At 63.5% G+C, this 115,343-nt stretch carries 97 protein-coding genes (1 of these 97 running past the window's edge); 52 read left to right on the forward strand and 45 right to left on the reverse strand.

Going from position 1 to position 115,343, the window contains the following annotated elements:
• Nucleotides 1–160 precede the first annotated feature (160 nt).
• The 3 genes from J4D52_RS05695 to J4D52_RS05705 all read right to left on the reverse strand — a co-directional run bounded on the left by J4D52_RS05695 (nt 161) and on the right by J4D52_RS05705 (nt 4,437).
• Nucleotides 161–763: a DUF924 family protein gene (locus J4D52_RS05695; protein WP_025808246.1), complete on the reverse strand. Its 603-nt coding sequence runs from the start codon at nt 761–763 to the stop codon at nt 161–163.
• A gap of 3 nt (nt 764–766) precedes the next feature.
• Entirely contained in the window at nt 767–1,777 is a 1,011-nt protein-coding gene (locus J4D52_RS05700) for a class 1 fructose-bisphosphatase (RefSeq protein ID WP_063427854.1), read from the reverse strand.
• A 209-nt stretch (nt 1,778–1,986) separates the two neighbouring features.
• On the reverse strand, nt 1,987–4,437 hold the full coding sequence (locus J4D52_RS05705; RefSeq protein WP_063427853.1) for a glycogen/starch/alpha-glucan phosphorylase: 2,451 nt from the start codon (nt 4,435–4,437) through the stop codon (nt 1,987–1,989).
• A 264-nt stretch (nt 4,438–4,701) separates the two neighbouring features.
• Here J4D52_RS05705 and J4D52_RS05710 point away from each other — a divergent pair, with 264 nt between their 5' ends.
• Nucleotides 4,702–5,145: a YkgJ family cysteine cluster protein gene (locus J4D52_RS05710; RefSeq protein WP_023970087.1), complete on the forward strand. Its 444-nt coding sequence runs from the start codon at nt 4,702–4,704 to the stop codon at nt 5,143–5,145.
• A gap of 112 nt (nt 5,146–5,257) precedes the next feature.
• Here the strand turns inward: J4D52_RS05710 and typA are convergent, their stop codons facing one another.
• Entirely contained in the window at nt 5,258–7,078 is a 1,821-nt protein-coding gene (gene typA, locus J4D52_RS05715; RefSeq protein ID WP_025808250.1) for a translational GTPase TypA, read from the reverse strand.
• Between the two features lie 139 nt (nt 7,079–7,217).
• Entirely contained in the window at nt 7,218–8,672 is a 1,455-nt protein-coding gene (gene thiI / locus J4D52_RS05720; RefSeq protein ID WP_063427849.1) for a tRNA uracil 4-sulfurtransferase ThiI, read from the reverse strand.
• Nucleotides 8,673–9,002: 330 nt separating this feature from the next.
• Between thiI and glnA the strand changes: the two genes are divergently transcribed.
• The 4 genes from glnA (at nt 9,003) to J4D52_RS05740 (ending at nt 13,838) form a co-directional block, all read left to right on the forward strand.
• A complete protein-coding gene (glnA, locus tag J4D52_RS05725) occupies nt 9,003–10,409 on the forward strand; it encodes a type I glutamate--ammonia ligase (RefSeq protein ID WP_025808253.1) in 1,407 nt (468 codons plus the stop codon).
• Nucleotides 10,410–10,571: 162 nt separating this feature from the next.
• Complete coding sequence (locus J4D52_RS05730; protein WP_063427847.1) at nt 10,572–12,605, forward strand: toxin-antitoxin system YwqK family antitoxin; 2,034 nt, start codon at nt 10,572–10,574, stop codon at nt 12,603–12,605.
• Between the two features lie 86 nt (nt 12,606–12,691).
• Nucleotides 12,692–13,234: a chorismate mutase gene (locus tag J4D52_RS05735; protein ID WP_063427846.1), complete on the forward strand. Its 543-nt coding sequence runs from the start codon at nt 12,692–12,694 to the stop codon at nt 13,232–13,234.
• 88 nt (nt 13,235–13,322) lie between these two features.
• The gene (locus J4D52_RS05740) at nt 13,323–13,838 is read left to right on the forward strand and encodes a DUF4124 domain-containing protein (protein ID WP_063427844.1); all 516 of its coding nucleotides are present in this window, start codon (nt 13,323–13,325) and stop codon (nt 13,836–13,838) included.
• Here J4D52_RS05740 and J4D52_RS05745 read toward each other — a convergent pair.
• The 6 genes from J4D52_RS05745 to J4D52_RS05770 all read right to left on the reverse strand — a co-directional run bounded on the left by J4D52_RS05745 (nt 13,810) and on the right by J4D52_RS05770 (nt 21,601).
• On the reverse strand, nt 13,810–14,925 hold the full coding sequence (locus J4D52_RS05745) for a bifunctional transcriptional activator/DNA repair enzyme AdaA (protein ID WP_025808259.1): 1,116 nt from the start codon (nt 14,923–14,925) through the stop codon (nt 13,810–13,812). The two genes, J4D52_RS05740 and J4D52_RS05745, sit on opposite strands and share 29 nt — an antisense overlap.
• Nucleotides 14,926–15,036: 111 nt before the next feature.
• Entirely contained in the window at nt 15,037–16,239 is a 1,203-nt protein-coding gene (locus tag J4D52_RS05750; protein ID WP_102677344.1) for a 3-oxoadipyl-CoA thiolase, read from the reverse strand.
• Nucleotides 16,240–16,274: 35 nt separating this feature from the next.
• On the reverse strand, nt 16,275–17,801 hold the full coding sequence (locus J4D52_RS05755) for a 3-hydroxyacyl-CoA dehydrogenase (RefSeq protein WP_102677345.1): 1,527 nt from the start codon (nt 17,799–17,801) through the stop codon (nt 16,275–16,277).
• On the reverse strand, nt 17,798–18,592 hold the full coding sequence (locus tag J4D52_RS05760) for an enoyl-CoA hydratase (RefSeq protein ID WP_102677346.1): 795 nt from the start codon (nt 18,590–18,592) through the stop codon (nt 17,798–17,800). The genes J4D52_RS05755 and J4D52_RS05760 overlap by 4 nt, the downstream gene beginning before the upstream one ends.
• A gap of 69 nt (nt 18,593–18,661) precedes the next feature.
• The gene (locus J4D52_RS05765) at nt 18,662–19,849 is read right to left on the reverse strand and encodes a CaiB/BaiF CoA-transferase family protein (protein WP_102677347.1); all 1,188 of its coding nucleotides are present in this window, start codon (nt 19,847–19,849) and stop codon (nt 18,662–18,664) included.
• Between the two features lie 30 nt (nt 19,850–19,879).
• A complete protein-coding gene (locus tag J4D52_RS05770; protein WP_063427834.1) occupies nt 19,880–21,601 on the reverse strand; it encodes an acyl-CoA dehydrogenase family protein in 1,722 nt (573 codons plus the stop codon).
• Between the two features lie 113 nt (nt 21,602–21,714).
• On the opposite strand from J4D52_RS05770, the gene J4D52_RS05775 reads away from it, so the two are divergent.
• From J4D52_RS05775 to J4D52_RS05845, 15 genes are all read left to right on the forward strand, one after another.
• Nucleotides 21,715–22,614: a LysR substrate-binding domain-containing protein gene (locus J4D52_RS05775; RefSeq protein WP_063427832.1), complete on the forward strand. Its 900-nt coding sequence runs from the start codon at nt 21,715–21,717 to the stop codon at nt 22,612–22,614.
• A gap of 194 nt (nt 22,615–22,808) precedes the next feature.
• Nucleotides 22,809–24,221, forward strand: a complete 1,413-nt coding sequence (locus J4D52_RS05780; protein WP_110721765.1) for an MFS transporter — start codon at nt 22,809–22,811, stop codon at nt 24,219–24,221.
• A 318-nt stretch (nt 24,222–24,539) separates the two neighbouring features.
• On the forward strand, nt 24,540–25,625 hold the full coding sequence (gene glnL / locus J4D52_RS05785; RefSeq protein WP_025808271.1) for a nitrogen regulation protein NR(II): 1,086 nt from the start codon (nt 24,540–24,542) through the stop codon (nt 25,623–25,625).
• Complete coding sequence (ntrC, locus tag J4D52_RS05790; protein ID WP_025808272.1) at nt 25,622–27,058, forward strand: nitrogen regulation protein NR(I); 1,437 nt, start codon at nt 25,622–25,624, stop codon at nt 27,056–27,058. Before glnL ends, ntrC begins: the two co-directional genes overlap by 4 nt.
• A 299-nt stretch (nt 27,059–27,357) precedes the next feature.
• A complete protein-coding gene (glpD, locus tag J4D52_RS05795; RefSeq protein ID WP_102676080.1) occupies nt 27,358–28,896 on the forward strand; it encodes a glycerol-3-phosphate dehydrogenase in 1,539 nt (512 codons plus the stop codon).
• Nucleotides 28,897–29,348: 452 nt separating this feature from the next.
• On the forward strand, nt 29,349–30,263 hold the full coding sequence (locus tag J4D52_RS05800) for a glutamate/aspartate ABC transporter substrate-binding protein (RefSeq protein ID WP_025806014.1): 915 nt from the start codon (nt 29,349–29,351) through the stop codon (nt 30,261–30,263).
• Between the two features lie 189 nt (nt 30,264–30,452).
• A complete protein-coding gene (locus J4D52_RS05805) occupies nt 30,453–31,199 on the forward strand; it encodes an amino acid ABC transporter permease (RefSeq protein WP_009050566.1) in 747 nt (248 codons plus the stop codon).
• On the forward strand, nt 31,199–31,870 hold the full coding sequence (locus tag J4D52_RS05810) for an amino acid ABC transporter permease (RefSeq protein WP_009050567.1): 672 nt from the start codon (nt 31,199–31,201) through the stop codon (nt 31,868–31,870). The genes J4D52_RS05805 and J4D52_RS05810 overlap by 1 nt, the downstream gene beginning before the upstream one ends.
• Nucleotides 31,867–32,601, forward strand: coding sequence for an amino acid ABC transporter ATP-binding protein (locus tag J4D52_RS05815; protein WP_007927141.1), 735 nt, complete (start codon nt 31,867–31,869; stop codon nt 32,599–32,601). Before J4D52_RS05810 ends, J4D52_RS05815 begins: the two co-directional genes overlap by 4 nt.
• A 177-nt stretch (nt 32,602–32,778) precedes the next feature.
• Nucleotides 32,779–34,680, forward strand: coding sequence for a sensor histidine kinase (locus tag J4D52_RS05820; RefSeq protein ID WP_025806016.1), 1,902 nt, complete (start codon nt 32,779–32,781; stop codon nt 34,678–34,680).
• Nucleotides 34,677–36,002 (forward strand): sigma-54 dependent transcriptional regulator, encoded by a 1,326-nt coding sequence (locus tag J4D52_RS05825; protein WP_102676078.1) that lies wholly within the window; start codon nt 34,677–34,679, stop codon nt 36,000–36,002. The genes J4D52_RS05820 and J4D52_RS05825 overlap by 4 nt, the downstream gene beginning before the upstream one ends.
• Before the next feature lie 30 nt (nt 36,003–36,032).
• Nucleotides 36,033–36,362: a GlpM family protein gene (locus tag J4D52_RS05830; protein WP_173678518.1), complete on the forward strand. Its 330-nt coding sequence runs from the start codon at nt 36,033–36,035 to the stop codon at nt 36,360–36,362.
• A gap of 230 nt (nt 36,363–36,592) precedes the next feature.
• Nucleotides 36,593–37,513 (forward strand): arginase, encoded by a 921-nt coding sequence (locus tag J4D52_RS05835; protein ID WP_102676076.1) that lies wholly within the window; start codon nt 36,593–36,595, stop codon nt 37,511–37,513.
• Nucleotides 37,510–37,884 (forward strand): EamA family transporter, encoded by a 375-nt coding sequence (locus tag J4D52_RS05840; RefSeq protein ID WP_025806020.1) that lies wholly within the window; start codon nt 37,510–37,512, stop codon nt 37,882–37,884. Before J4D52_RS05835 ends, J4D52_RS05840 begins: the two co-directional genes overlap by 4 nt.
• Nucleotides 37,885–37,916: 32 nt before the next feature.
• The gene (locus J4D52_RS05845; protein ID WP_025806021.1) at nt 37,917–38,315 is read left to right on the forward strand and encodes an EamA family transporter; all 399 of its coding nucleotides are present in this window, start codon (nt 37,917–37,919) and stop codon (nt 38,313–38,315) included.
• Between the two features lie 105 nt (nt 38,316–38,420).
• On the opposite strand, the gene J4D52_RS05850 is transcribed toward J4D52_RS05845, so the two are convergent.
• Together J4D52_RS05850 and J4D52_RS05855 are read right to left on the reverse strand one after the other, a co-directional pair.
• On the reverse strand, nt 38,421–39,287 hold the full coding sequence (locus J4D52_RS05850; RefSeq protein WP_102676075.1) for a fatty acid desaturase: 867 nt from the start codon (nt 39,285–39,287) through the stop codon (nt 38,421–38,423).
• A 270-nt stretch (nt 39,288–39,557) separates the two neighbouring features.
• Entirely contained in the window at nt 39,558–40,340 is a 783-nt protein-coding gene (locus J4D52_RS05855) for a MipA/OmpV family protein (RefSeq protein WP_063432838.1), read from the reverse strand.
• 230 nt (nt 40,341–40,570) lie between these two features.
• Here J4D52_RS05855 and J4D52_RS05860 point away from each other — a divergent pair, with 230 nt between their 5' ends.
• The 6 genes from J4D52_RS05860 to J4D52_RS05885 are packed head-to-tail and all read left to right on the forward strand — an operon-like array spanning nt 40,571 to nt 47,872.
• Nucleotides 40,571–41,290 (forward strand): MtnX-like HAD-IB family phosphatase, encoded by a 720-nt coding sequence (locus tag J4D52_RS05860; RefSeq protein WP_102676074.1) that lies wholly within the window; start codon nt 40,571–40,573, stop codon nt 41,288–41,290.
• Nucleotides 41,283–42,677, forward strand: a complete 1,395-nt coding sequence (locus J4D52_RS05865) for an aspartate aminotransferase family protein (protein ID WP_063432840.1) — start codon at nt 41,283–41,285, stop codon at nt 42,675–42,677. Before J4D52_RS05860 ends, J4D52_RS05865 begins: the two co-directional genes overlap by 8 nt.
• On the forward strand, nt 42,674–43,555 hold the full coding sequence (locus tag J4D52_RS05870) for a carboxylesterase (protein ID WP_063432841.1): 882 nt from the start codon (nt 42,674–42,676) through the stop codon (nt 43,553–43,555). Before J4D52_RS05865 ends, J4D52_RS05870 begins: the two co-directional genes overlap by 4 nt.
• Before the next feature lie 14 nt (nt 43,556–43,569).
• On the forward strand, nt 43,570–44,697 hold the full coding sequence (locus tag J4D52_RS05875; RefSeq protein WP_063432842.1) for a GNAT family N-acetyltransferase: 1,128 nt from the start codon (nt 43,570–43,572) through the stop codon (nt 44,695–44,697).
• Nucleotides 44,694–46,478: an ATP-binding protein gene (locus J4D52_RS05880; RefSeq protein WP_025806034.1), complete on the forward strand. Its 1,785-nt coding sequence runs from the start codon at nt 44,694–44,696 to the stop codon at nt 46,476–46,478. Before J4D52_RS05875 ends, J4D52_RS05880 begins: the two co-directional genes overlap by 4 nt.
• Nucleotides 46,475–47,872 (forward strand): sigma-54 dependent transcriptional regulator, encoded by a 1,398-nt coding sequence (locus tag J4D52_RS05885; RefSeq protein WP_102676073.1) that lies wholly within the window; start codon nt 46,475–46,477, stop codon nt 47,870–47,872. Before J4D52_RS05880 ends, J4D52_RS05885 begins: the two co-directional genes overlap by 4 nt.
• Nucleotides 47,873–47,889: 17 nt before the next feature.
• Here the strand turns inward: J4D52_RS05885 and J4D52_RS05890 are convergent, their stop codons facing one another.
• The 4 genes from J4D52_RS05890 to metE all read right to left on the reverse strand — a co-directional run bounded on the left by J4D52_RS05890 (nt 47,890) and on the right by metE (nt 53,432).
• On the reverse strand, nt 47,890–48,798 hold the full coding sequence (locus J4D52_RS05890) for a hypothetical protein (protein ID WP_102676072.1): 909 nt from the start codon (nt 48,796–48,798) through the stop codon (nt 47,890–47,892).
• Complete coding sequence (locus J4D52_RS05895) at nt 48,795–49,490, reverse strand: hypothetical protein (RefSeq protein WP_025806037.1); 696 nt, start codon at nt 49,488–49,490, stop codon at nt 48,795–48,797. Before J4D52_RS05895 ends, J4D52_RS05890 begins: the two co-directional genes overlap by 4 nt.
• 228 nt (nt 49,491–49,718) lie before the next feature.
• Nucleotides 49,719–50,753, reverse strand: coding sequence for an alpha/beta fold hydrolase (locus J4D52_RS05900; RefSeq protein ID WP_102676071.1), 1,035 nt, complete (start codon nt 50,751–50,753; stop codon nt 49,719–49,721).
• Nucleotides 50,754–51,119: 366 nt separating this feature from the next.
• Nucleotides 51,120–53,432, reverse strand: a complete 2,313-nt coding sequence (gene metE / locus J4D52_RS05905) for a 5-methyltetrahydropteroyltriglutamate--homocysteine S-methyltransferase (protein ID WP_063432846.1) — start codon at nt 53,430–53,432, stop codon at nt 51,120–51,122.
• Nucleotides 53,433–53,540: 108 nt separating this feature from the next.
• Between metE and metR the strand changes: the two genes are divergently transcribed.
• Nucleotides 53,541–54,458: a transcriptional regulator MetR gene (gene metR, locus J4D52_RS05910; RefSeq protein ID WP_009050584.1), complete on the forward strand. Its 918-nt coding sequence runs from the start codon at nt 53,541–53,543 to the stop codon at nt 54,456–54,458.
• 32 nt (nt 54,459–54,490) lie between these two features.
• Here metR and J4D52_RS05915 read toward each other — a convergent pair whose 3' ends face one another.
• The 4 genes from J4D52_RS05915 to J4D52_RS05930 form a co-directional block, all read right to left on the reverse strand.
• Nucleotides 54,491–55,000, reverse strand: a complete 510-nt coding sequence (locus tag J4D52_RS05915) for a GNAT family N-acetyltransferase (RefSeq protein ID WP_102676070.1) — start codon at nt 54,998–55,000, stop codon at nt 54,491–54,493.
• A gap of 40 nt (nt 55,001–55,040) precedes the next feature.
• Entirely contained in the window at nt 55,041–55,679 is a 639-nt protein-coding gene (locus J4D52_RS05920) for a LysE family translocator (RefSeq protein ID WP_025806043.1), read from the reverse strand.
• Nucleotides 55,680–55,706: 27 nt separating this feature from the next.
• Nucleotides 55,707–56,141, reverse strand: a complete 435-nt coding sequence (locus J4D52_RS05925; RefSeq protein ID WP_063432848.1) for an NUDIX domain-containing protein — start codon at nt 56,139–56,141, stop codon at nt 55,707–55,709.
• 237 nt (nt 56,142–56,378) lie between these two features.
• Nucleotides 56,379–56,651 (reverse strand): type B 50S ribosomal protein L31, encoded by a 273-nt coding sequence (locus tag J4D52_RS05930; protein ID WP_016703453.1) that lies wholly within the window; start codon nt 56,649–56,651, stop codon nt 56,379–56,381.
• 228 nt (nt 56,652–56,879) lie between these two features.
• Here J4D52_RS05930 and J4D52_RS05935 point away from each other — a divergent pair, with 228 nt between their 5' ends.
• The 4 genes from J4D52_RS05935 (at nt 56,880) to J4D52_RS05950 (ending at nt 60,153) form a co-directional block, all read left to right on the forward strand.
• Nucleotides 56,880–57,680 carry a helix-turn-helix transcriptional regulator gene (locus J4D52_RS05935; protein WP_102676082.1) on the forward strand — a complete coding sequence of 267 codons (801 nt, stop codon included), beginning with the start codon at nt 56,880–56,882 and terminating at the stop codon, nt 57,678–57,680.
• 129 nt (nt 57,681–57,809) lie between these two features.
• Nucleotides 57,810–59,429, forward strand: coding sequence for an FMN-binding glutamate synthase family protein (locus J4D52_RS05940; protein WP_102676069.1), 1,620 nt, complete (start codon nt 57,810–57,812; stop codon nt 59,427–59,429).
• Nucleotides 59,430–59,498: 69 nt separating this feature from the next.
• Nucleotides 59,499–59,783 (forward strand): putative quinol monooxygenase, encoded by a 285-nt coding sequence (locus J4D52_RS05945; RefSeq protein WP_025806048.1) that lies wholly within the window; start codon nt 59,499–59,501, stop codon nt 59,781–59,783.
• 73 nt (nt 59,784–59,856) lie between these two features.
• Nucleotides 59,857–60,153: a cupin domain-containing protein gene (locus tag J4D52_RS05950; protein WP_063432851.1), complete on the forward strand. Its 297-nt coding sequence runs from the start codon at nt 59,857–59,859 to the stop codon at nt 60,151–60,153.
• Between the two features lie 15 nt (nt 60,154–60,168).
• On the opposite strand, the gene J4D52_RS05955 is transcribed toward J4D52_RS05950, so the two are convergent.
• Genes J4D52_RS05955 through J4D52_RS05965 form a run of 3 tightly spaced genes read right to left on the reverse strand, consistent with a single transcriptional unit; the run spans nt 60,169 to nt 62,991 of the window.
• Nucleotides 60,169–61,677: a glucosyltransferase domain-containing protein gene (locus J4D52_RS05955; protein WP_102676068.1), complete on the reverse strand. Its 1,509-nt coding sequence runs from the start codon at nt 61,675–61,677 to the stop codon at nt 60,169–60,171.
• Between the two features lies 1 nt (nt 61,678).
• Nucleotides 61,679–62,620, reverse strand: coding sequence for a glycosyltransferase family 2 protein (locus J4D52_RS05960; protein WP_025806053.1), 942 nt, complete (start codon nt 62,618–62,620; stop codon nt 61,679–61,681).
• Nucleotides 62,617–62,991, reverse strand: coding sequence for a GtrA family protein (locus J4D52_RS05965; protein ID WP_102676067.1), 375 nt, complete (start codon nt 62,989–62,991; stop codon nt 62,617–62,619). The genes J4D52_RS05960 and J4D52_RS05965 overlap by 4 nt, the downstream gene beginning before the upstream one ends.
• A 368-nt stretch (nt 62,992–63,359) precedes the next feature.
• On the opposite strand from J4D52_RS05965, the gene J4D52_RS05970 reads away from it, so the two are divergent.
• Together J4D52_RS05970 and J4D52_RS05975 are read left to right on the forward strand one after the other, a co-directional pair.
• Nucleotides 63,360–63,956 carry a papain-like cysteine protease family protein gene (locus J4D52_RS05970; RefSeq protein ID WP_102676066.1) on the forward strand — a complete coding sequence of 199 codons (597 nt, stop codon included), beginning with the start codon at nt 63,360–63,362 and terminating at the stop codon, nt 63,954–63,956.
• A gap of 10 nt (nt 63,957–63,966) precedes the next feature.
• On the forward strand, nt 63,967–64,566 hold the full coding sequence (locus J4D52_RS05975; RefSeq protein WP_025806057.1) for a hypothetical protein: 600 nt from the start codon (nt 63,967–63,969) through the stop codon (nt 64,564–64,566).
• Nucleotides 64,567–64,694: 128 nt separating this feature from the next.
• Here J4D52_RS05975 and J4D52_RS05980 read toward each other — a convergent pair whose 3' ends face one another.
• Entirely contained in the window at nt 64,695–66,116 is a 1,422-nt protein-coding gene (locus J4D52_RS05980; RefSeq protein WP_053280708.1) for an amino acid permease, read from the reverse strand.
• A 579-nt stretch (nt 66,117–66,695) separates the two neighbouring features.
• Between J4D52_RS05980 and J4D52_RS05985 the strand changes: the two genes are divergently transcribed.
• From J4D52_RS05985 to J4D52_RS05995, 3 genes are all read left to right on the forward strand, one after another.
• A complete protein-coding gene (locus tag J4D52_RS05985; RefSeq protein ID WP_102676065.1) occupies nt 66,696–69,803 on the forward strand; it encodes a transglycosylase domain-containing protein in 3,108 nt (1,035 codons plus the stop codon).
• 204 nt (nt 69,804–70,007) lie between these two features.
• A complete protein-coding gene (locus J4D52_RS05990) occupies nt 70,008–70,583 on the forward strand; it encodes a PadR family transcriptional regulator (protein WP_025806060.1) in 576 nt (191 codons plus the stop codon).
• Nucleotides 70,580–71,365, forward strand: a complete 786-nt coding sequence (locus tag J4D52_RS05995; RefSeq protein WP_102676064.1) for a siderophore-interacting protein — start codon at nt 70,580–70,582, stop codon at nt 71,363–71,365. Before J4D52_RS05990 ends, J4D52_RS05995 begins: the two co-directional genes overlap by 4 nt.
• An 84-nt stretch (nt 71,366–71,449) precedes the next feature.
• Here the strand turns inward: J4D52_RS05995 and J4D52_RS06000 are convergent, their stop codons facing one another.
• On the reverse strand, nt 71,450–72,109 hold the full coding sequence (locus tag J4D52_RS06000; RefSeq protein WP_063432857.1) for a Pr6Pr family membrane protein: 660 nt from the start codon (nt 72,107–72,109) through the stop codon (nt 71,450–71,452).
• A 9-nt stretch (nt 72,110–72,118) separates the two neighbouring features.
• Nucleotides 72,119–72,349, reverse strand: a complete 231-nt coding sequence (locus tag J4D52_RS06005; protein ID WP_007923118.1) for a VF530 family DNA-binding protein — start codon at nt 72,347–72,349, stop codon at nt 72,119–72,121.
• Nucleotides 72,350–72,621: 272 nt separating this feature from the next.
• Here J4D52_RS06005 and J4D52_RS06010 point away from each other — a divergent pair, with 272 nt between their 5' ends.
• The 6 genes from J4D52_RS06010 to J4D52_RS06035 all read left to right on the forward strand — a co-directional run bounded on the left by J4D52_RS06010 (nt 72,622) and on the right by J4D52_RS06035 (nt 81,700).
• Nucleotides 72,622–74,661 (forward strand): TonB-dependent receptor, encoded by a 2,040-nt coding sequence (locus J4D52_RS06010; RefSeq protein ID WP_063432858.1) that lies wholly within the window; start codon nt 72,622–72,624, stop codon nt 74,659–74,661.
• Nucleotides 74,662–74,897: 236 nt separating this feature from the next.
• Complete coding sequence (locus J4D52_RS06015; protein WP_063432859.1) at nt 74,898–75,923, forward strand: hypothetical protein; 1,026 nt, start codon at nt 74,898–74,900, stop codon at nt 75,921–75,923.
• Nucleotides 75,924–76,243: 320 nt separating this feature from the next.
• The gene (locus J4D52_RS06020; protein ID WP_102676063.1) at nt 76,244–77,617 is read left to right on the forward strand and encodes a carbohydrate porin; all 1,374 of its coding nucleotides are present in this window, start codon (nt 76,244–76,246) and stop codon (nt 77,615–77,617) included.
• 130 nt (nt 77,618–77,747) lie between these two features.
• Complete coding sequence (locus J4D52_RS06025; protein ID WP_102676062.1) at nt 77,748–80,168, forward strand: glucose/quinate/shikimate family membrane-bound PQQ-dependent dehydrogenase; 2,421 nt, start codon at nt 77,748–77,750, stop codon at nt 80,166–80,168.
• A gap of 702 nt (nt 80,169–80,870) precedes the next feature.
• A complete protein-coding gene (locus J4D52_RS06030) occupies nt 80,871–81,191 on the forward strand; it encodes a hypothetical protein (protein ID WP_102676061.1) in 321 nt (106 codons plus the stop codon).
• Between the two features lie 215 nt (nt 81,192–81,406).
• Nucleotides 81,407–81,700, forward strand: a complete 294-nt coding sequence (locus J4D52_RS06035; RefSeq protein WP_025806069.1) for a hypothetical protein — start codon at nt 81,407–81,409, stop codon at nt 81,698–81,700.
• 102 nt (nt 81,701–81,802) lie between these two features.
• On the opposite strand, the gene J4D52_RS06040 is transcribed toward J4D52_RS06035, so the two are convergent.
• Nucleotides 81,803–84,145 (reverse strand): bifunctional diguanylate cyclase/phosphodiesterase, encoded by a 2,343-nt coding sequence (locus J4D52_RS06040; protein ID WP_025806070.1) that lies wholly within the window; start codon nt 84,143–84,145, stop codon nt 81,803–81,805.
• A gap of 404 nt (nt 84,146–84,549) precedes the next feature.
• On the opposite strand from J4D52_RS06040, the gene lon reads away from it, so the two are divergent.
• The 5 genes from lon to cmoB all read left to right on the forward strand — a co-directional run bounded on the left by lon (nt 84,550) and on the right by cmoB (nt 90,081).
• Nucleotides 84,550–86,970: an endopeptidase La gene (gene lon, locus J4D52_RS06045; protein WP_063432865.1), complete on the forward strand. Its 2,421-nt coding sequence runs from the start codon at nt 84,550–84,552 to the stop codon at nt 86,968–86,970.
• Nucleotides 86,971–87,143: 173 nt separating this feature from the next.
• Nucleotides 87,144–87,536: a protease inhibitor I42 family protein gene (locus tag J4D52_RS06050; protein WP_063432866.1), complete on the forward strand. Its 393-nt coding sequence runs from the start codon at nt 87,144–87,146 to the stop codon at nt 87,534–87,536.
• A gap of 1 nt (nt 87,537) precedes the next feature.
• On the forward strand, nt 87,538–88,179 hold the full coding sequence (locus J4D52_RS06055) for a lysoplasmalogenase (RefSeq protein ID WP_063432867.1): 642 nt from the start codon (nt 87,538–87,540) through the stop codon (nt 88,177–88,179).
• A gap of 205 nt (nt 88,180–88,384) precedes the next feature.
• Nucleotides 88,385–89,128, forward strand: a complete 744-nt coding sequence (cmoA, locus tag J4D52_RS06060; protein ID WP_009050613.1) for a carboxy-S-adenosyl-L-methionine synthase CmoA — start codon at nt 88,385–88,387, stop codon at nt 89,126–89,128.
• Nucleotides 89,125–90,081: a tRNA 5-methoxyuridine(34)/uridine 5-oxyacetic acid(34) synthase CmoB gene (gene cmoB, locus J4D52_RS06065; RefSeq protein WP_016703471.1), complete on the forward strand. Its 957-nt coding sequence runs from the start codon at nt 89,125–89,127 to the stop codon at nt 90,079–90,081. The genes cmoA and cmoB overlap by 4 nt, the downstream gene beginning before the upstream one ends.
• 122 nt (nt 90,082–90,203) lie before the next feature.
• Here the strand turns inward: cmoB and tadA are convergent, their stop codons facing one another.
• The 7 genes from tadA to treP all read right to left on the reverse strand — a co-directional run bounded on the left by tadA (nt 90,204) and on the right by treP (nt 99,683).
• Nucleotides 90,204–90,698 (reverse strand): tRNA adenosine(34) deaminase TadA, encoded by a 495-nt coding sequence (gene tadA, locus J4D52_RS06070; protein ID WP_053280726.1) that lies wholly within the window; start codon nt 90,696–90,698, stop codon nt 90,204–90,206.
• Nucleotides 90,698–92,074, reverse strand: coding sequence for a multicopper oxidase family protein (locus J4D52_RS06075; protein ID WP_016703472.1), 1,377 nt, complete (start codon nt 92,072–92,074; stop codon nt 90,698–90,700). Before J4D52_RS06075 ends, tadA begins: the two co-directional genes overlap by 1 nt.
• 229 nt (nt 92,075–92,303) lie before the next feature.
• On the reverse strand, nt 92,304–92,603 hold the full coding sequence (locus tag J4D52_RS06080; RefSeq protein WP_063432868.1) for a PTS transporter subunit EIIB: 300 nt from the start codon (nt 92,601–92,603) through the stop codon (nt 92,304–92,306).
• Nucleotides 92,604–92,605: 2 nt separating this feature from the next.
• Complete coding sequence (gene ptsP, locus J4D52_RS06085) at nt 92,606–95,143, reverse strand: phosphoenolpyruvate--protein phosphotransferase (protein ID WP_102676060.1); 2,538 nt, start codon at nt 95,141–95,143, stop codon at nt 92,606–92,608.
• A gap of 60 nt (nt 95,144–95,203) precedes the next feature.
• On the reverse strand, nt 95,204–96,427 hold the full coding sequence (locus J4D52_RS06090; protein ID WP_063432870.1) for a carbohydrate porin: 1,224 nt from the start codon (nt 96,425–96,427) through the stop codon (nt 95,204–95,206).
• 109 nt (nt 96,428–96,536) lie between these two features.
• Nucleotides 96,537–98,186: an alpha,alpha-phosphotrehalase gene (treC, locus tag J4D52_RS06095; protein ID WP_063432871.1), complete on the reverse strand. Its 1,650-nt coding sequence runs from the start codon at nt 98,184–98,186 to the stop codon at nt 96,537–96,539.
• Nucleotides 98,187–98,240: 54 nt separating this feature from the next.
• Nucleotides 98,241–99,683 carry a PTS system trehalose-specific EIIBC component gene (gene treP / locus J4D52_RS06100; RefSeq protein WP_016703477.1) on the reverse strand — a complete coding sequence of 481 codons (1,443 nt, stop codon included), beginning with the start codon at nt 99,681–99,683 and terminating at the stop codon, nt 98,241–98,243.
• 337 nt (nt 99,684–100,020) lie between these two features.
• Between treP and treR the strand changes: the two genes are divergently transcribed.
• Nucleotides 100,021–100,725: a trehalose operon repressor gene (gene treR / locus J4D52_RS06105; protein ID WP_063432872.1), complete on the forward strand. Its 705-nt coding sequence runs from the start codon at nt 100,021–100,023 to the stop codon at nt 100,723–100,725.
• Between the two features lie 18 nt (nt 100,726–100,743).
• On the opposite strand, the gene J4D52_RS06110 is transcribed toward treR, so the two are convergent.
• The 6 genes from J4D52_RS06110 to J4D52_RS06135 all read right to left on the reverse strand — a co-directional run bounded on the left by J4D52_RS06110 (nt 100,744) and on the right by J4D52_RS06135 (nt 106,642).
• The gene (locus J4D52_RS06110; RefSeq protein ID WP_063432873.1) at nt 100,744–101,265 is read right to left on the reverse strand and encodes an AlpA family transcriptional regulator; all 522 of its coding nucleotides are present in this window, start codon (nt 101,263–101,265) and stop codon (nt 100,744–100,746) included.
• A gap of 2 nt (nt 101,266–101,267) precedes the next feature.
• Nucleotides 101,268–101,549, reverse strand: coding sequence for a hypothetical protein (locus J4D52_RS06115; RefSeq protein WP_009050624.1), 282 nt, complete (start codon nt 101,547–101,549; stop codon nt 101,268–101,270).
• A 290-nt stretch (nt 101,550–101,839) separates the two neighbouring features.
• Nucleotides 101,840–103,417: a glutamine-hydrolyzing GMP synthase gene (guaA, locus tag J4D52_RS06120; protein WP_016703480.1), complete on the reverse strand. Its 1,578-nt coding sequence runs from the start codon at nt 103,415–103,417 to the stop codon at nt 101,840–101,842.
• A gap of 99 nt (nt 103,418–103,516) precedes the next feature.
• Nucleotides 103,517–104,986, reverse strand: a complete 1,470-nt coding sequence (guaB, locus tag J4D52_RS06125; RefSeq protein WP_025806086.1) for an IMP dehydrogenase — start codon at nt 104,984–104,986, stop codon at nt 103,517–103,519.
• 195 nt (nt 104,987–105,181) lie between these two features.
• Nucleotides 105,182–105,730, reverse strand: coding sequence for a hypothetical protein (locus tag J4D52_RS06130; protein ID WP_063432874.1), 549 nt, complete (start codon nt 105,728–105,730; stop codon nt 105,182–105,184).
• Nucleotides 105,731–105,874: 144 nt separating this feature from the next.
• Nucleotides 105,875–106,642, reverse strand: a complete 768-nt coding sequence (locus J4D52_RS06135) for a sulfite exporter TauE/SafE family protein (RefSeq protein WP_028683312.1) — start codon at nt 106,640–106,642, stop codon at nt 105,875–105,877.
• A 102-nt stretch (nt 106,643–106,744) separates the two neighbouring features.
• Between J4D52_RS06135 and J4D52_RS06140 the strand changes: the two genes are divergently transcribed.
• The 4 genes from J4D52_RS06140 to leuA all read left to right on the forward strand — a co-directional run bounded on the left by J4D52_RS06140 (nt 106,745) and on the right by leuA (nt 111,958).
• On the forward strand, nt 106,745–107,647 hold the full coding sequence (locus tag J4D52_RS06140) for a LysR family transcriptional regulator (RefSeq protein WP_102676059.1): 903 nt from the start codon (nt 106,745–106,747) through the stop codon (nt 107,645–107,647).
• Nucleotides 107,648–107,737: 90 nt separating this feature from the next.
• Nucleotides 107,738–109,117 (forward strand): exodeoxyribonuclease VII large subunit, encoded by a 1,380-nt coding sequence (gene xseA, locus J4D52_RS06145; RefSeq protein ID WP_102676058.1) that lies wholly within the window; start codon nt 107,738–107,740, stop codon nt 109,115–109,117.
• Between the two features lie 3 nt (nt 109,118–109,120).
• Nucleotides 109,121–109,942, forward strand: coding sequence for a peptidoglycan DD-metalloendopeptidase family protein (locus tag J4D52_RS06150; protein WP_063432877.1), 822 nt, complete (start codon nt 109,121–109,123; stop codon nt 109,940–109,942).
• A 336-nt stretch (nt 109,943–110,278) separates the two neighbouring features.
• Nucleotides 110,279–111,958 (forward strand): 2-isopropylmalate synthase, encoded by a 1,680-nt coding sequence (leuA, locus tag J4D52_RS06155; protein ID WP_063432878.1) that lies wholly within the window; start codon nt 110,279–110,281, stop codon nt 111,956–111,958.
• Nucleotides 111,959–112,025: 67 nt separating this feature from the next.
• Here leuA and J4D52_RS06160 read toward each other — a convergent pair whose 3' ends face one another.
• From J4D52_RS06160 to der, 4 genes are all read right to left on the reverse strand, one after another.
• The gene (locus tag J4D52_RS06160) at nt 112,026–112,439 is read right to left on the reverse strand and encodes a hypothetical protein (RefSeq protein ID WP_025806095.1); all 414 of its coding nucleotides are present in this window, start codon (nt 112,437–112,439) and stop codon (nt 112,026–112,028) included.
• A gap of 54 nt (nt 112,440–112,493) precedes the next feature.
• Complete coding sequence (locus J4D52_RS06165; protein WP_025806096.1) at nt 112,494–113,291, reverse strand: amidohydrolase; 798 nt, start codon at nt 113,289–113,291, stop codon at nt 112,494–112,496.
• On the reverse strand, nt 113,279–114,427 hold the full coding sequence (locus J4D52_RS06170) for a pyridoxal phosphate-dependent aminotransferase (protein WP_063432879.1): 1,149 nt from the start codon (nt 114,425–114,427) through the stop codon (nt 113,279–113,281). The genes J4D52_RS06165 and J4D52_RS06170 overlap by 13 nt, the downstream gene beginning before the upstream one ends.
• 191 nt (nt 114,428–114,618) lie before the next feature.
• Nucleotides 114,619–115,343: the 3' portion of a ribosome biogenesis GTPase Der gene (gene der / locus J4D52_RS06175; protein WP_102676057.1), read on the reverse strand. Its footprint extends 748 nt past the window's final position; only the last 725 of its 1,473 coding nucleotides appear in the window; its start codon lies beyond the right edge, outside the window — the gene reads right to left on this strand; the stop codon is at nt 114,619–114,621.

Raw genomic sequence — 115,343 nt, forward strand, 5'->3', positions numbered from 1 at the left:
CCTGGAACAGCAAGCGGCGCGGTTGACGCATCTGGTGGGCAGTTTCCGGATCTGAAAAGCATCGCGGGCAATCGAGCGTCGACCGGCCGCTCCTACGGATGCATGTGCGTCTGCAGGAGCGAGGCTTGCCCGCGATAGCGTTTGATGCCGCTCAGCAGATTTAGAAGCTGGAACCCGGCTCGCGCAGGAATGCCAGTTCCTCCGGCGTCGACTCACGCCCAAGAATCCGGTTGCGATGGGGGAAGCGCCCGAAGCGGGCGATGATTTTCTGATGCCGTTCGGCGTAATCCAGCTGGTCGGCGAACACCGGTCGATCTTCCGGCGGCTGTTCGTCCTGCAACGCGGCGAACCTGGAGATCGCTTCGTTCTGCACCGCCAGATTCTCGCAATGCTCGAACACCAGGTAGATGAAGCTGCGCTGCATCGCGGGCAGTTGCCGGTCGAAATCCGCGGCGATGCCCTGGGCCACCAATGCTTGGGCTCGCAGGTCGCCGGAAAAACTCTTGGGGGTTTCGCGATACAGCATGCGCGGCAGCTGGTCGAGCAGCAGCACCAGGGCCAGCCAACCTTGCGGGCGTTGCGCCCACTCGGTCAATCCGCCGGCCAGCGCCTGCTCCACCAGATCCCCGAAACGCTCGCGCGCTTCGAGGTCCTGGCTGTCGCGCTTGCCAAACCACAGCCCGCCCTTTTCAGCTCTGATGTCCGCAGGTTTCTCGGCAGAGCCGAACCACCAGTCGAGCAGGGGCTGCCAGGGCGCGGCCATGATTCATTCCTTGTGGTAGGAGGTGACGCGGGCAACTTCTTCCTTCGAGCCGAGGAACACCGCTACGCGCTGGTGCAGGCCTTCAGGCTGGATGTCGAGAATGCGCTGGTGACCGTCGGTGGCTGCGCCGCCGGCCTGTTCAACCAGGAAGGACATCGGGTTGGCTTCGTACATCAGGCGCAGTTTGCCCGGCTTCGATGGCTCGCGGCTGTCGCGTGGGTACATGAACACGCCGCCACGGGTCAGGATGCGGTGCACGTCGGCCACCATCGCGGCGACCCAGCGCATGTTGAAGTTCTTCTTCACCGGGCCTTCCTCGCCGGCCATCAGCTCGCTCACGTAGCGCGCAACCGGCGCTTCCCAGTGACGCTGGTTGGACATGTTGATGGCGAATTCCTGGGTGCTCTCAGGAATGGTCAGGTCTTCGTGGGTCAGCACGAAGCTGCCCATTTCACGGTCCAGGGTAAAGCCCTTGACGCCATCGCCCAGGGTCAGCACCAGCATGGTCTGCGGGCCGTAGATGGCATAACCGGCGGCTACCTGCTGGGTGCCTGGTTGCAGGAAGGCCTTTTCGTTCAGGGCTTCGTTCTGGCTCAGGTATTCGTTCGGGCAACGCAGCACGGAGAAGATGGTACCGACCGGCGCGTTGATATCGATGTTCGACGAACCGTCCAGTGGGTCGAACACCAGCAGGTAGGCGCCTTTCGGGTATTTGCCCGGGATCTGGTAGGCATTGTCCATTTCCTCGGACGCCATGCCGGCCAGGTGGCCGCCCCATTCGTTGGCTTCGAGCAGGATCTCGTTGGAGAGCACGTCGAGCTTCTTCTGCACTTCGCCTTGGACGTTTTCAGTGCCCATGCTGCCCAGGACACCGCCCAGGGCGCCTTTCGACACGGCGTGGCTGATCTCCTTGCAGGCACGCGCCACCACTTCGATCAGGAAGCGCAGATCGGCAGGAGTGTTGTTGCTGCGGGTCTGCTCAATCAAATAGCGACTCAGGGTAACGCGGGACATGGAAGGCTCCGGAGGAATGGGGGGCTAAAAAACCCGCGCAGTTTAGCGCGAGTCGGGGTGCATTTCCTCCTATGAGACGAGATCCGCCATAGAGAGTTCATGCGTGGGGTTGAGCGTAGCCCGAAATCCGACCCGTAGCCGCTGGCGCAGGCTGCACTAGCCTGCGCCCTTTCGACCGCCCTTTCGACACTAGGGGGCCGGCGAGCGGCCTATTCCAGAGCCTTCCAGATCTGCGTGGCGTACTCGCGAATGGTCCGGTCCGAAGAGAACCAGCCCATGCGCGCGCTGTTGAGCACCGCCGAGCGCCACCATTGATTGCTGTCGCGCCAGCGCTCTTCGACATGCAGCTGGGCATTCCAGTAGGAGTCGAAGTCGGCGCACACGTGGAAGCGGTCATAGTCGATCAACGAATCGATCAGCCCGGTGTAACGGGCTGGATCGTCCGGCGAAAACACCCCGCCACGAATCGCCTGCAGCACATCGTTGAGGCGATGGGAGGCGGCGATGTCCGGCACCGCGCTGAACTCGCCATTGCGTTTGCGCGCCTCCACCTGCTGGGCGCTGAGGCCGAAGATGAACATGTGCTCGGCGCCGACCCGTTCGCACATCTCGACGTTGGCGCCATCCAGGGTGCCGATGGTCAGGGCGCCGTTGAGGCCGAACTTCATGTTGCTGGTGCCCGAGGCCTCGAAGCCGGCGGTAGAGATCTGCTCCGACAGGTCGGCCGCCGGGATGATGATTTCGGCCAGGCTGACGTTGTAGTTGGGCAGGAACACCACCTTGAGCAGGCCGCGCACGGTCGGGTCGTTGTTCACCGTGCGGGCGATATCGTTGCTCAGTTTGATGATCAGCTTGGCCTGGTGATAACTGGCCGCGGCCTTGCCGGCGAAGATCTTCACCCGCGGCACCCAGTCGATCTCCGGCTCGGCACGGATCGCCTGGTACAGCGCCACGGTGTGCATCAGGTTGAGCAACTGGCGCTTGTACTCGTGGATCCGTTTGACCTGCACGTCGAACAGCGCCGCCGGATTGACCGCAATCCCCAGGCGCTCATGGATGATCGCCGCCAGCGCCCGCTTGCTGTGCAGGCGCTGCTCGGCAAACTGCTTGCGAAAAGACGACTTCTCGGCGAAGGGTTCGAGCTTGAGCAACAGCTCCTCGGGGTTGTCCAGCAGCTCCGGGCCGACGGCCTCGACCAGCATCGCCGTCAGCTTGGGGTTGGCCTGGTACAGCCAGCGGCGAAAGGTGATGCCGTTGGTCTTGTTGTTGATCCGCTCCGGATACAGTTTGTGCAGCTCGGAGAACACCGTACTGCGCATCAACTGGGTGTGCAGGCCCGACACGCCGTTGACGCTGTGGGAACCGAGAAACGCCAGGTTGCCCATGCGCACGCGGCGCCCGTTATCTTCTTCGATCAGCGACACCGCGCGCAGCACGTCGAAGTCGTGGATGCCCTTGGCCCGCAGCGAATCGATGTGCTGGGCGTTGATCAGGTAAATGATTTGCATGTGCCGCGGCAGCATGCGCTCCATCAGCCCCACCGGCCAGGTTTCCAGGGCTTCGGGCAGCAACGTGTGGTTGGTGTAGGCCAGGGTCTCGACGGTGATCTGCCAGGCCGCTTCCCAGGCGATGCCGTGCAGGTCCACCAACTGGCGCATCAGTTCGGCCACGGCGATCGACGGGTGGGTGTCATTGAGCTGGATCGCCGCATGCTCGCCGAGGCTGAGCACCGAATCGTGCATGTTCTTGTGCCGGCGCAGCAGGTCCTGCAAGGACGCGGAAACGAAGAAATACTCCTGGCGCAGGCGCAGTTCCTGCCCGGCCTCGGTGCTGTCCGCCGGGTAGAGCACCCGCGAGATGCTCTCGGCGCGGGCCACCTCGGCCACCGCACCGAGGTGGTCGCCGGCGTTGAAGCGCTCCAGGTGCAGGTCTTCCATGGCCCGCGCCCGCCACAGGCGCAGGGTGTTGACGCTGGCGCCGCGCCAGCCGACCACCGGCGTGTCGTAGGCCACCGCGCGCACGGTTTCCGCCGGCCACCAGACTTGCCGCGCATGGCCAGCCTCGTCGGTGACAGTCTCGACGCTGCCACCGAAGCCGATCGAATAGATCACTTCGGGGCGCTCGAACTCCCAGGGGTTGCCGAAGTCCAGCCAGTGCTCGGTCTGCTCCTGCTGCCAGCCATCGACTATGGCCTGGCGGAACAGGCCGTGTTCATAACGGATGCCATAGCCGTGGCCGGCAATGCCCAGGGTCGACATGCTTTCCATGAAGCACGCCGCCAGGCGGCCAAGACCACCGTTGCCCAGCGCCGCGTCCGGCTCCAGCAGGCGGATGCGCTCCAGGTCGACGCCCAGATCGTTCAGGGCATCGCGCGCCACGTCCAGCAGCCCTAGGTTGCTCAGGCTGTCGTAGAGCAGGCGGCCGATGAGGAATTCCAGGGAAAGGTAATAAACGCGTTTCTGGCCTTTGCGGTAGATCTGCCGCGTATGGTCCATCCAGTGCTCGACCATGTGATCGCGCGCCGCCAGGGCGATGGCTTCGAACCAGTCATGGTCGAAAGCGTGGTCCGGGTCTTTGCCCACCGCGTAGGTGAGTTTGGCCAGGACGGCATCGCGAAAAGCGGCCACCTCAGCGTCACGAACTTGCAGTTCCTGAGTCATGAATACGACCTCGAGCGAGATAGACAGTGAGCATGGAATTGTCTGAGCCTAGTCGGTCTGACAGGAGCCAAAGTCTCTGGTTCGGTGCGTCTTGCAATTGCCCGAACAAAGGCAGCGTCTCCCGCGGCAGCTGGTAAAAATGATGCAGATGCCGTGCCGACCCTGCAATCCCCTTGGGCAGGCGTAAATTCCGTTAAATGGTTGTTCAAAAATCCACCAGTACCGGTATGATCGCGCGCCCTGATACACACGCTGGAAACAAGCCTGATGAAGTCCAACCTGATCGCCGCCGCGGAAATCGACCGACTCGATACCTGGGCCAAGTATTCCGCGCCCATGTGCGGCTCCTGCATGTCCAGCTGCTGCACCCTGCCGGTGGAGGTCAAGATCAAGGATCTGATCCGTATCGGCATCGTCGACGAATTCGAACGCGGCGAGCCGGCGAAGAACATCGCCAAGCGTCTGCAGAAGGAAGGCATCGTCGAGCGCTACAACCAGAAGTCCGAGATCTTCACCCTGCAGCGCATGAGCAACAACGACTGCCTGTATCTGGATCGTAAGAGCCGCCTGTGCACCATTTATGACAAGCGCCCGGACACCTGCCGCAATCATCCGAAGATCGGCCCGCGTCCGGGCTATTGCGCGTACAAGCCCAAGCCGGTCGAGCGCCCGACCAACACCAGCAGCCGGACCCTGGAACGCTTCTGAGCCCCGACCTGTAGCCCTGTAGCCGCTGCCGAGCCCGATCTTTTTCGCAGATCAAAAAAAACGCCCCCGGCCTTTCGACCGGGGGCGTTTTTATTCAGCCTGAACTAAAAGATCAGTTCTTGGCTTTCTTGGCAGCGCGGGTACGCTCGCCTTCGTCAAGAATCTTTTTACGCAGGCGAATCGACTTTGGAGTCACTTCACACAATTCATCGTCCTGGATGAATTCCAGAGCCTGTTCCAGGGTGAAACGAACCGGCGGAACCAGGGCGATGGTTTCGTCCTTGCCCGAAGCACGCATGTTGTCGAGCTTCTTGCCTTTGGTTGGGTTCACGCCCAGGTCGTTGTCACGGCTGTTCAGACCAACGATCTGACCGTTGTAGATTTCCTGGCCGTGCTCGACGAACAGCTTGCCGCGCGCCTGCAGGGTTTCCAGGGAGTAGGTCAGTGCCTTGCCGGTTTCAACCGAAACCAGTACGCCGTTCTGACGACCGGACATGTGGCCGGACTTCATCGGAGCGTAGCGATCGAAGATCGAGGTCAGGATGCCTGCACCGTTGGTCAGGGTCAGGAACTGGTTACGGAAACCGATCAGACCACGGGCTGGAATGTTGTATTCCAGGCGTACACGACCCTTGCCATCCGGAACCATGTTGCTCAGGTCGCCTTTACGCAGACCCATTTCTTCCATGACCTTGCCCTGGGATTCTTCAGGGATGTCGATGGTGACGTTTTCGAACGGTTCCTGCTTCACGCCGTCGACTTCACGGATGATCACTTCAGGACGGCCAACGCCCATTTCGAAACCTTCGCGACGCATGGTTTCGATCAGTACCGACAGGTGCAGCTCACCACGGCCGGAAACCTTGAACTTGTCGGCCGAGTCGCCTTCTTCAACGCGCAGTGCAACGTTGTACAGCAGCTCTTTGTCCAGACGCTCCTTGATGTTACGGCTGGTCACGAACTTGCCTTCTTTACCGCAGAATGGCGAGTCGTTGACCTGGAAGGTCATGGAAACGGTCGGCTCGTCGACGGTCAGCGGCTTCATCGCTTCGACAGCGGTCGGATCGCACAGGGTGTCGGAGATGAACAGCTCGTCGAAACCGCTGATGCAGACGATGTCGCCGGCAGCTGCTTCTTCAACGTCCACACGGTGCAGACCGTGGTGACCCATCAGCTTCAGGATACGGCCGTTGCGTTTCTTGCCATCGACGTCGATAGCCACAACCGGAGTGTTCGGCTTGACGCGACCGCGAGCGATACGGCCAACGCCGATCACACCCAGGAAGCTGTTGTAGTCCAGAGCGGAGATCTGCATCTGGAACGAACCGTCACGGTCAACGGCTGGAGCCGGAACGTTGTCGACGATCGACTGGTACAGCGGGGTCATGTCTTCAGCCATATCGGTGTGGTCCAGACCGGCAATACCGTTCAGGGCCGAGGCGTAGACGACTTTGAAGTCCAGCTGTTCTTCGGTGGCACCCAGGTTGTCGAACAGATCGAAGATCTGGTCCAGAACCCAGTCAGGACGCGCGCCTGGACGGTCGACCTTGTTGATCACCACGATCGGACGCAGGCCGGCTTCGAAAGCCTTCTTGGTCACGAAACGGGTTTGCGGCATAGGGCCGTCTTGGGCGTCGACCAGCAGCAGAACGGAGTCGACCATCGACATTACGCGTTCAACTTCGCCGCCGAAGTCGGCGTGGCCCGGGGTGTCCACGATGTTGATGTGGTAGCCGTTCCAGTTGATGGCGGTGTTTTTGGCCAGGATGGTAATACCGCGCTCTTTTTCCTGGTCGTTGGAGTCCATCACGCGCTCGTCGTTGAGCTCGTTGCGCTCCAGGGTGCCGGATTGACGCAGGAGTTTGTCTACCAGGGTGGTTTTACCGTGGTCAACGTGAGCAATGATGGCGATGTTGCGTAGATTTTCGATCACTTGTGTATCTCGATCAGAGGATTCGGTGTGCTGACAACTGCTGGCAGCGATTAACAATAGAGTCCGGCAAGGCCGTTACAGCTTGACGGTGGCGTCGGGGGGCCGGTGACGCAAGCCACAGGCAAACAGCCCCGGGCACTTAGCTCGGTCTATAAACGCGCACATTGGCATGTCCCTCACTGAGCAGATGGTGAGCATGCAGGCGACTCATGACGCCTTTGTCGCAATACAGCAGGTACTGGCGAGTAGGGTCCAGTTCCTTGAAGCGTGCATTCAATGCATAGAACGGCAGCGCTTTTATCTCAATGCCAGCCAACTCCAGCGGGTCGTCTTCCTGAGCATCCGGATGACGGATGTCGATCACGATCTGGCCCGCCAGCGCTTCGCTGACTTCTTCGATCTGCAAATCCTGGCCCAGTTCATCGATCACCCGATCGATCGGCACCAGTTTGGCCCGCTCGATCGCACGCTCGAGCACCGCCATGTCGAATTCTTTCTCTTCATGCTCCACGCGATGGCGCTTGGCATGGGTCTTGGGGTTCACCGAGATGACCCCGCAGTACTCCGGCATGTGCTTGGCGAAGTCGGCGGTGCCGATTTCGTTGGCCAGGTCGATGATGTCCTGCTTGTGGCTGGCGATCAGCGGGCGCAGCACCAGCTTGTCGGTTACGCAGTCGATGACCGAGAGGTTCGGCAGGGTCTGGCTCGACACCTGGGAAATCGCCTCGCCGGTGACCAGCGCGTCGATGTGCAGGCGGTCGGCGATGCTCGACGCGGCACGCAACATCATACGCTTCAAAATGACGCCCATATGACTGTTGTCGACTTTGCCGAGGATTTCGCCGAGCACTTCCTCGAACGGCACGCTGACGAACAGCACGCGCTGGGAGCTGCCGTACTTCTTCCAGATATAGTGCGCGACTTCCATCACGCCCAATTCGTGGGCACGCCCGCCCAGGTTGAAGAAGCAGAAGTGGCTCATCAGGCCGCGACGCATGATCTGGTAGGCCGCCACCGTGGAATCGAAACCGCCGGACATCAGGACCAGGGTCTGTTCCAGGGCGCCCAGCGGATAACCGCCGATGCTGCTGTGCTGGCTGTGGATCACGAACAACCGTTGGTCGCGAATTTCCATCCGCACTTCGATTTCCGGCTCTTTGAGGGAAATTCCGGCGGCGCCGCACTGCCGACGCAGCTGGCTGCCGACGTATTTCTCCACGTCCATGGAACTGAATTCATGCTTGCCGGCGCGCTTGCAACGCACGGCGAAAACTTTCCCCGCCAGGGCCTCGCCAAAGTGCTGCTTGCACTTGGCGACTATGTCGTCGAAGTCGCCCAGCGGGTATTCATCGACCTGCAGGAAATGCGCGATGCCCGGCATGCAGCTCAGGCGCTCGGTCATCTCCTTCAAGGCTTTCGGCTCGCTGACGGCGGTTTCCAGCTCGAGGTTGTCCCACACACCATTGACCACCACAGCCGGGTCCAGATCGCGGAGCACGGCACGGATGTTCTTGGCCAGCTGACGGATGAAACGCGTCCGTACCGGGCGGCTCTTGATGGTGATTTCCGGGAAAACTTTAACGATTAGTTTCATGAAAACAGCGCGCGCTGGGCCAGCCGAAAAAGGGGGGCGCGGATTATAGCGGAAATTGCTCAAGGTTTAACCAATTAATGTGCACTCGGTTTTTCGTGCACCAAAACAGGTCACAACCAGATAAAAACGCAACATTGCGGTGCACCGGTTTGCCAATCTGGCCCAAATACCTCCCGGAATGCGTGAGTTTGGGGCATAAAACCCAACTCAGGGCACTGGCATGCAATTTGCTCCCTTGTGAGGCAGGTTGCCATGGCCGAGTATCTGCGCCGGCATCACCCACATTCTAAGGGCACACCAACACCCGCCCGAAGCCACCCGGAGGACACTATGTCGAAGTCGGTTCAACTCATCAAAGATCATGACGTCAAATGGATTGATCTGCGCTTCACTGACACCAAAGGCACTCAGCACCACGTGACCATGCCGGCCCGTGATGCGCTGGATGACGACTTCTTCGAAGTCGGCAAGATGTTCGACGGTTCCTCCATCGCTGGCTGGAAAGGCATCGAAGCCTCCGACATGATCCTGATGCCAGACGACGAAACCGCCGTGCTGGATCCGTTCACCGAAGAGCCGACCCTGATCCTGGTGTGCGACATCATCGAGCCTTCGAGCATGCAGGGCTACGACCGCGACCCTCGCGCGATCGCCAAGCGCGCCGAAGAGCACCTGAAAGCCACCGGTATCGGCGACACCGTATTCGCCGGTCCAGAGCCTGAGTTCTTCATCTTCGACGAAGTGAAGTTCAAGTCCGACATCTCCGGCTCGATGTTCAAGATCTACTCCGAACAAGGTTCGTGGATGTCCGACCAGGACATCGAAGGCGGTAACAAGGGCCACCGTCCAGGCGTCAAGGGCGGCTACTTCCCGGTTCCACCGTTCGACCACGACCACGAAATCCGTACCTCCATGTGCAACGCACTGGAAGAAATGGGCCTGACCGTCGAAGTTCACCACCACGAAGTGGCGACTGCCGGCCAGAACGAAATCGGCGTCAAGTTCAACACCCTGGTGAAGAAGGCCGACGAAACCCAGACCCTGAAATACGTTGTACACAACGTTGCCGACGCCTACGGTCGTACCGCCACTTTCATGCCTAAGCCTCTGTATGGCGACAACGGTTCGGGCATGCACGTACACATGTCGATCTGGAAAGACGGCAAGAACACCTTCGCTGGCGAAGGTTATGCCGGCCTGTCCGATACCGCCCTGTACTTCATCGGCGGCATCATCAAGCACGGTAAGGCCCTGAACGGCTTCACCAACCCGGCCACCAACTCCTACAAGCGTCTGGTACCAGGCTTCGAAGCTCCGGTAATGCTGGCCTACTCGGCTCGCAACCGTTCCGCTTCGATCCGTATCCCTTACGTGTCGAGCCCTAAAGCCCGCCGTATCGAAGCGCGCTTCCCGGATCCGGCTGCCAACCCATACCTGGCCTTCGCTGCCCTGCTGATGGCCGGCCTGGACGGTATCCAGAACAAGATCCACCCTGGCGACGCCGCTGACAAAAACCTGTACGACCTGCCGCCTGAAGAGGCGAAAGAGATCCCACAAGTTTGCGGCAGCCTGAAAGAAGCCCTGGAAGAGCTGGACAAAGGTCGTGCGTTCCTGACCAAAGGCGGCGTTTTCAGCGACGACTTCATCGACGCTTACATCGCCCTGAAAAGCGAAGAAGAAATCAAGGTTCGTACCTTCGTACACCCACTGGAATACGAGCTGTACTACAGCTGCTGATCCAGTAGCGCCGCCCCACGCGGCGTGACAAGAAAAAGGCCTCCCTCGGGAGGCCTTTTTTATTGCCCGCCCATCGCCCCGGAGCATTCCCCCGGGCTATTCATCCATGGATAATCCGCGCCTCTCGCGCCCTCTGTCCGGCGCCTCGACGAAGGGATTCGTATGCAGTGGACTCGTTCTCTCGGCCTGATCGCCTGCCTGGCGTTCGGCAGCACCCAGGCGGCTCCTTTCTATGCCGGCAAATCCCTGGCCCACCCGCTGATCACCGGCCTGGCGGAAAGCTCGGCGACCCTGGCCTTTATCAAGCAGGCCGGCGGCGTCAAAGGTTATTACTCGGTCGACCCGGATGAGAGCCAGCCGCAGCTGCTGGATGACTTCGGCAATGCCACCATCGAGTCCGTGTTCAACATTGCCCTGGACAGCGAGTCCCCGACCCGCCTGGTGCTGTTCAAGCAGAGCGGCCAGTATCGCGTGCATGCCTACCGTTATGACGAAAACGACCACCTCTACCGGCGCCTGGAGAAACTGCAACCCGCCCTGGAGCGCATCGCCAAAGACCGCAAGAAACTCGATGCCCTGACGGTGAAACAAGCCCTGCGCCAGCTGACGCCGCTGAACTACAGCTACTTCTACGAAGACTCGGGTATCGACGAATTCGACCAGATCGACCATTCGGCCGGCACCCTGGTGGGTTATTTCGACGCTAACGGGCAGCCCATCACCGCCAATCCGCCCGGAGCCGACCAGTACCGCTACAAAAAGACCTTTGCCGAAAAGAACGGACGCTTTCTCACCGCCACCTACTGGCGCGGTGACGAGCCCGCACTGGAAGGCGAGCCCCTGCTGTACAACTACCGGGCCAGCCACATCACCTGGGAAACCGAGCCGCAGCGCTTCACTGGCAGCGAGGACGGGGCCTACGTGGAGTACTCGAGTTTCGGCGGAGCCGTCATCGCCCAGGGTGCCTATGCCCACGGCCAACGCACCGGCGAATGGAGTTTTTCCAACCCAGACGATGGCTGGACCCACGGCCGTTTTATCGATGGCAAACGCCAAGGCCAGTGGACTGAGTCCTACGGCTGGCAAACCGCTATCGGCGAATACCGGGACGATCTGCGCGAGGGACGCTGGGTGCTGTCCTACGACGAAGGAGGCGAATCCGCTATCACCGGCTTCCAGACCTATGTCCAGGGTGTGCTCGAGGGTCCGAGCGAAGAGCGGGTGGACGGTTTCACAGAAAGCGGCAGCTATCGCAACGACAAACGCGAAGGGCCATGGGTGACCCAGGCAGGTCGCGGCAACTTCGAGAACGGCCTGAAAAGCGGCCCGTGGATACTCAAGACAGACAAGGGCCATAGCCAGAGCCTGAACTTCGTCGCCGATAAAAAAGACGGCGAGTTGCGCGAAACCGATGCCAACGGCGTGCTGGTCCTGATCGAGCATTACAAGGCAGATGTGCTGTCCGGTACCCGCGAAGGCTACAGCCCCAGCGGCAAACTGCAGTACTCGCAGCAATATGAGAATGGCAAACGGGAAGGCCGCTCACTGGGTTACAGCGAAGACGGCAAGCTGATCAGCGATATTTCCTGGCACAACGATCGGTACGAAGGCCCTCACCTGACCTTCCTGCGCGACGGAACGCCGGCCACGGTCGGACGCTTCGAGGGAGGGCGCTTTGTCGGCCTGATGAAACAATACGATCAGGACGGAGTGCTTTATGAGGAAGCCAACTGGTGCCGCTTCGACAAGCGCGGCTCAACCGTCGAGCGCTGTGGAAAACAACGGCGGTTCACCCACGGAAAGCTGTCCTGGGAAACGGACTTTCTCTTTGGCAGCCCCCAAGGCTCCGTCGAGTACAACTATGAGACAGGCCAAAAGATCCGCGAGAAGATCATCGGCGACAATGACCAGATCACTCAGCGCACCTACTACGACAATGGGCAGGTCGAGTGCCAGAAAAACTCGGTGGGTTTCACCTGGATGACCGTCAACCAGCAACAGGTGAAAAGTCATGAGTCCGACGGCCAACTGACTGGCGAACAGCTGTGCTATCACCGCAACGGCGCGATCAAGAGCCGCGAGCTGATCGACAACGGCTTGAGCGCCTGCCGGATCGTCTATGACGAAAGCGGCAATCGACTGTCTTCCAGCCCGACCAATTGCGGGGCGCCCGCGACTGCCGCGGCCGGCCAATGACCTACCGGGTGCCCGGCGCTTGCCAGGCACTGCGGTTTTGCGTGCATCATGGCCGCCAAATTGTCCCCAAGAAGCCGAGACCCTCCATGACTTCGCGATTCTGCCTTGCCCTGTTGACCCTGTTGCTGGCCGGCAATGCCTGCGCCGCCCCCGCCACCCTCAGCCCTCTGTTGGCCAGCATCGAAGAACGCCTGGCCATCGCCGACCAGGTGGCCCTGAGCAAATGGGACAGCCACAAACCGGTGGAAGACCGCCCCCGCGAACGCGAGGTGATTGCCGGCGCGGTGGCCCAGGCGCCGGCCTACAAACTCGACGGCGCGGCGGTGGAACAGTTCTTCGCCGCGCAGATCGAGGCCAACAAGCTGGTGCAGTACGCCCATCTGTCCGAGTGGACCCTGCAAGGCCAGGCACCGGACGCACCGCGCCCGGACCTGGTGGGACAGATCCGCCCACAACTCGACCTGTTACAAAAACGCCTGCTGCAGCAACTGGCGGATTTCAGCCCCTACCGCAACGACCCGCAGTGCCCACAGTGGCTGGCCCAAGCCACCCACGGCGGCGACCGCCCAGCGCTGCGCCAGCTGGCGCTGATCCGCGCCACCGCCGAGCTTTGTGTGTTCAAAGGTTGAAGCGGCGAACCTGGGCCCGGTCTGCGGCTCTATGCTGGAGGCAGTTTCGTCTTTGAAGCCGCCGACCCAAGCTCCCAGGAAAGCCGCCATGCGTGTGCCCTGTCTCTACCTGCTGTTGCTGACCGCCCTGCCGGCCGCCGCGCAGATCTACCGCTACACCGACGCCCACGGCAACACTGCCTACAGCGACCAGCCGCCGGCCGGCGTACCCGGCCAGGCCGTCGAGCTGGCGCCGCTGAATCGCATCGAGGCGCCCAGGCCACTCACACCGCCCGGCGTCGATCCAGTACAAACGCCACCCACCCGCGCACCGACCTACACCACCCTGGAGCTGAGTGGCGTGCCGGATGGCGGCGTGGTGCGCGCTAATAACGGCAGCTTCAAGGTCCAAGTCCGCCTGCAACCGCCCCTGCACAACGAGCATCGCCTGCGCCTGCTGCTGGACGACCAAGCCTATGGCCAACCCGGCGACGTGCCGGACCTGCAACTGGTGAATATCGATCGCGGCGAGCACCGCCTGGCGGTACAGGTGCTCGATGGCGAGCGGGTGGTGCAGCAAAGCCCGCCGTTGACCTTCACCCTGCAACGGGTTCATCGACCCTGAGGTTGTGTCGCGTCTGGTGCTGCGAATACAGACGCCGCTCATGCTCGAGCAACCAGCGCTTGCGCCAGAGCCCGCCGCCATAACCGGTGAGCGAACCGTCGGAACCTATCACCCGGTGACAGGCAATCACGATGGCGATCTGGTTGGCGCCATTGGCCCGAGCCACGGCCCGCACGGCGGAGGCCGAACCTATGCTGCTCGCCACCTCGGCGTAACTACGGGTAACGCCTGGAGGTATCGCCCTGAGGGCCTGCCACACCGTACGGGTAAAGGCCGAAGCATTCAGCGCCAGAGGTGTGGCAAAGCTTGCCGACTCCCCGGCGAAAAATCGCCGCAACTCGCTTTCGATCTGGTCGATGGGGGCAAAACGTCCGAAGCCGATGGTCGAGCCGGTGTTCTCTTGCAGGCGCTTCAGCTCAGTGGCCAAGGCCGGGCGGTCGAAGAACTCCAGCAGATGCAGGGCCTGCGCATCGGCCACCGCCAGCATCACGCCGATCGGGGTTTGCAGCCAATCGGCCTTGAGCAGCTCGCAACCACGCAGGTTCGACGGCGGCTGGCCGAGCAGCCGGGTGAAGGCACTGCGAAAGCCGCTGTCGGAATCGAAACTGGCGCTGATCTGCGCATCGATCACGCTGGCGCCGCCCGCCAGTTGCTGCATGCCCTCGCCAATCCGCCGCAGCCGGGCCATTTCCAGGAAGGTCACGCCAAAGTGTCGCTTGAAGGCCCGGCGCACCGTGGAAGGGTCGAAGCCGAGCTCGACCAGATCGCCTTCATACCAGCGCTTGTCGGCATTGTTTTCCAGCAAGGTCAGCAGCTGCTTGACCAGGGGCTCCTGGGCACCTGTCTGCTCCAGCGGACGGCAGCGCAGGCAGGCGCGAAAACCCGCCTCGACACAGGCCTTGATCGAACTGAAGAACACCGTGTTTTCACGCTTGGGCTTGCGCGCCGCGCAGGTCAGCCGACAGAACACACCCGTGCTCTTGACCCCGACGAAAGCGAACCCGTCATAGGCCGGGTCGCGTTCGAGCAAGGCGCGGTACAGGGTGTCGTCATCGGGCAGTTGGAACAGCAAGGGGGCGTTGTCCATGGCCGTCTCCAGCACCAGAGAGAATGTCTGTGCACTGTAGAGCAGCGCCGCAGCGGATGCCGCCGCAAATCAGGCGTTGATTCGCCAACGGTCTCCCCCTGTAGATCAGCCTCAGGCGCGCTCGATCACCATCGCCACGCCCTGGCCAACGCCCACGCACAGGCTGACCACGGCGTAACGCTGGTTGTTGCGTTGCAGGGTGCGGCAGGCGCTCAACACCAGCCGGGCCCCGGACGCGCCCAGCGGGTGGCCGATGGCGATGGCGCCGCCATTGGGGTTGACCCGCGGATCGTCGAAATCCAGGTTCAGGGCCTTGAGACAGGCCAGCACCTGCGGCGCGAACGCCTCGTTGATCTCGATCAGGTCGAGCTGCTCCAGGCCGATGCGGGCCCGCTGCAGCGCCAGCAGAATCGCCCTGTGCGGGCCGATGCCCATGAACTGCGGCTCCACGCCGACCGACGCCGACGAGAGGATCCGCGCCATGGGCGCGACCCCATGTTCCATGCCGATCTCACGGCTGCCGAGCAGCAGCACCGCCGCGCCATCGTTGATCCCCGAAGCATTGCCGGCGGTCACCACGCCCTCGGCGAACAGCGTCGGCAATCGCGACAGGGCCGCCAGGTCGGAGCGGGGCCGCGGATGCTCGTCATCACAGACGGTCAAGGACTGGCCCTTGCGCCCGACCGGCACCTCGACGGCCATGATTTCGTCGTCCAGCACCCCTGCCAGCAAGGCCGCCTGGTAACGCGCCTGGGAGGCGGCGGCAAAGCGGTCGGCATCCTCGCGGCTGATGGCAAACCGGCGGGCCAGGTTGTCGCCGGTCTCGGGCATGCTGTGGTTGCCGTAGCGCTGCACCAGCCGCGGGTTGGCGAAGCGCGCGCCGATGGTGCTGTCGGCCACGTCCAGGGTCCGGCTGTAGGCACTCTCGGCCTTGGCCATGATGAAAGGCGCGCGGGACATGCTTTCGACGCCACCGGCCAGGTACAGCCGGCCCTCGCCGCAGGTGATCGCCCGGGCCGCATCGATCACCGCCGACAGGCCGCTGGCGCAAAGGCGGTTGACCGTCTGCCCGGGCACGCGCCAAGGCAGCCCGGCGCTGAGCAAGGCATTGCGCGCCAGGTTGCGGCTGTCCTCGCCGGCCTGGTTGGTACAACCGAGGATCACCTCTTCCAGCGCCTCGGCCGGTAGCCCCGAAGTTTCCAGCAAACGCACCAGCAAAGGCCCCACCAGATCGTCCGGGCGCACGCTGGCGAGGCTGCCGCCATGGCGGCCGAAAGGGGTTCGCAAGCCGCTGTAGATATAGGCATCAAGCATGAAAAGACTCTCGCAGAGGTAGGGATCGGCAGGCCTCAGGCCGGCATCGGGTTTTCCGGCTGGCGCAGGGACAGGCCCAGCAGGGCCCGCCGGCGCAACCAGCCGCTGGGGCGATAACGCGGGTCGCCAGTGAGCGCGTGCAGGCGTTCGAGGATCTGCAGCAGGCGCTCGGGGCCCAATTGGTCGCCCCACTCCAGCGGCCCCAGCGGGTAGCCAAGACCCAGGCGTACCGCCGCGTCGATATCGGCCACCGAGGCAATGCCCTGCTGGGCGATATCGCAGGCCAGGTTGACGATCGACGCCAGGGTGCGCTGGACGATGAAGCCGCAACTGTCGCGGATCAGCGTCACCGTGCCGCCGTCGGCGCTGAACAGCGCATGGGCGGCGTGCTGCATGTCTTCACGGGTCGCCGGGTTGAGCATCAGGCAGCGCTGGCTGTCGAGCGCGGTCAGGGTATCGATCGCCACCGTGCGCGACGGGTCTGTGGCATGGCGCAAGGCCGCTTCGCTGGCGTCATCGCCCAGCGGCGCCACCAGGCACAAGGCCGAGGAGGAAGGTCGCAGGCCGTTCTCGACCTTGGCCCCCAGGCGTTCGAGCAGGTCCAGCAGGCGCAGCCGGCCAACCTCGTCGTCGGCGGCGATCCACACCGGCGGCAGCGCCGAGCAATGGGGCACGGCCTGTGGCGGGCGCCGCGTATCGCCTGGCTCGTCGTAGAGGTAGAAGCCCTGCCCGCTCTTGCGCCCCAGGCGCCCCCCCGCCTGCATCAGCCGCAGCACGGGGTGAGGTCGATAGCGCGGCTCCTCGTAGAACTGCCGGTAGACCGACTCCATCACCGGCACGCTGACATCCAGGCCGATCAGGTCCAGCAGCTCGAACGGCCCCATGGCGAAACCGGCGCTGTCGCGCAGCAGTGCATCGATCCGCCACGCCGGGGCCACACCCTCGCTGAGGATGCGCAGCGCCTCGGTGCCAAAGGCCCGCCCGGCATGGTTGACGATAAAACCGGGAGAATCCTTGGCCCGCGCCGGGTAGTAGCCGATCGCGCGGACCAGCTCCTGCAAGCGGGCGCCGACGCTGGTGGCAAGGCCGTCGATCACCTCGACAATGCGCATCCGCGGCACCGGATTGAAGAAATGCAGCCCGGCGACGCGCTCCGGATGGCGGCACACCGAGGCAATCGCGGTGATCGACAGCGACGAGGTATTGCTGGCCAGGATCGCGCTCGGCGCCAGCACCTCCTCCAGTTGCCGAAACAGCTGCTGCTTGGCCTCCAGGTCCTCGACTATCGCCTCGATCACCAGTTGGCAGTCACACAGCGCTTGCAGGCTGTCGACCACTTCCAGGTTAAGCATGGCCGCCGCGGCGTCCTGCGGGGTGATGCGGGCCTTCTCGATCTGCTGGGCGAAGGTCGTCGCCAGCTGTTCCCGGGCCGTGCCCGCGGCACCCGGGCGCGCATCGAACAAAAACACCTTGAGCCCGGCCATGGCCATGACCTGGGCGATGCCCCGACCCATGGCTCCGGTGCCGACCAGACCGATGCGCTGCAATGGTTGTGTGGTCATTTCCCCTGGTACTCCGGTTTGCGTTTCTCAAGAAAGGCCTGCATGCCTTCACGCTGGTCATGGGAGCCGAACAGCAGCTGGAACGCCTTGCGCTCCAGCACCAGCGCCTGCTCCAGCGGCAGATCCATGCCGGCCAACACCACCTCCTTGATCTGCGCCACGGCCAGCGACGGCATGCCGGCGATGCTGGTAGCCAGGGCCAGGGCCCGCGGCAGGGTCTCGCTGTCCGCCACCACCTCGCTGACCAGGCCCAGGCGCAGCGCCTCGTCGGCCGGCACCTGGCAACCGGTGAGCAGCAGGCGCAGCGCCTGGAACTTGCCGACCGCGCGCAGCAGGCGCTGGGTGCCACCCGCCCCCGGCATCACCCCGACCTTGATTTCCGGCTGGGCAAAACGCGCCGAGTGACCGGCGACGATCAGGTCGCAATGCATCGCCAGCTCGCAGCCACCGCCCAGGGCGTAGCCGTTGACCGCAGCGATGACTGGCTTGCGACACGCCGAGATGGCTTGCCAGTGGCGCTCGGCATGCCGGGCATAGAGTTGCAGCGCGCTGGCGTTCACCAGCTCACCGAGGTCGGCGCCGGCGGCAAACACTGTATCGCCGCCGGTGAGCACCACCACCCGGGTCTGGGGGCAGGCATCCAGGCGGCGAAAGTGCTCGGCCAGCTCCTCGCGCAGCGCCATGTTCAACGCGTTGAGGGCCTGCGGGCGGTTCAACCGCAGCAGCGCCACGCCCGGCGCGGGGTGTTTCAGCAGGACCAGGGGTTGAGGGCTAACGGACTCGGGACTCATGGAATCTCCTGATGCAGATAGGGACCTGAGAGGTGCGCCAGAGACCCGGCGGGGCTCTGGCGCAGCCCTTCACTCGCGGACGATGCCGTGCTCGAACAGGTTTGCGATCGTCTGGTCGTCGAGACCCAGGCCCTCGAGCACCTCACGGGTGTTGGCCCCCAGCGCCGGCGGGGCACTGCGATAACTGGCCGGGGTCCGCGACAGCTTCACCGGCGAACCGACGCCGCGGTAGTCGCCGATCTCCACCAGCAGGCCGCGATGCCGGGTGTGCGGGTGTTCGACCACCTTGTCGATCGAGGCAATCGAGCCGCAGGGCACGCCCAGGCGGATCAGGCGCTGCGCCAGGAGCGTGCCGTCGTGCTCGGCGAGCCGCGCCTCCAGCGCCTGTTTCAGCGCCTCGCGGTTGACCGAACGGCAGCCGTTGTCGGCAAAGCGCGGGTCGTCCAGCAAGGCGCCGGCGTCCAGCTGCTCGCACAACTTGGCGAACTGCCGGTCGTTGCCGACCGCCAGGAAGATCGGCTCGGTACCGGTGCGGTAACTGTCGTAGGGAGCGATATTCGGGTGGGCGTTGCCGGTGCGTTGCGGGGTCTTGCCGGCGGCAAAATAGTTGGCCAGATGCGGGTGCAGCAGGGACACGCCGCAGTCGTACAGGGTGATGTCGAGGGACTGCCCCAGGCCACTGCGATGGCGTTCGTTGAGCGCCAGGAGAATCCCCGCCAGGGCATTGAGCCCGGTGACCATATCGACGATCGGCAGGCCGATGCGCAACGGGCCGCTGTCGGCCTCGCCGTTCACGCTCATCAACCCGGCCATCGCCTGGATCACTGCGTCATAGCCGGGCAACCCGCCCAGCGGGCCGTCACTGCCAAAACCAGAAACCGCGCAGTGGATCAGTGTCGGGAAACGCTGGCTCAGCACCTCGACATAACCGATGCCCCAACGCTCCAGGGTGCCAGGCTTGAAGTTCTCGATCAGCACGTCGGCATCTTCCAGCAGGCGCATCAGCAGCGTGATGCCCGCGGGCCGGGACAGGTCCACGGCGATCCCCTGCTTGTTTCGGTTCACGCCCCTGAAGTACGAAGCATCGGCGCCCTCGAAAGGCGGGCCCCAGCCGCGGGTCTCGTCGCCGCTCAAGGGTTCCAGCTTGATCACTTCGGCGCCGTGGTCGGCCAGGGCCTGGGAGCAGTAGGGACCGCCCAGCACGCGGCTGAGGTCGATCACTTTCAGGCCGGCCAGGGCCCCTTTTGAATGATTCATGGCAGTTCTCTGAAAAATGGGCAGGGCCGTTCAGGCCGGCAACAGCTGCATCGCGTCGGCTTTCGACAACGGGCCTTCATTGGCCAGGAGCGCCAGCAGCTCAGGTTCGAGCGCTGGCTCCGGACGCAGCGGATCGCGGGGCAGCAGCTTGTGCTGGAGCAGCAGATGGGCCAGGGCCAGGCGCCGATAATCGGGGGCCTGGCGGCTTGCCTCCCAGGCCATGAAGATCGCCGTGGCGGTGTGATAGAGGGCACTGCCGGCCAGGCGCACATGGTCGTCGCGGCGCTCTTGCGCGACCTTTTCGATGGCCGCGACCGCCCGTTGCAGGACTGTCTCGAACAGCCGCTGGCTGGCCGCCGGCAGGTCGGCCTCGGCGAGCAGCCCGGCGAGGTAATGCCGCAGCGGTTCCAGGGCCTGTTCGCGGGTCACGGCGCGGGCGATATCCAGCGCGACGATGTTGCTGGTGCCCTCCCAGATCGAGCCCAGGTGGGCATCGCGCACCAGCCGCGCATCGCTCCATTCCTCGATGTAGCCAACCCCGCCGCGTACTTCCATGGCGTCCCCGGTGACCCGCCGCGCATCGCGGCAGGCGCGGAACTTGATCAGCGGAGTGAGGATGCGCACGCACTTGCGCGCCGCCTCGTCGCCTACATCGGCCTTGGGCAGCAGCGTGGCGATCTGTATGAACATCGACCGGGCCTGCTCGGCGGGCAGCATCATTTTCAGCAGCTGGCGCTGCATCAACGGCATCTCGATCAGGTGGCGGCCAAAGGCCCGGCGATGGCGGGCGACATAGAGCGCCTCGTTGACCCCACGGCGCATCAGCCCGGCGGCCCGCACCCCGTTGGACAGGCGCGACATATTGATCATGTCGGCCATCTGCTGGAAGCCGCGGCCGACCTCGCCGATCAGGTAGGCGGTGGCGCCGTCCAGACTGATTTCGCCGCTGGCCATGGAGCGGCTGCCCAGCTTGTCCTTCAGCCGCAGAATCCGATAGGCATTGCGCGAGCCATCGGGTCGGAGCTTGGGCAGCAGGAACAGGCTGACCCCCTTCATGCCCTCCGGGGCGTCTTCCGGACGGGCCAGGACCATGGCCAGGTCGGCGTCCGGGTTGGAGCAGAACCACTTGTCGCCGAACAGCCGCCACTCGCCGTTCTCCAGGCGCGCGCGGGTTTCGGTGCGCGACACGTCGGAGCCGGCCGCCTGTTCGGTCATGAACATCGCGCCCTGGAACAACCGGTCGAAATCCCGCGAAGCCAGGGACGGCAGGTAGCGCGCCACCAACTCCGGAGAACCGTACTTGCGCAGGGTGCGGGTCAGCGAGTCGGTCATGCTCACCGGGCAGCACAGGCCGAACTCGGCCTGCACGAAAAGGAAGGTCAGGGCGTACTTGACCAGCGGCAGCACCGGCTCGGCGCAATGGCTCATGGAGGCCAGGCCCAGCTCGGCATACGCGGCGCGCTCCAGGGCGATGAAATCCGGGTGCTTGTGGATGCTTTGCAGGTCTTCGCCGCGACGGGTGCGCGGCAACAGTTGCGGCGGGTTCTTGTCCGCCGAGAGCGCCAGCACATCCAGCTCGCCACCGGCCCGCCCACCGAGCTGGCGCAAGGTCGGCAACCACTGGGCGAACAGCTGCGGCGGCAGGTAGACCTTGAGCAGGGCTGCCAGTCCGACATCGCAGTCGAACAGATTTAGACCCCGGCTGTCGGGGATATTCAGGGTGTCTTGGGCGGGTTCAGGCAAGGCAGTCATGGCGTCTCTCCAGGCTCTTTTGCCCCCGAGACTAGAGTCGCCATCGATAAGTATCTAATACAAAATCAATCCACTACGATAAGAAAACCAGATCGTAAAGCGAGGACGCCAGCATGGATCTCAAACAGCTTCGTTACTTCGTCGCGGTCGCCGAAGAGCTGCATTTCGGCCGGGCCGCCGCTCGCCTGTTCATCTCCCAGCCGGCCCTGAGCTTCGATATCAAGAAGCTCGAAAGCCAGCTGGACGTGCAGTTGCTGACCCGCAACAACAAGTCGGTAAGCCTGACCAACGCCGGCCAGGTGCTGCTCGACGAAGCCCGTTACCTGCTGCTGCGGGCCGAGCAGGCCCGACGCCTGACCCTGCGCTCGGCCCAGGGTTTCGTCGGCCGGCTGAGCATCGGTTTCGTCAACTCGATCCTGCACCGCGGCCTGCCGCAGGCGGTGCGGACCTTCGAGCAGGATCACCCGGACACCGAGATCGTGCTGATGGAGATGAACAGCGCCGAACAGGCCCAGGCGCTGCAACGCGGGCAGATCGATATCGGCTTCGTGCACTGGAGCCACTTTCCCGAGAGCATCCGCGGCGAGCCGGTCCTCGCCGAGCCTTTCCTCTGCTGCCTGCCCCAGGGCCACCGGCTGGCGGGCGAGTCGCGCATCGACCTGGCGCAGTTGGCCAACGACGACTTCATCCTGTTTCCGCGCAATGTCTCGCCGCACTATCACGACCTGATCATCGCCCGCTGCGTGGCGGCCGGCTTCAGCCCGCGCATCCGCCACGAAACCCGGCTCTGGCAAACGGTGGTGGCGATGGTCGCCTACGAAATGGGCGTGGCCCTGGTGCCGCAGACCCTGGCCGGCACCTGGAAAGAGGGTGTGCATTACTGCGAAATCAGCGGCGACGGTGCGTTGTCGGAGGTCCACGCCATCCGCCATGCGGACAAACCATCGGCTGCAGCGGAGAGTTTCCTGACGGTGCTCAAGGCCCTGCAAAAGCCCGTGGCGCCGGGACTTTGAGGGCCGTCGACCATACGAAATCCCGTATCACACAATAAGATTTAATCATTATTTTTTTCATTCCTGCCTGTATAGGCTCCGTGCCGTCGGACCTTGCAAATGCGTGATGCGCCTGTTCGTGCAACGAGTATCCGGAGCGGTCGCCAGACGACCTCCCGCGGCGCAAATAACAATAACAACTGCAGGAATTGAATATGAATGCCGCCCAGCACGCTGCCGCGCACAAGAAAGCCCGCAAGGCGGGAATCGCCTCGTTCATCGGCACCACCATCGAATGGTATGACTTCTACGCCTACGGGATCGCCGCCGCGCTGGTCTTCGGCAAGGTGTTCTTCCCCGCCGACCTGCCTGCGGGCACCGCCACCCTGCTGTCGTTCCTGACCCTCTGGGCCGGCTTCATCGCCCGCCCCGTCGGCGGCATCATCTTCGGCCACCTGGGCGACAAGATCGGGCGCAAGACCACCCTGGTGATCACCCTGATCATGATGGGCGTGGCCACCACCTGCATCGGCCTGCTGCCCAGCTACCTGCAGATCGGTATCTGGGCGCCGATTGCCCTGGTGGTGCTGCGCATCATCCAGGGCATCGCGGTGGGCGGCGAATGGGGCGGCGCCATTCTCATCGCCAGCGAAAGCGCGCCCAAGGGCAAAGGCATCCTGTACGCGGCGTTCGCCCAGCAGGGCTCGCCGGCCGGCAACCTGCTGGCGACCCTGGTGTTCTTCGGCCTCAGCGCCCTGCCCGCGCCGGACTTCCTGCTGTGGGGCTGGCGTATTCCGTTCCTGCTCTCGGCTGCACTGGTCCTGGTGGGCATGGTGATTCGCCTCAAGCTCGAAGAGTCGGACGACATGAAGCGCCTGATCCAACAGAAAAAGACCGTCAAGCTGCCGATCCTGGAGGTCCTGCGCAACCACTGGCAGATCGTGCTGCTGGGGGCCGGCGTGCTGCCGATCATCCATGTCACCTACTTCAAGAGCACCTTTGCCCTGTCCTGGGCCACCAAGGAGCTGGGCTACAGCCAGAGCACCTTTCTCAGCGTGATCGTCATCGCCCTGGTGGTGCAGTTCATCACCCAGCCCCTGGGCGCGGTGCTGGTCTCGAGAATGGACATGCGCAAGGCCGTGGTGCTGATGGTGCTGCCGGAGTTCTTGCTGATGCCGGCGATGTTCTTCGCCGTGGAAACCGGCGTCTACTGGATCGCGGTACTCGGTATGTGCCTGGCCACCGTGCCGCACTCGATGTTCTATTGCGCCGTCGGCGGCATCCTGGCCCGCGCCTTCCCGACCAAGGTGCGCTACAGCGGCCTGTCGATTTCCTACCAGCTCTGTTCCCTGCTGGTGGGCGGCGCCACGCCGGTCCTGGCCCAGGGCATTCTCAACAACACCGGAAGCATTGTCGGCGTGGCCATTGCCTCTGCCTGCTACGCCCTGGTGTCCCTGGTGTGCATGCTCCTGCTGCTCAAGCGCATCGGCCACAACGCCGCCGACCTGTCCACCGCCGAGCAGGCGGACGCCGACGAACTGGCCCGCGAACCCCGCGCCACGCCGCTGAACGAGGAGCCGATCACGCCACAGCAGGGTATCGACAAGGACCCGCACCCCGCCCACTGATACGCCATCCGCCGCATTCTTCCAGGCCCGCCAGCAAGCGGGCTTTTTGCGTTGGCTTTCCACCTTTGGCCCTGGGCATTCTTTAGCGCACCGCCAAAGAAAACGCACTATATTGGTGCATCAAACTGCACCTTCATCCATCCACAGCCCATTTTGGTTCGAAAGTACCCAGCGCAGCCGGCAAAACGCTGCGAAAGAGAACTTTAAACGTCTGTTTCAGGGCTCGAGCGCTTCTTTTCGGAGCCTTGGTTTGGTTTTTGCATTTTCCCGATCACAGCGCTCTGTCCACGCGCGCGCCATGCTCCAAAAGAGGTCCTAATGACCATCAGCGATCAATTGCACCGCTTGCTACTCGACAACCTGACCACCGCGACCATCCTGCTCAACGCCGACCTGCGCCTTGAGTACATGAACCCGGCGGCGGAGATGTTGCTGGCTATCAGTGGCCAGCGCAGCCATGGGCAATTCATCAGCGAACTGTTCACCGAGTCGGCCGAAGCCCTGAGCTCCCTGCGCCAGGCGGTGCAACAGGCGCACCCGTTCACCAAGCGCGAAGCCATGCTCACCGCGCTGACCGGCCAGACCCTGACCGTGGACTACGCCGTGACACCGATCCTGAGCAATGGTGACACCCTGCTGTTGCTGGAGGTCCACCCCCGTGACCGCCTGCTGCGGATCACCAAGGAAGAGGCTCAGCTGTCCAAGCAGGAAACCAGCAAGATGCTGGTGCGCGGCCTGGCCCATGAGATCAAGAACCCCCTCGGCGGGATTCGCGGCGCCGCCCAGTTGCTGGCCCGCGAACTGCCGGACGAGAACCTCAAGGACTACACCAACGTCATCATCGAAGAGGCCGACCGCCTGCGTAACCTGGTGGACCGCATGCTCGGCTCCAACAAGCTGCCGTCGCTGGCCCTGTGCAACGTGCACGAAGTGCTGGAGCGCGTGAGCAGCCTGGTGGAAGCCGAAAGCCAGGGCTGCATCACCCTGGTGCGCGACTACGACCCAAGCATTCCCGACGTGTTGATCGACCGCGAGCAGATGATCCAGGCGGTGCTCAACATCGTGCGCAACGCGATGCAGGCCATCAGCAGCCAGAACGAGCTGCGCCTGGGCCGCATCTGCCTGCGTACCCGCACCATGCGCCAGTTCACCATCGGCCACGTGCGCCACCGCCTGGTGACCAAGATCGAGATCATCGACAACGGCCCGGGCATCCCCGCCGAACTCCAGGAAACCATCTTCTTTCCCATGGTCAGCGGCCGTCCGGACGGTACCGGGCTGGGCCTGGCCATTACCCAGAACATCATCAGCCAGCACCAGGGCCTGATCGAGTGTGACAGCCATCCCGGCCACACCACGTTCTCGATCTTTCTGCCACTGGAACAAGGAGCCCCATCGACATGAGCCGTAGTGAAACCGTGTGGATCGTCGATGACGACCGTTCTATCCGTTGGGTTCTGGAGAAAGCCTTGCAACAGGAGGGCATGACCACCCAGAGCTTCGATAGCGCCGATGGTGTGATGAGTCGCCTGGCCCGCCAGCAACCGGACGTGATCATCTCCGACATCCGTATGCCCGGCGCCAGTGGCCTGGACCTGCTGGCGCGGATCCGCGAGCAGCACCCGCGCCTGCCGGTGATCATCATGACCGCGCACTCCGACCTGGACAGCGCTGTCGCCTCCTACCAGGGCGGCGCCTTCGAGTACCTGCCCAAGCCGTTCGATGTCGACGAAGCGGTGTCCCTGGTCAAGCGCGCCAACCAGCACGCCCAGGAGCAGCAAGGCCTGGAGGTGATCCCGGCGCTGGCCCGCACCCCGGAAATCATCGGTGAAGCGCCGGCGATGCAGGAGGTGTTTCGCGCCATCGGTCGCCTCAGCCATTCCAACATCACCGTGCTGATCAACGGGGAATCCGGTACCGGTAAAGAGCTGGTGGCCCACGCCCTGCACCGTCACAGCCCACGGGCGGCTTCGCCGTTCATCGCGCTGAACATGGCGGCGATCCCCAAGGACCTGATGGAATCCGAGCTGTTCGGCCATGAAAAAGGCGCCTTCACCGGCGCGGCCAACCTGCGGCGCGGGCGCTTCGAACAGGCCGACGGCGGCACCCTGTTCCTCGACGAGATCGGCGACATGCCGGCCGACACCCAGACCCGCCTGCTGCGGGTGCTGGCCGACGGCGAGTTCTACCGGGTCGGCGGGCATACGCCGGTCAAGGTCGACGTGCGCATCATCGCCGCGACCCACCAGAACCTGGAAACCCTGGTGCACGCAGGCAAGTTCCGTGAGGACCTGTTCCACCGCCTGAACGTGATCCGCATCCATATCCCGCGCCTGTCGGACCGTCGCGAAGACATCCCGACCCTGGCCAAGCACTTCCTCAGCCGCGCCGCCCAGGAGCTGGCCGTCGAGCCCAAGCTGCTGAAAAGCGAGACCGAGGAATACCTGAAGAACCTGCCGTGGCCCGGCAACGTGCGCCAGCTGGAGAACACCTGCCGCTGGATCACCGTGATGGCTTCGGGTCGCGAAGTACATATCAGCGACCTGCCGCCGGAACTGCTGAGCCTACCGCAGGATTCGGCGCCGGTGACCAACTGGGAACAGGCCCTGCGCCAGTGGGCCGACCAGGCCCTGGCTCGCGGCCAGTCGAGCCTGCTGGACAGCGCGGTGCCGAGCTTCGAGCGGATCATGATCGAGACCGCCCTCAAGCACACCGCCGGCCGCCGTCGCGACGCCGCCGTGCTGCTGGGCTGGGGCCGCAACACCCTGACGCGCAAGATCAAGGAGTTGGGGATGAAGGTCGACGGCGGGGATGACGAGGACAGCGACGAGGGCTGAGCCGCTGCAAGCCTGTAGCCGCTGCCGCAGGCTGCGATAAGGCCGAAGGCCTTCAGCGATCTTGAGATCCTGCGCGCCCTTCGGGCGCGATCGCAGCCTTCGGCAGCGGCTACAGATCCCCCCGCCCGCAAACCGCGGACGCCTTGCGTCCGACAATGTTCGTAAATTTTCCTTTTCCCGTCTTTCGATGAGTTTTTTCAATCGAAGTCGACTGGCTGTCGACGTGTTTCTGCGCTACCATTTTCGCAAATGAACATTCATGTTCGATTTCAAATATCAGAAGAACACGAGGCCAGCCGATGCCCACTTCCACCTTGCCCGCGCCCCCTCTCGCCGAGATTTATGACATTGCCGTGATCGGCGGTGGGATCAATGGTGTCGGCATCGCCGCCGATGCCGCCGGGCGTGGCCTGTCCGTGTTCCTTTGCGAAAAAGACGACCTGGCCAGCCATACCTCCTCGGCCAGCAGCAAGCTGATCCACGGTGGCCTGCGCTACCTCGAACATTACGAATTCCGTCTGGTGCGCGAAGCCCTGGCCGAACGCGAAGTGCTGCTGGCCAAGGCCCCGCATATCGTCAAGCCCATGCGTTTTGTCCTGCCGCACCGCCCGCACCTGCGCCCGGCGTGGATGATCCGTGCCGGCCTGTTCCTTTATGACCACCTGGGCAAGCGGGAAAAACTCGCCGGTTCCAAGAGCCTGAAGTTCGGTGCCGACAGCCCGTTGAAAGCCGAGATCACCAAAGGCTTCGAATACTCCGACTGCTGGGTCGACGACGCGCGCCTGGTGGTGTTGAACGCCATGGCCGCCCGGGAAAAAGGCGCCCACGTGCATACCCAGACCCGCTGCATCAGCGCCCGCCGCAGCAAGGGCATGTGGCACCTGCACCTGGAGCGCGCCGACGGCAGCCTGTTCTCGATTCAAGCCAAGGCCCTGGTAAACGCCGCCGGCCCATGGGTCGCCAAGTTTATCAAGGATGACCTGAAGCTGGACTCGCCTTACGGCATCCGCCTGATCCAGGGCAGCCACCTGATCGTGCCGAAACTGTACGAAGGCGAACATGCGCACATCCTGCAGAACGAAGACCAGCGCATCGTTTTCACCATTCCGTACCTGAACCACTTCACCCTGATCGGCACCACCGACCGCGAGTACACCGGCGATCCGGCGAAGGTGGCGATTACCGAAGGCGAAACCGACTACATCCTGAAAGTGGTCAACGCCCACTTCAAGAAGCAGCTGAGCCGCCAGGACATCGTGCACACCTACTCCGGCGTGCGCCCGCTGTGCAACGACGAGTCCGACAACCCATCGGCCGTGACCCGCGACTACACCCTGGCGCTGTCCGGCAATGCCGACGAAGCGCCACTGCTGTCGGTGTTCGGCGGCAAGCTGACCACCTACCGCAAGCTGGCCGAATCGGCCATGGCCCAGCTGACGCCATTCTTCAAGCACATCAAGCCGAGCTGGACCGCCCACTCGACTCTGCCCGGCGGCGAAGACATGACCACCCCACAGGCACTGGCCGAAGCGATTCGCCAGAAGTTCGACTGGGTGCCCAGCGAAATCGCCCGCCGCTGGGCCACCAGCTACGGCAGCCGCACCTGGCGCCTGCTGGAAGGCGTGCACAGCCTGAGCGACCTGGGCGAGCACCTGGGTGGCGGCCTGTACACCCGTGAAGTCGATTACCTGTGCAGTGAGGAATGGGCGGTCAATGCCCAGGACATCCTCTGGCGCCGCAGCAAGCTGGGCCTGTTCACCACACCGGCCGAGCAGGAAAAACTCCAGCACTACCTGCAGAAGGTCGAGCAGAACCGGGCGAAGATCGAAGCCGCCTGATCGCCCCTCCTATAAAGAAGCCCCCGCGCCACACGGCCCGGGGGCTTTTTCATGCCTACCGCTTTTGTAGGAGCGAGCGGGCGGCGATCCGACTTGCCCGCGATGAACCATAACGCGATCCAACAGGTACAACTCAGCGCCCGGATCGCGGGCAAACCTCGCGCCTACAGGGGAATGAGTCCGCCCCTGCTGGGCATTCGGTTTTCCGAACGCGACTTTCGGGTCGATTCGGATAACCGGATAAAGACCGCCGCCAATATCCGCCATAAATATTTAATAGCCTTTCAAATCAAGGCCTTGATACGGATCAGCTGGCCTGGCACGACTCATGCTCTACACTCTCCGACGAATGCCTGATGGGCCAACACACATCAGGAGCCGTCAAGGCATTCGCTGTATAAGAGAGCCGTCGAACTGGCTTCATAAAAAAAACAAATGTCGAGGAAATATTGATGCGCATCGTTCCCCATCTGTTGGGCGCAGCCATTGCTGCTGCTCTGATTAGCACTCCAGTGGTCGCCGCCGAACTCACCGGCACGCTGAAGAAAATCAAAGACTCCGGCACCATCACCCTCGGACATCGCGACGCTTCCATTCCGTTCTCCTACATCGCGGATGCATCCGGCGTTCCAGTCGGCTACTCCCACGACATCCAGCTGAAAATCGTCGAAGCCCTGAAGAAAGACCTCGACATGCCGGATCTCAAGGTCAAATACAACCTGGTTACCTCGCAGACCCGTATCCCGCTGGTGCAGAACGGCACCGTGGACGTCGAGTGCGGTTCCACCACCAACAACGTCGAGCGCCAGCAGCAGGTCGACTTCTCCGTCGGCATCTTCGAGATCGGCACCCGTCTGCTGTCCAAGAAGGATTCGCCTTACAAGGACTTCGCCGACCTGAAAGGCAAGAACGTCGTGACCACCGCCGGCACCACGTCCGAGCGCATCCTCAAGGCGATGAACGCCGACAAGCAGATGGGCATGAACGTGATCTCGGCCAAGGACCACGGCGAGTCCTTCAACATGCTCGAAGGCGGCCGCGCCGTGGCCTTCATGATGGACGACGCATTGCTGGCCGGTGAAATGGCCAAGGCCCGCAAACCGACCGACTGGGCCGTGACCGGTACCGCGCAATCCTACGAAATCTACGGCTGCATGGTCCGCAAGGGCGACGCACCGTTCAAGAAGGCCGTGGACGACGCCATCATCGCTACCTACAAGTCGGGCGAGATCAACAAGATCTACGACAAATGGTTCCAGTCGCCGATTCCTCCAAAAGGCCTGAACCTGATGTTCCCGATGAGCGACGAGCTCAAGGCCCTGATCGCCAACCCGACCGACAAAGCGGCTGACGATAAAAAGTCCTGATTCCTGACTAACCTTGTCTCCTGAAAGGGCCCGGCCCTTTCAGGAGCCTGTCACTACCTGCTGGCTTTTTTTGGAAACACTCGAACCGGTGGTTGTCGAGCCGATCGCGTGTGCCTGGCCGTCATCCAGGCGGGAACGGATTTCCCCAAGCGGGTGCTTGTACATCGATCGATCAGAGGGGAGACCCTAATGAATTACAACTGGGACTGGGGCGTGTTCTTCAAGTCCACCGGCGTGGGCAGCGAGACCTATCTCGACTGGTTCATCGCGGGCCTGGGCTGGACCATCGCCATTGCCGTGGTGGCCTGGATCGTAGCGCTGCTGCTGGGCTCGATCCTGGGCGTCATGCGGACCGTGCCGAACCGCCTGGTGTCGGGCATCGCCACCGTCTACGTGGAGATCTTCCGTAACGTACCGCTGCTGGTTCAGCTGTTCATCTGGTACTTCCTGGTACCGGACCTGCTGCCACAAAACCTGCAGGACTGGTACAAGCAGGACCTCAACCCGACCACCTCGGCCTACCTGAGCGTCGTCGTGTGCCTGGGCCTGTTCACCGCCGCCCGTGTCTGCGAACAGGTGCGCACCGGCATCCAGGCGCTGCCACGCGGCCAGGAATCCGCGGCCCGCGCCATGGGCTTTTCGCTGCCGCAGATCTACTGGAACGTGCTGCTGCCTCAGGCCTACCGGATCATCATTCCGCCGCTTACCTCGGAATTTCTCAACGTCTTCAAGAACTCCTCCGTGGCCTCGCTGATCGGTCTGATGGAGTTGCTGGCGCAGACCAAGCAGACCGCCGAGTTCTCGGCCAACCTGTTTGAAGCCTTCACCCTGGCCACGCTGATCTACTTCACCCTGAACATGAGCCTGATGCTGCTGATGCGCATGGTCGAGAAGAAAGTCGCAGTGCCCGGCCTGATCTCCGTGGGGGGCAAATAATGGAATTCGATTTCACTGGCGTCGTTCCGGCCATTCCCGGTCTGTGGAACGGCATGCTGATGACCCTCAAGCTGATGGCCCTGGGCGTCGTCGGCGGGATCATCCTCGGCACCATCCTGGCGTTGATGCGCTTGTCCCACAGCAAGCTGCTGTCGAACATCGCCGGCGTCTACGTCAACTACTTCCGCTCCATCCCGCTGCTGCTGGTGATCACCTGGTTCTACCTGGCGGTGCCCTTCGTGCTGCGCTGGATCACCGGCGAAGACACCCCGATCGGGGCGTTCGGCTCGTGCATCGTGGCCTTCATGATGTTCGAAGCGGCGTACTTCTGCGAAATCGTCCGGGCTGGCGTGCAGTCGATCCCCAAGGGCCAGATGGGCGCCGCCCAGGCCCTGGGCATGAGCTATGGCCAGATGATGCGCCTGATCATCCTGCCCCAGGCGTTCCGCAAGATGACCCCGCTGCTGCTGCAGCAGAGCATCATCCTGTTCCAGGACACCTCGCTGGTGTACACCGTGGGCCTGGTGGACTTCCTCAATGCTTCGCGCTCCAGCGGCGACATCATCGGCCGCTCCAATGAGTTCCTGATCGTTGCCGGTCTGGTGTACTTCACAATCAGCTTTGCCGCCTCGGTGCTGGTCAAGCGTCTGCAAAAAAGGTTTGCCGTATGATCTCTATCAAGAACATCAACAAGTGGTATGGGGACTTCCAGGTGCTGACCGATTGCAGCACCGAGGTCAAGAAAGGCGAAGTGATCGTGGTGTGCGGACCGTCCGGCTCCGGCAAATCCACCCTGATCAAGTGCGTCAACGCCCTGGAACCCTTCCAGAAAGGTGACATCGTGGTCGACGGCACTTCCATCGCCGACCCGAAGACCAACCTGCCGAAGCTGCGTTCGCGCGTGGGCATGGTGTTCCAGCACTTCGAGCTGTTCCCGCACCTGACCATCACCGAGAACCTGACCATCGCGCAGATCAAGGTGCTGGGCCGCAGCAAGGAAGAAGCCACCAAGAAAGGTCTGCAACTGTTGGAGCGCGTCGGCTTGTCCGCCCACGCCCACAAGCACCCGGGCCAGTTGTCCGGTGGCCAGCAGCAGCGCGTGGCGATCGCCCGCGCGCTGGCGATGGACCCGATCGTCATGCTGTTCGACGAACCGACTTCCGCCCTCGACCCGGAAATGGTCAACGAAGTGCTGGACGTGATGGTACAGCTGGCTCACGAAGGCATGACCATGATGTGCGTGACCCACGAAATGGGCTTCGCCCGCAAGGTCGCGGACCGGGTGATCTTCATGGACGCAGGCAAAATCATCGAAGACTGCCCGAAAGAGGAATTCTTCGGCGACATCAACGCCCGCTCCGAGCGTGCGCAGCATTTCCTCGAGAAAATCCTGCAGCACTAAAAACCATGCAATCTCTGTAGCCGCTGCCGCAGGCTGCGATAAGGCCGAAGGTCTTCAGCGATCTCAAGATCGGGCGCCCACCTTGTGGGCGATCGCAGCCTTCGGCAGCGGCTACAGCTCGCAATACCACGGGGACGTCACCATGGACGGACAACTGGTACACCCGGGACCACTGTGATGAAATGCGACCCCACTCTCTATCGCGCCGCGCCGCCATCACTCGCCGTGAAACCCCGTCTGATCCGCCACCTGTTCCTGCCGCCACTGGTCATCCTGCTGATGATCGGCCTGGGTTACGTCGGCTTCTGGGTCAGCGAGCACTACGGCATCCGCAGCCTCAGCGAGAACGGCGAACGCCAGCTGGAACTGCACGCCCGCGCGGTCGAAAGCGAGATCAGCAAATACACCTACCTGCCCAGCCTGCTGGAACTCGAATCCAGCGTTTCGCTGCTGCTCAACGACCCGACGCCGGAGCACCGGCAGACTGTCAACAATTACCTCGAAGGCCTGAACCGGCGCAGCCGCAGTCGGGCCATTTACGTGATGGACACTACCGGTCGCGTGCTGGCCACCAGCAACTGGCGCGACGTCGACAGCTACCTGGGTGAAGACCTGTCGTTCCGGGCCTATTTTCAGAATGCCGTGCGCGGCCAGCCCGGGCGCTTCTACGGCATCGGCAGCACCAACGGCGAACCCGGCTACTACCTGGCCCACGGCCTGGAAGAACAGGGCAAGATCATCGGCGTGGCGGTGGTCAAGGTGCGCCTGGAAGCCCTGGAAGAACGCTGGCAACGCGCCCGCCTGGAAGGCTTCGTCAGCGACGAGAACGGCATCATCATCCTCTCCAGCGACCCGGCCCGGCGGCTGCGGTCGGTACGCCCGCTGAGCGACGACACCAAGGAGCGCCTGGCGCGCAGCCTGCAATATTACTGGTTCACCCTCAACGAACTGGAGCCGCTGGCCCGCGAACGCCTGGCCGAAGGCGTGGAGAAACTGACCTTCCCGGCCAACACCGAGCTGGTGTCCGACGACAAGGAAATCAGCTACCTGTCCCAGACCCGGCCCCTGAGCGATACGCCCTGGAACTTCACCCTGCTGACCCCGCTCAAGGACCTGCGCCGCGAAGCCATCAACCAGGGCATCCTGGTGGCCGTGGCTTTCGCCCTGGTGGCTTTCCTGCTGATTGCCTGGAACGAGCGGCGCAAGGTCATCGCCACCCGCCTCGCCGCCCGCGAAGCCCTGCAGGAAGCCAACAACCAGCTGGAACGGCGGATCGCCGAACGCACCAGCGACCTGCGCGCCAGCAACGAGCGGCTCAAGGGCCAGATCCGCGAGCGCCGCCAGGCCGAGGAAACCCTGCGCCGCGCCCAGGACGAACTGGTCCAGGCCGGCAAGCTCGCCGCCATCGGCCAGATGTCCACCAGCATCGCCCATGAACTGAACCAGCCGCTGGCCGCCCTGCGCACCCTGTCCGGCAACACCGTGCGTTTCCTCGAGCGCGGCGCCCTGGACACCGCCAGCACCAACCTCAAGACCATCAACGAACTGATCGACCGCATGGGCCGCATCACCGCCAGCCTGCGTTCCTTCGCCCGTCGCGGCGAGGACCAGGGCGAAGCCAGCCTCGGCAAGGCCGTGGACGCCGCCCTGCAGCTGCTCAACGCACGCCTGGAAAACCTGCCGCTGCAATTGCACCGCGACTTCAGCGAGGTCCAGGTAAAGATCGACCAGACCCGCCTGGAGCAGATCCTGGTCAACCTGATCGGCAACGCCCTGGACGCCATGCAGGCGCAGCCGCGGCCGGAGCTGTGGCTGGAAGGCGAAAGCGTCGAGGGCAAATACCGCCTGCGGGTGCGCGACAACGGCCACGGCATCGACGCCGAAGCGCGCAAGCATCTGTTCGAACCCTTCTTCACCACCAAACCCGGCGAACAGGGCCTGGGTCTCGGCCTGACCCTGTCCGCCAGCCTGGCCGCCGCCACGGGTGGCAACCTGGGCGTCGAGCACCCGGCCGACGGCGGTACCGCCTTCGTCCTCAGCCTGCCTTTGGTCAGCCCTACACAAGCCGAGCCGCTATGAACAACGACCTTACCGTCCTGATCGTCGAAGACGATCCCCATGTCCTGCTCGGCTGCCAGCAGGCCCTGGCCCTGGAAGACATTCCCTGTGTCGGCGTGGGCAGCGCCGAAGAAGCCCTGGAGCGGGTCGGCGACAACTTCGCCGGGGTCGTCATCAGCGATATCCGCCTGCCGGGCATCGACGGCCTGGAGCTGCTGACCCGCCTCAAGTCCCGCGACCGCAGCCTGCCGGTGGTGCTGATCACCGGTCACGGCGATATCTCCATGGCCGTCGGCGCCATGCAGAAAGGCGCCTATGACTTCATGGAAAAGCCCTTCTCCCCCGAGCGTCTGGTGGAGGTTGCCCGTCGCGCCCTGGAGCAGCGCGGGCTGGCCCGGGAAGTGTCGTCACTGCGCCGCCAGCTGGCCGAGCGCGACTCCCTCGAAGGACGGATCATCGGCCGCTCGCCAGCCATGCAGCACCTGCGGGAGCTGATCGCCAACGTCGCCGACACCTCGGCCAACGTGCTGATCGAAGGCGAGACCGGTACCGGCAAGGAACTGGTCGCCCGCTGCCTGCATGACTTCAGCCGCCGCCACACCCACCAGTTCGTCGCCCTCAACTGCGGCGGCCTGCCGGAAAACCTGTTCGAAAGCGAGATTTTCGGCCATGAGGCCAACGCCTTCACCGGCGCCGGCAAGCGGCGCATCGGCAAGATCGAGCACGCCCACGAAGGCACGCTGTTCCTCGACGAAGTGGAAAGCATGCCGATGAACCTGCAGATCAAACTGCTGCGGGTGTTGCAGGAGCGCACCCTGGAGCGCCTGGGCTCGAACCAGAGCGTGGCGGTGGATTGCCGGGTGATCGCGGCGACCAAGTCCGACCTCGACGAGCTGGGGCGCGCCAACCAGTTCCGCAGCGACCTGTATTACCGCCTGAACGTGGTGACCCTGGAGCTGCCGCCGCTGCGCGAACGGCGCGAGGACATCCTGCAGTTGTTCGAGCACTTCCTGCAGCAATCGTCCCTGCGTTTCGACCGCGCCGCGCCGGAGCTGGACAACCAGACCCTGTCGAACCTGATGAGCCACGACTGGCCGGGCAACGTGCGCGAGTTGCGCAACGTCGCCGAGCGTTTTGCCCTGGGCCTGCCGGCGTTCAAGAAGTCCAGCGGCAACGCTGCGCAAGGCCTGGGCTTTGCCGAGGCGGTCGAGGCCTTCGAGCGCAACCTGCTCAACGACGCCCTGCAGCGCAGCGGCGGTAACCTGACCCAGGCCAGCCAGGAACTGGGCATGGCCAAGACCACGCTGTTCGACAAGGTCAAGAAATACGGCCTGAGCCACTAACCAACATCTGCGAGAAGTACCGTGGATTTATTGCTGAAAGCCTGCCTGGGCGCCGCCGTGGTGGTGATCCTCGCCGCCCTGGCCAAGACCAGGAACTACTACATCGCCGGCCTGGTGCCGCTGTTCCCGACCTTCGCCCTGATCGCCCACTACATCGTCGGCAAGGGCCGCTCCATCGACGACCTGAAGACCACCATCGTCTTCGGCATGTGGTCGATCATTCCCTACTTCGTGTACCTGGCGACCCTCTACGTGATGGTCGACCGCCTGCGCCTGGAGGCTTCCCTGGCGGTGGCCGCGGTGGCCTGGCTGATGGCCGCCACCCTGCTGGTCAGCGTCTGGGTCCGCGTGCACGCCTGACCTGTAGCCGCTGCCGCAGGCTGCGATAAGGCCGAAGGCCTTCAGCGATCTCAAGACCTCTGCGCCCCCCTGCGGGGTCGATCGCAGCCTCGCGGGCTCGGCAGCGGCTACAGGTTGCGTTCGGCGCCCTGGCCCGTCCCTTGCATTTACCCTGTAAAGCCCGCTCTGCCTGCGTCCGCGACCTGTGACGCCGGCTTTTTCGAGGGGCGCTGCCATGGGTAAATCCTGCTTTGAACATTCTCGATCTCGACCACAGCCTGACCGCCCAGGAGCCTGTCCAGCGCCGGCTGCGCAGCGGCCAGGCGCGACGCCTGGACCTGCTGGACCTGGGCCCGAAACTGCGGCTCTGGTCCACCGAACGCACCTACCGCCACTTCACCGAGCGCCTGCGGCAAAGGCCCGCCCACAGCGGCCCGCAGCCGGAAATCTTCTTTGTCGGCTCCGGTGACTACCACCACCTGACCCCGGCCTTCCTGGCCGACCTGCAACAGCCGGTCAGCCTGATCCACTTCGACAACCACCCCGACTGGGTGCGCTTCGCGCCGCGCCGGCACTGCGGTTCCTGGGTCAACCGGGCGCTGCAGCTGCCGCATATCCAGCGCATCGTCACCCTCGGGCCGTGCAGCGACGACCTGCACAACCCGCAGCTGCGCGGCGGCAACCTCAAGGCGTTGCGCCACGGCAGGTTGCAACTGTTTCCCTGGCAGCACGCGCCCTCCAAGGTCTGGGGCCGGGTCGGCGACGGCGCCGGACACCAGCAGCAGGAAAACCACCTGCACTGGCGCAACCTGGCCGGGCTCGACTGGCCCGCCTTCCTCGAGCAGATGATCGACAGCCTGCCGACCCAGGCGATCTGGATCACCATCGACAAGGACGTGCTGGCCAGTGCCGACGCCGCGACCAACTGGGACCAGGGCGGCATGCGCCTGAGCCACCTGCTGCAAGCCCTGCGCAGCCTGGCGGCACGCAAGCGCATCCTCGGTATCGACGTCTGCGGCGAGTTCGCCGCGCCGGCCTTCAGCAACGCCTTCAAGCGCTGGGAAGCGCGCTCCGACCAGCCACCGGCCGAACGCTGGAGCGAAGCCGACCTGCAGCGCAATGCGACCACTAACGAAGCCCTGATGGCGCTGTTCGAGGAGCTGTTCCCGTGACCCTGACCGTTATCTTGCTGGTGGCCTTTTCCATCGTCCTGGACGTGATCGGCCAGCTCTGTTTCAAGCTCGGCCTGGACCGCCTGCCGGAGCTGGAAGGCGGTTTTCGCCTGAATGCCTTCTGGGGCCAGGTGTTCAACGCACCGCTCTTGTGGTGCGGCATCGGCGCCTATGTGATCGAGTTTTTCGTCTGGCTCGAAGCCCTGTCCCGCGCGCCGCTGAGCCTGCTGTTCCCGGCGGCGGCCCTGGCCTATTGCGGCGTGGTCCTGGCCGGCAAGGTGGTTCTCGGCGAGAACGTCAGCCGCCGACGCTGGCTGGGCACCCTGGTGATCACCCTCGGCGTAATGCTGGTGTACGTCGCCAGCACCTGAGCCCCCCTCAACGCTTCACAAGGAAAGATGGTATGACTGCACAGACTCACGACTGGCTCCACGGCCGCCTCGGCACCCTGGTGCTCTGGGCCCTGCTGATCGGCTTCGAAAGCGCCGGCCAGATCGCCACCAAGGTCGGCGGCGATCAATTGGGCCAGATGGATTTCAACCTGCAATGGCTGGCCGCGGTGGCGGTCAACCCGGGAGTGCTGCTGGCGATCGCCTGCTACATCGGTGCCTTCTTCGTATGGATGCTGATCCTGCGACGCAGCAGCCTGTCCCTGGCCTTCCCCCTGAGTTCGCTGGTGTTCGTGGTGGTGTTGCTCGGCTCCTGGCTGGGCCTGGGCGAGCAGATCAGCCTGCTGCACTGGGTCGGGGTCTTCGTGATCATCGGCGGGATCGCCCTGCTGGCCGAAGGCGAAGAAGCCTGAAGGGCTTTATGTAGCCGCTGCCGAAGGGGGCGTTGCTCTTGAGGGCCTCTGAAGGCCCTCCGGGCCTTATCGCAGCCTGCGGCAGCGGCTACAGGTACTCGGGCCTCAGCGCTTCGGGTGTTTCAGCAGAAAGCCCAGGCCATGGGCCAGCGGGATCACCTTCACCCCCCCCGCCCGCTGCTGTTCGCGGATCTCGCGGTGGAAGGCCTTGACCCGGGTCCAGTGCATCTTCGGCCGGTAGTGGTGTTCGGCGTGGTAGCCGTTGTTCATCCAGATCAGGTTGTAGAGCCGGCTGTAGGAACTCACGCCCCAGGCAATCGGCAGGTCCGGGTTGCCGCCCAGGTGCTCGTAGTAGCCGTTGAGCGAGGACAGCGACTGTCCCAGGTACCAGAACGGCAGCAGCACCAGCAGCGCATGCCAGTCGTATAGCGCCAGCGCCACATAGACCAACACCGTCATGCCTATTTCCACCTTGACCCAACGCGCGTCCGCCGGGCGCTTGCGCTGCATTTCCTGGTAGATGGCCTTGGGATCGTCGCGGAAAAAACTCAGGAAGGTGTAGGCCCAGACATTGTCCGGCTGGCCATTGCGGCCATGCAGGTAGATCGACAGCGGGTCGACCGTGGTGCCGTCCGCCCCGGGCCGATCCGAGTTGCCACGGTGATGGCGGTTATGGATATCGCGGTACAGGGTCTGGGAAAAACCGATGGTCACCGACAGCAGCAGATCGAAGGCGCGGTTCAGCCACGGCAGACTGAAGTAGGCGTTGTGGATCTGGTTGTGGGAAATGCTGTTGATGCTCCACGACAGGCTGACCGCATACAGCAACGCCGCCGGCAGGATCACCCACCAGGACAGGCTGTGAAAGGCCAGCACCAGCCAAAGCACGAAGGAAAAATGCGCCAGGGCCATCAGGATCGGGACAAGGTCCCACAGCGAATGGGCGAGCAGGCGATAAGCGGGACGAGCCATGAAGAACTTCCTGAAAAGTGGGTTCATGGCTGCCAGTGCAAAGGGTGGACCAATTCCTCCACCGTAGGAGCGAAGCTTGCTCGCGATGAAGGTTGATGCGGTGCTCGACACCCCGCGGCGCCTGGATCGCGGGCAAGCCTCGCTCCTACAGAAACAGCGCACACCGACAAAGGTATTCCGCCCCGCTTTTGTAGGAGCGAGGCTTGCCTGCGATGACGGCCTGGAGAACGCCATCGCCCCGCAAGCCCGGCGATAAGGCCTTGGCGGACCTCAGAACTGGTAGCTGAGGGCGGTCTGGACCTGGCCCTGATTCACTTCGCCGCGCTCGCGCACCAGGGTGCTGTCGGCCGCCGAACCCGTCAGGTGAATCCAGCTAGCGCTGGTCATCCACGACCAGTTGCCGCCCAGGGGCACCTGCAGGTTCTGGGTCAGGGTCAGGTTCTGCAAACCGCCGCCGGCGCTGTAGCGGCCGATGCCCGTCGCCTGGGCCTCGGCGTCGCTGATGCCAAAGAAGGTCTGGGTCTGCCGGGCATCGGCGAAATGCGCGGTGAGGTTGTTGCTGCCGATGATCCCCAGGCCCAGGGGATAACCGATCTCGCCGCCGATCTTGCCCAGCAGGCCGCCCTGGCCCTCGCCCGCGGCCACCGCGCTGCCGATGGAGGCGAACAGGCGCCAGAAGTCGTCCGGCGCGTACTGGATGTAGCCGCCGACATCAGCCATGTTCGGCACGTCCCGCAGACCGCGCAGCGAGCCGTTGGCGTTGCGTCCCGGCAAATAGTTGATATAGGGCCCGGCGCTGAAACCATTGGCCTTGAAGGCATCCCAGGTCAGGCCGTCGTCAGTGTCGAGGCTGACATCGCCCCACTCCAGATCGACATAGGGCAAGGGCACAGTGTCATGCCGGCTGCCGCTGGGGTCATGGGGCTGGTAACCGATGCCCAGGCCCAGCGAGCCGCTCAATCCATCCTGGCCCCCGTCCTCGGCGAAAGCCCCGCTGGTGGCCCCCAGGATAAGCAGGACGGCAAACAGGGCGGAGCGTGTGAAGCTGAACATGGCGCGGGTTTCCTGGAGTGAAGATGCGCGCATCAATCACCACCCCGCCTCCTCCCTGCAAGCACTGATGTTGTTTGTAGCGAGCTACAAAATTTGTAGCTCCAACCCGCCCTTCCAACGCATTTTTCCCGCGCAGAGCCCGGCCCGCCTGGGCTTAAGCCACTTGGCACAGTCCCTGCTCCAGTACCTGGCATGCGCAAAGTGCGCTCCTCTCCAACAGGTAACTGCAGATGATGCACTGGCATATCGTGTGTGACTTCGACGGGACCATCACCCGCACCGACGTGATCGACAACGTCCTCCAACGCTTCGCCGACCCGAGCTGGGAAGCGATCGAGCAACAATGGCTGGATGGCCATATCGGCTCCCGGGAATGCCTCAGCCGCCAACTGGCGCTGGTCAAGGCCTCGCCCGCCGAACTGCTCGCCTGTTTCGACAGCGTCGAGATCGATCCCGATTTCCCCGACTTCGTCGATCACGTGATCGGCCTGGGCGCTTCCCTGGAAGTGGTCAGCGACGGTATCGAGCAAGGCATCGCGCGGATCCTCGCGCGCCACTACGTGAGCCTGCTACCGATCCTCGCCAACCGCCTGCGCCAGGTCGACCAGCACAGCTGGCGCATCGACTTCCCGCACGCCAGCGACGCCTGCCGCGCCGCGTCCGGCAACTGCAAATGCAAATCCACGCCCAAGGGCAAGCGGGTGCTGGTGATCGGCGACGGCCAGTCCGACATGTGCGTGGCCGCCAGCGCCGACTTCGTGTTCGCCAAGGGCCGCCTGGCCGAGTACTGCCAACGCAACGCCATCCCCCACGCGACCTTCGATTCCTTCGCCGAACTGCCGGCACTGCTGGCCCTGTTGCCCAACGAAGCGGCCAACGCCGGCGCCTTCGCCCTCGACAACACCACCGAACATTCCGTACACACTCAGGAACTCTTCCATCATGTCTGACATTCGTATCGCTACCGCAGAAGACCAGGTGCTTCTGGAAAAAGAAGCCAAGTACTGCTCCTACGGCGACACCGTCCACTACATCGAACCGCCACGGATCTTCAGCCGCTGCGAGGGCTCCTACGTCTGGGACACCAGCGACCAGGCCTACCTCGACCTGCAGATGTGGTACTCGGCGGTGAACTTCGGTTATGCCAACCCGCGCCTGAACAATGCCCTCAAGCAACAGATCGATACCCTGCCGCAGATCGCCAGCCAGTACCTGCACAAGGGCAAGATCGAGCTATCGGAAATGATCGCGGTGGACGCCAAGAAGAAGTTCGGCCTCGACGGCCGCGTGCACTTCAACGTCGGCGGCTCGCAGTCCATCGAGGACTCGCTGAAAGTCGTGCGTAACGCTACCCATGGCAAGAGCCTGATGTTCGCCTTCGAAGGCGGCTACCACGGTCGTACCCTCGGCGCTTCGTCGATCACCTCCAGCTACCGCTACCGTCGCCGCTACGGCCACTTCGGCGAGCGCGCCAACTTCATTCCCTTCCCCTACCACTTCCGCGGCCCCAAGGGCATGACCAAGGAAGAGTACGGCAGCCACTGCGTGCAGCAGTTCGCCCGGTTGTTCGAGACTGAATACAACGGCGTGTGGGACCCGAAAGTCGGCCAGAGCGAATACGCCGCCTTCTACGTCGAGCCGATCCAGGGCACCGGCGGCTACGTGATCCCGCCGATGAACTTCTACAGCGAGCTCAAGCATGTGCTCGACCAGCACGGCATCCTGATGGTGGTCGACGAAATCCAGATGGGCTTCTACCGCACCGGCAAGCTGTGGTCGATCGAGCACTTCGACGTCAAGCCGGACGTGATCGTCTTCGGCAAGGCCCTGACCAACGGCCTCAACCCGCTGGGCGGCATCTGGGCCCGGGAAGAGCTGATCAACCCCAAGGTGTTCCCGCCGGGTTCGACCCACTCCACCTTCGCCTCCAACCCGCTGGGCACTGCCGTGGGCCTGGAAATGTTCAAGATGACCAGCGAGATCGACTACGGCGCGATGGTCATGGAGAAGGGCAAGTACTTCCTGGAAGGCCTCAAGGACCTGCAGAAGCGCTACCCGATCATCGGCGACGTCGATGGCCTGGGCCTGGCGCTGCGCTGCGAGATCTGCACCAGCGACGGCTTCACCCCGGACAAGGCGACCCTGGACTACATGGTCGAGGAAGGCATGAAGGGCGACATCGAAATCAATGGCCAGCGCCTGGGGCTGATTCTCGATGTCGGCGGCTACTACAAGAACGTCATCACCCTGGCCCCCTCGCTGGAAATCAGCTACGCGGAGATCGACCTCGGCATCGCCCTGCTCGACCGTCTGCTGGACCGGGCCATGAAACGATGACAGCGCAGATCGATCCGGGCGCAGGCATCGACCTGGGCGAAGGCGATGCCGGGTTCGTCCTCGGCAATGGCGAGGTCGCGGTGTTGTTGATCCACGGCCTCACCGGCACCCCGACGGAACTGCGTCGGGTGGCCGTCGGCCTGGCCAAGGCCGGGTGCACGGTGTACGTGCCGACCCTGGCCGGGCACTGCGGCAACAACGCCGACCTGCAGGCCACCGGCTGGCAGGACTGGTACGAGGGCGTGCGCCGGACCTTCGTCGGTATCCGTCAGCGCCACCGGCAGGTGTTCGTCGGCGGCCTGTCGATGGGCGCCGTCATGTCCATGTACCTGGCCTCGGAACACCCGGGGCAGGTCAGCGGCCTGCTGATGTATTCGACCACCCTCAAGTACGACGGCTGGAGCATCAACAAGCTAGCGTTCCTCACCCCACTGCTGATGAAGATTCCGTTCGGCGTGCACATCTGCAGCTTCGAGGAGAAGCCGCCGTACGGCATCAAGAACGAGCGCCTGCGGGCGGTGGTCGAGCGGCAGATGAAGGCCGGCGAAAGCAGCAGTGCCGGCCTGCTGACCATGGAAGGGGTGACCGTGCGCGAGCTGCACCGGATGAACGCGGTGGTGAAAAAACGCATGCCGTCGATCACCACCCCGGCCCTGGTGCTGCACTCCATCGAGGACGACATCACCAGCCGCTGGAACGCCGACTATGTCGAGCGCAAGCTCGGCGGCCCGGTGGTCAAGGTGCTGCTCGACAACTGCTACCACATGATCACCGTCGACCTGCAGTACCGCCGGGTGGTGGAGTTGAGCGCGGACTTCATCGAACGCCAGGCGGGCCCGCGGCCCGCGGTGTACGAAGACCTGCGCCAGCTCGCCTGATTCAAGGACCGCACGTGATCACCAGCCAAGTCTTTTCGAGCATCCAGGCCATCGACCGCGGCGCCTGGAACGACTGTTTTCCCGGTGCCCTGGAGGATTGGGACTATTACCTGGCAGTACAGAACGCCGGCATCGAGGACTTCACCTGGCGCTACCTGGCGGTGTTCGAAGACGGGGCGCTGGTGGCCGCCGCTCCGGCCTTCATCACCCGCTACCGCCTGGACACCACTGTCTCGGGCCCGGCCAAGCGCCTGAGCGAACGCCTGCAACGCTGGTGGCCGGGGCTGCTGCAACTGCCGCTGTATGCCATAGGTTCGCCGGTGGCCGAACAGTGCCACGCCGGCACCGCCAGCCATATCCCCGCGGTGCGCCGCCAAGCCCTGCTCGAGCAACTGCTGCACCTGGCCCGGCGCGACGCCGACGCCCAGGGCATCGGCCTGCTGGCGGTCAAGGATGCCGCCAGCCAGGACCGGCAATGGGCCGCCAGCTGCCAGGCGTTCGGCCTGCAAGCCATGCCCAGTTTGCCCAGCGCCCTGCTGCCGGTGCCCTTCGGCTCGCTGGATGCCTACCTCGGCACCCTGGGCAAGTCCACGCGCAAGGACCTGCGCCGCAAGTTGCGCGCGCCCGGGCCACGGATCGAATGGCGACGCAACATCGACGACGTCCTGCCCGAGATCATGCGCCTGTACGAAGCCACCCTGCAGCGCAGCGACCTGCAATTCGAACGCTTACCCGCGCCCTACTTCACCGGTATCCTCCAGCAGTTGGGAGAACGGGCCGCCTGCGTGCTGTACTGGGTCGACCAACAACTGGTGGCTTTCAACCTGGTGCTGCTTGACGAGCACCGGCTGATCGACAAATTCTTCGCCCACGACCTGGAGATCAGCCGTGAGCACAACCTGTATTTCCGCAGCTGGATGGCCAATGTCGACTACTGTATCCAGCACCGGATCGCGCTCTACGAATGTGGCCAGGCCGGTTATGCCAGCAAACTGCGCCTGGGCTGTAGCTTCACCGGCAACAGCCTGTTCTTCCAGCATCGCAACCCGCTGCTCGACACCCTGCTCAAAGGGCTGAAATATGTTCTCCGGCCGGATCGTTCCGACCCCGCCATGGCCGCTGCACTAAGCGAAAGTTCATGACCAGAAAAGACCGCCGCACCCCTCGCCCTTTCGCCATCTCCCGCTGGAGTCTGCAGCGCAAGCTGGTGCTGGCGTTCTGGATGGTCAGCGTGATTCCCACGATGATCGCCGCCGAGCTGGCGGCCACCACCCTGTCGCAGATCTTCGACAGCAACGTGCGCATCTGGCTGCAGGAATCGACCAAGATCGTCGAGGACGAAATCACCGAGACCCTGCGCGACAACGCGCGCATCGCCCAGCTGTTCCTGCGTTATGCCAGGCCGCCCACCGACCGCAACGCGGCCAAGCACGACAAGCTCACCGCCGACATCGCCGACTCCATGGGCATCGATGTGGTGGCGCTGATCCGCAAGCGCGACCAACAGGTGGTGTTCAGCACCGCCGCCGACGATATCGTCGGGCAGATCAACCTGGCCCATAACGCGGTGCTGCAGACCCTGCAGATCGGCGGCGTGGCCACCGGCGCGGTGGTCTCGACCTTCCAGACCACCCTCGACGGCGTCGACTACCAGCTGCTGATCGCCACCTACCTGGACGCCAGTTTCCTCACCAGCGTGGCCGACGTGCATTCCCTCGACCTGCGCCTGTACCTGGCCAAGGCCAACGACTTCGCCGAGATCTTCGCCACCCAGCGTTTCGAGGACCACCCGACCCAGGTACCGGAAAAGATCGAGAACATCCTGCGCGACACCCGCCAACCCACGGAGCAGTTCACCAGCCGCTACAGCGGGCTGTACCGGCCGATCTTCAACGACAGCGGCGACCTGGTGGGGGTGATTTTCAGCGGCCTGCTGCGCCACAGCAGCCTGGTGGGGCTGGTCAACCAGAGCAACCTGTTCATCCTGATCTTCCTGCTCAGCTCGGCGGCGTCGCTGGCTGTCGGCTGGCTGGTGTCGAAACGCCTGACCATGCCCCTGCGCGGTTTGTCCAAGGGGGTCCAGGCGGTGATCGCCGGCGACTACCGGCAACGGGTACCGGTGATTGGCGGCGACGAACTGGCGGAGCTGAGCAGCACCTTCAACCACATGAGCGAACGCCTGGGCGAACTGCAGCACCTGGAAGCCCAGCTGCGCCGCCGCGACCGCCTGCACGCCCTGGGCGAAGTGGCCATGGGCCTGGCCCACGAAATCCGCAACCCCCTGGGCATCATCAAGACCGCCACCCAACTGCTGCACCGCCGCGCGGACCTGCCCGAAGGCGACAAGCGCCACCTGGAATACGTGATCAGCGAAGTCAGCCGGATCAACGACCTGATCACCGACTTCCTCGACTTCGCCAAACCCAGCGCGCCGATCCGCTCGACCCTGCTGGCGCGGCCGCTGGTGGAAGAACTGATCGGCTTCTGCGAGCCGGAACTGGCCAGCCACAAGATCGACGCGCAGATCGACGACCAGGCGCCGGGCGCGACCCTCTACGCCGACGCGCGCCAGCTCAAGCAGGCCTGCCTGAACCTGATCCTCAACGCCATCGACGCCATGCCCGCGGGCGGGCGCCTGACCCTGGGCATCGCCCAGGACGCCGAGCACACCATCCTGCGGGTCACCGACACCGGCCAGGGCATCGAGCCGGACATGCTCGAACGCATCTTCACTCCCTTCGTCACCACCAAGGCCTCGGGCACCGGGCTGGGCCTGGCCAAGGTGTTCTCGATCATGGAAAACCATGACGGGCACATCGAATGCAGCAGCGAAATAGATGCCGGCGCCACCTTCAGCCTGTACATTCCGGCCAAGGGTGAGGACGACGAAGACGATGAAGATGAGCAAAAGGCACAGCCATGACGCATAACCTGCTGGTGGTCGACGACGAGCCCAAACTCTGCGACCTGCTGTCCTCGGCGCTGAGCCAGGACGGTATCCAGGTGTTCACCGCCGGCAACGGCCTGCATGCGCTCAAGGTGCTGGAGCAGGAAGAGATCGACCTGGTGATCAGCGACTGGCGCATGCCCGGCATGGACGGCCCGCAGCTGCTGGCCGAGATCAAGCAGCGCTACCCGCAGATCCCGGTGATCGTCATGACCGCCTACAGCACGGTGAAAAACGCCGTGCAGTCGATGCGCAACGGCGCCTACGACTACATCGCCAAGCCCTTCGACATCGACGAGCTGGACATCACCGTCAGCAAGGCCCTGCAGTTTCGCGACATCCTCAAAGACAACCAGCGCATGCGCGCCGAGCTCGACGAGCACCGGCAGTTCGACAGCCTGGTGGGCGACAGCCCGACTTTCCGCCAGGTCCTGCAAGCGGTGGACTCGGTGCGCGAAAGCAACGCCACCATCCTGCTGACCGGCGAAAGCGGCACCGGCAAGGAGATGGTCGCCCGGGCCATCCACCAGCACGGCAACCGCGCCAACAAACCCTTTGTCGCGGTCAACTGCGCGGCGATCCCCGAAGGCCTGCTGGAAAGCGAAATGTTCGGCCATCGCAAGGGCGCCTTCACCGGCGCCGTGGCCGACCGGGTCGGGCGCTTTCAACAGGCGGACAAGGGCACGCTGTTTCTCGATGAGGTCGGCGACATGCCGCTGGCCCTGCAGGCGAAGATCCTGCGCGCCTTGCAGGAGCGGGTGATCGAACCGGTGGGCGACCCGCGCGAGCGCAAGGTCGATGTGCGGGTGATCGCCGCCACCAACAAGAACCTGCTGGAGGCGGTGGCCAACAAGGAGTTTCGCGAAGACCTGTATTACCGCCTCAATGTCTTCCCGATCCCCCTGCCCGCCCTGCGCGAGCGGGTCGAGGATATCGCGCCCCTGGCCCGGCATTTCGCCCATACCCTGGGCGCCACCGCCGGCAAACGCATCACCGGTTTCAGCCCGCAGGCCCTGCAGGCCATGGCCAACTATGCCTGGCCAGGCAATATCCGCGAACTGCAGAACTGCGTCGAACGCGCGACCATTGTCGCCGCGGGCGCGGTGATCGAGGAAAGCGACCTGCCGGGTTATCTGTTTACCTCAGCACCGGTAAACGCCGGGGCCAGCCCCCTGCCCGGCGACAGCCTCAGCGTGCCCAGCGACCTGGACGCGGCCCTGGCCGAAGTGGAGAAGGCCTACATTCTCGCCGCCCTGCAACAGAGCAACGGCGTGCAGGCGGCCGCCGCGCAGCTGATCGGCATTTCCGAACGCAGCTTCTGGTACCGCCTGAAGAAGCTCGGGATCCAGGTCGACAAGATCGTCCGCTAAGGGCTCAGCGCGGAGTTCTACTGCCCGTAGATTTTCTGCAACTGCTCTTCGCTGAGCGCATCCTCGAAGGCCACCGGCACTGACTTCACAGCGCCCTGCAGGTTACGGTAACGCGAGTAACTGCCATTACTCGCCAACTGGTAACCACGCTCGACCACCCGCTGGCCGTCCAGCACGTAACGCAGGGTTTCCTGGGCCGCCGGCCTCGACGCCGGCTGGCTCAGGTCGGCCGCTAGCACCCGCATCGACTCACTGACACACTCGTCGAGCAAGGCCAGCACCTTGTCCAGTTCCAGGCCGCCGTCATCGATGCACTGCGCACCGCAGCGACGGAATGGCTGGCTGACCACTTCGATCCGGGTGCGGTACAGCGCGGAGCCCGCGATATCCTCGAGCCGAACCTGATTGATCAGCACAAAACTGCCGCGATCCGGCCCCAGCATCAGCTTGGGCTCGACCAGCAAACGGGCGGTGATTGCCCCTTCGCCCTGCTTCAGGCCGGCGGCTTGTGAAGCCTCCTGATAGCGCTGTTGCAGGCGTGTCTGCAACAGCTGTCCACCGAGCAATGAGGCCATCGGCCGTGACTCGTTGTGCGCGGCCTGTTCGGCCTCGCGCTGCAAACTGCCACTGCCCATTTGCGTATTGATCAGGCTGGCCACCAGCACTCCGGCCAGGCCGGCACTGGCCCCGGAGCTTTGCAGCAGGGTATTGCTGGAAGACGCGGCGCGGGTCGCGTCCTTGATATCGATCACCGTGCTGGCGCCGACGAAGTCCTGCTCGTTGAGCAGCACCTCGAGCTTGAGCCCATGCTTCTGCACATAGGGCAACGCCCCCTGATCCTTGAAGCCGGCCGGCGGCAGTGCTTTCTGCGCACAGCCACCTGATGCCAGCGACAACGCCAGGACAACAGTCAACCAGCCTTTCATTGCGAGAACGGCGTGATCATTTGCTGACGGCTGTTATCAACGGCCTGGTAGAAGGCGTTGGACAGGTTGGCGTAGTTCGGCTCATCCCACTCGCCCTGGGCCGCCTGCACTGCGGCGAACGGCTGGAACCACAGCAGTTTGTTGTCGGCCAGATCGACCACCATGCCCTGCCCACCCACCTGGGCCATCGGCACGCTGGTCGGGACCAGGCTGTAGTAGCTACGGGTGGCACCGGTCACGAAGACGTTCACCAGCAACAGGCGATCGACCCCATACATGGCTTTCATCGGAGTCATGTCCTTGGTCATGTAGCCTTCGCGGAACGAGGTGTTTTTGTAATTCTTCAGGTCGATCTGGTCGATGATGCGCTTGGCCTTGTAGCCCTTGGCCTGCAACTTGGCCACGATCACATCCGGCAGGGTGTCGAGGTCGCGCACTTCCCAGGTCTTGACGTTGTCGCTGAGCTTGCTGTTGACGCCCTTGTTGATAGCCACGTCCAGCAACCCCTGGCTACCCGTCAGCATGAGTTCGGGAGCAGGCAACACAGTGATGGCCACGCCGATAGTCGGCTCCTTGGCCCCCCAGAACTGCTGGTCCAGGGCAATAGGTTGCTGCACGTTGGCACAGCCGGTAAGTGCCAGGCAGGCCAGCAACGTCAGCACGCCCCAGGTACGCAAGATACGAAAACTCATGAATCAATTCCCTATGAATTAAGAATGACGCTGCCTGTGTCGGCCATCATTGCAAAAACCATAGTGGCACATTGATATATTTTTCTATTCACCCCAGCTGCGGCCTGCCGTTCCAGCCAGCTGCTCCGCCACGGACCTGTAGGAGCGAAGCTTGCCCGCGATGGCGGTACCTCAGGCACAGCGCACTGCCCGCATCGCCGGCAAGCCTGGCTCCTACGGAAGCCAGAGTCAGAGGAGATTCGGCGCGGGCAGCGGATCGATCTGCGCCCAGTGCGCGGTGTCTTCGCGATGGCGTTGCAGGTAGGGCAGCACCGCCGCCAGCAACGGCGCCTTGAAGGCTTCCTGGAAGCGATGGGCCAGGCCCGGGATCAGCTTCAGCTGGCTGCCCTGGATATGCGCGGCCAGGTGTACGCCGTGCATCACCGGCAGCAACGGATCGGCGGTGCCATGCACCACCAGAGTCGGCACCCGCAGCTGGTTGAGCAGGGCCACCCGGCTCGGTTCGGCGAGGATCGCCATGATCTGGCGCTTCACCCCTTCCGGATTGAAGGCTCGGTCATAGGACACCGCCGCCTGGTGCAGCAGCGCCTGGCGATCGTCGGTGACCTGCGGGCTGCCGAGGGCGGCCAGCAGGTCGGCCTGTTGCTCCAGCGCCAGCTCACGGTTCGGCGCGCCGCGCCGCGACAACAGTTGCACCAGCGCCGCGTTGGGCGCCGGCAAGCCTTCGGCGCCGGAGCTGGTCATGATCAGGGTCAGGCTCTCGACCCGTTGCGGCGCCATGGCCGCCAGGTGCTGGGCGATCATCCCGCCCATGCTCGCGCCCAGGACATGGAACTGCTCGACCTGCAGAGCATTCATCAGGCCCAGGGCGTCGTCGGCCATATCGGTCAGGCTGTAGGGCGCGGCCACTGGCAGGCCGAGCTTGTAGCGCAGCACCTCGAACGTCAGGTTGGCGCTGGCCGGCGCCTGGCGCCAGGTGGACAGGCCGACGTCGCGGTTGTCGTAACGGATCACCCGGAACCCCTGCTGGCACAGGGCAACGACCACCTCGTCCGGCCAGTGGATCAACTGCCCGCCCAGGCCCATCACCAGCAACAGGGCCGGATCGGAGGCACGGCCGATGCTCTGGTAGGCCAGGCTCACCTGCTCCAGTTCGACCCTTTGGGTCGGTACGTTGACATCGCAGCGAGACGCCGCCTGAGACGGCAGGCCGAGCAGCAGCGCGGCCAGGAAAACAGTCGTTGAAAAAAATCTTGCCCACATGAAGAAACACCGAAACGCAGAAGCCCAGTAGAGCGCGAGTCTGATGAACTTTGATCGAGCGCGCTGCCACAGTTACGTGACAGTTTGATGAAGATTGCCCAGTGGTCATAAAACCTGTAGCCGCTGCCGAAGGCAGCGATCGGCCCGAAGGGACGCAGCGATCTTGAACCCGCTGAAGGCCTTCGGCCTTATCGCAGCCTGCGGCAGCGGCTACAAAAGCCCGCAGCATCGTGCCCCGGCCCACTGTAGGAGCGCAGCTTGCTCGCGATGGTCGTGAACGATGACGCGGTGCTCCTGAAGCAGCGCGGCGCCTGTGGACTCATCGCGCGCAAGCTGCGCTCCTACAGGGATTGGCGTTGGCTGGGATCAGGCCTGCTGGTTACGCAACTGGCGGGCGGCGGCGACCATGTTGACCAGGGCGGCTTCGGTTTCCGGCCAGGCGCGGGTCTTCAGGCCGCAGTCCGGGTTGACCCACAGGCGCTCGGCGGGGATGCGCCGGACCGCCTTGCTCATCAGCTTGACCATCTCGGCGGTGTCCGGCACCCGCGGCGAATGGATGTCATACACCCCCGGGCCGATGTCGTTCGGGTAGTCGAAGGCCTCGAAAGCCTCCAGCAGCTCCATGTCCGAACGCGACGTCTCGATGGTGATCACGTCGGCATCCATCGCCGCAATGGCCTGGATCACGTCGTTGAACTCGCTGTAGCACATGTGGGTGTGGATCTGGGTTTCGTCGCGCACCCCCGAGGCGGTCAGGCGGAAGGCTTCCACCGCCCAGTCCAAGTACGGCTGCCAATCCGCCCGGCGCAGCGGCAGGCCTTCGCGGAACGCCGCTTCGTCGATCTGCACGATCTTGATCCCGGCCCGCTCCAGGTCCACCACCTCATCGCGCAGGGCCAGGGCCAGTTGCCGGGCCTGCACCTCGCGGGACACATCCTCGCGGGGGAAGGACCACATCAGCATGGTCACAGGCCCGGTGAGCATGCCCTTCATCACCTTGTCGGTCAGGCTCTGGGCGTAGCTGATCCAGTCCACCGTCATAGGGTGCGGGCGGCTCAGGTCGCCGTAGATCACCGCCGGTTTCACGCAGCGCGAACCGTAGCTCTGGACCCAGCCGAAACGGGTGAACAGGTAGCCGTCCAGTTGCTCGGCGAAGTACTCGACCATGTCGTTGCGCTCGGCTTCGCCATGCACCAGCACGTCCAGCCCCAGGCGCTCCTGGACCTGCACCGCGTGGCGGATTTCGCAGCGCATGGCGTCGGTGTAGTCGTTGTTCGACAGCTTGCCCTGCTTGAACGCCTGACGGGCCAGGCGGATCGAGGCAGTCTGCGGGAACGAACCGATGGTGGTGGTCGGGAACACCGGCAGCTTCAAGCGGGCGTGCTGCTGGGCGATGCGTTGGGTAAAGGGCGAATGGCGCTGGCTGTCGGCGGCGCTGACCGCCTTGAGCCGCGCCTGGACCTCGGCCTTGTGGATCCGCGGCGACTGCGCGCGGCTGGCCTGCACCTGGCGGCTTTCGGCCAGGGCCGCTTGCACCGCCGGGGCCTGGGGATGGTTCAGGGCGTCACGCAGCACCGAGATCTCGCCGCATTTCTGCACGGCGAAGGCCAGCCAGCTTTTCAGCTCGGCATCCAGCTGATCTTCCCGGGACAGGTCCACCGGGCTGTGCAGCAGGGAGCAGGAACTGCTGACCCACAGGTTGTCGCCAAAACGCTCCTGCGCCGCTTGCAGCTGCTGCAGTGCCTGCTCCAGCTCGCAACGCCAGACGTTGCGACCGTTGACCAGGCCCACGGAAAGAATCTTGTAGGTCGGCAGGCGGTCGAGCACCTGGGTCAGTTGCTCCGGCGCCCGCACGGCGTCGATGTGCAGGCCGTCCACCGGCAGGCCGACGGCCAGCCCGAGGTTGTCCTGCAGGCCGCTGAAGTAGGTGGCCACCAGTTTTTTCAGCGGCGAGTACTGGAGGATGTGGTAGGCCCGCTCGAAGGCGCCCTTCCATTCCTGCGGCAGGTCGAGGGTCAGGATCGGTTCGTCGATCTGCACCCACTCCACGCCCTGGGCCTTGAGGCGGTTGAGGATTTCGCCGTAGACCGGCAGCAGGCGCTCCAGCAGCTCGAGCTTGTTGAAGTCGTTGCCCTTGGCCTTGCCCAGCCACAGGTAGGTCAAAGGACCGATGATCACCGGCTTGACCCGGTGGCCCAGGGCGTGGGCTTCGTCGACCTCGTCGAACAGTTGCTCCCAGCTCAGCTTGAATGACTGGTCGGCGCTGAATTCTGGGACCAGGTAGTGGTAGTTGGTGTCGAACCACTTGGTCAGTTCCTGGGCGTACTGGGTCTTGGCGTGATCGCTGCCACAGCAGCCAGTCGAAGCACCACGGGCCATGGCGAACAGGGTGTCGAGGGTCGGCTGGCCCTGGGCGTCCTTGCTGCTGTCGAAGCGCTCGGGAACCACGCCGAAGGTCAGCGAGTGAGTCAGCACCTGGTCGTACCAGGCGAAGTCGCCCACCGGCAGCAGGTCGATGCCGGCGTCCTTTTGCAGCTGCCAGTGCCTGGCCCGCAGCTGGCGTCCGACGTCTTGCAGCGCCTGCCGGTCGAGGTCGCCCTTCCAGTAGGATTCGAGGGCTTTTTTCAGTTCGCGGTCGGCGCCGATGCGCGGAAAACCAAGGGTGTGGGCCAAGGCCATGAGTGGGTTCCTCCCTGTAAAAGATGGCGCTATTGTCGACAGCCAAGCCAACATGAGACAAACTCAACCTTTTCGTGTTGATCACAAAATTCATTCATGGAGACCCTGGTGCTCGAAATCCGTCACCTGAAGACCCTGCACGCCCTGCGCGAAGCCGACAGCCTGGTCGAAGCCGCCGAACGCCTGCACCTGACCCAGTCCGCCCTGTCCCACCAGTTCAAGGAACTGGAAGAGCGCATGGGCATGCCGCTGTTCGTGCGCAAGACCAAGCCGGTGCGCTTCACCAGCGCTGGCCTGCGCCTGCTGCAACTGGCGGACGCCACCCTGCCGTTGCTGCGCGCCGCCGAACGGGATATTTCCCGCCTGGCCGGCGGTACCGCCGGGCGCCTGCACATGGCCATCGAATGCCACAGCTGCTTCCAGTGGCTGATGCCGACCATCGACCAGTTCCGCGATGCCTGGCCGGAAGTCGAACTGGACCTGGCCTCGGGTTTCTCCTTCGCCCCGCTGCCGGCGCTGGCCCGTGGCGACCTGGACCTGGTGGTGACCTCCGACCCGGTGGAACTGGCGGGCATCACCTACGTGCCGCTGTTCACCTACGAAGCCATGCTCGCGGTGGCCAACCAGCATCGCTTGGCCAGCAAGCCCTACATAGTTCCGGAAGACCTGCTCAGCGAAACCCTGATCACCTACCCGGTGGAGCGCGACCGCCTGGATATCTTCACCCGCTTCCTGGAACCGGCCGACATCGAGCCGGCCCAGGTCCGCACCTCGGAGCTGACCGTGATGATGATGCAGCTGGTGGCCAGCGGCCGTGGCGTGTGCGGCATGCCCCACTGGGCGCTGCATGAATACAGCTCACGGGGTTATGTGAAGGCCAAGCGCCTGGGGGAAAAAGGCCTGTTCGCCACGCTGTACGCGGCGATCCGCGCCGACATGCTGGATGCGCCCTATATGCGCGACTTCCTGCTGACCGCCAAGGACACCTCGTTCTCGACCCTGGACGGGGTCAGCGCGGTACGTTGAAAAGCGGCGTCGGCCTGTAGGAGCGGGGATCGTCAGAGGGGGGAGATGACTTCACGCCACAGGTGAAGCTTGTCGAAATACTCGACGCCCACCCGCACCGCCAGCGGCTCCAGACCGAACTGGACAAAACCGCAGCGCTGGTACAGCACCAGGGCGGCTTCGTTGCCAGCGGTGACCGTCAGTTGCACCAGCCGCACCCCGGGGCGTTGGCGCGCCTCCTGCAGCAACGCCTGGACCAGCCGGTAGCCCAGGCCGCCGTGGCGATAAGGCTGCGCCACATACAGGCCGAACAGCGTGGCCTTGTGCCGGGCTTTTTCCCGGACCTCGAACGCCAGCCCGACGATGCCCACCAGTTCGCCACCCTCGAAAGCCCCCAGCAACAGATCCAGCGGGCTGCTCAGCCGCGACTCCCACCAACTCAGGGGCATCGCCGCCCGTTCGGCGACGCTGGAAGTAAAGGCCTGCGGATGACGCTCGTAGGCTTCGAGCATCAGCGCGCGGTAGGCGGCGGCGTGACGGGCATCGAGGCGCTGGATGGACATGGTTGGTCGAGGCCCCTGGGCTCGCGGGTGAATGAAAGGATCAAGCCGTCTGGCGTTGTTCCAGCAGCAGACGCACCGCCAGCCCGGCCAGCACGAAACCCATGAAATAACGTTGGGTCGCCAGCCACAGCGGGTTGTGCACGAACCAGGCGGCGATTCCCGAAGCGAACAGGGCGATCAGCAGGTTGACGCTGAAGCTCACGCTGATCTGAGTCAGGCCGAGGATGATGCTCTGGATGAACACCGAACCGTGTTCCGGGCTGATGAACTGGGGAAAGACCGAGAGGTAGAACACCGCGATCTTCGGGTTCAGGGCGCTGGTGAGAAAGCCCATCAGGATCAGCTTGCGCGACGAGTCCGGCGGCAGCTGCTGCGCCTCGAACGGCGAACGCGCGCCCGGCTTCAGGGCCTGCCAGGCCAGCCACATCAGGTACAGGGCGCCGACCCACTTGAGCACTTCATAGGCCACCGGCACCGCCATGAAGACCGCGGTCAGGCCGATCGCCGCGGCGAACAGGTGAACGAAGAAACCGGCCACCACGCCGACCAGCGAGGTCACGCCTGCCCGGCGCCCCTGGCAGATCGAACGGGAAATCAGGTAGATCATGTTGGGGCCGGGGGTCAGCACCATCAGCAGCGCTGCGGCGATGAAGATCAACATGTCGTGAAGGGGAATCATGATGGGCAATCCTTTGTCCTTGAAAAATCAGGCCGAGGCCAGTTGCGAGGCGCGATAAAACGGCAAGATCAGGTCGCGTGTCAATGGGGCCAGGGTGAGCTCGTCGGCAACCTCCGGATCGATCCAGCGGACCTCCTCGATTTCCGCCGCGGGCTGTACCTCGTCGGTGTCCAGATCGAGGCGGAACAATTCGGCCTCGACCACAAAACCCGGCTCGTTGGCCGCCGGGGCGGAAAAACGTCCCAGGTAACGAGCGTCGGCCGGGTCGATACGCAGCCCGAGTTCCTCTTCCAGTTCACGAGCCAGGGCCTGGGCCGGCAACTCGCTCGGCTCGATCTTGCCGCCCGGCTGCATGAAGGCCTGGGTGCCGCGCTTGCGCACCAGCAGGGTACGGCCGTCGGGGCCGATCAGCAGGGCCGCGGCGATATGGATAAGGGGGGATGTGGCACTTGAAAGAGTCATGAAAAACCTGGATCGATTACGCGAGGCGGCAAGGATCCCATGACTAGCGAGGCGTCGTCACGACACAGTCGGGCGCTGTTTTTTCCATACACTCGGCGCCTCGGGCAGCGGGACAAAGCGGGTGCCGCCCAGGCCTTCCATGGACTGGCTGAAATAGAGAAGGGATTGGACGAGAGGATGCAGCTCGCTCCCACAGGGATGCAGGAACGAGCAGGTGCGCGGCAAGGGCTGGGGCCCTCAAGCGTTGCCGGTCTTGCCGGACGAACCGAAAGAAGCGAAGCGCTTGTTGAAGCCGGCGATCCGGCCTTCGGACTGGGTCTTGCGCTGCTGGCCGGTGTAGACCGGGTGCGAGGCGCTGGAAACGTCCAGGGCAACATAGGGGTAAGTGTTGCCATCGCTGTGGCGCTGGGTGCGGTCGGTGTCCACGGTGGAACCGATCAGGAAGTACACATCCGCGGCGGTGTCGTGGAACAGCACGGTGCGGTAGGCGGGATGGATATTGGCTTTCATGGGAGTCTCCAGGGGATAGCTAAGGCTGCAATACGTTATACAGTAACATTATTCACTCACAGAAACGAGAACCAGTTGCAATAAGGAAAGCTACCAATCGTCTATCGCCCCTCGGCAACGCCTGGCTCCAGGCGTTCACGCTTGCCCACGGCGGGTCCCGGCGCCAGTATGCGCAACAGCAACCGGCCGCTGATCGGGCGTCGGGGCACTCCGAAAAAGGCAGAATCCATGACCCTCTCGCTGGAAGACATCGCCTGGCACCGCAGCGTCGGCCAACTGATCGACGCCCTCGACCGGCCGAACTTCTGGACCCTGCTGGTGCGCCAGCTGGAGCAGTACCTGGGCTTCGACAGCTGGGTCGCGCTGCTTTTCAGCAATGAACAGGCGCCGCGGGTGTTCGCCGAATGCCCGGGGGCGGACGGCAGCCCCGACCAGCTGTTCCAGGACTACCTCAAGGGCCTGTACCTGCTCGACCCCTTCTACCTCGCCAGCCGCGAACAGCCGCGGACCGGCCTCTATCACCTGGCCGAAGTGGCGCCCGAGGACTTCGAGCGCACCGAGTACTACCAGCGCTACTTTCGCCTGAACCTGGTGGCCGACGAGGTCCACTTCAATTGCCAGCTCGACGGCGAACGCACCCTGTGCCTGTCCTTGGGTGCCCGGCAGCGTTTCACCCCGTCGCAACTCGCCCTGCTGTCATTGATCCAGCCCTGGGTGGTCAGCCTGCTGCGCCAGCGCCTGGCCCATGAACCGCTGGAACAGCCGGGCGCCGGCACGCCGAACCCGAGCGGCAACTGGCGCAGCCGCCTGGAAGATTCGCTGCAACGGCTCAAGGGCACGCAATTGACCGCCCGCGAGCTGGAGGTCGGGCACCTGATGCTCAGCGGTTGCTCCAGCAAGGAGATCGCTCGTAAGCTGCAAATCTCTGCCGAAACCGTGAAAGTCCATAAGAAACACATCTACGGCAAGCTGGGCATCAAGTCCCAGTCCGAGCTGTTTTCGATTTTTCTCCAGGCGCAGAATGCCTGATGCCTGAAGCGGTCATAAGCGCACAGCCGATGCGCCACGGCCGTTCTCTACAACAACAAGATCGTTGGCCACACAAGAAGAATGAGTACCCAAAAACGAAATCTATAGAGTCCGAACCAAGGAAACCGTATGAGCCTGTCCCTCCTGAGCCGCTACGCCTTCTTTGCTGCCTGCGTGATTTTCACCCTCGCCAGCTTGCCCTTTCTCGAACATGACTGGCTCTGGCCAATCACCCTGGTAACCGCCCTGCTCAGCCTGCTGGGCATTTTCGACCTGCTGCAAAGCCCCCACGCGGTGCGCCGCAACTACCCGATCCTGGGCAATATCCGCTACCTGGTGGAAGGCATCCGCCCGGAAATCCGCCAGTACCTGCTGGAGTCCGACAGCGAGGCCCTGCCCTTCTCCCGGGCCCAGCGTTCGCTGGTCTATTCCCGGGCCAAGAACGAAAGCGCCGACAAGCCGTTCGGCACCCTGATCGACGTCTACCAGTCGGGCTTCGAATTCATCGGCCACTCCATGCGCCCGGCGCCCCTGAGCGACCCGAGCAGCTTCCGCGTCACGGTCGGCGGCCCGCAGTGCAAGCAACCCTACTCGGCCTCGGTGTTCAACATCTCGGCCATGAGCTTCGGCTCCCTCAGCGCCAACGCCATCCGCGCCCTCAACCAGGGCGCCAAGCTCGGCAACTTCGCCCATGACACCGGCGAAGGCAGCATCAGCCCCTACCATCGGGAAAACGGTGGCGACCTGACCTGGGAGCTGGGCAGCGGCTACTTCGGTTGCCGTACCAGCGACGGCCATTTCGACCCGGAGCGTTTTGCCCAGCAGGCGCAGAATCCGCAGGTGCGGATGATCGAAATCAAGATGAGCCAGGGCGCCAAGCCCGGCCACGGCGGCATTCTGCCCAAGCACAAGGTGACCCAGGAAATCGCCGATACCCGCGGCGTGCGCATGGGCGAGGACTGCATCTCGCCATCGAGCCACAGCGCCTTTTCCACGCCGATCGAAATGATGCATTTCATCCAGCAGTTGCGTGAGCTGTCCGGCGGTAAGCCCGTTGGCTTCAAGTTCTGCCTCGGCCATCCGTGGGAGTTCATGGGCATCGCCAAGGCCATGCTGGAAACCGGCATCCTCCCCGACTTCATCGTGGTCGACGGCAAGGAAGGCGGCACCGGCGCGGCACCGGTGGAGTTCACCGACCACATCGGCGCGCCGATGCGCGAAGGCCTGCTGTTCGTGCACAACACCCTGGTGGGCCTGAACCTGCGCGACAAGATCAAGCTCGGCGCCAGCGGCAAGATCGTCAGCGCCTTCGACATCGCCAGCGTGCTGGCCATCGGCGCCGACTGGGCCAACTCGGCGCGCGGCTTCATGTTCGCCATCGGCTGCATCCAGTCGCAAAGCTGCCACACCAACAAATGCCCGACTGGCGTCGCCACCCAGGACAACCTGCGCCAGCGGGCGCTGGTGGTGCCGGACAAGGCGCAACGGGTGTTCAGTTTCCACCGCAACACCCTCAAGGCCCTGGCGGAAATGCTTGCCGCCGCTGGCCTGCAACACCCGTCGCAACTGGAAGCCAGGCACCTGGTGCGACGCATGTCGGCCACCGAGATCAAGCTGTTCTCGCAGCTGCATGTGTTCCTCAAGCCCGGCGAACTGCTCACCGGCGCGGTCACGGGCGAGTTCTATTCGCGCATGTGGCAACTGGCGCGCGCCGACAGCTTCGAGCCGAACAACGAAGCCGCGGCCTGACCAGCCACACCCGACGCCCCGCCCTTGCGGTGGGGGCGTTATTCATCGATAGGCAAAGGACGCAAATCCGTGCTCAAAGTCATCGCCGAAGACTTCATCAAACCCGAACACCTCGACACCGTGCGCCCCTGGTACGCCGAACTGGTGGAGAAAACCCGCCAGGAACCGGACTGCATCGCCTACGACCTGTTCGTCGACCAGCAAGACCCGGGGCACTTCATCTTTATCGAGCAATGGCCAGACCGCGCAGCGCTCAAGGCCCATTGCCAGACCGAGCACTTCACCCGCCTGGTGCCGCAGATCAATGCCTTCCAGGCCAAGGAATGCCGTGTGCTGCTGATGGACGAGTTCTGAAGAAACGCCCCCACGATGCTTGACCGGACCACCGAAAGCAGACCGCAGCACCCCTGACTTTTGGGAGTTCCACATGCCATTGCTGTCATTCGATTCGCTGTCCAGCCAGTTGCCCGCCAGCTGGAAGTCCTCCGTAGTGGGCCAGGTCGGGCCGGCGCGCATCAAGGTGCTGCGCATGGACCAACAGGCCCACGCCGAAGAAAGCCACGACTACAACGAAGCCCTGCTGGTGACCCATGGCTGCCTGCGCCTGGGCATTGCCGGCAGGGAGGTGAGGGTGAACGCGGGCCAGATGTACCTGGTCGAAGCCGGCCTGGTGCATGCAGTGTTGCCCGGCAGCCACGGCACCCTGGTGATCATCGATGTCTAGCCGGACCGCCGGCCCTCACCAGTGCAGCGTCTTGATCGGCGCCGGCTCCTTCATGACGATAAAACCGTAATCGCCCAACAGGTAGATCCGGTAGTAACGGCTGTCCACCAGCGGTGGATAGCCCTGGTAACCGACCAGGGTCGCATTGCGCCGTCCCCTTTCCGCGACCACGTTGGTAATGCCCACCTTGGGCAGGTTCTCGGCCAGCATGAAGAAGTCGATATTCAGCAGGTAGTGCAGCACCGGCATCTGCTTGAACGAGCCTGAGGCCGCCAGCAGCCAGTGATCGGAATAGGTCACCGACATGTAAATACGCTTGGCCTCGCGCAACTGCTGGTGGCTGGTGATGTCGCGTTCAAGGCTCGACAGTGCGCTGGCCACCAGGGTTTTCTGCATCGTCAGCACCCGGCCATAGGCGAACGACAACGACAGCATCGCCAGCAACGGCACCATCAGCAGCAGCGGCAAGCGCTCATGGAGCCTCGCCAACGCCAAATGGCTCAGATAGAACAGCAGCACCAACAGCATCGCGAAGCCCATCAAGGTCCGGGCGCCTTCATTGAAGTCGCGGAAAAACAGCGCGATCCCCGACACCAGCAAGATCACCAGCGGCAATGTCAGCAGGCAGACCAGGGCCATCACGACTTTTTTCAGGCCGCTGTCCGGCCGCTTGAACAGGTTCATCCCCAGCCGTACGCAACCGGCAAGGGCGCACAACGCCAGCACGGCGAACACCCAGGCGAACCCGCCGTGAAACAGCAGCACGACTTTTTCCAGCACCCGGCCGATGTTGACCTGCAGTTGCAGCAAGGGCTGCGCCGACCAGTTCAGCAGCAAGGTGCGGGTCTGCTCCATGAAGGGGTAGGCGGTGATGCAATAGATCATCCAGCCCAGGGCTGCCTGGGCGATCTTCCAGCCGATCATTTCCCACCAGCGCGGCCAGGTGGCCTTGTCATTGGCGCCGCGGATCACCTCCAGGCAGCACAGGCCCAGGAACACATTGATGCTGATCTGATACAGCCCGATGGCCAACGCGACCAGCAAGGCCGGCACCAGCCACTGCAGCACGCGGTACGGGTTGCGATAGGTGATGGCGTAGATCACCGCCACCAGGCTCAAGGCCATGGCCGGGCCGTCGTATTGATAGGACAGGTTCTGCAGAAAGAAGGGGTTGTACCAGAGCGGTAACAGCACCAGGCAGCAAGCCGCCGTCGGTTGCGGGTAGTAATGGAAAGTCAGGCTGGTCAGTGCCGCGGCCATGGCGACCGTGGCGATCAACAGCGGCAAGGGAAAGATGTTCGGCGCAGCGCCGCTGAAGGTCAGGACGTTGTAGAACAGCTCGGCAAACAGTCGCCCCTGCTCCGTCCAGGCAGTGCCGGCCGACAGCGAACGCCAGTTGTCATCGATATAGGGAAAGTCCGCGAGGATCAGCGGCAACACATACAACAAGGTGGCGAACAGAAAAAACAGCCAGACCTGGCGGCGCCCGAGCTCCCCACTGAACAAGCTGCCCATTCTGCCCATGCTAGAGCCCCAGGCGGTCTTTGCCGCCGATGACGTCCTTGATCACATAACGCGGCCGATGCTTGGCTTCGATATAGATACGGCCGACGTACTCGCCGAGGATACCGATGCCGATCAACTGCACGCCGCCGAGAAACAGAATGGCGGTCATCAACGAAGGGTAGCCGGGCACGCTGTTGCCGAAGAATATCTTGTCCAGGACCATGTACACCGCGTAGAGCACGGCGAAAATCGAGATACCGCCACCGACGTAGGTCCACAACCGCAACGGTACGGTGCTGAACGAGGTGATGCCTTCCAGCGCCAGGTTCCACAGCTTCCAGCCATTGAACTTGCTGTTGCCCGCCACCCGCCCGGCGCGCTCGTACTCCACCACCACCGTGGTGAAGCCCGCCCACGACAGCACCCCCTTCATGAACAGCTGATGCTCGGGCAGGGTGCGAATCACATCGACCACCTTGCGATCCATGAGCCGGAAGTCACCGACGTTTTCCTCGATCCGGGTGTAGGCGATACGGTTCAGCAGGTGGTAGAACAGCGCCGCGCTGCAGCGCCTCAGGTAACTGTCGGCGGCGCGCCCGCGGCGTTTGGCGAGGACCACATCGGCGCCCTTCTGCCATTCCTCGATCAGCCGCGGGATGACGCTGATCGGGTCCTGCAGGTCGACGTCCATGGGAATCACCGCATCGCCAGTGGCGTGCTCCAGCCCGGCGAACAGCGCCGGCTCCTTGCCGAAATTGCGCGAGAAGTTGATCAGCAGCACCTGCTCGTCCATTTGCGCCAGGGCCTTGACCTCCTCGGCCGTGCGGTCGGAACTGCCGTCGTTGATAAACACGATCTCGACTTCGCCCTGCTCGAAGCGCAACTCGCGACGCACCGCCTGGTAAAACAGGCCGATGGCCTGCTCTTCATTGAAGACCGGAACGATCAGCGAGATCTTCATGGCTCACACTCGCGAAACACCAGGTACTTGGCGAACAGAAACCCCGCCACCAGGCTCAGGGCGGAAAACACCAGCACTGTCAGCAATCCGGGCAGCCGCCACAGATCCCCGGCATGCCCGACGCCCAGGCTCAGCGCGCCCATGCCGCCCAGAAACAGCAGATAGCCGCCGACCGACACCTTGGCGGCGAAGGTGAAACGCGCATTCATATAGAAAGAAAACGACGCCGCGACGCAAAAGGCCACCAGATTGCTGAGCGCCTGGCTGAGTCCCACCACCAAGCTCAGCAAGAAGAACACCAGCCAGTGGATGAGGGTGTTGGCGATGCCGATCACCGTGTATCTGGAGATTCCCTTCCATAAGAGTCTCATGGGTGACACTCCCGCGTTGGAACGTTGCTCAACTTGTATGGCAGGTTTTTGTGCCCATCGATTGGCGAAATCACTGATCCCGCACTCTTTCAGACGTGCGGCATCCAAGCCGGCCCGCATAGGCCGTTGTCGTGCAAGCCCTCCTCCTGGCCCCCCTATCAGATGGCTTGCCGCCAATTAATTGCACAAATGCATAGTTTAATTTGCACAAATGCATAACCCGACTAAGGTTACTTCTGAACCCGACCGGAGCAGGCCATCGAGGATGGCGAACCTTTCAAGCCGGTCCGCGGTTTCGAAAGACGCTTCATCGCAACATGCAACAACGACACAAGCTGGACGCTTGTTTTCACTCATGGAGGATGAAAATGTTAACCCTTGAAGACACACCATTCACCCGCACAGGTCCTGCCGAGGCACTGCCACAGTGCCTGGTCGGCACCCTGCTCGACGCCGGACTGAGCGAAGTCGACGACAGCGCGGAACACGCCGCCCTGGCCGCCAGCCTCAACTTCAGCATTCAGCAGCAAACCCAGACCAACTGGTGCTGGGCCGCGCTCTCGGCCTCGGTCGGCAACTATTACCGCACCGGTTCCTGGACCCAATGCGGGGTCGCCAACGCGGAACTGGGCCGCAATTCCTGCTGCAACCAGCCGGGGCCATGCAACGTGTACGGCTACCTGGACTCGGCCCTGCAAACCACCCGCAGCTTTGGTGGCATGAGCCAGGGCTCGACCCAACTGTCGGCCATCGACAACCAGATCAACATGGGGCGCCCCGTTGGCCTGCGCTGTGCCTGGTTTGGCGGCGGCGCGCACTTTCTGGCGATCTATGGCACCAACGGCAGCTACCTGCTGATTGCGGACTCCATCTACGGTTATTCGACCCGTGCCCTGAACACCTTCCCCCGCTCGTACAACGGCGGCGGCAACTGGACCCACACTTACTTCACCCGGAAAAACTAAGGAGGGCAGCATGCAACTGACTTATCCCAAGGCACCCGCCAACGGCGCTCAGGTACTGCGCCCGGCTCTCCAGGCCGCCCTGCAGAGCAAAGGCTTCGGCGTCAACCGCCAGTTCGCCCAGGCCACGGCCAGCAAAGTGAGCCTGTCCGAGCCCTACCGCGGCTACTCGCTGAGCCTGGAAGACCTGGCCCAAGGCAAAGGCCTGCAACAGGCCACGCTGGGGGACTGGCATTACCTGGTGTTCAGCGACGGGGTATCGATTGCCGACGCCCAACTGGCGGAAGTCGGTGGCCAGGTCGAGTTCTCGTCCCTGAACCACGGCGCCCTGGCGTCGGCCACGGTCAATGCGCTGAACCTGGCGGAAAAGGCGCCGCACCTCAAAGGCCGGACTTTTGAACTGCGTGTGTTGTTCGTCTCGGCACTGCATGTGGCGGCGATCTGGCTGCACGCCAGCGATGAAGACGTGCTGATCCCGATCGAGCCGACGCCCAAGCGCCTGGCGAGCACCAAGCTGTACAGCGAGGCCGCGTTGCTGGCCCTGCTGGCGCCCGCCGCCCAGCAAGCGAAAGCGGCGTTCGACGCGGACACCACAGGGCTGTTGGGGAGCTGACCGCGCACGGCGATCGAGCTGCGGTGAACGGGTGGTTGCAACACTAAAACCTGGAACCGCGGCAACATCGCCCGCATAAAAAAGCCCCGGTCACTGACCGGGGCTTTTTGTTTTATCGCCTGCTGGGGTTACGACACCGAACGCACCGCACCCTGCTGGGCATTGTTCGGTTGCAGCTTGAACAGGTAGAACAGCACCGTCAGCAGCACCAGGAACGCCGGGCCCACATACAGCGCCACGCGGGTGTCCGGGAAGTAGGCCATCAGCCCCACCACCAGCACCAGGAACGCCAGGGCCAGGTAGGAACTGACCGGGTACAGCCACATGCGGTATTTCAGGCCGGCACGTTCCGAGGCGCTCAGGCCTTTGCGGAACTTGAGCTGGGCCAGGAGGATCATCACCCAGGTCCAGATCGCGCCGAAGGTGGCGATGGACGTCACCCAGACGAACACTTTCTCCGGTACCAGGTAGTTCAGCAGCACACCCAGCAGCAAGGCGAAGATCGACAGCAGCAGCGCGCGACGCGGTACGCCGTTGTTCGAGGTCTTGGCGAAACCGGCCGGGGCCTGGCCGTTCTGCGCCAGGCTGTAGAGCATGCGCCCGGTGCTGAAGATGCCGCCGTTGCAGGACGACAGCGCGGCGGTGATCACCACGAAGTTGATGATGCCGGCGGCGGTCTTGATGCCCAGGCGCTCGAAGGTCATCACGAACGGGCTGCCCTGGGTGCCGATTTCGTTCCAGGGGTAGATCGACAGGATCACGAACAGCGCGCCCACATAGAACAGCAGGATGCGCCAGAATACCGAGCCGATGGCGTTGGGAATGGTCTTCTGCGGGTTCTTCGCTTCGCCGGCGGTGAGGCCGATCATCTCTACGCCCAGGTAGGCGAACATCACCATTTGCAGGGACATCAGCACGCCGGTCATGCCGTTGGGCATGAAACCGCCATGGGTCCACAGGTTAGAGATACCCAGCGCCACGCCGTCATTGCCGAAACCGAAGGCGATGATGCCGACGCCGCCGATGACCATGGCGATGATGGTGACGATCTTGATCAGGGCGAACCAGAACTCGAACTCACCGAAGGCCTTGACCGCGATCAGGTTGATCGACCCCATGCTCACCAGGGCCGCCAGGGCCCAGATCCAGCGCGGCACGTCGGGGAACCAGATGCCCATGTACACCGCCACCGCGGTGATTTCCGCGACGCAGGTCACCAGCCACAGGAACCAGTAGTTCCAGCCAGTGAGGAAGCCCGCCAGCGGGCCCAGGTAGTCTTGCGCGTAACGGCTGAAGGAGCCCGCGACCGGGTTATGCACGGCCATCTCGCCGAGGGCGCGCATGATCACCAGAATCGCCAGGCCGCCGAGGATGTAGGACAGCATGATGGCCGGGCCGGCCATTTCGATGGCCTTGGCCGAACCGAGGAACAAGCCGACACCGATACAGGCGCCAAGCGCCATCAAGCGAATATGCCGTTCGCCGAGTTCGCGTTTCAGCGGGCCGCCTTGAGCGGTCTCGCCTTGGGGCAGGTGGTTGCCAACTGGCATGGGGTACAACCTCATCTTGTTATTGGATATGAGCCACCGAGTCTGTAAGGCACGGACGGATAACCCGTACCCGCCAGATCGGATCGACCTTGTGGGCCGACACGTCTTGTAGGACAAATCCTGCAAGATCAGTGGGGCGTGCAGTATAAAAAGCTGACGGCAGGCTTTTTCACTCTATAAACAGCTAAATTCAGAGAGAAATCTCGGTATTTTCGGGTTTTGCGAAGTGGCATCACCTGGATTTTTTGCCGTTTGTCATTTTTGAACGGCGCCGAGTATTGCACAGCCATGGTGCAGCGTCATGCCCCTACCTAGGACGTATTTACCGGCCGTGATGGCTCTATCTCAACCCTCTCCCGCTCCCGTCGAATCCCCCGGATGCGGGCCTGCCCGCATGGGTCGTCCAGGATGAGGCGGGGTTTCCGATATTCCACAGCGTTCTTGGGTCTATCGCGAGCACCCGCGTTCCGGCAAAGAGAGGTGAATGCTTTCAGGCCGATCACAAATTTTTCACCATTGCCCGCCACCGTCTAAGCTTCAGACAAGTCCGATCAATCTGCGTGAATGGATCAGTCGACTATGGGTGCTTTAAGGCAGACCGATTCGAGTAAAAAAGTAGTGCCAACTGATCGAGTGGAAGAAGCGCCTATCCCTGAGAAATCCCATTCAAGCCGGCTTTGGTGGCGGCTGTTCTGGCTATTGTTGCTAATGGCGCTGGTCGCCCTGGGCTTTGCCGCGTCCAAGGAAATGCGCACCTCGAAACTGCAGGCGCGCGAGCTCAGCAGGTTCGCCGCGGACCTGAACTATTCCATGGCGCCCGGGCCCAGCGATGCCATCGTCTACCCCGGCGCCGGCCCCTTCGACAAACGCCTGGGCTATAGCGCCCTGGATGATTTCCTGGCGCGCCTGCTCAAGCGCGGTTACGTGGTGGAGGCCCAGACCCGCTTCTCCCCCTCCTTGATGAACTACAGCGAGAACGGCTTCTTCGTACCCTATACCGAGAAGATTCAGGCCGGGCTGTCGATCACCGATTGCCGCGCGGCGCCGCTCTATCAATTCAAGTACCCGCAGCAGCTCTACTCGAACTTTGCCTCCATCCCGCCGGTGATGGTGCGCAGCCTGCTGTTCATCGAGAACCGCGAATTGCTCGACCCCGACCAGCCCCTGGCCAACCCGGCGGTGGACTGGCCGCGCTTCGCCAAGGCCGCCTGGTCGCAAGTGGCCAAGCTCCTGCACCTGCCCGGGCAGACGGCGGGCGGCAGTACCCTGGCGACCCAACTGGAAAAGTACCGGCACTCGCCGGACGGCCTGACCGTGTCCGGTGCGGAAAAGATCCGGCAGATGATTTCCGCCAGCGTGCGCGCCTACCAGGGCGGCCAGCAGACCCTCGAGGCCCGGCGGCGCATCATCCGCGACTACCTCAACAGCGTGCCGCTGTCGGCGGTGCCCGGCCACGGTGAAGTGCATGGCATGGCCGAAGGGCTGCGGGTCTGGTACGGCGCCGACTTCGCCCAGGTCAACGAACAGCTGGCGAGCACCGCCAGCGATCCACAGAGTCTGGCGCAACGCGGCCTGGCCCTGCGCCAGGTGCTGTCGTTGATGATCGCCCAGCGCCGGCCTTCGCATTACCTGTCCAAAGGTCGCCAGGAACTGGTCGAACTCACCGACAGCCATATCCGTGTGCTGACCCAGAGCGGGGTGATCGACCCGCCGCTGTCGGCCGCCGCCCTGGCCAGCAAGGCCACCTTCCGCGACTGGGTGCAGCAACCGACGATCCAGCCGATCGAAACCAACAAGGGCATCAGCGTCGCCCGCAGCCGCCTGGCCGGCCTGCTCAACCGGCCGCTGTACGACCTCGACCGCCTCGACCTGTCCGCCACCAGTACCCTGCAAAGCGACCTGCAGCGCCAGGCCACTGAGTACCTCAAGCACCTGGCCGATCCGGTGTTCGCCGCCGAGATCGGCCTGCTCGGCGAACGCCTGCTGACCCCGACCAGCACCACCCAGGTGCGCTACAGCTTCACCCTGCTCGAACTGACGCCCGACGGATCGCGGGTACGGGTCCAGACCGACAGCACCGACCAGCCCTTCGACATCAACGAAGGCAGCAAGCTGGAGCTGGGCTCCACCGCCAAGCTGCGGGTCCTGACCACCTACCTGCAGATCATTGCCGAACTCTATGAGCAGTACGGCGCCGAAACCCCGGCGGTGCTGAAGAAAGTCGAGATCGCCGAACAGGACCGCCTGAGCCGCTGGGCCGTGGACTACCTGATCCAGAACAACGACCGCAGCCTGCCGAAAATGCTCGAGGCGGCCCTGGACCGCAAATACTCGGCCAGCCCCGGCGAGAGTTTTTTCACCGGCGGCGGGCTGCACACCTTTCATAACTTCCGCAAGGAAGACAACGGCCGCATGCCGACCCTGCGCGACGCCCTGCGCGAGTCCATCAACCTGCCCTTCATCCGCCTGATGCGCGACCTGGTGCGCTACAGCACCTACGCCGGCCCGAGCAATAGCGCCAACCTGCTCAAGGATGACGGCGACCCGCGGCGCCAGGAATACCTGGCCAAGTTCGCCGACCGCGAGGGCACCTCCTTCCTCCTGCGGTTCTGGAAGAAGTACCGCAACAAGGACACCCAGGCGCGCCTGGATACCTTCCTCGACAGCATGCACCCGACGCCGATCCGCCTGGCCGCCGTGCACCGCTACCTGCTGCCGGAAGCCAGCCAGGAGAGCTTCAACAGTTTCATTCGCTCGCACCTCAAGGGCGCCAAGCTCACGGAAAAGCTCACCGACGAACGCCTGGACAAGCTCTACTACAGCTACGGCCCCGGCTCCTACGACCTGCCCGACCAGGGCTATATCGCCAAGGTGCACCCGCTGGACCTGTGGCTGCTCGGCTACCTGCTGAACAACCCCGACGCCAAGTTCAGCCAGATCGTCAAGGCCAGCGAATTCGAGCGCCAGGAGGTCTACAGCTGGCTGTTCAAGAGCCGGCACAAGAGCGCGCGGGACAGCCGCATCCGCACCATGCTGGAGATCGAGGCGTTCCTCGACATTCACCAGCGCTGGCAGAAAGTCGGCTACCCCTTCGACCACCTGGTGCCCTCGCTGGCGACCGCCATCGGCAGTTCCGGCGATCGCCCCGCGGCGCTGGCCGAACTGGTCGGCACCATCCTCAACGACGGCGTGCGCATGCCGACCCTGCGCATCGACAGCCTGCACTTCGCCGCCGATACGCCTTATGAAACCAAGCTGATCAACGACCCGGCCGAAGGCAAGCGGGTGATGCCTTCGCAAGTGGCCACCGCGCTGCGCGGCGCCCTGTCGCAAGTGGTGGATGCCGGTACCGCCAAGCGCCTCTCCGGCAGCTTCAAGCTGGCCGACGGCACCCCGCTGGCCATGGGTGGCAAGACCGGCACCGGCGACAACCGTATCGAGGCCATTGGCTCCGGCGGGCGGATTCTCAGTTCGAAATCCATCAACCGCACCGCCACCTTCGTGTTCTATATCGGCGAGCACCACTTCGGCACCCTGACCGCCTATGTGCCGGGCGCCTCGGCCCAAGGCTTCAAGTTCACCTCGGCCTTGCCGGTCCAGGTGCTCAAGGGCATGGCGCCGATCCTCACGCCGTACCTGCAACCGGGCAGCAACACCCAATGCCTGGGCAGCCTGGCCCAACGCTGAATCTCTCCTGCTTGCTGTAAGCCACTCTTGAGGACCTTTAGAGGCCCTCAAGAGTGCGCTTGAGCGCGACGTTCAGCAGCGGCTACAAGAATGCTTCTCAACTCCATTCTCCGACAAACGGCTGGTCTGGCTGCCACGGAAGTACTTGCGCGGCATTTAAGATATATCTTAAGTTATGTCTTAACCAAACAGGAGAAAGAGAAAATGAGAGAACACCACCATCCCCACCGCGAGTACGGCGACGGCCACGACGGTTTCGAAAAACGCCCCGGGCGCGAACGCGGCGGCCGCGGCCCGCGAGTCTTCGCCCCCGGCGACCTGAAGCTGCTGTTGCTGGCGCTGATCGCTGAGCAGCCGTGCCACGGCTATGACCTGATCCGCCAGATCGAGGGTATGTTCGATGGCGCCTACAGCCCCAGCCCGGGCGTGATCTACCCGACCCTGACCTTCCTCGAAGAGAGCGAACTGATCAGCGGAGACGCCGAAGGCGGGAAAAAACGCTACAGCGTGACCGAGGCCGGTCGCCTGTCATTACAGGACCAAGCGATTGCCCTGGACGGCGTGCGCATGCGCATCGACGTCAGCAAGCGCTCGCTGCGCGGCCACGATCGTCCGGCGGAAATCCACGAGGCGGTGCACAACCTGCGCCACGCCCTGCAGATGCACCACGGCCGCTGGAACCCGCAAGAAATCCTGCGGGTCCGCGACCTGCTGAACAACACCGCCCGCGCCATCGTCGACGGCCCGGCCACCCCTTCTGCTCAGGAGTCAGCTGAATGACCGCAGACAATTCGCTATCGATTCATCGGGTCAGCCACGAGATCAAACGCCGCCGCCTGGAAGTGCTGCGGGTGGTGGACCTGACCCCGCGCATGCGCCGCATCACCCTGGGCGGGCCGGAACTGGCCGGCTTCATCAGCCTGGGCAGCGACGACCATATCAAGCTGCTGTTCCCGCAGAACGCCGAACAGCAGGCCGCCCTGGAAACCCTGGTGCTGGGCCCGGGCAAGGACAACGGCGCGATGCCGGCCATGCGCGACTACACGCCCCGGCGCTACGACCTGGATATCGGTGAGCTGGATATCGACTTTGTCCTGCACGGCGACGGCCCTGCCTCGACCTGGGCCGAGCAGGCCAAGCCCGGCCAGTTCCTGCATATCGGCGGCCCCCGCGGCTCGATGATCGTGCCGGACATGTTCGACAGCTACCTGCTGATCGGCGACGAAACCGCGCTGCCGGCCATTGCCCGGCGCCTGGAAGAGTTGCCGGCCGGGCGCCGGGTGCTGGCGGTGATCGAGATCCAGGACGCGGCCGAGCGGCAGGTGCTGGAGAGCGCGGCGCAGGTCGAGGTGATCTGGGTCGAGCGCGACGGCGGCCAGCAGGACCTGCTCAGCACCGTGCGCGGGCTACAGATGCCGAGCGGCAAGCTGTACGCCTGGGTGGCCACGGAAAGCAAAGTCTCGCGGCAGATTCGCCGGGTGCTGCTGGACGAGCACCGACTCGACGACGAGTTCGTGAAAGCCGCCGGTTACTGGCGCCTGGACAGTAGCGAAGAAGAGTGACGGACTGCCAAGCCTCGTCCCTACAGACCCGCCTCTGTAGGAGCGAGGCTTGCCCGCGATGACGCCCTTCCAGTCACCGCACACTCAAGCCCGGCGACGCCCCAACCAACGATCCAACCCGACAATCCCCAGCGCCACCAGCACAAACCCCGCCAGAACCCCCAACGCATTCACGAACGCCTGCGCGTAGCCCAACTTGTCCACGTCGACAAAAGGATAGGGATACAGCCCCAGCACATGCCCGCGCAGCAGGACATAGGCGAAGTACAGCAGCGGGTAGAGCATCCACCCGGCGACATGCCGCAACCCCAGGCGTCCCTTGGGCACGCAGCACCACCAGTAGACGAGAAACAGCAGCGGCATCACGTCGTGCAGCAACTCGTCCGCCACGAACTGCCAGCCCTGGGGATGCCACAGATGACGCAGCAACAGGCTGTACGCCAGCCCCACTACCAGAATGCTCACCGCGATGCCGCTGCTGACCCAGGGTTGCAGAAAGAACCGCTGCCCGCGGGAGCTGCGCAAGTTCAGGGCACAGGTCAGCACCACCGCCACCAGGGTGTTGGTGAGCACGGTGAAGAAACTGAAAAAATTGATCAACCCGCCCAACAGGCTGGCGTCCACCGTCCAGCGCAGATGGAGGATCAGGTACAGCTGGATCGTCAGCCCCGCCCAGCCGAGCAACGCGGCCAGCGCAGTGAACAGCCGTTTACCGCTTGAAGGAAAAACCGGCTCGACAGCCATCGAGTGTCCTTAGAGCGGGCGTTTGGTGCGCTGCAATTTCACGTACAGCTGCTCGACTTTCTCCCGCGCCCAGGGCGTCTTGCGCAAAAAAGTCAGGCTCGACTTGATGCTCGGGTCGCTCTTGAAGCAACGGATATCGATGCGCTCGGCCAACCCCTGCCATTCGTAGTGTTCCACCAGCGCCTTGAGGATCTGTTCCAGGGTGACGCCGTGCAGCGGGTCGTTGTTCGTTGCAGTCATGCCGGGCCTTTGAGCAAGAGAAAAAGGAAGTCGCGCACCTTAGCCGAGGCTTCGCCCCCGTGGAAGGGTGGGTGCGGATCTTGAGTAACTGTAGGTGAGATCCCGCGCGCCTACAGAAAAGGGACGCTGAAAAAGTTCCTTCCTTTTTGCGTCAAAAGAGATGTTATATTGTATCAATACAAAACAAACCCCTGATCCAGACACCTCGCCGTGTCACGCCTGTTCTCTTTTGACTCAAAGCACGCTGTCCTGCGCTTGCCAAGGAATGACCGATGTCCCTCTCTGCCCACCGCCCTTCTCGCTCTCTACTCTGGCGTCTGACGCCGCTGTCCGCCGCCTTGCTGTTCGCCTCCCAGGCCCACGCCCTGGAGCTGCAACCGCAGGTCATCACCGCCAACCCCCTGGGCAGCCAGCAAACGGCAGCGCCAAGCACGGTGCTGGAAGGCGACGACCTGACCCTGCAACAACAAGGCAGCCTCGGCGAAACCCTGAATAAACAACCGGGCGTGTCCTCGTCCTACTTCGGCCCGGGCGCCAGCCGGCCAATCATTCGTGGCCTGGACGGCGATCGCATTCGCCTGCTGCGCAACGGCGTCGGTGCCCTGGATGCTTCGTCGCTGTCCTACGACCACGCCGTGCCGCTGGACCCGGTCAACGTCGAGCGCATCGAGATCGTCCGCGGCCCGGCCGCCCTGCTGTATGGCGGCAGCGCCATCGGCGGCGTGGTCAACACCTTCGACAACCGCATCCCCACCGAAGCCATCGAAGGCATCCACGGCGCCGGTGAATTGCGTTATGGCGGTGCCGACACCACCCGCAGCAGCGCAGGCAAGCTGGAAGCCGGCAACGGCACCTTCGCCCTGCACCTGGACGCCAACTCGCGGCAGTTCAACGACCTGAAAATCCCCGGCTACGCTCGCAGCCGCCACGCCCCAGCGAGTGAAGACGGCAACGGCAAGAAAGGTCGCCTGGGCAACAGCGACGGCCGTCAGGACGGCGGCGCCATCGGCGGTTCCTACACCTGGGACGACGGTTACGCCGGGCTGTCCTACAGCAACTACGACTCCAACTACGGCTCGCCTGCCGAAGAGGATGTGCGCATCCGCATGAAGCAGGATCACTACGCCTTCGCCTCGGAACTGCGCAACCTCGACGGCCCCTTCAGCTCGCTGAAATTCGACGCCGGCTACACCGATTACGAACACCGCGAAATCGAAGGCGGCGAGACCGGCACTATCTTCAAGAACAAGGGTTACGAAGCCCGTGTCGAAGCCCGTCACCAGCCCCTCGGCCCGCTCAATGGGGTGATCGGTACCCAGGTCAGCCGCAGCGAGTTTTCCGCGCTCGGCGAAGAGGCCTTCGTGCCCCAGACCGATACCGACAGCGCCGCGCTGTTCATCCTCGAAGAATTGCAGGCCACCGAGCGCCTGAAACTCAGCCTTGGCGGGCGCCTGGAACACACCCGCGTCGACCCGGACAGCAAAGGCAACGAACGCTTCAGCCAGGCCGACAGTTCCAGCAGCTTCACCGCCGGCAGCCTGTCGTCCGGCGCGGTCTATACCCTGACGCCGATCTGGTCCGTGGCCGCCACCCTGGGCTACACCGAACGCGCCCCAACCTTCTACGAGCTGTATGCCAACGGCGCCCACGTGGCCACCGGCACCTATGAAGTCGGCGACGCCAACCTGTCGAAGGAAAAAGCCGTGTCCAGCGACCTGGCCCTGCGCTTCGACAACGGCACCCACAAAGGCAGCGTCGGGGTGTTCTACAGCCACTTCTCCAACTACATCGGGCTGCTCGGCAGCGGCCGCACCCTCAACGATGAAGGCGAGGAAGACGCGGGCGGCATGCCGGAATACACCTACTCCGGGGTCCGCGCGCGGTTCGCCGGTATCGAGGCCCAGGACCACTGGAAGCTCGGCGAAAGCGCCTACGGCAAGTTCGCCCTGGAACTGTCCGGCGACTACACCCGCGCCAAGAACCTGGACAACGGCGAAGCCCTGCCGCGCATCGCGCCGCTGCGCCTGAACAGCGGCCTGCTGTGGGAACTGGATCGCTGGCAGGCGCGCATCGATGTCGAACACGCCGCCAGCCAGCGTCGCGTGCCGGACAACGAAAGCGGCACCGACGGCTACACCACCCTGGGCGCCAGCGCCGGTTACCACTTCGACATCGGCAGCAGCCAGTGGCTGGCCTTCGTCAAGGGCGAGAACCTGACCAACCAGACCGTGCGTTACGCCAGCTCGATCTTGCGCGACATCGCCCCGGCCCAGGGACGCAGCATCGAGGTCGGCCTGCGCACCACCTTCTGAGTCCCTCCGCAATCGCAGCCTTCGGGCTGCGATTTTCCTCTCCGCCCCCCTCCCCCTCAGAACCTGACTCCCACGGCATTGCGCAATCCCCAGCCTGTACCGCCAGGCCGTGACCGGGCAAAATGCACCGCTTTATCTTTCCAAGGTTGCGTACCTGTCATGACGGCCTGAAGCAGTGCCATCAACCCGTGACCTCCCGCAGAAACCGGATTTCCATCCAACAAAGGACTGACCCCTTGTTCAACCTCACACGCCCGTTCGCCGTGCTTTTGGCACTCACCCTCTCGCTTGACGCCGTCGCCCTGTCCCTTCAATCGGAAAAACGTGCAGATGGCACAACCGTGTTGCAGCTCACCAATGCCCCCGCGCCGGCACGACCACCACAGCTCAATGAAGACCCGGCAGTACGCGCGGCCCTGATCGACTTCATTGGCTACGCCACCGGCAGCTTCACCAGCGACGGCTCCATGATCGTGACGCAAGTACTGGATTCCCTCGACTCAGAGTTCTCGACGTTCGAGAAAGGTGTACCTGCCGGACGCAAAATGCTCACGGCCATGGATGACGGTAATCATGGCGACGAACGCGGCGCCCTGCTGTTAGACGACAAGGGGCAGTTGATCGCCGTAGGCCTGGTGAATGGGCACTGCACCGTCAAATCAAAGACAGAATCGTTGTCCTGCAATCCAGGCCCCGAAACCGTGCTGACCATCTTCCAGGCCAAAGACGCCAAGAAGAGTGACGCCGACCCGATCATTGCCTGGAGCAAAGAGTTACCGCCGATGGTCGCGTACTGGGCTGAAAGTGAAGACCCCGAGACACGTGCCCGCGCACAAAAGATTGCCACGGTCGAATACATCACCACCGACCCGAAAAAGAACGCTTGGAGTGCCGCGCAACTGCCTGCGGATTTCCCCAAGGCGATGCTTGCGTTATTGCCCAAAAACTCCCACTTGGTGGGCGCGGGCGTCGATGGTTTTTTCACCACGCCCGGCCTGAAAGGCGCGCCGATTTATGGAGACTACGACGAACTGGCTGGCCGGCCGCGGCATGATTTCGAGGTGCTGTTGCAAACCTATACGCCATTCTCCGAAGTCGTGAAGTTCTACCAGGAGCAAGCCAAAGGCGCCGAGTTACGCGCAAACGATGAAAAGGCCCTGATTGACGGTGTCGCTGGCGGCGGTACTTACCAGATCGAGATCAAGGACAAAGAGGAAGAAGGAACGTCCATCACGTTCTCCGGCTGGAGAAAAGAAGTCTGAAAGTCCTTAGTTGAACCCGCACGACAACAGCGGCGAGTTATTCAAAGTAGAACGACTTGCCCCTGCTTGACCGGAAGAAGATTGACGGTAGTTCCATGCCGAATACAAACGGCAGGAAAAAGCACACTGTTACCAAATCCGAAATGATTCATGTCACTAAAAGCGCTTTCTCTCCAAGAGGAGGCGCTTTATCCTTACGCCCCCAACGCTGAATCGTTTTTCCTTAAAACCGTGGCTACCGCTTTCGACCCCTGAGGTTCGCAACGCGCAATATCCCCTGTTTTTCTGACCTCTTATAAAAAGCCCTTACCTGACAACTTATGCCTAACTTCAAGCCTTTCAAAGACAGCGCTGTCTTGCACCCTACCGCCGGCCAGAAAGCCATGACCCTGCTCGGCGCCTTCGGCCTGGCCACCTGCGCCCAAGCTGCGCCGGCCTTCGACAGCGAGTCCCCCTGGATGCTCGGCGACTGGAACGGCAACCGCACCGAGCTGGCGAAAAAAGGCTACGACTTCAAGATCGACTTCGTCGGCGAAATGGGCTCCAACCTGCATGGTGGCTACGACCATGACCGCACCGCGCGCTTCAGCGACCAGTTCGCCTTCGGCAGCCACCTGGACCTGGGCAAGATCCTCGGCTGGAACGATGCCGAGTTCCAACTGACCATCACCAAGCGCGACGGCGACAACATCAGCAACGACCGCATCAACGACCCGCGGGTCGGCGGCTTCACCTCGGCCCAGGAAGTCTGGGGCCGCGGCCAGACCTGGCGCCTGACGCAGATGTGGTACCAGCAGAAATTCTTCGACCAGAAACTCGATATCAAGGTCGGCCGGTTCGGCCAGGGCGAAGACTTCAACAGCTTCCCCTGCGACTTCCAGAACCTGGCGTTCTGTGGCTCCCAGGTCGGCAACTGGGCCGGCAGCGTCTGGTACAACTGGCCGGTCAGCCAATGGGCGCTGCGGGTCAAGTATCACCTGACCCCAGAGCTCTACGCGCAGATCGGCGCCTTTGAACAGAACCCATCCAACCTCGAGCGCGGCAACGGCTTCAAGCTCAGCGGCAGTGGCACCCAGGGCACCCTGCTGCCGGTGGAGCTGGTGTGGACGCCGAAGCTCAACGGCCTGCCGGGTGAATACCGCGCCGGTTACTACTACAGCAGCGCCAAGGCCACTGACGTGTACAAGGACAGCAACGGCCAGCCGGCGGCCTTGAGCGGCGAGGCCTATCGCAGCAGTTCGAGCAAGCATGGCCTGTGGCTGGGCGCGCAACAGCAGATCACCAGCCTGGCCAGCGACCACTCGCGCGGTTTGAGCCTGTTCGCCAACGCAACCCTGCACGACAAGAAGACCAACGCCATCGACAACTATGTCCAGGCCGGCCTGGTCTACAAGGGCCTGTTCGATGCGCGCGCCAAGGACGACATCGGTTTCGCCATGGCCCGGGTCCACGTCAACCCGGCCTACCGCAAGAACGCCGAAGCGACCAACCAGGCCAACCTCATCCAGGACTACGACAACCCGGCCTACCTGCCGCCTCAGGACACCGAATACAGCGCCGAGCTGTACTACGGCGTGCACGTCACCAACTGGCTGACCGTGCGCCCGAACCTGCAATACATCCGCCACCCGGGTGGCGTGGACAAGGTCGACGACGCGCTGATTGGCGGGATCAAGATCCAGAGCTCGTTCTGATGAGCCCTGGGGCTCGCTCAATCTGAATAAAACTGTTTTTCCCCAAACACTGCTGAACCATGCCCGCGCCTGATCGTCATCTACAGTGAACAAGCGCGGGACTACCTTAAACGTCACGGAGAACCACACTATGAGCACTGATGGTGCTTCAAGTCCGAGCCGCCTGCTGCCGAGCCTGCTCGGTATCTTGCTGCTGCTAATGGGCCTGGCCATGCTGGCCGGGGGGATCAAGCTGAGCATGCTCGGCGGCTCGCTGTACTACCTGTTGGCCGGTATCGGCCTGATCGTCAGCGGCGTGCTGCTGCTGGCGGGGCGTAGTTCCGCTCTGCTCGTCTACGGGGTGGTGCTGTTCTTAAGCTCCGTCTGGGCACTGTGGGAAGTCGGCCTGGACTGGTGGCAACTGGTGCCACGCCTGTCGCTGTTCTTTGCCCTGGGTGTGGTTCTGCTGCTGCCATGGTTCCGTCGTCCGCTGCTGCGCAACGGCCCGGCGCCGCTGGGTACCGCGGTTCTGGGCGTGGCCGTGGTCCTGGCCGGTGGTGCCGCGATCAACAGCCAGTTCACCAACCCGGGCGAGATCTCGGGCGAACTGGGCCGTGAAAGCGCCGACACCACCAGCGCCGCGCCGACCATGCCCGAAGGCGACTGGCAGGCGTATGGCCGTACCGAGTTCGGCGACCGCTACTCGCCGCTGACCCAGATCACGCCGGCCAACATCGGCAAGCTGCAGGAAGCCTGGCGCATCCGCACCGGCGACATGCCGACCGCCAAGGACCCGGTGGAAATCACCAACCAGAACACCCCGCTGAAGGTCAACGGCATGCTCTATGCCTGCACCGCCCACAGCCAGGTGCTGGCGCTGGACCCGGACACCGGCAAGGAAATCTGGCGTTTCGACCCGAAAATCCAGGGCCCGAACGGTGATGACTTCCGTGGCTGGGCGCACATGACCTGCCGCGGCGTGTCGTACTACGACGAAGCCAGCTTCAACAAGACCGACGCCATCAGCACCCCGGCCAGCCTCTCGGCCGCCGGCCAGGCCATCGCCGCCAGCTGCCCGCGCCGCCTGTTCCTGCCGACCGCCGACGCACGCCTGATCGCGATCAACGCCGACACCGGCAAGGTCTGCGAAGACTTCGGCAACAAAGGCGCCGTGGACCTGAAGGCCGGTATCGGCCCGTTCACCCCAGGCGGCTACTACTCGACGTCGCCGGCCGCCATCACCCGTAACCTGGTGATCATCGGCGGCCACGTGACCGACAACGAGTCGACCAACGAACCGTCCGGCGTGATCCGCGCCTTCGACGTGCACGACGGTCACCTGGTGTGGAACTGGGACGCCGGCAACCCCGACGCAACCGCTCCGCTGGCGGAAGGCCAGACCTACACCCGCAACTCGCCGAACATGTGGTCCCTGGCCAGCGTCGACGAGAAACTGGGCCTGATCTACCTGCCGCTGGGCAACCAGATGCCTGACCAGTGGGGCGGCAACCGCACCGCGGGCGCCGAGAAGTTCAGCGCCGGCACTGTGGCCCTGGACATCGACACCGGCAAGCTGCGCTGGAACTACCAGTTCACCCACCATGACCTGTGGGACATGGACGTGGGCAGCCAGCCGACCCTGGTGGACATGAAGACCGCAGGCGGCATCAAGCCGGCGCTGATCCAGCCGACCAAGCAAGGCAGCCTGTACGTGCTGGACCGTCGCGACGGCACCCCGATCGTGCCGATCCAGGAAGTACCGGCGCCGGCCGGTGCGGTCGAAGGCGACCACACCGCGCCGACCCAGGCCCGTTCGGACCTGAACCTGCTGCCACCGCCGCTGGAAGAAAAAGGCATGTGGGGCGCCACGCCGTTCGACCAGATGCTGTGCCGTATCCAGTTCAAGGAACTGCGCTACGAAGGCCAGTACACCCCGCCATCGATCCAGGGCAGCCTGATCTACCCGGGTAACGTCGGCGTGTTCAACTGGGGCAGCGTGTCGATCGACCCGGTCCGTCACCTGCTGTTCACCAGCCCGAACTACATGGCCTTCGTTTCCAAGCTGGTGCCGCGCGCCGAAGTCGCCGCCGGCAGCAAGCGCGAAAGCGAAACCTCCGGTGTGCAACCCAACACCGGCGCGCCATACGCAGTGATCATGCATCCGTTCATGTCGCCGTTCGGCGTACCTTGCCAGTCCCCGGCCTGGGGCTACGTGGCCGGTATCGACCTGACCACCAACAAAGTGGTGTGGAAGCACAAGAACGGCACCAGCCGCGACAGCTCGCCAGTACCGATCGGCTTGCCCATCGGCGTGCCGAGCATGGGCGGCTCGATGGTCACCGCCGGCGGCGTCGGCTTCCTCAGCGGCACCCTGGACCAGTACATCCGCGGTTATGACGTGAACAACGGCAAGGAACTGTGGAAATCCCGCCTGCCAGCGGGCGGCCAGGCCACGCCGATGAGCTACACCGGCAAGGATGGCAAGCAGTACGTGCTGGTGGTCGTGGGTGGCCACGGCTCGCTGGGCACCAAGATGGGCGACTACATCATCGCCTACAAACTGTCGGAATAAGCCTTACCGGCGGTGAATGAAAAGGCGGCTACCTGCGGGTAGCCGCCTTTTTTTGTGGGTGGCGTTTAGGGGAGTGTCTTCGGTCTTTCATTTTGTATTGCCCGACCTGACGTCATCGCGAGCAAGCTTCGCTCCTACAGAAGCAGAACGGCCCACCGCAATCCCCTGTAGGAGCGAGGCTTGCCCGCGATAAGGCCCGCCAGGCAACAGAGATCCCTGTAGCCGCTGCCGAGCCCGCGAGGCTGCGATCGTCTGCGCAGCAGACGCAAGGGCGGTATCCCCCATTTGCCTAATACACCGCGTTGCCTGGTTTGGCGTCCGCTTCGCGGCCGGTCGCAGCCTCGCAGGCTCGGCAGCGGCTACAGGCCAATGTCGATCCGAGATGGGTGTGGCAGCGGCTACAGCGAAAATTCCTACAACACGCGTCGACTCCCATCACCTTGTCCCGCCGGGTCCCGGACTCTATGGTTTGCCTGTCACTGCAAACTCAGTGACAGGGTGTGGAAGCCCTTATATCGTTAGGCGCGCAAAGCAACGTGAGTCAGGCGTTTTTTCGTCTGCACTTTATGGCAGCTGTGCGTGGGGCACTCTCGAGTGCGCCGGGTGCCTAACGTCCCGGTCTTCCACACCTGCGTACAGCCGCCACCTGATTACGTGGAAGTGATTTCTGGCGACTCCGACTCATACGTTAGGAACAGACCAATGAAAAAACTCACTCCCGATCCACCCGCGATCTTCGACGACACCAAACCCCGCCGCTACATGGCCCTGACCAGCAACGACTGCAGCATCCCCGCCTTGCTGATCGACACCGAGGCGCCTCTGGATGTGCTGCACGAAGCCGCCGCCCACCGCATCCGCGCCGCGATCCAGTTGCTGGAAAACATCGCCAGCGACGCCAACCTGCACAGCAACCCGGCGCTGCTCCAGGACTTCGCCCAGCTCTGCGTCATCCCCCTGCGCGATGGCTGCGACCTGCTGGACGTACTCGGCCGCCGCCTGCAGGAACAACTGCTGACCTGAACCTCGATCCGGGGCCGGCGACGCCAGCCGGCCCTGCGCCGACGCCCGTCCCCAGCCCAATAATTGCAAAGGGACATTAGCCCATCTGTGCTAATCGACCCTCCCCCATCCCGTCGATATAGTGCCAACCACTCACCCGCTCTTCTCAACACCGCCGCTCTGCGGTGTCGGGGCCGGCTGCGTCGTAGAAAACACAACACCAAGGAAGAATCACCATGAACCTCCACCCCACTGCCCGCACCCTCACCCTGCTCGGCGGCCTGGTGCTCGCCCTGGGCGGTTGCGCCATTGCCAAACCCAGCAACGACGACCTCAAGAACCGCGCCCAGACCACCCTCGGCAAGCCCGTGACCACGGTCTCCAATGTGCGTAGCGACGCGTCCCAGACCTACTTCACCGCCAGCACCAGCAACGGCGAATACAATTGCGTATTGCCCAGTGGCGGCATGGTCGCCTTCGCCTCCATGGGCGGCGTCGTAGCGCTCCCCGCCGAGTGCACCAAGCAGTAAGCCGCGGCACCATCACCGAGGTTCACAGCGACAGACTTCATGCCCTGAAGCCGGGCCTGCGGATGTCTGGCCGCAGTACCCGGAGCGGCCACGCAGCGCTGCTCAGCTGGAAATCCGCGACTTCAACAGCCAGGCCTCGAAGGCCGCGGCGCTGAGCGGCCGGCTGATCAGGTAGCCCTGGGCCGTGTCGCAATGCCAGCGCTCCAGCAGGCGCAGGCTGCGCTCCTGCTCCACCCCTTCGGCCACCACCTTGAGCCCCAGGTTGTGGCTCATCTCGATGGTGGAGCGCACGATCACCGCGTCGCCGCTGGTTTCGTCGAGGTTGCGGATAAACGACTGGTCGATCTTCAACTCCTGCACCGGCAGCCGCTGCAATTGCGCCAGCGACGAATAGCCGGTGCCGAAGTCGTCCACCGACAGGCTGATGCCGCAGTCGCGCAGGCTCTGCAACACCTCCAGCGCCTGCTCCGGGTGGCGCATGATGGCGCTTTCGGTGATCTCGAAAATCAACTGCTCGGCGGACAGCCGATAACGCTGCAGCAACACGCTCACCCGCGCCGCCAGGTCGTGGCCATGCAGGTCGTCCACCGATATGTTCAGCGACAACTGCAGATGCAGCCCGCGCATGTTCCATTCGGCCAGTTGCCGCATGCCCTCCTCGATCACCCACAGGGTCAGGCTGTTCATGCTGCCGGTGCGCTCGGCCAGGGGGATGAATTCCGCCGGCGAGACCATGCCGAACTCCGGGTGCTGCCAGCGCAGCAAGGCTTCGGCCTGGTGCACATGGCCATGGCGCAGGTCGAGCTTGGGCTGGTACAGCAGGAACAGCTCGCCTTCCGCCGCAGCCCGACGCAGGTCGCGGATCAACCCGACCTGACGCTGATGGGCCAGGTCGCGGTCCTGCTGGTAGATCTGCAGATAACCGGGCTGGGCGGCTGCGTCGTGGCGGGCGATGGCGGCGCGGCTGATCAGCTCTTCCGCCGACTGCCCATCGGTGGGGTAGACCGCCACGCCGATGCACACCTGGCGCTGCACTTCATCGCCATGAATGGTCTGCGGCCGGCTCAATAACGTGTGGAGCCGATCGGCCATGGCCACCGCGCCATCGATCTCGGTATTTTCCAGCAGCAACAGAAACTCGTTGGCGGTGATGCGCGCGGCGGTGTCGCCGGTGGATACCGTCTCCGACAGCCGCCGGCTGACTTCGCGCATCATCTGCTCCACTCCCTCCGGGCCCAGGCCTTCGTTGATCGCCCGATAATCCTCGATGCCCAGGTACAGCAGCACCACCTTGCGCCCGGCACCTATGGCGTTGCTCAGGCGCTCCATGGCCAGCGCCCGGTTGGGCAGGCCGGTCAAGGGGTCGTGCAGGGCGTTATGGGCCAGTTGCAGCTCGCGGCTGGCGATCCCGCTCTGCATGGCGTTGATCGCCTCGGCCAGCAAGCCGAACTCGTCGGTGCGCTTGAGCACCACCGGCACCTGGTAGTTGCCGGCGCCGATGCGTTGGGCGGCATCGGCCAGCACATTCAACGGCCGCGACACCCGCCGCGCCATGAACAAGGCGCCGGCCAGCGACACCACCAGCGCCGCCAGGGCAATCGCCAGGAACTCCCGGTCCAGCGGCGCGAAGGCCTGCAAGGCGTGGTCCAGCGGGCTTTGCAGCAACGCCAGGACCTTGGGGTCGTCGGGATCGTCAGTGTTGGCCAGTTGCAGGGCCTGATTGAGGAAGCGCTTGCCGTGGGCATCGCTCAACTGCGGTAGGGCGCGCCAGGACGAGTTGCGCAGGGTGGTGATGATGGTCGCCCAGAAAATGTCCGGCTGAGTGCTGAACAGCTCCCCCGCGCGCCCGTCCTGCAGGGTGAGGAAAGACACTTCCAGGTTGCTCATGGAGCGCAGCTCGCTGGCGAACAGGTCGTCCATGCGAAACGCCATGACCACCCGGTTCATGTGCATCGGCGTCAGCACCTGCCCCTGGACCAGCAGATAAGGCTGGCCCTTGAGCGCGACGATCAACATGCTTTTGTTCTGCCGCAGGGCCGTGCGCAATGCACGGTCGTAAGGGAAATGCTCGCGCTCGGCGATCGCCCCCAGGGTACTGGCGATCACCGTGCCTTCGACGCCGAGCACGAACAGCTCGCTGCCGCGAGTGCCGGTGCCGTGCTGACGCAATGCCTCAAGAATCGCCTGGGAGTCGCCGCTGATCACCGCCTCGCGAAACTGCGAGTCCACCACCAACCAGTCCACGCCATAGCGCAAGCGTCGGCCGCGCAGTTCGAGCAGGCGTTCGAATACCCGGGCGCCGGTTTGCAGCTGCACTTGCGCCTGGTTTTCCACCGCATGATTGGTCGCGGCCTTGACGGCGAAATACACCACCCCGATCACGATCAACAGCAATAACGCCAATACCCCGGTGATCCTTACCTGGAACGTATGGCGCCACTTCATGAGACGGCTCTCGTCGCCGCGACCTCACTGTTGTCGACCTTGCACACCCACGGCGACACCCGCCGCTCCCCGCTGAAAAGTCCCTTGATCATTACGCGTCCCTCTGGGCAGCTAAAGATGCGTCAAATAAATGCCATTTCCCTGACAACATTTAATCGGTCCAGATTAGACCGCCGAGAGAAGAAGATCACGCAATAAAATCAGGGGGTTCACAATGTCATTTTTCTGTCGCCGCCAATTTACCAGCGTTCCTGCGCAGAAATGACAGCCTCGCCATCGCCGTTTTGAAGACTGCACCGCGTCCCGGCGACAAAGACTGAAATAATTGATCCGGCCCATGGGCCATTGAAACCGTCCGTCACCTGCCCCATCTAACTTCGCATACCCCATTGCGCAGGTGCCCCATGAGCGACCAGCAAGAACTTCCTGAAACCATGAGTGAATACGCCGACCCGGAAAACGCCGAACTCCATACGTCCTCCGGCAAGGGCCTGGCCCTGCCCGGGCAGAATCTGCCGGACAAGGTCTACATCATCCCGATCCACAATCGGCCGTTCTTCCCCGCGCAAGTTTTGCCGGTGATCGTCAACGAAGAACCCTGGGCCGAAACCCTGGAATTGGTGAGCAAGTCCGAACACCATTCGCTGGCGCTGTTCTTCATGGACACCCCACCGGAAGACCCACGGCATTTCGACACCTCGGCCCTGCCGCTGTACGGCACCCTGGTCAAGGTGCACCACGCCAGCCGCGAGAACGGCAAGTTGCAGTTCGTCGCCCAGGGCCTGACCCGCGTGCGCATCCGCACCTGGCTCAAGCACCATCGCCCGCCGTACCTGGTGGAGGTCGAGTACCCGCACCAGCCGAGCGAGCCGACCGACGAGGTCAAGGCCTACGGCATGGCGCTGATCAACGCGATCAAGGAACTGCTGCCGCTCAACCCGCTGTACAGCGAAGAGCTGAAGAACTACCTCAACCGCTTCAGCCCCAACGACCCGTCGCCGCTGACCGACTTCGCCGCCGCGCTGACCTCGGCCACCGGCAACGAACTGCAGGAAGTGCTGGACTGCGTGCCGATGCTCAAGCGCATGGAAAAAGTCCTGCCGATGCTGCGCAAGGAGGTCGAGGTCGCGCGCCTGCAGAAAGAGATTTCCGCCGAGGTCAATCGCAAGATCGGCGAGCACCAGCGCGAGTTCTTCCTCAAGGAACAGCTCAAGGTCATCCAGCAGGAGCTGGGGCTGACCAAGGACGATCGCAGCGCCGACATCGAGCAGTTCGAGCAGCGCCTGACCGGCAAGGTCCTGCCGCCCCAGGCGCAGAAACGCATCGAAGAGGAGATGAACAAGCTGTCGATCCTCGAGACCGGCTCGCCGGAGTACGCGGTCACCCGCAACTACCTGGAGTGGGCCACCGCGGTGCCCTGGGGCGTGTACGGCGAGGACAAGCTCGACCTCAAGCATGCGCGCAAGGTGCTGGACCAGCATCACGCCGGGCTCGACGACATCAAGAGCCGGATCCTCGAATTCCTCGCGGTCGGCGCCTACAAGGGCGAGATCAGCGGTTCCATCGTGCTGCTGGTGGGCCCGCCCGGTGTGGGCAAGACCAGCGTCGGCAAGTCCATCGCCGAATCCCTGGGCCGGCCGTTCTACCGCTTCAGCGTCGGCGGCATGCGTGACGAGGCCGAGATCAAGGGCCACCGCCGCACCTACATCGGCGCCTTGCCGGGCAAGCTGGTGCAGGCATTGAAAGACGTCGAAGTGATGAACCCGGTGATCATGCTCGACGAGATCGACAAGATGGGCCAGAGCTACCAGGGCGACCCGGCCTCGGCGCTGCTGGAAACCCTCGACCCGGAACAGAACGTGGAATTCCTCGACCACTACCTGGACCTGCGCCTGGACCTGTCGAAAGTGCTGTTCGTGTGCACCGCCAATACCCTGGATTCGATTCCCGGCCCGTTGCTGGACCGCATGGAAGTGATTCGCCTGTCGGGCTACATCACCGAAGAAAAACTGGCCATCGCCAAGCGCCACCTGTGGCCCAAGCAGCTGGAGAAGGCCGGGGTGTCCAAGGCCAGCCTGAGCATCAGCGATGCGGCCCTGCGCGCGGTGATCGATGGTTACGCCCGCGAGTCCGGCGTGCGCCAGCTGGAAAAACAGCTGGGCAAGCTGGTGCGCAAGGCCGTGGTACGGCTGCTGGAAGAACCGGACGCGGTGATCAAGCTCGGCCCGAAAGACCTGGAAGCCTCCCTGGGCATGCCGGTGTTCCGCAACGAGCAGGTGCTCAGCGGCACCGGGGTGATCACCGGCCTGGCCTGGACCAGCATGGGCGGCGCCACGCTGCCGATCGAAGCCACGCGGATTCACACCCTCAACCGTGGCTTCAAGCTCACCGGACAACTGGGGGATGTGATGAAGGAGTCGGCGGAAATCGCCTACAGCTATGTCACCTCGCACCTCAAGCAGTTCGGTGGCGATGCGAAGTTCTTCGACGAGGCGTTCGTCCACCTGCACGTGCCGGAAGGCGCCACGCCGAAGGATGGCCCAAGCGCCGGGGTGACCATGGCCAGCGCCCTGCTGTCCCTGGCACGCAGCCAGCCGCCGAAAAAGGGCGTGGCCATGACCGGCGAGCTGACCCTGACCGGGCATGTTCTGCCGATCGGCGGGGTGCGTGAGAAAGTCATCGCGGCGCGCCGGCAGAAGCTCTTCGAGCTGATCCTGCCGGAAGCCAACCGCGGCCACTTCGAAGAGCTACCGGACTACCTCAAGGAAGGCATCACCGTGCACTTCGCCAAGCGTTTCGCCGATGTGGCGAAAGTGCTGTTCTAAACGCAAACCTGTAGGAGCGGAGCTTGCCCGCGATCTAAACGCCGCGGTGTGTCAGGCACACCGCAGCGAGGCCATCGCGGGCAAGCCTCGCTCCTACAGAATCTCTACCCCACCACAGATTCCTCAATCTTCGGTTATGCTCGCCCTTTGTCATGACCGGAGCTTTCTGACCCATGTCACCGATTCGTCTGCTGCTGCCCCTCAGCCTTGCCCTGCTCGCCGCCTGCGCCAGCCAACCCAAGCAAAACGTCACGGTCGAGAACCAGAGCGAATGCCCAGTGCAACTGAGCAACGGGCAAAACCTGATCCTGACCCTGCCGAGCAACCCCAGCACGGGTTATCGCTGGGCGATCCAGGACTCGGCCGGCGGCGTGCTGCGCAAAGTCAGCCCCGAGGTCTACAGCAACCCCGAAGACCGCGGCCTGGTGGGCAGCGCTGGCCAGTCCACCTGGCGCTTCCAGGCTTTCGCCGCCGGCACCGGGCGCCTGTTGCTGACCTATCAGCAACCCTGGGCCCCGGAAGTCGCGCCGGTGAAAGCCTTCGACTGCGCCATTTCGGTCAAGTGACATGGGCTGGCTGATCCTGGCGCTGATGGGCGCGGTGACCTTCCTCTACGGCCTGAGCATCCACGCCACCCTGCTGTGCCTGCTGGTCAAGCCGCTGCCAGTGCTGGCCCTGCTCGGCTGGCTGCACGATGCGCCCCCCAGCGACTATCGCCGCTGGATCAGCCTCGGCCTGTTGTTCTCCCTGCTCGGCGACGTGCTGCTGGCCTGGCCCGCCGACCTGTTCGTGTTCGGCCTCGGGGCCTTCCTGGTCGCGCACCTGGCCTACCTCAAGGCCTATACCAGCGATTGCCGGCGCCTGGCGCCCGTGCCCCTGCTGCTGGCCCTGGTCGCCGGCGCGGCTTTGCTGGGCATCCTGATCAGCCATGGTCTGGGCCCGTTGCTGGTGCCGGTGATCGTCTACGGCCTGGCCATCAGCGCCATGCTCTGGCGCGCCCTGGCCCGCCTGGGCAGCGACGTGCCCAAGCGCTCGGCGCAACTGGCCGCCGCCGGCGCCGTGGCCTTCGTGTTCTCCGACAGCGTGATCGGCATCAGCCGTTTTGTGGTGGCCTTCGATGCCGCGCCCTACCTGATCATCCTCAGTTACTGGCTGGGGCAGTGGGGGATCGCGGCCTCGGCGTTTACCGCGAAAAAGCGCGAGATCTGATCGCCCGGCAGCGCCCTTGAGGACCTTATCGCGAGCAAGCTTGCTCCTGCATGGAATGATTCCCCCTGTAGGAGCGAGCTTGCTCGCGATAGACCACGCAGTGGTCTTACGACCGATCCCCGCGCTTTATCAGACAGACCGCGCATCGCCGCGCCAACTTGGCTAAAATGCCGCCCCTCTTTCTATCTCCACCGCTGGAACCGCCGTGAGCAAAGAACCCGACCGCCTTTTCGCCCAGCCCCTGGCCCAGGTGCCCGACTTCGCCTTCAACGAGGACGTGGTGCGGGTATTCCCGGACATGATCAAGCGCTCGGTGCCGGGTTACCCGACCATTGTCGAGAACCTCGGCGTGCTCGCCGCCCAGTTCGCCCAGCCGAACAGCGTGCTCTACGACCTGGGCTCGTCCCTCGGCGCCGTGACCCAGGCCCTGCGCCGCCATGTGCGCACCGACGGCTGCCGGGTGATCGCGGTGGATAACTCGGCGGCCATGGTCGAGCGCTGCCGCGAGTACCTCAACGGCCAGGACTCGATGTTCCAGGAGCTGCTGCCGGTAGAAGTGATCGAAGGCGACATCCTCGCCCTGGAGTTTCAGCCCGCCTCGGTGGTGGCGCTGAACTTCACCCTGCAGTTCATCGCCCCCGAACAGCGCCTGGCCCTGCTCGGGCGCATTCGCCAGGCGCTGCTGCCCGGCGGCGCGCTGATCCTCTCGGAGAAGCTGCGCTTCAATGACCCCGAGGAGCATGCGCTGCTCACCGACCTGCACATCGCCTTCAAGCGTGCCAACGGCTACAGCGAACTGGAAATCGCCCAGAAACGCAGCGCCATCGAAAACGTCATGAAGCCCGACAGCCTCGAAGAACACCGCGAACGCCTGCTGGCCGCCGGTTTTTCGAAAGTCGTGCCGTGGTTCCAGTGTCTTAACTTTGCCTCGTTGATTGCCTTGCCATGATCGATCTGTCCCCCCTCGCCCGCCGTCTGGCCGGTACGCCGCTGGCCGACTGGGCCAACACCCTGCAAGCGCAACTCGACACCAAGATGGAAAAGGGCCACGGCGACCTGGAGCGCTGGCAGAGCGCGCTGGACGCGCTGCCAAAGATCCAGCCAAGCACCGTCGACCTGCTCAATGGCCTGACCCTGGATACCGATTGCGACGACGCCACCCGCGCCCAGATGCGCACCGCACTGATGGGCCTGTCGCCCTGGCGCAAAGGCCCGTTCGACCTGTTCGGCGTGCATGTGGACACCGAATGGCGCTCGGACTGGAAATGGTCGCGGGTCGCTCCGCACCTGAACCTGCAAGGCAAACGCATCCTCGATGTCGGCTGCGGCAACGGCTACTACATGTGGCGCATGCTCGGCGCCGGCGCCCACAGCGTGATCGGCGTCGACCCGAACTGGCTGTTCTTCTGCCAGTTCCAGGCGGTGCAGCGTTACCTGTCGGAGCCCGCGGTGTGGCACCTGCCGTTCCCGTTTGAGGACCTGCCGGCCAACCTGGAAGGCTTCGACACGGTGTTTTCCATGGGCGTGTTCTACCACCGCCGCTCGCCGATCGAGCATTTGCTGGCGCTCAAGGACTGCCTGGTCAAGGGCGGCGAACTGGTGCTGGAAACCCTGGTGGTGGAAGGCGACCAGCATCAGGTGCTGGTGCCGGAAGACCGCTACGCGCAGATGCGTAACGTGTGGTTCTTGCCGTCGGTGCCGGCCCTGGAACTCTGGCTGCGCCGCGCCGGCTTCAGCGATGTGCGTTGCGTGGATGTAAGCGTGACCAGCGTCGAGGAACAGCGTGGCACCGAGTGGATGAAGTACCAGTCGCTGAGCGACTTCCTCGACCCGAACGACCACAGCAAGACCATCGAAGGCCTGCCGGCGCCGATGCGCGCCGTTATCGTCGCCAGGAAATAAATGCCTCTGTAGGAGCGAGGCTTGCCCGCGATAGCGATCTTGAACGTCACGCCAGATTCAAGATATGCATTGCCCGGGCTGGCGTCATCGCGAGCAAGCTTCGCTCCTACAGAAAGAGATGCTCAACTGCGACTGGCCCGGCGCGCCTTGAAAAACTCGCTCAACACCGCGCCGCACTCTTCGGCCAGCACCCCGCCCTCGACCAGCACCCGATGGTTGAGAAAACCCTGGCTGAAGAACTGCCCCTGGCTCTGCACGATGCCCGCCTTGGGCTCCAGGGCGCCGTATACCACCCGGGCGATACGCGAATGCACGATCAGCCCGGCGCACATGCTGCACGGCTCCAGGGTCACGTAGAGGGTGCTGCCGGGCAGGCGGTAGTTGTCGACCGCCTGGGCCGCGGCGCGGATCGCGACCATTTCCGCGTGGGCGCTGGGGTCGCTGCCGCTGATCGGGCAGTTGAAACCCCGGCCGATGATTTCCCCGTCCTGCACCAGCACCGCGCCCACCGGCACCTCGCCCAGGGCCGCGCCCTGGGCAGCCAGGGCCAGGGCTTCACGCATGAAGTCCTGGTCGCGGCTGCGATCGATGATCCGGGCGGGGCGAATCTGCCGCATCAGGCCACCTCGATGGCGGCCATCAGGCCGGTTTCCATGTGGTCGATCACATGGCAATGGAACATCCACACCCCCGGGTTATCCGCCACCAGCGCCACCCGGGCACGCTCGTTCTTGCCCAGCAGGTAGGTGTCGGTGAAGTACGGGGTGATCTTCTTGCGGTTCGAGGCGATGACCTTGAAGCTCATGCCGTGCAAGTGGATCGGGTGCTGGTACTGAGTCATATTCTTCAATTCGAAAATGTAGCTCTGGCCCTTCTTGAGCGTGGCAATCGGGCGGTCGGCGCAGGTCTTGTCGGTGATGTCCCAGGCCTTGCCGTTGATCTGCCAGAGGCTCGGTGGCTTGCCATTGTCCACGTTCACCGAGACCGAGCCAACCCACTCGAAGTTGAAGTTGAGCTTCTCGGCGTTATCCAGGTCCGGCTCGGCGATCGGGTTGGCCGGCAACGCCGGCGGCCACTCGGTCGGCGCGTCGCTGTTGGCCACCGAGCGCAAGGTGCCCAGGCGCACCGGGCCGTTGCGCAGCGCCAGCTCTTCGCCGGCCGGCGGCGCCTTGATCGCCAGGCAGATGCGCATGCCCGGCCCCAGCCAGTACTCCTTGCCCAGCGGCCGCGGCTCGATGGGGTTGCCGTCCAGGGCGTAGATCTGCGCTTCGACGCCGGGGATGTTGATGCGGTAGGTCAAGGTGTTGTCGAGGTTGAGCAGGCGCACGCGGGTGATCTGCCCGGCCGGGATCTCCACCACCGCCTGGGACACGCCGTTGATGGTCGACAGGCGCCCCGCGGTACCGCCACGCGCCGCCTCGCGGGGAATGCTGAACGGCACGAAGGCGCCTGCTTCATCCACATGCCAGCTTTTCAGGCTCAGGGTGCGCTCGTACTTGAAACCGGTGGGCTCGCGCTCTTCGATGATCAGCGGGCCGACCAGGCCACGGCCCAGTTCTTCGCTGCTGTTGACGTGGGGGTGGTACCAGTAGCTGCCGGCATCCGGCACGCGGAACTTGTAGTCGAAGTACTCGCCCGGCATGACCGGCAATTGCGAGACGTAAGGCACGCCGTCCATTTCCAGCGGCAGGCGGATACCGTGCCAGTGGATGGTGGTGGCCACCGGCAGGTGGTTGATGAAGCGCACCCGCAGCCATTCGCCCTGGCGCACCCGCAACTCGGTGCCCGGCGCGGAAGGACCGAAAGCCCAGGCTTCGGTCTTGTGCCCCGGCACCAGCTCCACGTCCAGCGGCGCGGCGATCAGTTGATAATCGTGGCCCGCCTCGGCGTCGGCCATCTTGCCCAGCCAGTAACGCGACGCGCCACCGGCGCCCACGCCAACCACTGCAAGACCGGCCAGACCACCGAGTATCTGTCGACGGGTAAAGGACATGGACTCAACTACCTCACGTATCCGCGGCGGGTCGGGCCCGCAAAAGGCGAATACGATACACCCGCAGTTGAGAAACAGTAAGGGCGGCGCGGCGACCGGCCGCAGGCAGATCGTCGGTGCCTGAAAGGACGCCATCGCGGGCAAGTCGGATCGCCGCCCGCTCGCTCCTACGGATGGGCGGCGCCTATAGGAGCGAGGCTTGCCCGCGATCGAGTGCGTTCGCCAACGGCTAAGCCGCGGATAACCCGACAAGCAGATGCACCACGCCTCCCGCCAGCGCCATCGTCCCGAGCACGCCAGCACTGCGTAAGGCCACAACATCGAGCAAGGTCGGATCATGCAATTCCACCCGCACCCGGGTCAGGGCCACGCGCTGCTGGGTCTTGAGGTTATTCGCCCCGCCCAGGGCTGCCAATAGCTCTGGGCTCAGGACGGCATCGCCGGTGGGGCGGGCTGTGGCTTTCGGCTGGTCAGGCACCAGGTCCGGGGTCAGGGCCTTCCAGAACGCCCGCTGCAATTTCTCGAACATGTTCAGTTCTCCAGAACCAGTGAAGGGGCCAGCGTCGATTGCTGATGCTGGTGCAAGGCGTCGCGCACCTGCTCGGCGCTTTCCAGGCCGAGAATGCGCCCGGCGAGGGCCTGGCATGGGCTCAACTCGACCTCGCGCACGCGGGCCTTGATCGCCGGAATCAGCGGCACGCTGACCGACAGTTCGTCCACCCCCAGCCCCAGCAGCAACGGCACCGCCAGGGTCTCCGATGCCAGCGCCCCGCAGACGCCGACCCACTTGCCGTGGGCATGGGCGGCCTTGACCGTGGTAGCGATCAGACGCAGCACCGCTGGGTGGAAACTGTCGGCCTGACTGGCCAGGCGCGGATGATCGCGATCCATGGCCAGGGTGTACTGGGTCAGGTCGTTGGTGCCGATGGAAAAGAAATCCACCTCTGGCGCGAACAGGTCAGCCAGCAGCGCAGCCGACGGCACTTCGATCATAATCCCCAGCTTCGGCAATTCCTTGAGGCCCATGGCCAGGGCTTCGTCCTCCAGCATCTGCCGCGCCTGCCGCAACTCCGCCAGCTGGGTGACCATCGGCAGCATGATGTGCAGGCGGGCCAGCCCGGCGCTGGCGAGGATCGCCCGGAACTGTTCGCGCAACAGCTGCGGGCGCTCCAAGCACAGGCGGATCCCGCGCATGCCTAGGAAGGGGTTGGCTTCAGGTTCCATCGGCACATAGGCCAGGGGTTTGTCGCCGCCGACATCCAGGGTCCGCACCACCAGGTTGCGCTCCGGCCCCAGTGCCCGGGCGATGGCGCTGTAGGTCGCGGCCTGTTCTTCATGGCTCGGGGCGACGCCGCGGTCCTGGTAGAGAAACTCCGAACGCAACAGGCCGACGCCCTCCCCGCCCAGACCCATGGCCTGCTCGGCCTCGGCCAGCGAAGCGACGTTGGCCGTCACCTCGAAGTGATGGCCGTCGCGGGTCACCGCGGCCTGGGCCGCCTGTTCCAGCTCCTGGCGCTGACGCTGTTGTTGCTGCTGACGCCGGGCCTGCAGCTGCTCGATCACCGCCGGCTGCGGCTCCAGGTGCAATTCACCCTGGTCGGCATCCAGCAGCACCGGCGTGCCGCTGGCCAGCGCCAGTACCTGTACCGGCAGCCCACAGACCGCCGGCAACCCCAGGGCCCGGGCCAGGATCGCCACATGGCTGGTGGCCCCGCCGCCGACCGTGGCAAACCCCAGCACCTTGCTGGTGTCGAGGCCGGCGGTCTGGGACGGGGTGAGCTGCTCGGCAATCAGGATCGCCTGCTCCGGCAGGGTCCAGGCGCTGTCCTGCACGCCCAGCAGCAACTTGAGCACCCGCTGCCCGACATCCATCAGGTCCAGGGCACGCTCGGCCAGCAACGGATTGCCCAGCCCCTTGAACAGCTCGGCGGTGGCCTCGGTGGCGCTGTTCCAGGCGAATGCCGCGCTTTTGCCGTCGGCGATCAGGGCATGGGCCTGCTCCAGCAGGCTCGGGTCTTCCAGCAGTTCCTGGTGAGCCTTGAAGATCTCGCCCTGGGCTGTGCTGGCGGCCTTGTCCCGCAGGACTTGCAAGACCTCGGTGGCCTGCGCCAGCGCCTGCTTGAGCTGCTCGCGCTGTGCCGCCTGATCGCCGGCGAACTCGACGACCTCGAGCTTCTGCTCGGCCACCTGCACCACCTGCCCGAAGGCCGACCCCGTCGAGGCGCAGACGCCCCGCAGCAACTTGCCCGATGGCGCGGCAACCGGCGCCACGGGTTCGGCGGCACTCACCGCGGTCACCGCCTCGCCACAACCACTCGCCAGCAACTCGGCCAGGGCCTTGATCGCCGCCTCGGCATCCGCGCCTGCCGCGCTGACTTGCAAGGCATCGCCCTGCGCTGTCTGCAGCGCCATGATCGCCACCAGGGACTTGGCGTTGGCGCTGGCCTGCTGCTTGTGCAGGCAGATGCTCGCCTTGAAGCCCTTGGCCGCCTGGGCGAACACCGCCGCCGGGCGCGCATGCAGGCCATTGGGATTGGGCAGCAGCACGGGTTTGGAGAACAGCGCCTCACCCTCTTCCTCGGGCTCCGCGCTTGGCGCAGGCTTGCCCAGGCTCAACTGCAACAGCGGCTGGCCGCTGTCCACCAGCGCGCTGTCCGCGGTCAGCCAGGTGAAGGGCTCGCCACTGACCACCAGCATCAGCGTCAACAGGCTGCGGGCGTGCACGGCGATGTAGTCGGCATCGAGCTCGATCAACGGCTGCCCGGCCTCGACCCGTTGGCCCTCCTGCACCAGGCGGCTAAACCCCTTGCCTGCCAGGTTCACCGTGTCCAGGCCGATGTGCATCAGCACCTGCACCCCGTTGTCGTCGGTGATGCTCACCGCATGGCCACTGTCCTGCACGTTGCTGACCACACCGGCCAGCGGCGCGCGCAGGGTCTGCGAGGTCGGGTCGATGCACAGGCCATCACCGATGACCCGGCTTGAGAACACCGGGTCCGGCACTTGCTCCAGGGGCATCAGCAGCCCGGACAGCGGCGCGAGCAGTTGCAATTGTTGGGTTGTAGCCATGACTTCACCTGCTGTTTGTTCTTGTAAGTGCCGATGGAGCGCGAGCCCCGACAGCATCGCTTATTTCCACCAGTACTCGACCTGCAATCCGACGTTCGCGCCATGCCTGGCGGTACCGAAGGCGCCGGTGTCGGACAGCGCCGAACCCGCCGCCAGCTCATTGGCCGCGCGCTTGGCGGCCTGGTTCCAGCTGGCATAGGTGTAGTACAGGCGCACCTCGGGGCGCGCCCAGAACTCCGGGCCCTTGGGCGACCAGGTCGGGGCGAAGGTGAACTTGCTGAGCTTGCGCGTGCCGCCGGGGGCCTCGACCTGATCGTGGCCCAGCTCGGTGACCAGTTTGAACTGCTCGCTGATGGCGTAGGCCGGGCGGATACCCAGGGAGATCCAGTTCTGGTCGTTACCGTCGGGGCGGATGTCTTTCTGGTAGATCGCTTCGACCTGCCCGCCAAAACGCGGGGTCAGTTGCCAGTCGAAAAACTCCACCAGACGGTAGCTCTTGTTGCTGTCGTCCAGTTGCACATTGCCGGTGTAGCCCAACCCGGTTCCCGGGCCTTCGCCGTACTGCAACGCCAGCTTGTTCTTGCCGCCAAGGAAGTCCTTTTGCACATGCTGGGCGGTGATGGCCCAACCCCGATGGGCGTCGCGGCTGTCGGGCTTGTCGATGTAGCTCAGGCCCAGTTCCAGCTCGCCGCCGGGGTTGGTCTTGAAACCGGCGACGTTGAAATCGTGCCGGTTGATGTAGTCCTTCTGGTACAGGTTGTCCTTGCGCGAGAAGGCGTAGCTGTATTTCAGATCGCCGATCAGCACGTCCTCGATACCGCCGCCGGTGGCGCTCTGGTTCCAGTAGTAGAAGTCGGAGATATGGATGTCGTTGCGCTTGTAGTAACGCCGACCGGCCCACAACGAGCCGCCATTGAGGCTGGGCATGTTCGACCACTGGGCATACATCTGCGGCATGCGCGCCGAGCCGTTGTCGCCCTGGAAGGTCAGGCTGCGGTCGTACCGGTTGTAGAGCGACGCCATGGCGTCGACGCTGAGCACCGAGCCGTCGTCCAGGGTGTAGAGGTCCTGGCGCAGTTCCAGCTCGGCGTACTGTTCGCATTCGTTGCCCAGGCGATATTTGGACTGCGCGCCGGGCAACTGGAAACAGGATTGCGAGCTGCTGTTGACCGAAGTGCCGAGACCGCTGCGCAGGTAACCGGCGAACTCCAGGGCCTGGGCTGGGAACGGTAGTGCCAGGCAGACGCAAGATGCTGCAAGGCCGCGATTTATTGTTGTTTTCATAAGCCACCCCATTATTTTTATTCTGTGTGTGTGCCCCGCAGGCGCCGCCCTACCGGCGAGCGAAAGCTCGCGGTGTGCCGGGCACGCCACGCTCTTGCGGGGAAGGTTGTCAGCGGTCGATCAGATGCAGGACAAAGGACTCGTAAGGCCGCAGGAACAGCTGGCGGCTGCGGGTTTCATGGTCCGCGTAGTTACTGATGACCAGGCGCTGCTCCGTGCGCTCGGTCATCACTCCCTCCGGCAACTGCACTTCGCAGGCGCTGCCGTAGAAATTGTTCACCACCAGCAGGCGCTCGCCCTGCCCTTCGCGCAGATAGGCCCAGACCTGCGGGTGCTCGGCCAGCAACTGGCGATACTCGCCGTCCTGGATCAGCGGCTCGCGACGGCGCAGGGCAATCAGCTGACGGTAGTGGTGCAACACCGAATCCGGGTCTTCCAGCTGCTGCTCGACGTTGATCAGTGCGGCATTGGCCGGCACGCCGATCCAGGGTTCGACGCTGCTGAAACCGGCATGGGCCTCGGCATTCCATTGCATTGGCGTGCGCCCGTTGTCCCGGGACTTCTGCATGATCGCCGCCATGTTGTCTGCTTCGCTGTCGCCGGCTTCGCGCTTGAGGCGGTAGATGTTCAGGGTCTCGACATCGCGGTACTGGTCGATGTGGGTAAAACCGGGGTTGGTCATGCCCAGCTCTTCACCCTGGTACACGAACGGCGTGCCCTGGAGGAAGTGCAGCGCGGTGGCGAGCATCTTCGCCGAAACCACCCGGTATTCGCCGTCGTCGCCGAAACGCGACACCACCCGCGGCTGGTCGTGGTTACACCAGAACAGCGCGTTCCAGCCGCCGCCGGCCTGCATGCCGCTCTGCCAGTCGGAGAGGATGCGCTTGAGCTGGAGGAAGTCGAAATCGGCGCGAATCCACTTCTGCAGGTTCGGGTAATCGACCTTCAGGTGGTGGAAGTTGAAGGTCATCGACAGCTCTTTCGACTCGGGCTGCGAGTAACGAATGCAGTGTTCGAGGCTGGTGGAAGACATCTCGCCGACGTTGACCAGGTCAAAGCCCTCGAAGACCTCGCGATGCATCTGCTGCAGGTACGGGTGCACGTTCGGGCCGTCGGTATAGAAGCGCCGGCCATCGCTGGCGTCTTCCGGGAAATCGGCCGGCTTGGAGATCAGGTTGATCACGTCCAGGCGGAAGCCGCCCACGCCCTTGTCGCGCCAGAAACGCATCATCTTGAACACTTCGGCGCGCACCTGGGGGTTGTCCCAGTTGAGGTCGGCCTGGGTATGGTCGAACAGGTGCAAGTAGTACTGGCCGGTCTGCGCTTCGTATTCCCAGGCGGAACCGCCGAACTTGGATTCCCAGTTGTTCGGCTGGTCGCGCCAGATGTAGAAGTCGCGGTACGGGTTGTCGAGGCTGCTGCGGGCCTCTTGGAACCACTCATGCTCGATGGAGGTGTGGTTGACCACGATGTCCAGCATCAGCTTGATGCCGCGCTTGCCGGCCTCGGCGATCAGCCGCTCGCAATCGGCCATGGTCCCGTAGCTCGGGTCGATAGCGTAGTAGTCGCTGATGTCGTAGCCGTTGTCGCGCTGGGGCGAACGCAGGAACGGGGTGAGCCACAGGCAATCGACACCCAGCCAGTGCAGGTAGTCGAGCTTGTCGACCACCCCCAGCAGGTCGCCGGTGGCCTGGCCGCTGTGGCTGTAGAAACTCTTCGGGTAGATCTGGTAGATCACCGAACGCTGCCAGTCTTGCATGGCGGGCTCCTTCAATGGGTTGGGTACTGGCCCTGGGGGCCTTATCGCGATCTGTCAGGCGACGCGATACCCCGGCCGGATGATCTTCATGCTCAAGCCGCAGGTCAGCACGAACGGAACCACCAGGGCGACGACCATGCCGACCACGAACATCGGGATGTACTGGGGAATGATCGAGATGAACCCCGGCAACCCGCCGACGCCAATGGCCGAGGCCTGGACCTTGTTCAGCGAGAGGAAAATGCTGCCCAGCGCCGAGCCGATCAGCGCGGCGTAGAACGGAAACTTGTAGCGCAGGTTGACCCCGAACATGGCCGGCTCGGTGATGCCGAAATAGGCGGAGATCGCCGAGGTCGAGGCCATGCTGCGGTCCCGCGCGTTGCGGCTCATGCTGAACACCGCCAGCGCCGCGCTGCCCTGGGCCAGGTTGGACATGACGATCATCGGCCAGATGAAGGTGCCACCCTGGGTCGAGATCAGTTGCAGGTCCACGGCGAGGAACATGTGGTGCATGCCGGTGATCACCAGCGGCGCGTAGAGCAGGCCGAAAATCGCCCCGCCGACCATCGGCGCCAGTTCGAACAAGGTGACCACGCCTTCGGTGATCAGGATCCCCAGGTGCCGGGTCACCGGGCCTATCACCGCCAGCGCCAGCACGCCGGTGACCACTATGGTGGTGATGGGCACGACCAGCAGGGTGATCGCGTTCGGCACCCGCGCCCGCAGCCATTTTTCGATGACGCTCATGACATAAGCGGCCAGCAGGATCGGCAGGATCTGCCCCTGGTAGCCGACCTTCTCGATCTGGAACAGGCCGAAGATGTCGAAGTACGGCAGGCTCTGGCCCTCCAGCCCGGCCACGGCCTTGCCGTAGTTCCAGGCATTGAGCAGGTCAGGGTGCACCAGCATCAGGCCCAGTACGATGCCGAGGATTTCGCTACCGCCAAAACGCTTGGCCGCCGACCAGCCCACCAAGGCCGGCAGGAACACGAAGGAGGTGTTGGCCATCAGGTTGATCAGGCTCCACACGCCATCCAGGGTCGGGTAGGCCTCGAGCAGGGTGCGGCCTTCGATGAACATGCCCTTGGCGCCGATCAGGTTGTTCACCCCCATCAGCAGGCCGGCAATGATCAGCGCCGGCAGGATCGGCATGAAGACATCGGAAAACACCCGCACCAGGCGCTGCATGGCGTTGGTCTTGTCGGCGCCCTTCTGCTTGACGTCGGCGATGGTGGAGGCGGCCAGCCCGGTGAGTTGGCGCAGCGCGGCATAGACCTTTTCGACTTCGCCGGGGCCGATGACCACCTGGAACAGGCCCCCGGTGAAAAACGAGCCCTTGACCAGATCGATCTGGTTCAGCGTCGCACTGTCCACCAGGCTCGGGTCCTTGAGCGCCAGGCGCAGGCGGGTGACGCAGTGCGCGGCTTGTTCGAGGTTGTCGGCGCCACCGAGGCTGTGCAGCAACTCGCTGGCGATCGTGGAATAGTCGTGGCTCATGCTTGTTCTTCCGCTTTGGTTTTTTGTTATTGGCAGCACGCCGAAGCGAAAAATACTCGTCTGTACGAGTTAAAGCAACAACTCGTACAGACGAGTTTGCGAATACCGCTTCGAAACCCAGGTCGTGGGGAGTTTCTTCTGTGCGAGAACGGCTTTAGATCCATGCTCTCCGACGGAGCACAGCATTCGCACCAGAAAATTCTTAAACTGCTGTAAGGTGTTTCATTGCCACTTCGACACCCGCAGTCAGGCGTTCGACCCCAGCGTCTCAAATAGACAAATCCGCTCACGGCCCTTAAGGTTCCCGCCTTGAGCGCAGACGGCACAGAGCCATCCCATGAGTAAATACAACCAGATCTACAGCGATCTGCTTGCCAGTATCACCACCGAGCGCCTGGAACGCGGCGCTCGCCTGCCTTCCGAAACCGAGTTGATGGACAGCTACCAGGCCAGCCGCGGCACCGTGCGCAAGGCCATCGAGCAGCTGCAGGAGCGCGGCTTCGCCCAGAAGATCCATGGCAAGGGCACTTTTGTGCTGTCGTCGCACCCGATCGAGTTCCAGCTGGGCGGCATTGTCAGCTTCCAGGAAACCTATCCGCGCCTGGGCAACGATGTCAGCACCGAGGTGGTGGAGTTCACCCAGTTTCCCCTCGAAGGCGCGTTGCGCGAACACCTGCAGGCCGAGGAAGGCAGCCTGATTACCCGCATCAAGCGGGTGCGGCGTATCGATGGCAAACGGGTGATTCTCGACATCAACCACTTCGTCGCCGAGTTGATCCCGGGGCTGGACCGGCAGATTGCCGAGCACTCGATCTACGCCTATATCGAGCAGACCCTGCAATTGCAGATCAGCTACGCCCAGCGGACCATCGAAGCGATTCCACGCACCCGGGATGACCAGCAGCACCTGGACCTCGAAGGCCAGAGCCACGTGATAGTGGTCAGCAACCAGACCTTTCTGCAGGACGGCCGGCAGTTCGAATACACCGAATCACGCCACACCCTGGACAAGTTCTACTTCTCGGACGTCGCCCGACGCTGACCGTCGCGGCAAGCCCGCTCAGCCCAGCAGCGCCACTAACTCGGCGCTCGGGGCGCCGACCCGGCGGGCCTCCTTGGCCAGGTTCACGGACTGCGCGACCCGCGCCACCTCTATCACCGGATGCTGCAACTGGTAACCGCCCCGGGCCTCCAGCCAGCTCAGCACTTCCGCCAGATGCCAGAGCGAGGCACTGCCCTCGTGGATCGCCAGGGGGAAACTGCCGGCATGGTTCAGCATCAGCTTGCGCATGTTCTGCCGGGAGACCCCGACGATGTCGGCAATCTCGCTCAGGCCGACGAAATCCGGGCTGGCCTCTACCAGCCGCGCATCCGGAATGATCCGCTTGATATCGCCCAGGGCACTGAGCAGGGCCGCCTCACCGCTTTCGGCCTCGCGACTGAACTCCAGCGCCAGGCGCCCCGCCAGCCCGGTACCGACCAGCGCATCGGTGCAGCCCCCCGCGCCAAGGCGCTCCACCAGCACGTCCGGGTCGCAGTCGTGGGCAGGCAGCAGGTAGTTGAGGGTAAACAGGTATTCCATGGTCATGACTCCCGACGAGGTTGCGGGACTTTCCCGCCGCGCAGCTGATTCAGCGTGCAGTTGTCGACTACCCGGCACAGCGCCCGGGCATGCTGGAGGGGATTTTTCGGCGTGCTCCACACACTGGTGATGCAGAATTCGCCACACCGGCACACCTCACTGTTGTAAGGGCAGTAGATCTTGCCCCAGGCATGACTACCGCCGACTTCGACGCGCCAGCCCTGCCACTCGGCGTAACGCAGCGCCATTTCAATGTCTTTCTTGGGATGAGGTGTGCGAGCCATCCATGGCCTCCAGTCTCGTCAACAATGAAAAGGTTGTCAACTGACAACCATGAATTCTTTCAACGCCTGCACCGGCATCGCCAAAGGCCGCCGCTGGGAATTCGATGAATGTCTGTCGAGGGTACACAGGCCAGGCGGGCGACAATGGGCCCATGTCTTTCCTGGTATTACGGGAGGGCTGGAAACCGAGCTTTTTAAAGACCCTGAAACACAAATGGCGATCGACACCCGAAGGTCTCGATCGCCATTGCTGTTGCCTGAACGATCAGCAGCCGATCACTCGGCCGGGATCATTCCCACTCGATGGTGGCTGGCGGCTTGCTCGACACGTCGTAGGTGACGCGGGAGATGCCTTCGATTTCGTTGATGATCCGGCCGCTGACGGTTTCCAGCAGCTCGTAAGGCAGGTGCGCCCAACGCGCGGTCATGAAGTCGATGGTTTCCACGGCACGCAGGGCCACGACCCAGGCGTAACGACGGCCGTCACCGACCACGCCCACCGATTTCACCGGCTGGAACACCACGAACGCCTGGCTGACCTTGTGGTACCAGTCTGCCTTGCGCAGCTCTTCGATGAAGATGTGGTCGGCGCGACGCAGCAGGTCGGCGTATTCCTTCTTCACTTCGCCGAGGATCCGCACGCCCAGGCCCGGGCCCGGGAACGGGTGACGGTAGACCATGTCGTACGGCAGGCCCAGCTCCAGGCCCAGACGACGGACTTCGTCCTTGAACAGCTCGCGCAGTGGCTCGACCAGCTTGAGGTTCATCTCTTCCGGCAGGCCGCCCACGTTGTGGTGCGACTTGATCACGTGGGCCTTGCCGCTCTTGGCGCCAGCCGACTCGATCACGTCCGGGTAGATGGTGCCTTGGGCCAGGAACTTGATGTTGTCCAGTTTGCAGGATTCGGCATCGAACACGTCGATGAAGGTACGGCCGATGATCTTGCGCTTCTTCTCCGGGTCGGCTTCGCCGGCCAGGTTGTTGAGGAACTGGTCCTCGGCGTTGGCGCGGATCACCTTGACGCCCATGTTCTCGGCGAACATGGCCATCACTTGCTCGCCTTCGTGCAGGCGCAGCAGGCCGTTGTCGACGAAGACACAGGTCAGCTGGTCGCCGATGGCCTTGTGCAGCAGGGCCGCGACCACCGAGGAGTCGACACCACCGGACAGGCCCAACAGAACGTTATCGGTGCCCACTTGGGCACGCACCTGGGCGATGGCGTCTTCAGCGATTTTCGACGGCGTCCACAGGGCTTCGCAGCCGCAGATGTCGAGGATGAAGCGCGACAGGATGCGACCGCCCTGCTTGGTGTGGGTCACTTCCGGGTGGAACTGCACGCCGTAGTAGCGCAGGTCATCGTTGAACATGCCGGCGATCGGGCAGCTCGGGGTGCTGGCCAGGATGTGGAAGTCTTCCGGCATCTTGGTGACCTTGTCACCGTGGCTCATCCACACGTCGAGGCCAAACAGGCCGTCGGCGTCGACGTGGTCTTCGATGCCGTCCAGCAGACGGCTCTTGCCGACCACATCGACGCGGGCATAACCGAATTCACGCAGTTCGGAACCCTCGACCTTGCCGCCCATTTGCTCGGCCATGGTCTGCATGCCGTAGCAGATACCGAAGACCGGCACGCCCAGGTCGAACACCGCTTGCGGGCAGCGCGGGCTATCGGCTTCGTGCACGGACTCGGGGCCGCCGGCGAGAATGACGCCTTTTGGAGCGAATTCGCGAATCGCTTCGTCATCCATGTCGAACGGATGCAGCTCGCAATACACGCCGATTTCACGCACGCGACGGGCGATCAATTGGGTGTACTGGGAACCGAAATCGAGGATCAGGATGCGGTGGGCATGAATGTCGAGGGCCATGATTCAGTCTCGTCTAGGTAATTCGAAAACAGTCGTGATTCAGAAACGACTCGGGGCTGAATAAAACAGCCCCGGTCATTTAACGTTTTGCTTGAAGCATCAACCTACGCGGTAGTTCGGCGCTTCCTTGGTGATCTGCACGTCATGGACGTGGGACTCAGCCATACCGGCGCCAGTGATGCGTACGAACTCTGGCTTGGTGCGCATTTCTTCGATGTTGGCGCTACCGGTGTAGCCCATGGAAGAACGCAGGCCACCCATCAGTTGATGGATGATGGCGGTCAGGGTGCCCTTGTACGGAACACGGCCTTCGATGCCTTCCGGAACCAGCTTCTCGGCACCTGCGGAGGAGTCCTGGAAGTAACGGTCGGAAGAGCCCTGGGCCTGGGACATGGCGCCCAGCGAACCCATGCCGCGATAAGCCTTGTAGGAACGGCCCTGGAACAGTTCGATTTCGCCTGGCGCTTCTTCGGTACCGGCGAACATCGAGCCCATCATCACCGCGGAAGCACCGGCGACGATGGCCTTGGACAGGTCACCGGAGAAGCGGATGCCGCCGTCGGCGATCAATGGAACGCCGGTGCCTTCAAGGGCCGCGGCGACATTGGCGATGGCGCTGATTTGCGGTACGCCGACACCGGCGACGATACGGGTGGTGCAGATCGAGCCAGGGCCGATACCGACCTTGACTGCGTCGGCGCCGGCTGCGGCCAGGGCCTTGGCAGCGGCACCGGTGGCGATGTTGCCGCCGATCACCTGCACTTGCGGGTAGTTTTCCTTGACCCAGCGAACGCGGTCGATCACGCCCTTGGAGTGACCGTGGGCGGTGTCGACCACCACCACGTCCACACCGGCGTTGACCAGGGCGGCAACGCGGTCACCGGTGTCTTTACCGGTACCGACTGCAGCACCTACGCGCAGACGACCTTGATCGTCCTTGCTGGCCAGTGGGTAAGCCTTGGCTTTTTCGATGTCGTTGACGGTCATCATGCCTTTGAGGGCGAACTTGTCGTCGACGATCAGCACGCGCTCGATGCGGTGCTTGTGCAGCAGCTCGCGCACGTCGTTCTTGTCGGCGCCTTCCTTGACCGTGACCAGGCGCTCTTTAGGCGTCATCACTTCACGGACGCTGGCGTCCATGCGGTTTTCGAAACGCACGTCACGGGAAGTGACGATGCCGACCAGGTCGCCATCGTGCAGTACCGGAACGCCGGAAATGTTGTGCATGCGGGTCAGTTCGAACAGGTCGCGCACCGTGGCGTCAGCCTCGATGGTGATCGGGTCTTTGACGACGCCGGCTTCGAACTTCTTGACCTTGCGGACTTCGGCAGCTTGCTGCTCGATGGTCATGTTCTTGTGGATGATGCCGATGCCACCTTCCTGAGCCATGGCGATTGCCAGACGGGCTTCAGTGACGGTGTCCATTGCGGCGGAAACCAGTGGAATATTCAGCTCGATGCCACGGGTAAGACGGGTCTTGAGACTGACTTCGTTAGGAAGCACCTCGGAATAACCGGGCACTAGGAGAATGTCGTCGAAGGTCAGAGCTTCTTGGCTGATACGCAGCATCGCGGGGGCTCCCGAGCGGGAAAATGGAAGCGCGCCATTATACTCAGACACCTACCCGGGCTCAATGTAAAAGTCTGTCTATTATCAACGGGGTGATGGATGGGGAATTTGCCGGAACACAGCGTCTGTTTCGCGGGCCAGCATTGCACCTGCCGACGATGATTTCATCACCCGGACCCGGCTGCCGAAATCCCCTTACAACTCCACCTTCACCCAACTCACCGGCTGATCCAGCCATTCGGCGAACTCGTCGAGAAAGCTCTGCTTGAACCCGGCCTCGGCCCAGTTGTTGAAGATGAAACCAAGGTTGGAAAAGCCGCACTCCTGCAAGAACAGAAAACCATTGATGTCGTCTTCATGCCCGCACTCGGGGCAGGTGAAGTTATCGGTGCGCCCGGGCATCCAGTCTTCCAGGCTCTCGAACAGCGCCTCCCCCACTTCCTGACGGCACTCGGCGCAGCCCGCTTCCTCGAGAAACCCCTTGGCCGGAGTATAGATGCAGCGCTTGGTGATGATCTCCAGGCCGTTGACCGGCTCGCCGAAGGGCAAGGCCTCCGGGTGCAGCACTACCTCCCGCGCGCCTAGGGCAATGGCGTGCGCCATGCGATTGCCGGTACGGCCACAGGTGCTCAAGGCTTCCTCGACGATGTTCTTGCGCACCAGCCAGCGCACGATCGCCTGGGCGCGGGGTTCGTGAACCGGCAAGGTGGAGATTTTCGGAACGATGATGCTTTGCGAGTTCATGGGTGGGGCCTGAAGCGTCTGAAGGGAAGTCTGCGTTGCCTGCTCGGACAATACCGCCAGCAAGCCGATACCTACCCATAAGTGTAGAAGTCGGCGTGCCTGGCAGATCCGAGGGCCCGCAGCTTAATCCCTGAACCCCACAGGTCAAGTGCTCAGGTAACGGCCGATCAGGGCAATGCCGCTGGCCAGCACCAGCCAGGTCACCAGCCGGACGAACGCCTCGCGGGACAACTTCAGGGTCAGCCGCCGCCCCATCCACAAGCCCAGCGCCATCGCCGGCAACAAACACAGCGCCAGCAGCAATAAAGGCAGTTGCGCATAAACACCGGCAATGGCGAACAGGCTCAGGCGCACCACCGTGCTGCAACTGATCAACGCACTCTGGGTGGCCCGCGCCGCATCCTTGGGCAGGCGGCTGTTCAGATAGATTGCATATAAAAAGCCGCCACTGCCGAACAGCGCCCCGAACGTTCCACCCACGGTCCCCATGGGAATCGCCCAGCCCGCCGCCAGCGCCTTGGGCCTTGCCTTGACCCACAGGCTGTACACCGCATAAGCGCTGATAAACAGCCCCATCAACAGCAGCAACAGGTCGGATTTGAGGTTGAGCAGGAAGATCACCCCCAGGGTGCAGCCCAGCGCCATGCACGGCAGCAGGCGTACCAGTTCGGAGCGATCGACATCCCGCCGCGATGGCAAGAGGTTGCCGAAGGCCGCGACAAAATCCAGCAGTACCAGCAGCGGGATTATCTTCGACAGCGGCATGAACAGGATCAGCACCGGCCCGGCCACCAGCGCCGTGCCGAACCCGGCAATGCCGAACACGATATAGGCCAGGGCGATCCCCAGGCCGATCGCCAACCAGCCACTCGCCCCCCACGACCACTGCCCCAACAACTCGACCATGCTCATCGATTCGCCATCCTCCTTTAATCAAGGAATGACTTTAGCCAGCCACAAGCCTTGCGACTAATATCATCAAAGCCATCCACCCATCTCAAAAAGGCATGACGAGTGATTTCAACCCGCCAACTGCGCTACTTCGTGGAAATTGCCGACAGCGGCAGTTTCAGCGCGGCTGCCGAACGTCTGTTCATTGCCCAGTCCGCCCTCAGCCGACAGATCAAGGAACTGGAAACCCACCTCAAGACCCCGCTGTTCGAGCGCACCGCGCGCCTGCCCAGGCTGACAGCGGCGGGCGAAGCCTTCTACCCGCGCGCCCGCAGCCTGCTCAATGAACTGAACAAGGCCAGCGAGCTGGCGACCCAGGTCGGCCATGGGCAACTGGGGACATTGCGCTTGAGCCACTCCAGCACGGTGTCCATGAGCGGCCGCTTGCTGCGGGCCATCAGCAGTTATCTGGAACAGTGCCCAGGCGCCTCGATGGACATCGCCACCCTGTCTTCCGAAGCGCAGCTGGAGGAAGTCGCCGAAGGCCGGCTGGATATTGGCCTGCTACGGCTGCCGGTACTGCGCCAGCGCGAGGGCGTGCGGATCACGCCGCTGTTCAGCGAGCGCCTGCTGCTGGCGGTGCCACCGGGTCACCCTCTGGTATCAGCCCCTCCTGAGCAGGGCGTGGATCTGGCGCAACTGCGCGACGAAGCCTTTATCTCCATTCCCCATCCACAACGCGGAGGCCTGAGTTACCTGTCGGCCGAGCTGTGCATGCGCCAGGGCTTTTTTCCCAAGGCAGCGCGGGTGTTGTCGCGCAAGACCACACAGTTGCAATTGATCCAGGCCGGATTCGGCATCGCCCTGCTGCCCGAATCGATGCAAGACATTGCACCCGCCAGCCTGCACTTCCTGCCCTTGGCAGACCCGGCGTGCCAGAGCACGGTCGCCCTCGCCTGCCGGCAGGACCCGACACCTCTGGTCAAGCAGTTCATCGAACACTTCCACGGCGCCCTCACGCCCTAACCGCCGAAGGAGTATTCGAGGCCAACGGCATCGTCTCCTTTTATTTCGATCCATGGAGATTGTTTACCGAATGCCTTTAAACTGCGCCCCATGATTAAAGATCCCTTTGCAAGACTCGGCCTGGACCGCGAAGTCCTGACCGTCAGCCAGCTCAACGGCCGTGCGCGGGTGTTGCTGGAAGACGTGTTCAGCAACATCTGGGTCGAAGGCGAAATCTCCAACCTCGCCCGCCCGGCGTCCGGCCATGTGTATTTCACCCTTAAGGACAGCGGTGCCCAGGTGCGCTGCGCGCTGTTTCGGCAAAATGCCGCGCGGGTGCGCCAGGCGCTGAAGGACGGCCTGGCGGTCAAGGTGCGCGGCAAGGTCTCGCTGTTCGAGGGCCGCGGCGACTATCAGCTGATCCTCGATACGGTCGAACCGGCCGGCGATGGCGCCCTGCGCCTGGCCTTCGATGCCCTGAAGGAAAAGCTCAGTGCCGAAGGCCTGTTCAGCACCGAACGCAAGGTGCCGCTGCCCGCCCATCCGCAGCGCATCGGCATTATCAGTTCGCCGACGGGCGCGGTGATTCGCGACATCATCAGCGTGTTCCGCCGCCGCGCGCCGCAGGTGGCCCTGACCCTGATCCCGACCGCCGTGCAAGGCCGCGAGGCGACCGCGCAGATCGTCCGGGCCCTGAAAATGGCCGATTCCCGGGGCTTCGACGCACTGATCCTGGCCCGTGGCGGCGGCTCCCTGGAGGACCTTTGGTGCTTCAACGAAGAAGCCGTGGCCCGGGCGGTGGATGCCTGCGTCACACCAATCGTCAGCGCCGTGGGTCATGAAACCGACGTCTCGATCAGCGACTTCGTCGCCGACGTGCGTGCACCGACGCCCTCGGCGGCCGCCGAGTTGCTCGCACCGGACTCCAGCGACCTGCGGCATCGGGTCGAAAGCCTGCATCGACGCCTGGTGATGCGCATGCGCGATCGGCTGCTGCGCGATCGCCTGCGCCTGGAAGGCATGGCCCGGCGCCTGCGCCACCCCGGCGAGCGTCTGCGTCAGCAAGCGCAGCGCCTGGACGACCTGGACATGCGCATGCGCCGGGCGTTCGAGCGCAGCCTCAATACCCGCCGCGAACGCCTGATCCGCCTGGAAACCCGGCTTGCCGGCCAGCACCCGGGGCGTCAGCTGGCGCTACTGCGACAACGCCTCGACAGCCTGGCCGAACGCCTGCCACGAGCCATGCGCGAAGGCCTGAAATCCCGCCGCCTGCAACTGCAAAGCCAGGTGCAGACCCTGCATGTGGTCAGCCCGCTGGCCACCCTCGGCCGTGGCTACAGCATCCTGCTGGACGAGCGCGGCCAGGCCATTCGCAGCGCCGCACAGACCCAGCCGGGCCAACGCCTCAAGGCCCGTCTTGGCGAAGGCGAACTGCAGGTCCGGGTCGAAGACAATCACCTGACGCCTGTCACCCTTTCTTTATTGGATTGATCCATGCCGCGTTTTCTGAGCTCCCTGCTGTTGCTGTGCCTGACCTTCAACGCCCACGCCGATAGCTACATCACTCGCCTGTTGAACAAACCGGTGCCCGGCGGCGTGGCGGTGATCGACCTGGGCAGCGCCGCCCAGGCGCCCAAGGCCAGCTATCAGGGAAAACCGCTGCTGGTGGTCAAGGAACAGAACAACTGGCTGGCGATTGTCGGCATCCCCCTGACCGTCAAGCCCGGCACCCAGCAGATCAGCGCTGGCGGTCGCAGCTTGAACTTCAGCGTGACCAGCAAGAAATACCCGGAACAGCACATCACGCTAAAGAACAAACGCCAGGTCAACCCCGATCCAGCCGACCTCAAGCGCATCGACGCCGAGTTGGCCGAGCAGGTTCGCGCCTACCGCAGTTTCAGCCCCAACACCCCGAGCAACCTGCTGCTGGACAAGCCGGTGAGCGGCCCGCTGTCGAGCAAGTTCGGCGTTCGCCGCTTCTTCAACGGTGAGGAGCGCAACCCACACGCCGGGCTGGACTTCGCGGTGCCCGCCGGGACACCGATCAAGACTCCCGCGGCCGGCAAGGTGATCCTGATCGGCAATTACTTTTTCAACGGCAACACCGTATTCGTCGACCACGGCCAGGGCTTTATCAGCATGTTCTGCCACATGTCGAAGATCGACGTGAAGGTCGGCCAGCAACTGGCCCGCGGCGGCGTGGTCGGGAAAGTCGGCTCCACCGGGCGCGCCACCGGACCGCACATGCACTGGAACGTCAGCCTGAACGACGCCCGGGTCGATCCGGCGATCTTTATCGGTGCCTTCCAGCCCTGAGTCATGGCTCCTGCAGGGATTGCGCAGGTTCAAAAGTCTGCGCAATAAGATCGAGAAAGCCATCATTCCGACAGAATAAAATCTCGCAAAATTTCCGTTTTAAGAGATTTATCTCAATTTTTTTCGACTGCTTGCCATCTTTCACCCCAATGGTTAGGGTTGAGGGCATGAAAACCTCTCACACCCTCATTCAGCGCCGTCAACACCGAAGCCTCTGCCTCGTCAGCGCACGACTGCCAGGTTGAGTCGCGGTACCTCGTCCCCTGCTTCAAACAGCACACCCATTGATTCACCGGCAGGCCGCCTCTTTTCGGCCCGGACAATAAGGATTTCCCCATGAGCATGCTCAAAGACCCTTCCTCGAAGTACCGCGCGTTCCCGACCATCAACTTGCCGGACCGCACCTGGCCGTCGAAGACCATCACCAGCGCGCCGATCTGGTGCAGCTCCGACCTGCGTGATGGCAACCAGTCGTTGATCGAGCCGATGGATGCGGTGAAGAAGCTGCGTTTCTGGAAAACCCTGGTCGCCGTCGGTGTGAAAGAAATCGAGGCCTCCTTCCCGGCTGCTTCGCAGACCGACTTCGACTTCGTGCGTACCCTGATCGAAGGCGGCCACATCCCGGACGACACCACCATCCAGGTGCTGACCCAGGCCCGTGAAGACCTGATCGCCCGTACCTTCGAATCGTTGCGCGGGGCGAAGAAAGCCATCGTCCACCTGTACAACGCCACCAGCCCGTCGTTCCGCCGCATTGTCTTCAACCAGGACAAGGAAGGCGTGAAAGAGATCGCGGTGAACGCCGCCAAGCTGTTCGTCAAATACGCCGCCCAGCAGCCGGAAACCCAATGGCAGTTCGAATACTCGCCAGAGACCTTCAGCGCCACTGAGCTGGAGTTCGCCAAGGAAGTCTGCGACGCGGTGATCGAGGTCTGGAACCCGACGCCAGCCAACAAGGTGATCCTCAACCTGCCGGCCACCGTCGAAGTCGCCACACCGAACATCTATGCCGACCAGATCGAATGGTTCGGCCGCCACATCAACCGTCGTGACAGCGTGCTCATCAGCCTGCACACCCACAACGACCGTGGTACCGGCGTGGCCGCCACCGAGCTGGGCCTGATGGCCGGAGCCGACCGCGTCGAAGGCTGCCTGTTCGGCAACGGCGAACGTACCGGCAACGTCGACCTGGTCACCGTGGCCCTGAACCTCTACACCCAAGGCATCGACCCGGAGCTGGACTTCTCCGATATCGACGGCGTGCGCAAAGTGGTCGAAGAGTGCAACCAGATCCCGGTGCACCCTCGTCATCCGTATGTCGGCGACCTGGTTCACACCGCCTTCTCCGGTTCGCACCAGGATGCTATCCGCAAGGGCTTTGCCCAGCAGAAATCCGATGCGCTGTGGGAAGTGCCGTACTTGCCGATCGACCCGGCCGACATCGGCCGCAGCTACGAGGCGGTGATTCGCGTCAACAGCCAGTCGGGCAAAGGCGGTATCGCTTACCTGCTGGAACAGGAATACGGCATCAGCTTGCCGCGTCGCATGCAGATCGAGTTCAGCCAGGTAGTACAGCGTGAAACCGATCGCCTGGGCCTGGAGATGACCGCCCAGCAGATCCACGCGCTGCTCCACAGCGAATACTTGCAGGCCAACACCCCGTACGCGCTGGTCAGCCACCGCCTGCAGGAAGAAAACGGCCACAGCGCCGTGGAAGTGGAAGTGTCCGGCAAGGGCCAGGGCGAGACCAACCTGCACTGGCGCGGCAAAGGCAACGGTGCCCTGGAAGCCCTGGTGGCCGGCTTGCCGATTCCGGTGGAAATCATGGACTACAACGAGCACGCCATCGGCGCGGGCACCAACGCCAAGGCCGCGGCCTATATCGAACTGCGCGTGAACGGCGAACGCGCGGTGCACGGTGTGGGTATCGATGAAAACATCACCACCGCCAGCTTCAAGGCCCTGTTCAGCGCGCTGAACCGCTCCCTGAGCCAGCTGGACGCCAAAGCCGCCTGACGGTTTCACGGCGACAAAAAAGCCCCGGATGATCCGGGGCTTTTTTATTGTGTATTTATTGCCTCACTCAGGCGGTGGTATTGATCCGCGCCGTCAGCGCCTGGAGCAAGGCCGCCTGCAACACCTGCAGGTTGTTGGCGGTGATCGCGATCTGCGCCTGCACCTCCAGGGCCTGTTGCGCCTTCTGCTCCTCGTTCGCCTGGCCCTTCTGCACCCCGGACAATTGCGACTGCTGCTCGGACAGGGTCTTTTCGGTCTGGTCGATCTGCTTCTGCAACTGCGCGACCATATCAGCGGTGGGCGAGCTGAAATCGGCCTTGGCGCCGTACTCCTGCATATCGACACTCACCGAATCGCTGTCTTCGGCAACGCTCTTGTCCTGCACCTCGAGCGGACTGGCCTGCTGCTCGGCGATGTTGAGCTTTTGCGGCGCGGCCCCCAGCGGGAATGGATTGATGCTCGCTGCACCGATAGTGGTCATGATGAATCTCCCTGAAAATCCTCTTATCCCTTAACGGCCCACCCCGACAGATCTTTAAGCCTGGGTGAACTCGAAGGTGTCGGCATCGAGGTAGGCTGGAAAGCGCGCGCGATAGGCGGCCAGGTCCGCGGCATTCAGGCAGACCTGGAATACCCCGTCGGCCTCACCGGCGCTGAGCAGGGTCTCGCCCTGGAAATCCAGCACCTGGCTATCCCCGGTGTAGGCAAACCCCTTGCCGTCGGTGCCGACCCTATTGACCGCCGCCACATAACACAGGTTTTCGATGGCCCTGGCCGGCAACAAACGGTTCCAGTGCTGACGCCGCGCCCCCGGCCAGTTGGCCGTGTACAGCAGCAAGTCGGTATCCCGGGCATCGCGGCTCCACACCGGAAAACGCAGGTCGTAGCAGATCAGCGGCCTGACCCGCCAACCCTTGAGTTCGAATTGCACCTGGCGCTCGCCCGGCGTGTAATGATCGTGCTCGCCCGCCATGCGGAACAAATGACGTTTGTCGTAATGCCAGACCTCGCCGTCGGGACGAGCCCACAGCAGGCGGTTGCGGTGGCTGCCGTCGGCGGCCTGGATTATCACGCTGCCGGTGACCACCGCACCGAGCCTGGCGGCCTGGCTGCGCAGCCACTTGCTGGTCGGACCGTTTTCCGCCTCGGCGAGCGCTTCAGACTCCATGGAAAATCCGGTAGTGAACATTTCCGGCAGGATAATCAGATCGGCACCCCGGGCCTGTTCGAGCAACAGCTCGAAGTGCTCGAGATTGGCCTGGCGATCGTGCCAGACCAGGGAGGTCTGGATCAGCGCCACATTCAGATTGGGCAAAGCACTCAGATCACGCATAACTTCTCCGCTGCCTGACGCAGCGTCTCCTCACGTTTGGCAAAGCATAGCCTTACCAGACGCTGTCCTTGCGGTGGCTCGCGGTAGAACACCGACACCGGAATAGTGGCGACGCCGTGCTCGCGGGTCATCCAGATCGCCATTTCGATGTCATTCAGGTCCGGACGGATCTGCGAGTAGTCCACCAGTTGGAAGTAAGTACCGGCCACCCGGGTAAAGCTGAACCGCGAAGCCCCCAACAGGTCGCAGAACAGGTCGCGCTTGGCCTGATAGAAAGCGGGAAGCTCTTCGACATGTTCCGGGTGTTCGGCCATGTAGTCCGCCAGAGCGTACTGCAAAGGGGTCACGCCGCAGAAGCTGACATATTGATGCACCTTGCGCAGCTCCGCGCTCAGGGCCGGTGGAGCAACCACGTAGCCGGTTTTCCAGCCGGTCACGTGATAGGTCTTGCCGAAGGAACTGACCACGAATGCCCGCTGGTACAGCTCCTCATGGGCCAGCACGCTGACGTGGGGGATGCCGTCGAACACCAGGTGCTCGTACACCTCGTCGCTGACCAGGTAGATATCCCGATCGCGAATCAGCGCCGCCAACTGGTCCAGCTCGGCACGACTGATCAGGGCGCCGCTAGGGTTGTGCGGCGTATTGAGGATGATCATCCGCGTACGCGGGCTCAGGGCTTCGCCGAGTTTCTGCCAATCGATGGCGAAATCGGTCAGGCCAAGCTGCACATGTACGCAACGGCCGCCGGCCAGCTCCACCGAAGGCTCATAGCTGTCATAGCAAGGATCGAAGACGATCACTTCATCGCCGGCCTGGATCACCGCCTGGATGGCGCAGAAGATCGCCTGGGTGGCGCCCGGAGTGATGGTTACCTCGGTGTCGGCATTCACCTGCACGCCATAACTGCGGGCGATCTTGGCCGCCACTTGCTGGCGCAAGGCCGGCAGGCCGGTCATCGGTGCGTATTGGTTGTGACCGCTGGCGATATGCCGGGCGACCGCATCGCACAGGGCCTGCGGGCCATCGAAGTCGGGAAAACCCTGAGACAGATTCAGCGCGCCGGTTTCCACGGCGAGCTGCGACATTTGCGTGAAGATGGTGGTGCCGACATTCGGCAGCTTACTGGTGATCATGGGTGATTCCCTGCTGAGCACCCGGCTCTACGGCGGCACGGGGAGGTCCCGAGAATAGCCCAAACCACAGGCATGAAAAAGGGCGCCAAAGGCGCCCTTTTTCCAAGACAAATCCTGTAGGAGCCGGCTTTCCGGCGAAGCGTTGAACCAGGTCCAGGGCTTCACCGGCAAGCCGGCTCCCGCAGCGAGCTTCAGCGCTTGTCTTTGCGCTTCTTCTCGGCCTTTTTGTGGTGTGTCATCAAACGACGCTTCTTGTTGACCTGACGGTCGGTGAGCGTGTTCTTGTTGCCTTCGTACGGGTTCTCACCACCCTTGAATTCGATGCGGATCGGCGTACCGACCAGCTTCAGAACACGACGGTAGGTGTTTTCCAGGTAGCGCACATAAGACTTCGGCACCTTCTCCACCTGGTTGCCGTGGATCACGATCAGCGGCGGGTTGGCGCCACCCAGGTGGGCATAACGCAGCTTGATGCGACGGTTGTTGACCATCGGTGGCGCGTGCTCGCTCACGGCGTCTTCGAGAATCTGCGTCAGGCGGCTGGTCGGCCAGCGGGTCACCGCGGACTTGAAGGAGTTCTGCACCGACTGGTAGAGGTTGCCCACGCCAGTACCGTGCAATGCCGAGATGAAGTGGATATCGGCGAAGTCGACGAAGAACAGCCGGCGCTCCAGTTCGGTCTTCACATAGTCACGCTCGCGCGGGTCCATGCCATCCCATTTGTTCAGGGCGATGACCAGGGCCCGGCCTGCTTCCAGGGCGAAGCCCAGCAGGTTCAGGTCGTGGTCCACCACGCCTTCGCGGGCGTCCATGACGAAGATCACCACGTTGGCGTCTTTGATCGCCTGCAGGGTCTTGACCACCGAGAACTTTTCGACTTCCTCGTGGATCTTGCCGCGCTTGCGCACACCGGCGG

The organism is Pseudomonas sp. GW460-12-10-14-TSB1, from assembly GCF_017349775.1.
GTDB classification, from domain to species: Bacteria; Pseudomonadota; Gammaproteobacteria; order Pseudomonadales; family Pseudomonadaceae; genus Aquipseudomonas; species Aquipseudomonas piscium.

Coding starts and splice junctions, on each gene's coding strand:
- J4D52_RS05695 (WP_025808246.1), bottom strand. CDS start 763: ATGGCCGCGCCCTGGCAGCCCCTGCTCGACTGGTGGTTCGGCTCTGCC.
- J4D52_RS05700 (WP_063427854.1), bottom strand. CDS start 1,777: ATGTCCCGCGTTACCCTGAGTCGCTATTTGATTGAGCAGACCCGCAGC.
- J4D52_RS05705 (WP_063427853.1), bottom strand. CDS start 4,437: ATGACTCAGGAACTGCAAGTTCGTGACGCTGAGGTGGCCGCTTTTCGC.
- thiI (WP_063427849.1), bottom strand. CDS start 8,672: ATGAAACTAATCGTTAAAGTTTTCCCGGAAATCACCATCAAGAGCCGC.
- glnA (WP_025808253.1), top strand. CDS start 9,003: ATGTCGAAGTCGGTTCAACTCATCAAAGATCATGACGTCAAATGGATT.
- J4D52_RS05730 (WP_063427847.1), top strand. CDS start 10,572: ATGCAGTGGACTCGTTCTCTCGGCCTGATCGCCTGCCTGGCGTTCGGC.
- J4D52_RS05735 (WP_063427846.1), top strand. CDS start 12,692: ATGACTTCGCGATTCTGCCTTGCCCTGTTGACCCTGTTGCTGGCCGGC.
- J4D52_RS05740 (WP_063427844.1), top strand. CDS start 13,323: ATGCGTGTGCCCTGTCTCTACCTGCTGTTGCTGACCGCCCTGCCGGCC.
- J4D52_RS05745 (WP_025808259.1), bottom strand. CDS start 14,925: ATGGACAACGCCCCCTTGCTGTTCCAACTGCCCGATGACGACACCCTG.
- J4D52_RS05750 (WP_102677344.1), bottom strand. CDS start 16,239: ATGCTTGATGCCTATATCTACAGCGGCTTGCGAACCCCTTTCGGCCGC.
- J4D52_RS05755 (WP_102677345.1), bottom strand. CDS start 17,801: ATGACCACACAACCATTGCAGCGCATCGGTCTGGTCGGCACCGGAGCC.
- J4D52_RS05760 (WP_102677346.1), bottom strand. CDS start 18,592: ATGAGTCCCGAGTCCGTTAGCCCTCAACCCCTGGTCCTGCTGAAACAC.
- J4D52_RS05765 (WP_102677347.1), bottom strand. CDS start 19,849: ATGAATCATTCAAAAGGGGCCCTGGCCGGCCTGAAAGTGATCGACCTC.
- J4D52_RS05770 (WP_063427834.1), bottom strand. CDS start 21,601: ATGACTGCCTTGCCTGAACCCGCCCAAGACACCCTGAATATCCCCGAC.
- J4D52_RS05775 (WP_063427832.1), top strand. CDS start 21,715: ATGGATCTCAAACAGCTTCGTTACTTCGTCGCGGTCGCCGAAGAGCTG.
- J4D52_RS05780 (WP_110721765.1), top strand. CDS start 22,809: ATGAATGCCGCCCAGCACGCTGCCGCGCACAAGAAAGCCCGCAAGGCG.
- glnL (WP_025808271.1), top strand. CDS start 24,540: ATGACCATCAGCGATCAATTGCACCGCTTGCTACTCGACAACCTGACC.
- ntrC (WP_025808272.1), top strand. CDS start 25,622: ATGAGCCGTAGTGAAACCGTGTGGATCGTCGATGACGACCGTTCTATC.
- glpD (WP_102676080.1), top strand. CDS start 27,358: ATGCCCACTTCCACCTTGCCCGCGCCCCCTCTCGCCGAGATTTATGAC.
- J4D52_RS05800 (WP_025806014.1), top strand. CDS start 29,349: ATGCGCATCGTTCCCCATCTGTTGGGCGCAGCCATTGCTGCTGCTCTG.
- J4D52_RS05805 (WP_009050566.1), top strand. CDS start 30,453: ATGAATTACAACTGGGACTGGGGCGTGTTCTTCAAGTCCACCGGCGTG.
- J4D52_RS05810 (WP_009050567.1), top strand. CDS start 31,199: ATGGAATTCGATTTCACTGGCGTCGTTCCGGCCATTCCCGGTCTGTGG.
- J4D52_RS05815 (WP_007927141.1), top strand. CDS start 31,867: ATGATCTCTATCAAGAACATCAACAAGTGGTATGGGGACTTCCAGGTG.
- J4D52_RS05820 (WP_025806016.1), top strand. CDS start 32,779: ATGAAATGCGACCCCACTCTCTATCGCGCCGCGCCGCCATCACTCGCC.
- J4D52_RS05825 (WP_102676078.1), top strand. CDS start 34,677: ATGAACAACGACCTTACCGTCCTGATCGTCGAAGACGATCCCCATGTC.
- J4D52_RS05845 (WP_025806021.1), top strand. CDS start 37,917: ATGACTGCACAGACTCACGACTGGCTCCACGGCCGCCTCGGCACCCTG.
- J4D52_RS05850 (WP_102676075.1), bottom strand. CDS start 39,287: ATGGCTCGTCCCGCTTATCGCCTGCTCGCCCATTCGCTGTGGGACCTT.
- J4D52_RS05855 (WP_063432838.1), bottom strand. CDS start 40,340: ATGTTCAGCTTCACACGCTCCGCCCTGTTTGCCGTCCTGCTTATCCTG.
- J4D52_RS05860 (WP_102676074.1), top strand. CDS start 40,571: ATGATGCACTGGCATATCGTGTGTGACTTCGACGGGACCATCACCCGC.
- J4D52_RS05865 (WP_063432840.1), top strand. CDS start 41,283: ATGTCTGACATTCGTATCGCTACCGCAGAAGACCAGGTGCTTCTGGAA.
- J4D52_RS05870 (WP_063432841.1), top strand. CDS start 42,674: ATGACAGCGCAGATCGATCCGGGCGCAGGCATCGACCTGGGCGAAGGC.
- J4D52_RS05880 (WP_025806034.1), top strand. CDS start 44,694: ATGACCAGAAAAGACCGCCGCACCCCTCGCCCTTTCGCCATCTCCCGC.
- J4D52_RS05885 (WP_102676073.1), top strand. CDS start 46,475: ATGACGCATAACCTGCTGGTGGTCGACGACGAGCCCAAACTCTGCGAC.
- J4D52_RS05890 (WP_102676072.1), bottom strand. CDS start 48,798: ATGAAAGGCTGGTTGACTGTTGTCCTGGCGTTGTCGCTGGCATCAGGT.
- J4D52_RS05895 (WP_025806037.1), bottom strand. CDS start 49,490: ATGAGTTTTCGTATCTTGCGTACCTGGGGCGTGCTGACGTTGCTGGCC.
- J4D52_RS05900 (WP_102676071.1), bottom strand. CDS start 50,753: ATGTGGGCAAGATTTTTTTCAACGACTGTTTTCCTGGCCGCGCTGCTG.
- metE (WP_063432846.1), bottom strand. CDS start 53,432: ATGGCCTTGGCCCACACCCTTGGTTTTCCGCGCATCGGCGCCGACCGC.
- J4D52_RS05915 (WP_102676070.1), bottom strand. CDS start 55,000: ATGTCCATCCAGCGCCTCGATGCCCGTCACGCCGCCGCCTACCGCGCG.
- J4D52_RS05920 (WP_025806043.1), bottom strand. CDS start 55,679: ATGATTCCCCTTCACGACATGTTGATCTTCATCGCCGCAGCGCTGCTG.
- J4D52_RS05925 (WP_063432848.1), bottom strand. CDS start 56,141: ATGACTCTTTCAAGTGCCACATCCCCCCTTATCCATATCGCCGCGGCC.
- J4D52_RS05930 (WP_016703453.1), bottom strand. CDS start 56,651: ATGAAAGCCAATATCCATCCCGCCTACCGCACCGTGCTGTTCCACGAC.
- J4D52_RS05935 (WP_102676082.1), top strand. CDS start 56,880: ATGACCCTCTCGCTGGAAGACATCGCCTGGCACCGCAGCGTCGGCCAA.
- J4D52_RS05940 (WP_102676069.1), top strand. CDS start 57,810: ATGAGCCTGTCCCTCCTGAGCCGCTACGCCTTCTTTGCTGCCTGCGTG.
- J4D52_RS05950 (WP_063432851.1), top strand. CDS start 59,857: ATGCCATTGCTGTCATTCGATTCGCTGTCCAGCCAGTTGCCCGCCAGC.
- J4D52_RS05955 (WP_102676068.1), bottom strand. CDS start 61,677: ATGGGCAGAATGGGCAGCTTGTTCAGTGGGGAGCTCGGGCGCCGCCAG.
- J4D52_RS05960 (WP_025806053.1), bottom strand. CDS start 62,620: ATGAAGATCTCGCTGATCGTTCCGGTCTTCAATGAAGAGCAGGCCATC.
- J4D52_RS05965 (WP_102676067.1), bottom strand. CDS start 62,991: ATGAGACTCTTATGGAAGGGAATCTCCAGATACACGGTGATCGGCATC.
- J4D52_RS05970 (WP_102676066.1), top strand. CDS start 63,360: ATGTTAACCCTTGAAGACACACCATTCACCCGCACAGGTCCTGCCGAG.
- J4D52_RS05975 (WP_025806057.1), top strand. CDS start 63,967: ATGCAACTGACTTATCCCAAGGCACCCGCCAACGGCGCTCAGGTACTG.
- J4D52_RS05980 (WP_053280708.1), bottom strand. CDS start 66,116: ATGCCAGTTGGCAACCACCTGCCCCAAGGCGAGACCGCTCAAGGCGGC.
- J4D52_RS05985 (WP_102676065.1), top strand. CDS start 66,696: ATGGGTGCTTTAAGGCAGACCGATTCGAGTAAAAAAGTAGTGCCAACT.
- J4D52_RS05990 (WP_025806060.1), top strand. CDS start 70,008: ATGAGAGAACACCACCATCCCCACCGCGAGTACGGCGACGGCCACGAC.
- J4D52_RS05995 (WP_102676064.1), top strand. CDS start 70,580: ATGACCGCAGACAATTCGCTATCGATTCATCGGGTCAGCCACGAGATC.
- J4D52_RS06000 (WP_063432857.1), bottom strand. CDS start 72,109: ATGGCTGTCGAGCCGGTTTTTCCTTCAAGCGGTAAACGGCTGTTCACT.
- J4D52_RS06005 (WP_007923118.1), bottom strand. CDS start 72,349: ATGACTGCAACGAACAACGACCCGCTGCACGGCGTCACCCTGGAACAG.
- J4D52_RS06010 (WP_063432858.1), top strand. CDS start 72,622: ATGTCCCTCTCTGCCCACCGCCCTTCTCGCTCTCTACTCTGGCGTCTG.
- J4D52_RS06020 (WP_102676063.1), top strand. CDS start 76,244: ATGCCTAACTTCAAGCCTTTCAAAGACAGCGCTGTCTTGCACCCTACC.
- J4D52_RS06025 (WP_102676062.1), top strand. CDS start 77,748: ATGAGCACTGATGGTGCTTCAAGTCCGAGCCGCCTGCTGCCGAGCCTG.
- J4D52_RS06030 (WP_102676061.1), top strand. CDS start 80,871: ATGAAAAAACTCACTCCCGATCCACCCGCGATCTTCGACGACACCAAA.
- J4D52_RS06035 (WP_025806069.1), top strand. CDS start 81,407: ATGAACCTCCACCCCACTGCCCGCACCCTCACCCTGCTCGGCGGCCTG.
- J4D52_RS06040 (WP_025806070.1), bottom strand. CDS start 84,145: ATGAAGTGGCGCCATACGTTCCAGGTAAGGATCACCGGGGTATTGGCG.
- lon (WP_063432865.1), top strand. CDS start 84,550: ATGAGCGACCAGCAAGAACTTCCTGAAACCATGAGTGAATACGCCGAC.
- J4D52_RS06050 (WP_063432866.1), top strand. CDS start 87,144: ATGTCACCGATTCGTCTGCTGCTGCCCCTCAGCCTTGCCCTGCTCGCC.
- J4D52_RS06055 (WP_063432867.1), top strand. CDS start 87,538: ATGGGCTGGCTGATCCTGGCGCTGATGGGCGCGGTGACCTTCCTCTAC.
- cmoB (WP_016703471.1), top strand. CDS start 89,125: ATGATCGATCTGTCCCCCCTCGCCCGCCGTCTGGCCGGTACGCCGCTG.
- tadA (WP_053280726.1), bottom strand. CDS start 90,698: ATGCGGCAGATTCGCCCCGCCCGGATCATCGATCGCAGCCGCGACCAG.
- J4D52_RS06075 (WP_016703472.1), bottom strand. CDS start 92,074: ATGTCCTTTACCCGTCGACAGATACTCGGTGGTCTGGCCGGTCTTGCA.
- J4D52_RS06080 (WP_063432868.1), bottom strand. CDS start 92,603: ATGTTCGAGAAATTGCAGCGGGCGTTCTGGAAGGCCCTGACCCCGGAC.
- ptsP (WP_102676060.1), bottom strand. CDS start 95,143: ATGGCTACAACCCAACAATTGCAACTGCTCGCGCCGCTGTCCGGGCTG.
- J4D52_RS06090 (WP_063432870.1), bottom strand. CDS start 96,427: ATGAAAACAACAATAAATCGCGGCCTTGCAGCATCTTGCGTCTGCCTG.
- treC (WP_063432871.1), bottom strand. CDS start 98,186: ATGCAAGACTGGCAGCGTTCGGTGATCTACCAGATCTACCCGAAGAGT.
- treP (WP_016703477.1), bottom strand. CDS start 99,683: ATGAGCCACGACTATTCCACGATCGCCAGCGAGTTGCTGCACAGCCTC.
- treR (WP_063432872.1), top strand. CDS start 100,021: ATGAGTAAATACAACCAGATCTACAGCGATCTGCTTGCCAGTATCACC.
- J4D52_RS06110 (WP_063432873.1), bottom strand. CDS start 101,265: ATGGAATACCTGTTTACCCTCAACTACCTGCTGCCTGCCCACGACTGC.
- J4D52_RS06115 (WP_009050624.1), bottom strand. CDS start 101,549: ATGGCTCGCACACCTCATCCCAAGAAAGACATTGAAATGGCGCTGCGT.
- guaA (WP_016703480.1), bottom strand. CDS start 103,417: ATGGCCCTCGACATTCATGCCCACCGCATCCTGATCCTCGATTTCGGT.
- guaB (WP_025806086.1), bottom strand. CDS start 104,986: ATGCTGCGTATCAGCCAAGAAGCTCTGACCTTCGACGACATTCTCCTA.
- J4D52_RS06130 (WP_063432874.1), bottom strand. CDS start 105,730: ATGAACTCGCAAAGCATCATCGTTCCGAAAATCTCCACCTTGCCGGTT.
- J4D52_RS06135 (WP_028683312.1), bottom strand. CDS start 106,642: ATGAGCATGGTCGAGTTGTTGGGGCAGTGGTCGTGGGGGGCGAGTGGC.
- xseA (WP_102676058.1), top strand. CDS start 107,738: ATGATTAAAGATCCCTTTGCAAGACTCGGCCTGGACCGCGAAGTCCTG.
- J4D52_RS06150 (WP_063432877.1), top strand. CDS start 109,121: ATGCCGCGTTTTCTGAGCTCCCTGCTGTTGCTGTGCCTGACCTTCAAC.
- leuA (WP_063432878.1), top strand. CDS start 110,279: ATGAGCATGCTCAAAGACCCTTCCTCGAAGTACCGCGCGTTCCCGACC.
- J4D52_RS06160 (WP_025806095.1), bottom strand. CDS start 112,439: ATGACCACTATCGGTGCAGCGAGCATCAATCCATTCCCGCTGGGGGCC.
- J4D52_RS06165 (WP_025806096.1), bottom strand. CDS start 113,291: ATGCGTGATCTGAGTGCTTTGCCCAATCTGAATGTGGCGCTGATCCAG.
- J4D52_RS06170 (WP_063432879.1), bottom strand. CDS start 114,427: ATGATCACCAGTAAGCTGCCGAATGTCGGCACCACCATCTTCACGCAA.